Origin of the sequence: Streptomyces africanus, from assembly GCF_030816955.1 — a bacterium.
Classification (GTDB): domain Bacteria; phylum Actinomycetota; class Actinomycetes; order Streptomycetales; family Streptomycetaceae; genus Streptomyces; species Streptomyces africanus.
This window is the reverse complement of record NZ_JAUSYP010000001.1, coordinates 3,010,003-3,125,345: the sequence shown is the minus strand read 5'-3', so window position 1 is coordinate 3,125,345 and position 115,343 is coordinate 3,010,003. Positions and strand designations below refer to the sequence as shown.

The 115,343-nt window shown below is 71.2% G+C and carries 90 protein-coding genes, 1 tRNA gene and 5 pseudogenes (2 of these 96 only partly in view); 55 read left to right on the top strand and 41 right to left on the bottom strand.

All coding sequences use genetic code 11. The features are described 5' to 3' along the window. The 5 genes from ppk2 to QF034_RS14350 form a co-directional block, all read right to left on the bottom strand. Positions 1-828, bottom strand: the 5' portion of a protein-coding gene (gene ppk2 / locus QF034_RS14370; RefSeq protein ID WP_307175331.1) for a polyphosphate kinase 2. The gene continues 129 nt to the left of window position 1, outside the view; only the first 828 of its 957 coding nucleotides appear in the window; its start codon is at positions 826-828; its stop codon lies off the left edge, out of view. Between the two features lie 32 nt (positions 829-860). Beyond that, positions 861-1,103: a DUF6411 family protein gene (locus tag QF034_RS14365; protein ID WP_307175330.1), complete on the bottom strand. Its 243-nt coding sequence runs from the start codon at positions 1,101-1,103 to the stop codon at positions 861-863. A 98-nt stretch (positions 1,104-1,201) separates the two neighbouring features. Beyond that, positions 1,202-2,887: a thiamine pyrophosphate-binding protein gene (locus QF034_RS14360; protein ID WP_307175329.1), complete on the bottom strand. Its 1,686-nt coding sequence runs from the start codon at positions 2,885-2,887 to the stop codon at positions 1,202-1,204. Then, positions 2,884-3,867 (bottom strand): agmatinase, encoded by a 984-nt coding sequence (gene speB / locus QF034_RS14355; protein ID WP_307175328.1) that lies wholly within the window; start codon positions 3,865-3,867, stop codon positions 2,884-2,886. The genes QF034_RS14360 and speB overlap by 4 nt, the downstream gene beginning before the upstream one ends. A gap of 76 nt (positions 3,868-3,943) precedes the next feature. Continuing rightward, positions 3,944-5,416, bottom strand: a complete 1,473-nt coding sequence (locus QF034_RS14350; protein ID WP_307175327.1) for a sodium:solute symporter family protein — start codon at positions 5,414-5,416, stop codon at positions 3,944-3,946. Positions 5,417-5,546: 130 nt separating this feature from the next. Between QF034_RS14350 and QF034_RS14345 the strand changes: the two genes are divergently transcribed. Together QF034_RS14345 and QF034_RS14340 are read left to right on the top strand one after the other, a co-directional pair. Next, complete coding sequence (locus tag QF034_RS14345) at positions 5,547-7,286, top strand: PucR family transcriptional regulator ligand-binding domain-containing protein (protein ID WP_307175326.1); 1,740 nt, start codon at positions 5,547-5,549, stop codon at positions 7,284-7,286. Between the two features lie 93 nt (positions 7,287-7,379). After that, positions 7,380-8,168: a phosphatase gene (locus QF034_RS14340; RefSeq protein WP_307175325.1), complete on the top strand. Its 789-nt coding sequence runs from the start codon at positions 7,380-7,382 to the stop codon at positions 8,166-8,168. Here the strand turns inward: QF034_RS14340 and QF034_RS14335 are convergent. Beyond that, positions 8,161-9,042, bottom strand: a complete 882-nt coding sequence (locus QF034_RS14335) for an acyl-CoA thioesterase (protein ID WP_307175324.1) — start codon at positions 9,040-9,042, stop codon at positions 8,161-8,163. The genes QF034_RS14340 and QF034_RS14335 overlap by 8 nt on opposite strands. Before the next feature lie 34 nt (positions 9,043-9,076). After that, positions 9,077-10,234, bottom strand: coding sequence for an acyl-CoA dehydrogenase family protein (locus QF034_RS14330; RefSeq protein WP_086565197.1), 1,158 nt, complete (start codon positions 10,232-10,234; stop codon positions 9,077-9,079). A gap of 176 nt (positions 10,235-10,410) precedes the next feature. On the opposite strand from QF034_RS14330, the gene QF034_RS14325 reads away from it, so the two are divergent. The 3 genes from QF034_RS14325 to QF034_RS14315 all read left to right on the top strand — a co-directional run bounded on the left by QF034_RS14325 (position 10,411) and on the right by QF034_RS14315 (position 16,159). Further along, positions 10,411-14,130 (top strand): ABC transporter ATP-binding protein, encoded by a 3,720-nt coding sequence (locus QF034_RS14325; protein ID WP_307175323.1) that lies wholly within the window; start codon positions 10,411-10,413, stop codon positions 14,128-14,130. Positions 14,131-14,239: 109 nt separating this feature from the next. Beyond that, positions 14,240-14,629 (top strand): hypothetical protein, encoded by a 390-nt coding sequence (locus QF034_RS14320; protein WP_307175321.1) that lies wholly within the window; start codon positions 14,240-14,242, stop codon positions 14,627-14,629. A gap of 96 nt (positions 14,630-14,725) precedes the next feature. After that, a complete protein-coding gene (locus tag QF034_RS14315; RefSeq protein ID WP_307175320.1) occupies positions 14,726-16,159 on the top strand; it encodes a S28 family serine protease in 1,434 nt (477 codons plus the stop codon). A 36-nt stretch (positions 16,160-16,195) separates the two neighbouring features. Here QF034_RS14315 and QF034_RS14310 read toward each other — a convergent pair whose 3' ends face one another. After that, positions 16,196-16,852 carry a hypothetical protein gene (locus QF034_RS14310; protein ID WP_307175319.1) on the bottom strand — a complete coding sequence of 219 codons (657 nt, stop codon included), beginning with the start codon at positions 16,850-16,852 and terminating at the stop codon, positions 16,196-16,198. Between the two features lie 114 nt (positions 16,853-16,966). Further along, on the bottom strand, positions 16,967-18,811 hold the full coding sequence (locus QF034_RS14305) for a glycoside hydrolase family 3 protein (protein WP_307175318.1): 1,845 nt from the start codon (positions 18,809-18,811) through the stop codon (positions 16,967-16,969). 429 nt (positions 18,812-19,240) lie between these two features. Between QF034_RS14305 and QF034_RS14300 the strand changes: the two genes are divergently transcribed. Beyond that, a complete protein-coding gene (locus tag QF034_RS14300) occupies positions 19,241-19,870 on the top strand; it encodes a GNAT family N-acetyltransferase (RefSeq protein ID WP_307175316.1) in 630 nt (209 codons plus the stop codon). Positions 19,871-19,920: 50 nt separating this feature from the next. Here the strand turns inward: QF034_RS14300 and QF034_RS14295 are convergent, their stop codons facing one another. Genes QF034_RS14295 through QF034_RS14285 form a run of 3 tightly spaced genes read right to left on the bottom strand, consistent with a single transcriptional unit; the run spans position 19,921 to position 23,071 of the window. After that, complete coding sequence (locus tag QF034_RS14295; RefSeq protein WP_307175315.1) at positions 19,921-20,757, bottom strand: sugar phosphate isomerase/epimerase family protein; 837 nt, start codon at positions 20,755-20,757, stop codon at positions 19,921-19,923. Continuing rightward, positions 20,754-21,923, bottom strand: coding sequence for a dihydrodipicolinate synthase family protein (locus QF034_RS14290; RefSeq protein WP_307175314.1), 1,170 nt, complete (start codon positions 21,921-21,923; stop codon positions 20,754-20,756). The genes QF034_RS14295 and QF034_RS14290 overlap by 4 nt, the downstream gene beginning before the upstream one ends. Further along, a complete protein-coding gene (locus QF034_RS14285) occupies positions 21,920-23,071 on the bottom strand; it encodes a Gfo/Idh/MocA family protein (RefSeq protein ID WP_020276741.1) in 1,152 nt (383 codons plus the stop codon). The genes QF034_RS14290 and QF034_RS14285 overlap by 4 nt, the downstream gene beginning before the upstream one ends. Positions 23,072-23,361: 290 nt before the next feature. Between QF034_RS14285 and QF034_RS14280 the strand changes: the two genes are divergently transcribed. The 5 genes from QF034_RS14280 to QF034_RS14260 all read left to right on the top strand — a co-directional run bounded on the left by QF034_RS14280 (position 23,362) and on the right by QF034_RS14260 (position 27,962). Then, a complete protein-coding gene (locus tag QF034_RS14280) occupies positions 23,362-24,411 on the top strand; it encodes a LacI family DNA-binding transcriptional regulator (protein WP_307175313.1) in 1,050 nt (349 codons plus the stop codon). A gap of 557 nt (positions 24,412-24,968) precedes the next feature. After that, on the top strand, positions 24,969-25,565 hold the full coding sequence (locus QF034_RS14275) for a dihydrofolate reductase family protein (protein ID WP_307175312.1): 597 nt from the start codon (positions 24,969-24,971) through the stop codon (positions 25,563-25,565). A gap of 74 nt (positions 25,566-25,639) precedes the next feature. Beyond that, on the top strand, positions 25,640-26,572 hold the full coding sequence (locus QF034_RS14270) for a bifunctional helix-turn-helix transcriptional regulator/GNAT family N-acetyltransferase (protein WP_307179878.1): 933 nt from the start codon (positions 25,640-25,642) through the stop codon (positions 26,570-26,572). A 44-nt stretch (positions 26,573-26,616) separates the two neighbouring features. Continuing rightward, on the top strand, positions 26,617-27,420 hold the full coding sequence (locus QF034_RS14265) for a sugar phosphate isomerase/epimerase family protein (protein WP_086562071.1): 804 nt from the start codon (positions 26,617-26,619) through the stop codon (positions 27,418-27,420). After that, entirely contained in the window at positions 27,417-27,962 is a 546-nt protein-coding gene (locus QF034_RS14260) for a GNAT family N-acetyltransferase (protein WP_370880798.1), read from the top strand. Before QF034_RS14265 ends, QF034_RS14260 begins: the two co-directional genes overlap by 4 nt. A 207-nt stretch (positions 27,963-28,169) precedes the next feature. Here the strand turns inward: QF034_RS14260 and rbsD are convergent, their stop codons facing one another. From rbsD to QF034_RS14235, 5 genes are all read right to left on the bottom strand, one after another. Beyond that, positions 28,170-28,559, bottom strand: coding sequence for a D-ribose pyranase (gene rbsD, locus QF034_RS14255; RefSeq protein WP_307175311.1), 390 nt, complete (start codon positions 28,557-28,559; stop codon positions 28,170-28,172). Next, the gene (locus QF034_RS14250) at positions 28,556-29,458 is read right to left on the bottom strand and encodes a ribokinase (protein WP_307175310.1); all 903 of its coding nucleotides are present in this window, start codon (positions 29,456-29,458) and stop codon (positions 28,556-28,558) included. The genes rbsD and QF034_RS14250 overlap by 4 nt, the downstream gene beginning before the upstream one ends. A 74-nt stretch (positions 29,459-29,532) precedes the next feature. Beyond that, complete coding sequence (locus QF034_RS14245) at positions 29,533-31,482, bottom strand: ABC transporter permease/substrate-binding protein (RefSeq protein WP_307175309.1); 1,950 nt, start codon at positions 31,480-31,482, stop codon at positions 29,533-29,535. Continuing rightward, positions 31,472-33,016 (bottom strand): sugar ABC transporter ATP-binding protein, encoded by a 1,545-nt coding sequence (locus tag QF034_RS14240; protein WP_307175308.1) that lies wholly within the window; start codon positions 33,014-33,016, stop codon positions 31,472-31,474. Before QF034_RS14240 ends, QF034_RS14245 begins: the two co-directional genes overlap by 11 nt. Continuing rightward, positions 33,013-34,032 (bottom strand): LacI family DNA-binding transcriptional regulator, encoded by a 1,020-nt coding sequence (locus tag QF034_RS14235; protein ID WP_307175307.1) that lies wholly within the window; start codon positions 34,030-34,032, stop codon positions 33,013-33,015. The genes QF034_RS14240 and QF034_RS14235 overlap by 4 nt, the downstream gene beginning before the upstream one ends. A 188-nt stretch (positions 34,033-34,220) precedes the next feature. Here QF034_RS14235 and QF034_RS14230 point away from each other — a divergent pair, with 188 nt between their 5' ends. Together QF034_RS14230 and QF034_RS14225 are read left to right on the top strand one after the other, a co-directional pair. Beyond that, a complete protein-coding gene (locus QF034_RS14230; protein WP_307175306.1) occupies positions 34,221-34,586 on the top strand; it encodes a cupin domain-containing protein in 366 nt (121 codons plus the stop codon). A 116-nt stretch (positions 34,587-34,702) separates the two neighbouring features. Next, positions 34,703-35,353, top strand: a complete 651-nt coding sequence (locus tag QF034_RS14225) for a dihydrofolate reductase family protein (RefSeq protein WP_307175305.1) — start codon at positions 34,703-34,705, stop codon at positions 35,351-35,353. Positions 35,354-35,395: 42 nt separating this feature from the next. Here the strand turns inward: QF034_RS14225 and QF034_RS14220 are convergent, their stop codons facing one another. After that, a complete protein-coding gene (locus QF034_RS14220) occupies positions 35,396-36,184 on the bottom strand; it encodes an MBL fold metallo-hydrolase (protein WP_307175304.1) in 789 nt (262 codons plus the stop codon). 86 nt (positions 36,185-36,270) lie between these two features. Here QF034_RS14220 and QF034_RS14215 point away from each other — a divergent pair, with 86 nt between their 5' ends. Then, positions 36,271-36,864, top strand: coding sequence for a CGNR zinc finger domain-containing protein (locus QF034_RS14215; protein WP_307175303.1), 594 nt, complete (start codon positions 36,271-36,273; stop codon positions 36,862-36,864). Between the two features lie 20 nt (positions 36,865-36,884). After that, a complete protein-coding gene (locus QF034_RS14210; protein ID WP_086558687.1) occupies positions 36,885-37,145 on the top strand; it encodes a hypothetical protein in 261 nt (86 codons plus the stop codon). A 19-nt stretch (positions 37,146-37,164) separates the two neighbouring features. Here QF034_RS14210 and QF034_RS14205 read toward each other — a convergent pair whose 3' ends face one another. Next, entirely contained in the window at positions 37,165-37,440 is a 276-nt protein-coding gene (locus tag QF034_RS14205; RefSeq protein WP_307175302.1) for a hypothetical protein, read from the bottom strand. Between the two features lie 504 nt (positions 37,441-37,944). Between QF034_RS14205 and QF034_RS14200 the strand changes: the two are divergent. The 5 genes and pseudogenes from QF034_RS14200 to QF034_RS14180 form a co-directional block, all read left to right on the top strand. Further along, a pseudogene (locus QF034_RS14200) lies at positions 37,945-38,200 on the top strand (zinc ribbon domain-containing protein); the annotation flags it as partial. A gap of 114 nt (positions 38,201-38,314) precedes the next feature. Next, positions 38,315-39,129 (top strand): annotated as a pseudogene (locus QF034_RS14195) (helix-turn-helix domain-containing protein). Next, positions 39,116-39,322 (top strand): DUF397 domain-containing protein, encoded by a 207-nt coding sequence (locus QF034_RS14190; protein ID WP_307175301.1) that lies wholly within the window; start codon positions 39,116-39,118, stop codon positions 39,320-39,322. Before QF034_RS14195 ends, QF034_RS14190 begins: the two are co-directional and overlap by 14 nt. Positions 39,323-39,351: 29 nt before the next feature. Then, the gene (gene recD2 / locus QF034_RS14185; RefSeq protein WP_307175300.1) at positions 39,352-41,628 is read left to right on the top strand and encodes an SF1B family DNA helicase RecD2; all 2,277 of its coding nucleotides are present in this window, start codon (positions 39,352-39,354) and stop codon (positions 41,626-41,628) included. A gap of 178 nt (positions 41,629-41,806) precedes the next feature. Next, complete coding sequence (locus QF034_RS14180; RefSeq protein ID WP_307175299.1) at positions 41,807-43,096, top strand: citrate synthase; 1,290 nt, start codon at positions 41,807-41,809, stop codon at positions 43,094-43,096. Between the two features lie 633 nt (positions 43,097-43,729). Here the strand turns inward: QF034_RS14180 and QF034_RS14175 are convergent. The 3 genes from QF034_RS14175 to QF034_RS14165 all read right to left on the bottom strand — a co-directional run bounded on the left by QF034_RS14175 (position 43,730) and on the right by QF034_RS14165 (position 47,124). After that, positions 43,730-45,985, bottom strand: a complete 2,256-nt coding sequence (locus tag QF034_RS14175; RefSeq protein ID WP_307175298.1) for a heavy metal translocating P-type ATPase — start codon at positions 45,983-45,985, stop codon at positions 43,730-43,732. A 141-nt stretch (positions 45,986-46,126) separates the two neighbouring features. Continuing rightward, positions 46,127-46,366 carry a heavy-metal-associated domain-containing protein gene (locus tag QF034_RS14170; RefSeq protein ID WP_307175297.1) on the bottom strand — a complete coding sequence of 80 codons (240 nt, stop codon included), beginning with the start codon at positions 46,364-46,366 and terminating at the stop codon, positions 46,127-46,129. Positions 46,367-46,449: 83 nt separating this feature from the next. Continuing rightward, positions 46,450-47,124, bottom strand: coding sequence for a TetR/AcrR family transcriptional regulator (locus QF034_RS14165; RefSeq protein ID WP_370880797.1), 675 nt, complete (start codon positions 47,122-47,124; stop codon positions 46,450-46,452). A gap of 161 nt (positions 47,125-47,285) precedes the next feature. Between QF034_RS14165 and QF034_RS14160 the strand changes: the two are divergent. After that, positions 47,286-49,533 (top strand): annotated as a pseudogene (locus QF034_RS14160) (MMPL family transporter). Positions 49,534-49,685: 152 nt separating this feature from the next. Continuing rightward, a complete protein-coding gene (locus tag QF034_RS14155) occupies positions 49,686-50,729 on the top strand; it encodes a zinc-dependent alcohol dehydrogenase family protein (protein ID WP_307175296.1) in 1,044 nt (347 codons plus the stop codon). A 61-nt stretch (positions 50,730-50,790) separates the two neighbouring features. Here QF034_RS14155 and QF034_RS14150 read toward each other — a convergent pair whose 3' ends face one another. Further along, positions 50,791-50,991 carry a helix-turn-helix transcriptional regulator gene (locus tag QF034_RS14150; RefSeq protein ID WP_307175295.1) on the bottom strand — a complete coding sequence of 67 codons (201 nt, stop codon included), beginning with the start codon at positions 50,989-50,991 and terminating at the stop codon, positions 50,791-50,793. A 406-nt stretch (positions 50,992-51,397) separates the two neighbouring features. Here QF034_RS14150 and iolC point away from each other — a divergent pair, with 406 nt between their 5' ends. The 9 genes and pseudogenes from iolC to QF034_RS14105 all read left to right on the top strand — a co-directional run bounded on the left by iolC (position 51,398) and on the right by QF034_RS14105 (position 63,329). Next, entirely contained in the window at positions 51,398-52,348 is a 951-nt protein-coding gene (gene iolC, locus QF034_RS14145) for a 5-dehydro-2-deoxygluconokinase (RefSeq protein ID WP_307175294.1), read from the top strand. Then, positions 52,345-53,226, top strand: a complete 882-nt coding sequence (locus QF034_RS14140) for a Cgl0159 family (beta/alpha)8-fold protein (protein WP_307175293.1) — start codon at positions 52,345-52,347, stop codon at positions 53,224-53,226. The genes iolC and QF034_RS14140 overlap by 4 nt, the downstream gene beginning before the upstream one ends. Positions 53,227-53,308: 82 nt before the next feature. After that, a pseudogene (locus QF034_RS14135) lies at positions 53,309-53,419 on the top strand (5-deoxy-glucuronate isomerase); the annotation flags it as partial. A 154-nt stretch (positions 53,420-53,573) separates the two neighbouring features. After that, on the top strand, positions 53,574-55,457 hold the full coding sequence (gene iolD / locus QF034_RS14130; protein WP_307175292.1) for a 3D-(3,5/4)-trihydroxycyclohexane-1,2-dione acylhydrolase (decyclizing): 1,884 nt from the start codon (positions 53,574-53,576) through the stop codon (positions 55,455-55,457). Positions 55,458-55,471: 14 nt separating this feature from the next. After that, the gene (gene mmsA, locus QF034_RS14125; RefSeq protein ID WP_307175291.1) at positions 55,472-56,974 is read left to right on the top strand and encodes a CoA-acylating methylmalonate-semialdehyde dehydrogenase; all 1,503 of its coding nucleotides are present in this window, start codon (positions 55,472-55,474) and stop codon (positions 56,972-56,974) included. A gap of 142 nt (positions 56,975-57,116) precedes the next feature. Beyond that, positions 57,117-59,771, top strand: coding sequence for a CocE/NonD family hydrolase (locus tag QF034_RS14120; RefSeq protein ID WP_307175290.1), 2,655 nt, complete (start codon positions 57,117-57,119; stop codon positions 59,769-59,771). After that, positions 59,768-60,640, top strand: a complete 873-nt coding sequence (locus tag QF034_RS14115; protein ID WP_307175289.1) for an ABC transporter permease — start codon at positions 59,768-59,770, stop codon at positions 60,638-60,640. Before QF034_RS14120 ends, QF034_RS14115 begins: the two co-directional genes overlap by 4 nt. Before the next feature lie 148 nt (positions 60,641-60,788). Next, on the top strand, positions 60,789-62,303 hold the full coding sequence (locus QF034_RS14110; protein WP_307175288.1) for a vWA domain-containing protein: 1,515 nt from the start codon (positions 60,789-60,791) through the stop codon (positions 62,301-62,303). Between the two features lie 306 nt (positions 62,304-62,609). Beyond that, complete coding sequence (locus tag QF034_RS14105) at positions 62,610-63,329, top strand: chaplin (RefSeq protein WP_307175287.1); 720 nt, start codon at positions 62,610-62,612, stop codon at positions 63,327-63,329. Positions 63,330-63,701: 372 nt separating this feature from the next. Here QF034_RS14105 and QF034_RS14100 read toward each other — a convergent pair whose 3' ends face one another. Both QF034_RS14100 and QF034_RS14095 read right to left on the bottom strand, forming a co-directional pair. Next, positions 63,702-64,970, bottom strand: a complete 1,269-nt coding sequence (locus QF034_RS14100; protein WP_307175286.1) for an NAD(P)-binding domain-containing protein — start codon at positions 64,968-64,970, stop codon at positions 63,702-63,704. Then, positions 64,970-66,232: a carboxylate--amine ligase gene (locus tag QF034_RS14095; protein WP_307175285.1), complete on the bottom strand. Its 1,263-nt coding sequence runs from the start codon at positions 66,230-66,232 to the stop codon at positions 64,970-64,972. Before QF034_RS14095 ends, QF034_RS14100 begins: the two co-directional genes overlap by 1 nt. A gap of 169 nt (positions 66,233-66,401) precedes the next feature. Here QF034_RS14095 and QF034_RS14090 point away from each other — a divergent pair, with 169 nt between their 5' ends. Further along, on the top strand, positions 66,402-67,649 hold the full coding sequence (locus QF034_RS14090; protein WP_307175284.1) for a glycoside hydrolase family 26 protein: 1,248 nt from the start codon (positions 66,402-66,404) through the stop codon (positions 67,647-67,649). A gap of 61 nt (positions 67,650-67,710) precedes the next feature. Here QF034_RS14090 and QF034_RS14085 read toward each other — a convergent pair whose 3' ends face one another. The 8 genes from QF034_RS14085 to QF034_RS14050 are packed head-to-tail and all read right to left on the bottom strand — an operon-like array spanning position 67,711 to position 77,123. Continuing rightward, positions 67,711-68,367, bottom strand: coding sequence for a YveK family protein (locus QF034_RS14085; protein WP_307175283.1), 657 nt, complete (start codon positions 68,365-68,367; stop codon positions 67,711-67,713). After that, on the bottom strand, positions 68,364-69,512 hold the full coding sequence (locus QF034_RS14080; RefSeq protein WP_307175282.1) for a glycosyltransferase: 1,149 nt from the start codon (positions 69,510-69,512) through the stop codon (positions 68,364-68,366). The genes QF034_RS14085 and QF034_RS14080 overlap by 4 nt, the downstream gene beginning before the upstream one ends. A 1-nt stretch (position 69,513) precedes the next feature. Further along, complete coding sequence (locus QF034_RS14075; RefSeq protein ID WP_307175281.1) at positions 69,514-70,278, bottom strand: polysaccharide deacetylase family protein; 765 nt, start codon at positions 70,276-70,278, stop codon at positions 69,514-69,516. Beyond that, the gene (locus tag QF034_RS14070; RefSeq protein WP_307175280.1) at positions 70,262-71,956 is read right to left on the bottom strand and encodes a lipid II flippase MurJ; all 1,695 of its coding nucleotides are present in this window, start codon (positions 71,954-71,956) and stop codon (positions 70,262-70,264) included. Before QF034_RS14070 ends, QF034_RS14075 begins: the two co-directional genes overlap by 17 nt. Next, on the bottom strand, positions 71,953-73,299 hold the full coding sequence (locus QF034_RS14065; RefSeq protein ID WP_307175279.1) for an O-antigen ligase family protein: 1,347 nt from the start codon (positions 73,297-73,299) through the stop codon (positions 71,953-71,955). Before QF034_RS14065 ends, QF034_RS14070 begins: the two co-directional genes overlap by 4 nt. Before the next feature lie 5 nt (positions 73,300-73,304). Further along, positions 73,305-74,732, bottom strand: a complete 1,428-nt coding sequence (locus QF034_RS14060) for an exopolysaccharide biosynthesis polyprenyl glycosylphosphotransferase (RefSeq protein WP_307175278.1) — start codon at positions 74,730-74,732, stop codon at positions 73,305-73,307. Continuing rightward, positions 74,729-75,979, bottom strand: coding sequence for a glycosyltransferase (locus tag QF034_RS14055; protein ID WP_307175277.1), 1,251 nt, complete (start codon positions 75,977-75,979; stop codon positions 74,729-74,731). Before QF034_RS14055 ends, QF034_RS14060 begins: the two co-directional genes overlap by 4 nt. Before the next feature lie 49 nt (positions 75,980-76,028). Beyond that, positions 76,029-77,123, bottom strand: coding sequence for a DUF3344 domain-containing protein (locus QF034_RS14050; protein WP_307175276.1), 1,095 nt, complete (start codon positions 77,121-77,123; stop codon positions 76,029-76,031). A gap of 403 nt (positions 77,124-77,526) precedes the next feature. On the opposite strand from QF034_RS14050, the gene QF034_RS14045 reads away from it, so the two are divergent. Then, complete coding sequence (locus QF034_RS14045) at positions 77,527-78,243, top strand: hypothetical protein (protein ID WP_307175275.1); 717 nt, start codon at positions 77,527-77,529, stop codon at positions 78,241-78,243. Positions 78,244-78,492: 249 nt separating this feature from the next. Beyond that, positions 78,493-79,056 (top strand): hypothetical protein, encoded by a 564-nt coding sequence (locus tag QF034_RS14040; RefSeq protein ID WP_307175274.1) that lies wholly within the window; start codon positions 78,493-78,495, stop codon positions 79,054-79,056. A gap of 424 nt (positions 79,057-79,480) precedes the next feature. Here QF034_RS14040 and QF034_RS41490 read toward each other — a convergent pair whose 3' ends face one another. After that, complete coding sequence (locus QF034_RS41490) at positions 79,481-79,546, bottom strand: hypothetical protein (RefSeq protein ID WP_370880943.1); 66 nt, start codon at positions 79,544-79,546, stop codon at positions 79,481-79,483. Positions 79,547-79,627: 81 nt separating this feature from the next. On the opposite strand from QF034_RS41490, the pseudogene QF034_RS14030 reads away from it, so the two are divergent. The 3 genes and pseudogenes from QF034_RS14030 to QF034_RS14020 all read left to right on the top strand — a co-directional run. After that, positions 79,628-80,870 (top strand): annotated as a pseudogene (locus QF034_RS14030) (RNA-guided endonuclease InsQ/TnpB family protein); the annotation flags it as partial. Positions 80,871-80,926: 56 nt separating this feature from the next. Then, positions 80,927-81,424 (top strand): tyrosinase cofactor, encoded by a 498-nt coding sequence (locus QF034_RS14025; protein ID WP_307175273.1) that lies wholly within the window; start codon positions 80,927-80,929, stop codon positions 81,422-81,424. Next, positions 81,408-82,274, top strand: a complete 867-nt coding sequence (locus QF034_RS14020) for a tyrosinase family protein (protein ID WP_307175272.1) — start codon at positions 81,408-81,410, stop codon at positions 82,272-82,274. The genes QF034_RS14025 and QF034_RS14020 overlap by 17 nt, the downstream gene beginning before the upstream one ends. Before the next feature lie 70 nt (positions 82,275-82,344). On the opposite strand, the gene QF034_RS14015 is transcribed toward QF034_RS14020, so the two are convergent. After that, positions 82,345-82,848: a chaplin gene (locus QF034_RS14015; RefSeq protein ID WP_307175271.1), complete on the bottom strand. Its 504-nt coding sequence runs from the start codon at positions 82,846-82,848 to the stop codon at positions 82,345-82,347. Between the two features lie 331 nt (positions 82,849-83,179). Here QF034_RS14015 and QF034_RS14010 point away from each other — a divergent pair, with 331 nt between their 5' ends. The 7 genes from QF034_RS14010 (at position 83,180) to QF034_RS13980 (ending at position 94,284) form a co-directional block, all read left to right on the top strand. Continuing rightward, entirely contained in the window at positions 83,180-83,449 is a 270-nt protein-coding gene (locus QF034_RS14010; protein ID WP_307175270.1) for a hypothetical protein, read from the top strand. A gap of 238 nt (positions 83,450-83,687) precedes the next feature. Next, entirely contained in the window at positions 83,688-83,960 is a 273-nt protein-coding gene (locus tag QF034_RS14005) for a hypothetical protein (RefSeq protein WP_307175269.1), read from the top strand. Positions 83,961-84,306: 346 nt separating this feature from the next. Further along, complete coding sequence (locus QF034_RS14000) at positions 84,307-84,573, top strand: hypothetical protein (RefSeq protein WP_307175268.1); 267 nt, start codon at positions 84,307-84,309, stop codon at positions 84,571-84,573. 265 nt (positions 84,574-84,838) lie between these two features. Next, positions 84,839-85,111, top strand: coding sequence for a hypothetical protein (locus QF034_RS13995; protein WP_307175267.1), 273 nt, complete (start codon positions 84,839-84,841; stop codon positions 85,109-85,111). A gap of 140 nt (positions 85,112-85,251) precedes the next feature. Continuing rightward, on the top strand, positions 85,252-85,530 hold the full coding sequence (locus tag QF034_RS13990; RefSeq protein WP_307175266.1) for a hypothetical protein: 279 nt from the start codon (positions 85,252-85,254) through the stop codon (positions 85,528-85,530). 304 nt (positions 85,531-85,834) lie between these two features. Beyond that, positions 85,835-87,604: a fatty acyl-AMP ligase gene (locus QF034_RS13985; protein WP_307175265.1), complete on the top strand. Its 1,770-nt coding sequence runs from the start codon at positions 85,835-85,837 to the stop codon at positions 87,602-87,604. Then, on the top strand, positions 87,601-94,284 hold the full coding sequence (locus QF034_RS13980; protein ID WP_307175264.1) for a type I polyketide synthase: 6,684 nt from the start codon (positions 87,601-87,603) through the stop codon (positions 94,282-94,284). Before QF034_RS13985 ends, QF034_RS13980 begins: the two co-directional genes overlap by 4 nt. A gap of 21 nt (positions 94,285-94,305) precedes the next feature. Here the strand turns inward: QF034_RS13980 and ccrA are convergent, their stop codons facing one another. Further along, positions 94,306-95,628 carry a crotonyl-CoA carboxylase/reductase gene (gene ccrA / locus QF034_RS13975; protein ID WP_307175263.1) on the bottom strand — a complete coding sequence of 441 codons (1,323 nt, stop codon included), beginning with the start codon at positions 95,626-95,628 and terminating at the stop codon, positions 94,306-94,308. Positions 95,629-95,768: 140 nt separating this feature from the next. On the opposite strand from ccrA, the gene QF034_RS13970 reads away from it, so the two are divergent. After that, positions 95,769-96,833 (top strand): alpha/beta hydrolase, encoded by a 1,065-nt coding sequence (locus QF034_RS13970; RefSeq protein ID WP_307175262.1) that lies wholly within the window; start codon positions 95,769-95,771, stop codon positions 96,831-96,833. On the opposite strand, the gene QF034_RS13965 is transcribed toward QF034_RS13970, so the two are convergent. Continuing rightward, entirely contained in the window at positions 96,803-98,626 is a 1,824-nt protein-coding gene (locus QF034_RS13965) for a class I SAM-dependent methyltransferase (RefSeq protein ID WP_307175261.1), read from the bottom strand. The genes QF034_RS13970 and QF034_RS13965 overlap by 31 nt on opposite strands. Before the next feature lie 150 nt (positions 98,627-98,776). Here QF034_RS13965 and QF034_RS13960 point away from each other — a divergent pair, with 150 nt between their 5' ends. Continuing rightward, positions 98,777-100,045: a glycosyltransferase gene (locus QF034_RS13960; RefSeq protein WP_307175260.1), complete on the top strand. Its 1,269-nt coding sequence runs from the start codon at positions 98,777-98,779 to the stop codon at positions 100,043-100,045. Positions 100,046-100,133: 88 nt separating this feature from the next. Here QF034_RS13960 and QF034_RS13955 read toward each other — a convergent pair whose 3' ends face one another. The 3 genes from QF034_RS13955 to QF034_RS13945 all read right to left on the bottom strand — a co-directional run bounded on the left by QF034_RS13955 (position 100,134) and on the right by QF034_RS13945 (position 102,353). Then, a complete protein-coding gene (locus QF034_RS13955; RefSeq protein WP_307175258.1) occupies positions 100,134-101,090 on the bottom strand; it encodes a D-2-hydroxyacid dehydrogenase family protein in 957 nt (318 codons plus the stop codon). 340 nt (positions 101,091-101,430) lie between these two features. Further along, positions 101,431-101,703 (bottom strand): hypothetical protein, encoded by a 273-nt coding sequence (locus tag QF034_RS13950; protein WP_307175257.1) that lies wholly within the window; start codon positions 101,701-101,703, stop codon positions 101,431-101,433. A 577-nt stretch (positions 101,704-102,280) separates the two neighbouring features. Continuing rightward, a tRNA-Arg gene (locus QF034_RS13945) sits at positions 102,281-102,353 on the bottom strand. Positions 102,354-102,673: 320 nt separating this feature from the next. On the opposite strand from QF034_RS13945, the gene QF034_RS13940 reads away from it, so the two are divergent. The 4 genes from QF034_RS13940 (at position 102,674) to QF034_RS13925 (ending at position 108,602) form a co-directional block, all read left to right on the top strand. Next, positions 102,674-104,281: a dynamin family protein gene (locus tag QF034_RS13940; protein ID WP_307175255.1), complete on the top strand. Its 1,608-nt coding sequence runs from the start codon at positions 102,674-102,676 to the stop codon at positions 104,279-104,281. A 3-nt stretch (positions 104,282-104,284) separates the two neighbouring features. Further along, positions 104,285-106,195: a YfjP family GTPase gene (locus QF034_RS13935; RefSeq protein ID WP_307175254.1), complete on the top strand. Its 1,911-nt coding sequence runs from the start codon at positions 104,285-104,287 to the stop codon at positions 106,193-106,195. A 241-nt stretch (positions 106,196-106,436) separates the two neighbouring features. Further along, positions 106,437-106,913: a single-stranded DNA-binding protein gene (locus tag QF034_RS13930; RefSeq protein ID WP_307175253.1), complete on the top strand. Its 477-nt coding sequence runs from the start codon at positions 106,437-106,439 to the stop codon at positions 106,911-106,913. A gap of 279 nt (positions 106,914-107,192) precedes the next feature. Then, positions 107,193-108,602 carry a Cys-Gln thioester bond-forming surface protein gene (locus tag QF034_RS13925; RefSeq protein ID WP_307175252.1) on the top strand — a complete coding sequence of 470 codons (1,410 nt, stop codon included), beginning with the start codon at positions 107,193-107,195 and terminating at the stop codon, positions 108,600-108,602. A 27-nt stretch (positions 108,603-108,629) separates the two neighbouring features. On the opposite strand, the gene QF034_RS13920 is transcribed toward QF034_RS13925, so the two are convergent. Next, the gene (locus tag QF034_RS13920; RefSeq protein WP_307175251.1) at positions 108,630-108,950 is read right to left on the bottom strand and encodes a hypothetical protein; all 321 of its coding nucleotides are present in this window, start codon (positions 108,948-108,950) and stop codon (positions 108,630-108,632) included. A 78-nt stretch (positions 108,951-109,028) separates the two neighbouring features. On the opposite strand from QF034_RS13920, the gene QF034_RS13915 reads away from it, so the two are divergent. The 5 genes from QF034_RS13915 to QF034_RS13895 form a co-directional block, all read left to right on the top strand. After that, the gene (locus QF034_RS13915; RefSeq protein WP_307175250.1) at positions 109,029-109,469 is read left to right on the top strand and encodes a GNAT family N-acetyltransferase; all 441 of its coding nucleotides are present in this window, start codon (positions 109,029-109,031) and stop codon (positions 109,467-109,469) included. 163 nt (positions 109,470-109,632) lie between these two features. Continuing rightward, positions 109,633-111,087 (top strand): GlnX family signal transduction membrane protein, encoded by a 1,455-nt coding sequence (locus tag QF034_RS13910; RefSeq protein ID WP_307175249.1) that lies wholly within the window; start codon positions 109,633-109,635, stop codon positions 111,085-111,087. A gap of 29 nt (positions 111,088-111,116) precedes the next feature. Continuing rightward, positions 111,117-112,154, top strand: a complete 1,038-nt coding sequence (locus QF034_RS13905; RefSeq protein ID WP_307175248.1) for a glutamate ABC transporter substrate-binding protein — start codon at positions 111,117-111,119, stop codon at positions 112,152-112,154. A 48-nt stretch (positions 112,155-112,202) separates the two neighbouring features. Further along, positions 112,203-113,537 (top strand): hypothetical protein, encoded by a 1,335-nt coding sequence (locus QF034_RS13900; protein WP_307175247.1) that lies wholly within the window; start codon positions 112,203-112,205, stop codon positions 113,535-113,537. A gap of 17 nt (positions 113,538-113,554) precedes the next feature. Continuing rightward, positions 113,555-115,343, top strand: partial view of a serine/threonine-protein kinase gene (locus tag QF034_RS13895; RefSeq protein ID WP_370880796.1) — the 5' portion only. 869 nt of this gene lie beyond the right edge of the window; 1,789 of the gene's 2,658 nt are visible here — the first part of the coding sequence; the start codon lies at positions 113,555-113,557; its stop codon lies beyond the right edge, outside the window.

Here is a 115,343-nt window from a genome sequence, read left to right as displayed (position 1 = left end):
GCCGACGGCCTCGCGGTCCTTGCTGGCGTAGTCGATGCGCGACAGCAGACTGCGCATGGTCTCCAGCCGGGCGCGCCGCTTGTCGTTGCTCTTGACGACGGTCCAGGGGGCGTACGCGGTGTCCGTGGCGCGGAACATGTCGACCTTCGCCTCGGCGTAGTCGTCCCAGAGGTCCAGCGAGGCCAAGTCGGCGGGGGAGAGCTTCCACTGGCGCACCGGGTCGACCTGCCGGATCGCGAAGCGCGTGCGCTGCTCGGAGCGGGAGACGGAAAACCAGAACTTCACCAGCAGGACGCCGTCGTCGACCAGCATCCGCTCGAAAACCGGGCATTGGTCGAGGAACAGCTCGTACTCGTCCTTGGAGCAGTACCCCATCACGCGCTCGACGCCGGCCCGGTTGTACCAGGAGCGGTCGAAGAAGACGATCTCCCCGGCCGTCGGCAGATGCGCGACGTACCGCTGGAAGTACCACTGGCCCACCTCGCGTTCGGTGGGCTTGTCCAGGGCGACCACGCGTGCGCCGCGCGGGTTGAGCCGCTCGGTGAGCCGCTGGATCGTGCCGCCCTTGCCCGCCGCGTCACGCCCCTTGCACACGACGACCAGACGGGCGCCGGTGTCCTTGACCCACCGCTGGAGCTTGAGCAGCTCGATCTGCGAGATGCGCTTGGTCCGCTCGTACTCCTTGCGGCCCACCTTGCGGTCGTACGGATGGTTCTCCCGCCAGGTCCGGATGGGACGCCCGTCTTCGTCCAGCACGATCGGCTGCTCTCGCCGACTGGCATCCACGGTCAGCCCGTCCAGCAGCCTGTCCGCGTCTTCGGCGTTCATGACCATGCTCCCCGCTCGGCCCGCGCCGTCGGTCAGAAGGGCATGCGGCCGCGGGAGCGGCGACCTGCCGAACTGCTGCGGCTCACCGCGCGCGAACTGCTGTGGAAGGGCTTGCTGAAGAGCCGGCCCAGAATGCCGGGCGCCTTGCCACCGGCCCGGGCCCCGGCACCGAGCGTACGTTGCGCGCCGCGTTCGGGATGGCGGGAGAGACGGGGGACGAGGAAGGCCAGGACGGCCAGGACCACACACCCGGCGATGACGGCGGCGACTACCATGATCAGCTCCCCTTGGCTTGTGGACGGATACACGGGTGCCCCGCTCTGTCCCGCCCATGTGAGGAGCGAGGAAACGGCCTGGCCGGACCGGCCGGCGCTCACCCCAGGTGCGTCGGCGCGAACATCCGCAGCACGGCCGGGAGCAGGACCACCGAGGGCCCCGGCGACGCGAGTTGCTTCGCGAGGTCCTGCTCCAGAGTCTCCGGGGTCGTACGGACCCCGGGGACGCCGAAGGACTCCGCCAGCGCCACGTAGTCCGGCCGGGTCAGCTCCGTCGCGGTCGCCTCGCCGAACGCGTCGGTCATGTACTCGCGCAGGATGCCGTAGCCGCCGTCGTCGACGATCAGCCAGGTGACGTTCAGTCCGTACTGGCGGGCCGTCGCCAGCTCGGCGATCGAGTACAGGGCGCCGCCGTCGCCGGAGACGGCGAGGACCGGCCGGGTCGGATCGGCCACCGCCGCGCCGAGTGCCGCCGGGAAGGCGTAGCCGAGGCCGCCCGCGCCCTGGGCGGAGTGCATGTGGTTGGGGCCCTTGGCGTCGAAGGCCGACCAGGCCCAGTAGGCGAGGATCGTCATGTCCCAGAAGGACGGGGAGTCGGTGGGAAGGGCCTTCCGCACCGACGCCAAGACCTCCTGTTCCAGGGTGAGTTCCTGGGCGGCGATGCGTTCGGCGACCTTCGCGAGCAGTGCGCGCACGCGCTGCGGGGCCGTCGGGTCCTCCCGCTCGGAGACCGTCTCCAGCAGGGCCTGCACCGCGAGGCGGGCGTCCGCGTGGATGCCCAGGGCCGGGTGGTTGGACTCCAGCTTGCCGAGATCGGCCTCGATCTGGATGACGCGGCCGCGCGGCTGGAACGTGTGGTAGTTCGAGGAGAGTTCGCCGAGTCCCGAGCCGACGACGAGGAGGACGTCCGCGTCCTCCAGGAAGTCCGTGGTGTGGCGGTCCTCGATCCAGGACTGGAGCGACAGCGGATGCGTCCAGGGGAACGCGCCCTTGCCGCCCGGCGTCGTGACGACCGGCGCCTGCAGTGTCTCGGCCAGCCGGCGCAGCTTCTTCGACGCGTCCGCCCGGACCACCCCGCCGCCCGCGATGATCGCCGGACGGGCCGCCTTCGACAGCAGGTCGGCGGCCACGGCGGTCAGTTCGGGGCGCGGCGGCAGCTCCTCGGGAAAGGCGTCGCCGCCGGTCACCACGGGGATCGCCGTCCGCGCGAGCAGCACGTCCTGCGGGATCTCCACCCACACCGGCCCGTGCGGGGCGCTCAGCGCCGACTTCCAGGCCGCCTCGATCGCGGACGGGATCTGGGACTGAGCGCGGACGGTGTGGACCGACTTCACCACGCCCCGGAACGAGGCCGCCTGGTCGGGCAGTTCGTGCAGATAGCCGTGCCGGCCGCCGCCGAGCCCCGCCGTCGGGACCTGGCTGCTGATCGCCAGGACGGGGGCGCTGGCCGCGGCCGCCTCCTGGAGCGCCGCCAGCGAGGTCAGCGCTCCCGGCCCCGTCGACAGCAGCAGCGGCGCCGCCTCACCCGTGATGCGGCCGTACGCGTCCGCCGCGAACCCGGCGTTGTTCTCCACCCGCAGGCCGATGTACCTGAGGTCGGAGCGGCGCAGCGCGTCGAACATGCCGAGCGCGTGCTGGCCGGGCAGTCCGAAGACGGTCGTCGCGCCCAGCCCGGCCAGCGTCTCCACGACCAGGTCTCCGCCGGTGCGGCCGGGAGGAGGGTTCAGGGCGGCCTCCGTCTGGGCGGGCGTCGGGCGGAGCACCAGGTCGTGGTCGTGAGTCACTGCGCTTCCGAGTCCTTCCGGGCCGCGGCGATCTGGCGCGACATGATCGTGGTCAGTTCGTACGCCGTGTGGGACGCGGCCACCGACGTGATCTCCGCGTGATCGTACGCGGGGGCCACCTCGACGACGTCCGCGGAGACCAGGTTGCAGGACGCGAGCCCGCGCAGGATCTCCAGCAGCTCCCGCGAGGTCATGCCGCCGGCCTCGGGCGTGCCCGTGCCGGGCGCGTGGGCCGGGTCGAGGCAGTCGATGTCGATGGAGATGTACAGCGGCCGGTCGCCGATGCGCTGGCGGAGCTGGTCGGCGACCTCGTCGGCGCCGCGCCGGTAGACGTCCGCCGACGTGACGATGCCGAAGCCCATCTTCTCGTCGTCGGTCAGGTCCTGCTTGCCGTACAGCGGGCCGCGCGTGCCGACGTGGGACAGGGCCGAGGTGTCGAGGATGCCCTCCTCGACCGCGCGGCGGAACGGGGTGCCGTGCGTGTACTCGGCGCCGAAGTAGGTGTCCCAGGTGTCGAGGTGGGCGTCGAAGTGCAGCAGGGCCACCGGGCCGTGCTTCTTCGCCACCGAGCGCAGCAGGGGCAGCGCGATGGTGTGGTCGCCGCCGAGGGTCATCAGGCGGGCGCCCGAGCCGAGCAGGTCGTCCGCGGCGGCCTCGACGGTCCCGACGGCCTCGTTGATGTTGAACGGGTTCACGGCGATGTCGCCGCCGTCCGCGACCTGGGCGAGGGCGAACGGGGAGGCGTCCTGCGCCGGGTTGTACGGGCGCAGCAGCCGGGACGCCTCACGGATCGCGTTGCCGCCGAAGCGGGCACCCGGCCGGTACGAGACACCCGAGTCGAACGGCACGCCCACCACGGCGACATCGGCCCGTCCGCCGACCTCGTCCAGCCGGGGCAGCCGGGCGAAGGTCGCGGGGCCCGCGTACCGCGGAACGCGGGAGGAGTCGACGGGTCCGCGGGGAGTCTCGTTGCTGCTCATGAGGAAATGCCTTCTCTCCTACGCTTCATCGCGTATGCACTGCTTGGTGCTGCTATGTACTGACTGTTCTATGACTTTACTGGGGAGCCGTGACCGGTTCGGACGCGAGTTCGGGGGACCGTCCGGCGAGCCGCTCGCGCCAGGCTGCGAGGACGGCGGCGTCGGTGGCGGGAGTGGCCAGGGAGACGATCACGTACGCGGCGAGCGAGGCGAGCAGGCCGTAGTAGACGGGCTCGTTGGCGAGGATGCCGTGCGTCGCCATCAGCACGATGACCGCGAGTCCGCCGACCACGACGGAGGCGAGGGCGCCGTACACCGTGCCCCGCTTCCACACCAGCCCGCCGAGGATCGGCACGAGCAGTCCGCCGACGAGGAGGTTGTAGGCGACGGTCAGTGCCTCCACGACGTTGTCGATCGCGATGGCCGTGCCGATCACGGCGACACCCATGAGCAGGATGAAGGCCCGATTGCCCCGCACCTCGTCGTGGTCGTCGTGGTCGTCCGACGGTGCCTTGGCGATCCCCCGCAGCCGGGACCAGATGTCGTTGTTGGCGACGGTGGCGCAGGCGATCAGCGCGCCGGACGAGGTCGACATCACGGCGGCCAGCGCGGCGGCCAGCACCAGCCCCCGGACTCCGACGGGCAGTTCGTCCTTCACGATGGTCGCGAAGGCGTCGTCCGCGCTGCCGAGCTTCGGGTACAGCACCTTGGCCGCCGTCCCGATGACGGCACCGGCGAGGGCGTACGCGAGGCAGTAGGTGCCGGCGACGGTCCCGCCCCACTTGGCGGTCCGGTCGCTGCGGGCGGTGAACACGCGCTGCCAGATGTCCTGCCCGATGAGCATGCCGAAGGTGTAGATCAGCACGTAGGTGAAGATCGTCTCGCCGCCGATGCCGAGCGGGTCGAAGTAGCCGGCGGGGAGCTGCGCCTTCATCTCGCCGAACCCGCCCGCCTTCACGACGGCGATCGGCAGCAGCAGGAGCAGCACGCCGATGGTCTTCACGACGAACTGCACCATGTCCGTCAGGGTGATCGACCACATCCCGCCGAGGGTGGAGTACGCCACGACGATCGAGCCGCCGAGGACGATCGCGAGCGTGCGGTTGATGTCGAACAGGACGTCGAAGATCGTGGCGTAGGCGATGGTCGAGGTCACCGCGAGCATGAGGGTGTAGGCCCACATGACGACACCGGAGATGATCCCGGCCCGGCCGCCTCCGTAGCGCAGGTCGAGCATCTCGGAGACGGTGTAGACCTTCAGCCGGGCGATGCGGGCGGAGAAGAAGACGGAGAGGGCGAGCAGGCCGAGGCCGATGGTGAAGACCATCCAGGCGCCGGACAGGCCGTACTGGTAGCCGAGCCCCACACCGCCGATGGTGGAGGCGCCGCCGAGGACGATCGCCGCCATGGTGCCGGAGTACATGGCCGGGCCGAGGCGGCGGCCGGCCACCAGGAACTCGCTCTTGGAGCGGGCGCGGCGCATGCCCCACCAGCCCATGGCGAGCATGCCGGCCAGGTAGACGACGATCACGAGGTAGTCGACGGCCATGGGGCCTCCTTCGCACACGCTCGCTCGTTGGGGGACGAGGCTGACGAGACCTGACCCTAGGTGGCCGGAAAGCGACTGCGAAGTGTACGTTTCATCCACTGGAGCGGCGCCGGCTGAAGGGAACGCACACATGCCGGACTCGACGGTTCCCCCTACGCCTCCCATCCCGCTGTCCGCTCTCCTGGCCCGCGAGGACCTGGCGCTGCGCCGGATCGCCGGCCCGGACGACCCCGGCACCGCCGTCCACTGGGTCCACACCTCGGAGATGGCGGACCCGTATCCGTATCTGCTGGGCGGGGAACTGCTGCTCACGGCGGGCGTGCACATCCCCGAGGCGGCGGGGTCGGGCACCTACTTCGACGACTACGTGGCCCGGATCGTGGCGGCCGGCGGCGCGGCCCTCGGCTTCGGGGTGGCGCCGGTGCACGACACGGTGCCGAGGGCGCTGGTCGCGGCGTGCGAGAGATACGGCCTGCCGCTGCTGGAGGTGCCGCCGCAGACCACCTTCTCGGGCGTGGCCCGCGCGGTCTGGCAGCTGATGGCCCAGGCCCGCCTGGCCGAACTCCGCCGCGTCACGGAGGCCCAGCAGAGCCTCGCCTCGGCCGCCTCCCGCCCCGACCCGGTCCCGTCGGTCCTCCGGCAGCTCGCCCGGCGGCTTGGGGGCTGGGCGGTGCTGTACGGCCCGGAGGGGGCGGAGATCGCGGAGGCGGGCCGGGAGCCCGGGGCGGAGGTGGGCGCGGCGCTGGCGGAGCTTGTGGGGGTAGTGCGGCCGGCGGAGGCGGGGGCTGGGCTGCCTGCGGGCACACCGAGTGTGGGGGCTGGACGGCCGGCGCCCACACCGGGCGCGCGGCCTCCGGACGAGACCTCGCGGGCGGGCGGGGCGACGCGGCCGGGCGGGCCTGCCGAGGCCGGACGCCTGGGCGGGTCCGCAGACAACCGGCGCTCTCGGCCTCGTGGCGAGGCCGCCAACGCAGGCCGCCCCCAGCCTCAACCAGCCAGCCGACCCTCGCCCTCAGCCCAGCCCCCGACGCCCGCTCCCCCCAACCGCCCCCACCCCACCTCCGCCACCGACACCGTCTCCGGCATCCATCTCGCCGCCTACGCCCTCGGTGGCGGGCGGCGCGGGTTCGTGCTCGGGGTGGCCGCGCCCGGGCGGGTGCCGGGGGATCACACCATCGTGTCCGTCGCCGCCGTGCTGCTGGCCCTCCTCACCGGCGAGCAGCAGAGCGGCACCGGTGCCGCCCGCTCCTCCGCGCTGGTGCGGCTGCTGCTGGGGGCCGCGCCCGAGGACGTCGCGCCGCTGCTCGGCGACGGGCGGCGGTGGGTCGTCGTGCACGCCCGTCCGGACGGGGAGGGCGTACCCGACGCCGTCGCGGCCTCCGCGCTGGGTGCCGCGCTCGGGTCCGCCCTGGTCGACCCGGCGGGCGACGTCGTCCGGGTCCTGGTACCGGCCGACCGGGCGCCGGAGCCGCTGCCCGGCTGGACCCTGGGCGTCAGCGCCGACGCCGCCCCGGAGGACTGGCCTGCCGCCGACACCCAGGCGGCCCGCGCCCTGGCCCGGGCCCGCGCCACCCGCGCCCCGCTGCTCCGGCACGGCCCGCGCCCCGCCCTCGCCGACCTGGTCCCGCCCGGCGAGGCGGCGGCCCACGCCCGCGCCCTGCTCGCGCCCGTCACGGCCCACCCCGCGCTCCCCGAGACCCTGCGCACCTGGCTCTCCCTGCACGGCAGTTGGGACCGCACCGCCGTCGCCCTGTCCGTGCACCGCAACACCGTGCGGCAGCGCATCGCCCGGTGCGCCACCCTGCTGGAGGCGGACCTGGACGACCCGGACGTCCGCATGGAACTCTGGTTCGCGCTGCGGCAGATCTGAGTATGTGAGCGGGCTCCCGCTGAGTACGTGACGCACATCCCAGCGTGCGATACGCCAGGGCCGCCCACAGTCCGCTGCTCCACAATGGTTGTCATGCCGATACCCGGGACACCCAGCCGCGCCGAACTCGTCGACCACCTCGTCAGGACGCGCATCGCGGGCGACGTCGCCACCCCCCGCGAGAACAACCTCTCCCACTACCGCAAGCTGGCGAACGCCGACCGCCACTACTGGCTCGGCCTGGAACTCGGCGACCGCTGGAGCGACGAGCAGGACGTCCTCGCGGTGATGGCGGAACGCGTCGGCGTGAACGACGACCCCGGGCACCGGTACGGCCAGGACACCATCGACCCCGAGCTGACCGTCGACGGTCTGGAGCGGATGGCCGGGCGGCTGCGCAAGGCGGCGGACGGGCAGCAGCGGGTGTTGTTCGCCACCGGCCACCCCGGCGGCCTGCTCGACGTGCACCGCGCGACCGCTTCGGCCCTGCGCGCGGCCGGCTGCGAGATCGTCGTCATCCCGGACGGGCTGACGACGGAGGAGGGCTACGTCATGCAGTTCGCGGACGTGGCGGTGCTGGAGCACGGCGCCACCCTGTGGCACACCCACTCGGGCGAACCGATGAAGGCCATCCTGACCGCCATGGAGCGCGAGGGCCGCCCGCTGCCCGACCTGGTCGTCGCCGACCACGGCTGGGCGGGCTACGCGGGACAGCACGGCGTGGACTCCGTCGGCTACGCCGACTGCAACGACCCGGCCCTCTTCATCGGCGAGGCGGAGGGCACCGTACAGGTGACGGTGCCCCTCGACGACCACGTGGTCAGCCCCCGCCACTACGACCCGATGACGGCGTACCTGCTGGCGGAGGCCGGCCTCAGCTAGGGCCCTGCTCGCGCGGGACGCGGACCACGCCCTCCTGGATCACCGTGATGGCCAGCCGCCCGTCCTGCGTGTAGATGCGGGCCTGTCCCAGTCCCCGGCCGCCGTACGCGGACGGGGACTCCTGGTCGTAGAGCAGCCACTCGTCGGCGCGGAACGGCCGGTGGAACCACATCGCGTGGTCGAGGGAGGCCCCGACGACGTCCCCGACGGCCCAGCCGCCCCGCCCGTGCGCGAGCAGCACGGAGTCGAGGAGCGTCATGTCGGAGACGTAGGTGGCGAGGACGACGTGCAGCAGCGGATCGTCGGCGAGCTTGCCGTTCGTGCGGAACCAGACCTGCGAGTGCGGTTCGCGCGGTTCGCCGAACTTCCCGTACGGCGGCTCGTCGACGTAGCGCAGATCGACGGCGGCCCGGGCCTCCAGGAACCTCTCCACGACCTCCGGGTCGAGATGGCCGTAGCCGCGCAGCCGTTCCTCACCGGTGGGCAGCGTGGCGGGATCGGGCGCGTCCGGCATGCGTTCCTGGTGGTCCAGCCCGTCCTCGTACAGCTGGAACGACGCCGAGAGGTGGAAGATCGGCTTGCCGTGCTGGACGGCGACCACCCGGCGGGTGGTGAAGGAGCGGCCGTCGCGGATCCGGTCCACGGTGTAGACGATCGGCGCGCCGGGATCACCGGGGCGCAGGAAGTACGCGTGGAGGGAGTGCGCGGGCCGGTCCTCGGGGACCGTGCGCCCGGCGGCGACGAGCGCCTGGGCCGCGACCTGCCCGCCGAAGACCCTCGGGACGACGGCGGACCGGGACCGGCCGCGGAAGATGTCCTCCTCGATCTGCTCCAGGTCGAGCAGATCGAGGAGGTCTTGTAGTGCCTGACTCATGTGACTGTTGTACCGGCCACCGATTGCGGTCGGCTTACAGGCCCATGTCCTTCGCGATGATCGACTTCATGATCTCGCTGGTGCCGCCGTAGATGCGGTTGACACGGTTGTCCGCGTACAGGCGGGCGATCGGGTACTCGTTCATGTAGCCGTAGCCGCCGTGCAGCTGGAGGCAGCGGTCGATGACGCGGTGGGCGACCTCGGTGCAGAACAGCTTCGCGGAGGCGGCCTCGGCGGGCGTGAGCTCACCGGCGTCGAGGGCCTCGGTCGCGCGGTCGGCGACGGCCTCGGCGGCGTCCACCTCGGCCTGGCAGGCGGCCAGCTCGAACTTGGTGTTCTGGAAGTGGGCGACGGGCTTGCCGAAGACCGTGCGCTCCTGCACGTACTGCTTGGCGAACCGCACGGCGGCCTTGGCCTGGGCGTAGGCGCCGAAGGCGATGCCCCAGCGCTCGGAGGCCAGGTTGTGGCCGAGGTAGTAGAAGCCCTTGTTCTCCTCGCCGAGGAGGTCCTCGACGGGCACCTTGACGTCGACGAACGCCAGCTCGGCGGTGTCGGAGGTCTTCAGGCCGAGCTTGTCGAGCTTGCGGCCGACCGAGTAGCCCTCGGACTTGGTGTCGACGGCGAAGAGGGAGATGCCGTGGCGGCGGTCCTCGGCGGTCGGGGCGGCGGTCCGGGCGCAGACGATCACACGGTCGGCGTGCACACCGCCGGTGATGAAGGTCTTGGCGCCGTTGAGGACGTAGTGCGTGCCGTCCTCGCTCAGCTTGGCGGTGGACTTCATGCCCGCGAGGTCGGAACCGGTGCCCGGCTCCGTCATCGCGATGGCCCACATCTCCTCGCCGGTGACGAACTTCGGCAGGTAGCGCTTCTTCTGCTCGTCGGTGGCGAGCATCTTGATGTAGGGCAGGGCGAGCAGCACGTGCACGCCGGAGCCGCCGAACTGGACGCCCGCGCGGGCGGTCTCCTCGTAGAGCACGGCCTCGAACTTGTGGCTCTCCAGGCCCGCGCCGCCGAACTCCTCGGGGACGTTGATCCCGAAGATGCCCAGCTCACCGAGCTTGTAGTAGAAGTCGCGGGGCGCCTGGCCCGCCGCGAACCACTCGTCGTACACCGGTACGACCTCGGCCTCGATGAAGGCGCGGATGGTCTCCCGGAACGCCTCGTGATCCTCGTTGAACACCGTACGGCGCACGCCGCCACCTCCAGGGCCCTCGGTATGTCTAAGCGCTTGCTCAGACAAAGATACCGGCGAGTATCAACGACCGTCCAGGGTGGGGGCGGGGTAACGCTCGTCACGCCGCGGGATGAAAACAGACTCCCACGGTGTTGGTGCCTTCCGGCAGAGAAGGACGATCGGAGGGCACCCGAGTGACACCGCAACGGGGATGGGCACGACGACTGTGGGCCTACGCATGGCGCCACCCGAAGGATGTCGTACTCGCCCTCGGCTCCTCCCTGGCCGGCATGGCGGTCATGGCCCTCGTCCCGCTGATCACCAAGGTGATCATCGACGACGTCATCAGCGACCACACCCGCTCCATGACGACCTGGGCCGGCCTGCTCATCGCCGCCGCACTGGTCGTCTACGTCCTCACCTACATCCGCCGCTACTACGGCGGCCGCCTCGCCCTCGACGTCCAGCACGACCTGCGGACGGCGATGTACGGCACGATCACCCGGCTCGACGGCCGCCGCCAGGACGAACTGTCCACCGGCCAGGTCGTCGGCCGGGCCACCAGCGACCTCCAGCTGATCCAGGGCCTGCTGTTCATGCTCCCGATGACCATCGGGAACGTCCTGCTGTTCCTGATCTCCCTGGGGATCATGGCGTCGCTGTCGCTGCCGCTCACCCTCGTCGCCCTGGCCATCGCCCCCGCCCTGTGGTGGATCGCCAAACGCAGCCGCACCCGGCTGCACCCCTCCACCTGGTACGCCCAGGCGCAGGCCGCCGCCGTCGCCGGCGTGGTCGACGGTGCCGTCAGCGGGGTCCGCGTGGTGAAGGGCTTCGGGCAGGAGGAGCAGGAGACCGGGAAGCTCAGGGACGTCAGCCGCAGGCTCTTCGCCGGACGGCTGCGCACCATCCGCCTGAACTCCGTCTACACCCCGGCCCTCCAGGCCGTCCCCGCCCTCGGCCAGGTCGCGATGCTGGCGCTCGGCGGCTGGCTCGCGGTGCGCGGCCACATCACGCTCGGCACGTTCGTCGCCTTCTCCACGTACCTCGCCCAGCTCGTCGGCCCGGTCCGCATGCTCGCCGTGGTGCTCACCGTCGGCCAGCAGGCCCGCGCGGGCACCGAACGTGTCCTGGAGCTGATCGACACCGAGCCGTCCCTGGAGGACGGCCGCAAGGACCTGCCCGCCGACGCCCCCGCGACCGTCGAGTTCGACGACGTCTCCTTCGGCTACGACACCGACCGCCCCGTCCTCGACGGGCTCTCCTTCGAGATCCGCCCCGGCGAGACCCTCGCCGTCGTCGGCTCCTCCGGCTCCGGCAAGTCCACGGTCTCCCTGCTGCTGCCGCGCTTCTACGACGTCACCCGCGGTGCCGTCCTGGTCGGCGGCCACGACGTGCGCGAACTGACCCTTGAGTCGCTGCGGGCCGCGATCGGGCTGGTCCCGGAGGACTCCTTCCTCTTCTCCGACACGGTCCGGAACAACATCGCCTACGGCCGCCCGGACGCCACCCAGGAGGAGATCGAGCAGGCCGCCCGCGCCGCCCAGGCCGACCGGTTCATCAGCGAGCTGCCCGACGGCTACGACACGACCGTCGGCGAGCACGGCCTGACCCTGTCCGGCGGCCAGCGCCAGCGCGTCGCCCTCGCCCGCGCCATCCTCAGCGACCCGCGCCTGCTGGTCCTGGACGACGCCACCTCCGCCGTGGACGCCCGGGTCGAGCACGAGATCCACGAGGCCCTGAAGGAGGTCATGCGGGGCCGCACCACCCTGCTGATCGCCCACCGCCGCTCCACCCTGAACCTCGCCGACCGCATCGCCGTCCTGGACGGCGGCCGGCTCGCCGACATCGGCACCCACGAGGAACTCCAGGAGCGCTCCGCCCTCTACCGGCGCCTGCTCACCGACCCCGACGAGCTGGGCGCGGTCTCCCCGGGCCACACCCAGCCGGCCTGCCCCCAGGAGGACACCTCCGTCCGGGACGAGCTGGACGCCGAGTTCGACGCCGAGCACGGGGTCACCCCACGGCTGTGGAGCGGCGACCGCGAACGCAAGGACACCGCCCTCGCCGAGAGCCCGGCCACGCCCGAGCTGCTCGCCCAGGTCGAGGCGCTGCCCCCGGCCACCGACGTGCCCGACGTCGACGAGTCGCGGGCCGTCCAGCCGGAGCAGTCGTACGGCCTGCGCCGCCTGCTGCGCGGCTTCGGACTGCCGCTGCTGGTCAGCCTCGGTCTGGTCGCCGTCGACGCGGGCATGGGCCTGCTGCTGCCGATCATGGTCCGGCACGGCATCGACTCGGGCGTCACCCAGGCCGCGCTCGGGGCCGTGTGGGCGGCGTCGCTGCTCGCGCTGCTGACGGTGGCCGTGCAGTGGGCGGCCCAGGTCGGCGAGACCCGCATGACCGGACGCACCGGCGAACGCGTCCTGTACTCGCTGCGGCTGAAGATCTTCGCCCAGCTCCAGCGCCTCGGGCTCGACTACTACGAGCGGGAGCTGACCGGCCGGATCATGACCCGGATGACGACCGACGTCGACGCGCTGTCGACGTTCCTCCAGACGGGCCTGGTCACCGCCTTCGTCTCGGTCGTCACCTTCTTCGGCATCATGGTCGCCCTGCTGGTGCTCGACGTGGAGCTGGCGCTGGTCGTCTTCGCGACACTGCCGCCGCTGATCATCGCCACGTTCTTCTTCCGCCGGGCGAGCGTGAAGGCGTACGAACTGGCCCGTGAGCGCGTGTCGGTGGTCAACGCCGACCTCCAGGAGTCGGTGTCCGGGCTGCGGATCGTGCAGGCCTTCCGGCGCGAGCGGGACGGCGGGCGGCGGTTCGCCGGGCACAGCGACAGCTACCGCCAGGCGCGCATCCGGGGCCAGTGGCTGATCTCCGTGTACTTCCCCTTCGTGCAGTTCCTGTCCTCGGTGGCGGCGGCGGCCGTGCTGATCGTCGGCGGGGCGCGGGTCGACGACGGGACCCTGGCGATCGGCTCGCTGGTGGCGTACCTGCTCTACATCGACCTGTTCTTCGCGCCCGTGCAGCAGCTCTCCCAGGTCTTCGACGGCTACCAGCAGGCGTCCGTCTCGCTGGGCCGTATCCAGGAGCTGCTCCAGGAGCCGACGTCGACGAAGTCCGCCGACGAACCCCGCGAAGTGCTGTCCCTGCGCGGCGAGATCGCCTTCGAGGACGTGCACTTCGCCTACGGCGACGACGAAGAGGCTCTCGGCGGCGTCGACCTGCGCATCCCCGCCGGGCAGACCGTCGCGTTCGTCGGCGAGACCGGCGCGGGCAAGTCGACCCTGGTCAAGCTCGTGGCCCGCTTCTACGACCCCACCGGCGGCCGGGTCACCGTCGACGGCACCGACCTGCGCGCCCTGGACCTCACCTCGTACCGGCACCGTCTGGGGGTCGTCCCGCAGGAGGCGTACCTCTTCCAGGGCACCGTCCGCGACGCCATCGCCTACGGCCGCCCCGACGCCACGGACGCCGAGGTCGAGGCGGCGGCCCGCGCGGTCGGCGCGCACGAGATGATCGCCACGCTGGAGGGCGGCTACCTCCACGAGGTCGCCGAGCGCGGCCGCAACCTCTCCGCCGGACAGCGCCAGCTGATCGCCCTGGCCCGCGCCGAGCTGGTCGACCCGGACGTCCTGCTGCTCGACGAGGCGACGGCCGCCCTGGACCTGGCCACGGAGGCGCAGGTCAACCAGGCCACCGACCGCCTGGCCGGCCGCCGCACCACCCTCGTCGTGGCCCACCGCCTCACCACCGCCGCCCGCGCCGACCGGGTCGTCGTCATGGACCACGGCCGGGTCGCCGAGGACGGCACGCACGAGGAGCTGCTCGCGCGCGGCGGGCGGTACGCCGAGCTGTGGCGGACGTTCATCGGCGCGGCGGAGCCGGAGGAGCCGGTCGGCGCGTCCCGGTGACGCCCGCGACCGGCGTTTTCGTCACGCTCGCGCAACCGTGCGACATACGTCATGCGTCCGTACACCTGTACGCCGATGGTCGCGCACGACGCGGTACGGGAGGACGACAGTGGACAGTGGAGCGATACGCCGGCGGCTCGCGCTCGGCTTGGCCGTGCTGACCGCCTCCGGCCTGCTGGCCGTCGCGGCGCCGGGCGAGGCGCAGGCCGCCTCCGCCTCCTGTCCCGGCCGCAAGGTCCGCACGCTGCCCTTCTCCACCGGAACCGTGCTCGTCTACAAGCGCGGCGGCTACGTCTGCGCCGTGACCGTCACCAAGAAGCCCGGCGTGAAGCAGCGGATGTCGGTGAGCGTGCAGGCGCGCGGCAGCCGCCCGGTCGTCGACGAGGGCCGGTTCGCCTACCACGCCGGTCCGGTGATGGTGCACGCCGGGCGCCGCTGCGTATGGCTGAAGGGCAGAGTGGGGCAGGGCTCGGTCAGCTCCGGCTGGATCCTGTGCTGACGCCCGGCGCATAGAGGGTTATCCCCATGTCCCCTGGTGCTGAGGGGAGTTGGTCCGCTAGCTTCCGGCGCACATCCGTCTCACAGGGGAGTGCGCATGCGCAAGGCGCTCAGATGGCTGCTGGCGCTCACGGTGCTCATAGGCACGTTGAGCACGGCCTCAGCGGCCACCGCCGCCGAGCCGGAGGCCACCGGCAGCACTGACATCAAGGAGAGGCTGCTCTCCATACCGGGCATGAGCCTGGTCGAGGAGAAGCCGTACACCGGCTACCGCTTCTTCGTCCTGAACTACACCCAGCCGGTCGACCACCGCAGGCCGTCGCAGGGCACGTTCCAGCAGCGCATCACCGTGCTGCACAAGGACGTCTCCCGCCCGACGGTCTTCTTCACCAGCGGCTACAACGTCTCCACGACGCCCCGCCGCAGCGAACCGGCCCAGATCGTCGACGGCAACCAGGTCTCCCTGGAGTACCGCTTCTTCACCCCGTCCCGCCCCGACCCGGCCAACTGGTCCAAGCTGGACATCTGGCAGGCGGCCGGCGACCAGCACCGCGTCTTCAGGGCGCTGAAGGGCATCTACGGCAAGAAGTGGATCTCCACGGGCGGCTCGAAGGGCGGCATGACCGCCACCTACTACGAGCGCTTCTACCCGCGTGACATGGACGGCGTGGTCGCCTACGTCGCCCCCAACGACGTGGTGAACAAGGAGGACTCCGCCTACGACCGCTTCTTCGCGCGCGTCGGCAGCAAGGAGTGCCGCGACCGGCTGAACGCCGTGCAGCGCGAGGCGCTGGTGCGCCGCGAGCCGCTGGAGAAGAAGTACGCGGCCTACGCGAAGGAGAACGACCTCACCTTCGAGACCATCGGCAGCCTGGACAAGGCCTACGAGGCGACCGTCCTCGACTACGTGTGGGGCTTCTGGCAGTACAGCCTGCTGAAGGACTGCGACCAGATCCCGGCCGACGCGAAGAACGCCACCGACGACGAGATCTGGACCTCCGTCGACACGATCTCCGGCTTCTCCGCCTACGCCGACCAGGGCCTCACGACCTACACGCCGTACTACTACCAGGCCGGCACACAGCTCGGCGCGCCGACGATCCACTTCCCGCACATCGAGAAGAAGTACATCCGCTACGGCTACCAGCCGCCGCGGAACTTCGTCCCGCGTGACATCCCCATGAAGTTCCAGCCGCAGGCGATGCGGGACGTCGACACCTGGGTCCGGCACAACGCCCGCCGGATGCTCTTCGTCTACGGCCAGAACGACCCCTGGGGCGCCGAGCCGTTCCACCTCGGCAAGGGGGCGAAGGACTCCTACGTCATGACCGCCCCCGGCATGAACCACGGCGCCAACGTCGCGGGCCTCGTGCCCGAGCAGAAGACCCTCGCCACCGCCCGCATCCTCGACTGGGCCGGCGTCGCCTCCAGCGCGGTGCAGGCGGACCCGCAGGCGGCGAAGCCGCTGGCGAAGTTCGACGCCAAGCTGGACAAGCGGGAGACGCAGCGGGAGATGACGCTGCGGCCGTAAGGCCGGTGGTTCTTCCGTGTTGCCGCGCCCGGCCGCTCACAGCGGCCGGGCGCACCCCACGGGCCGGTCGCCGCCCAGCCGGACGTACAGGCCGGTCGAGACGGGGCAGTCGGCGCGCCGGGCGACCGCCTCGGTCACCTCGTACTCCGGCTCCTGCCCGCCCTTCCCGTCGCACGAGGTCTCGCGGACCTGCCCGTCGCCCGAGCCGTAGACACAGTCGCCGACGATGGTGCGCGGCCCGCCCCCGCCGCCCGGGTCGCCCGGGTGCGGCGGCTGGAGGTTGCGCATACAGGCGTAGCCCTGCGGCACCGCCCCGTCGCCGTCCTCGTCGGAGGCGGGCCGCTGCTCGCTGATGTGCAGCACGAAGTCCGTGGTCGCCGGGCAGCGCGGCCCGTCGCGGACCGTGCCGTCGTGCCGGGCCACGACCCGGGCCGCCGCCCGCTCACCGGCGCACGGCACCTCGGTGAAGCTCGTCGTGCCGAACGAACTGCACTCGTCGACCGCGAGGAACACCGCGCCGTACCCGGACGGCCGGGTCACCGGCGGCGACCCGGCGGCGGCCGGCCCCGACGCCGGCCCGCCCAGCCGGCCGTCCTCCGCGACGCCCGCCGAGGGACTCTGACACCCGGTCAGCACCACACCGACCAGCACCAGCAGCCCCCGCACCACCCCCGCCGAACTTCTCACGTGCATCGCCGTCCCCCAGAAGAGCCCTGACCCAGCGTGGCTGCCGCGGTGGGGCGCACGCCAGGCACCTGGGAGGGTTTGCGCACGTTGGGGGTGGTGCGCCCGGTCCGTGGCGTACGTCTAGTACGTCAGCCCGTACCCGATCGGGTACAGCACCTGCTCCGGATCATCCGCCCGCTGCACCGGCACGGGGAGTTTCCCGCGGGGGGCCACCCGTCCCGCGATCACCCGTGCGGCGGCCCGCAGTTCGACGTCGGTCCAGGAGTACGCCGCGAGGCACGCCGGGACGGAGGGCAGCTGGGCCACGTCGTACGGATTGCGGATCGCGACCGCCACGACCGGCTTCCCCGTCGCCACGAGTTGCTCGACCAGCGTCTTCTGACCGCTGCTCGCCGTGACGTTGTACGTCGCCGCCACCACCGCGTCCGCGTCCCGCGCCGCCGCGACCGCCCGGGCGACGGTCGCCGCGGACGGGGCCGTCCCGGTCGACAGGGCGGTGGCGGTGAAGCCGAGCCCGGTCAGCGCGGCGGCGAGCACGCCGGTCGGCGGCCCGGTCGTCCCGGACGGCGAGGCCGGATCGGCCCCGACCACCAGCACCTTGGGGTACCTGCGCCGGGACAGCGGCAGCAGCCGTCCCTCGTTGACGAGCAGGGTGGTCGTCCGCTCGGCGATCCGGTCGGCCGCCGCCAGGTGCGCCCGGGTGCCGACGGCGCGGTCGACACCGTCCTGGCCGACGTACGGCGCGCGGAACAGCCCCAGCTTCGTCTTCAGCCGCAGGATCCGCAGGACCGATTCGTCGAGCCGCGCTTCGGTCAGCTCGCCGCTGCGTACGGCCGCGAGGACCGCGTGCCAGGCGAGGTCCAGGTCCGGCGGGTTGAGGAGCTGGTCCACGCCCGCCTTCAGCGCGAGCACCGGTACCCGGTCGTCGCCGTACTTGGTCCGCACGCCCTCCATGCCGAGGGAGTCCGTGACCACGACCCCGTCGTAGCCGAGCCGTTCGCGGAGGATGCCGGTGAGGATCGGGCGGGAGAGGGTGGCCGGGTCGCCGGAGTCGTCGAGGGCCGGGACCATCAGATGCGCGGTCATGATCGAGTCGATGCCCGCGGCGATCGCCGCCCGGAACGGCGGTGCGTCCAGCTTCTCCCACAGCTCCCGGCTGTGCGTGATGGTCGGGAAGCCGGTGTGGCTGTCGACGTTGGTGTCCCCGTGCCCGGGGAAGTGCTTGGCGGTCGCCGCCACCCCGGACCCCTGGTATCCGGCGACCTCGGCGGCCACCAGCGCGGCCACCGCCTTCGGGTCGGCGCCGAAGGACCGTACGCCGATGACCGGGTTGGCCGGGTTGACGTTCACGTCGGCCACGGGGGAGTAGTCCTGCCGGATGCCCATCGCCCGCAGCTCACGCCCGGCGATCCGCCCGAGGCTGCGGGCGTCGGACCGCGATCCGCCCGCGCCGACGGCCATGGCGCCCGGGAACAGCGTCGCGGGCCTGCCCACCCGGGCGACGATCCCGTGCTCCTGGTCGGTGGAAATGAGCACGGGCAGCCCGCGCGGCAGTTCCAGGGAGGCCCGCTGGATGCCGTCGGACAGAGCCGCGATCTGGTGCGGCTCACGGGTGTTGTGCGCCCAGGCGAAGTAGATGATGCCGCCGACCCGGTACTTCACGACGAGTTCGGCGGCCGTACGGACCCCGATCTCCTCGAGGTTGGCGTCGATGTCGGCCTGGTCGGGCGCGGCGGCGGAGTGGCCGTACACCCGCATCACGAAGAGCTGGCCGACCTTCTCCTCCAGCGTCATGCGCGAGACGAGGGCGCGCAGTCGCCTGTCGTCGGGGGCGCCGGCGGCGTGCGAAGGGCCGGCGGCCGCGAGGGCGGTGGCGGCGCCGGCCGTGGCGGCGAGGACGGTGCGTCTGGAGGGCTGTGCGGTGTTTCCCGTGCTTCCCGTGCTTCCCGTGCCGGTGTCGTGCACGTGCGCTCCTTCCGGAGGTGATCCGCTGGGATCCGCTGAAGGAAACTTCCAACGGGTCACCACTAACCGGGAAGTTTCTGCCAGTCAAGGGAGCGCGCAGTAACCGTGCGGGGGCCGCCACCGGCGCGGTTGGAGGGGGACGCGCCGATGGCGGCGGTGCCGCCGGCCGCGGTACGGCGGAGAGGGTGGTCAGCGATCGCAGCCAGCAGCGAGGGCCGACACCGCACCGTGGTGACTCTCCGGCGGCCTGCGATTGGACGACGCGAGTCCGGGCGGGGTTCCCGGCCCGGGCCGGATTTCCTGAAGTCGGTACGCGGGGTGAACCAGGAGCTCAACGGGGCGGATGAGCCACCGATTCCGGCCATCCGCTGCCCGCCGTACCGGGTATTTCGTTCGACGGCCCGGGCTGTCTGAGGAACACTTCCCTGCGTGAGCTTCGCACTGGAAGGACCCGTCCTGGAGGGTGCCCTGGTCCGTCTGGAGCCCTTGGGCCATCGGCACGCCGCCGACTTGGCGAGGGCGGCGACGGAGGACCGGGAGACCTACGCGTTCACCTGGGTACCGGGTGCCGACGAGGTGGGCGCCTACATCGACGCGCAGCTCGCCCGCGCGGCGACCGGGCGGCTCGCACCCTACGCGCAGATCTCGACGGCCACGGGACGGGCCGTCGGCGCCACGGCGTACTGGGAACCACGCTCCTGGCTCTCGGACGACCGACTCGACGCCGTCGAGGTGGGCTTCACCTGGCTCGCCCGTTCGGCCCAGGGCACGGGCGTGAACGCCGAGGCGAAGCTCCTCCTCTTCCGGTACGCCTTCGAGGAGTGGGGCGTCTCGCGCGTGGACCTGAAGACCGATGCCCGCAACAGCCGTTCCCGCGCGGCCATCGAGAGCGTGGGAGCCCGCTTCGAGGGCGTGCTGCGGAACTGGTCCCGGTCATGGGCTCCCGGTGAGGAGGGCCGGCTGCGCGACTCCGCGATCTTCTCGGTGACGGCACCGGAATGGCCGCGGTGCCGTAAGCGGCTGGAGGAACGGGTCAACGGGTTCCTCGCACGGTCGTAGGCCGACGGGGGCGTGGCCTACGACCGTGACGGATCACAGGTGTGCTCGACTCACAGGGTGTGCTCGACGAACCGCGCCGCCGTCTCGGCCAGCACCTCCCGGCCGTCCCTCGCCCACAGCCCGTCGTTGAACAGCTCCACCTCGATGGCACCGGTGTAGCCCGCGGCCTCCACGTACCGCTGCCACTCCCGCATGTCGATCGAGCCGTCGCCGATCTGGCCGCGGCCGGTCAGCACGCCCTCCGGCAGCGGAGTCGTCCAGTCGGCGAGCTGGAAGGTGTGGATCCGGCCGCCCGCACCCGCCCGGGCGATCTGCGCGGGAGCGGTGTCGTCCCACCAGATGTGGTACGTGTCGACCGTGACCCCGACCTGGTGCGCCGGGAAGCGTTCGGCCAGGTCCAGGGCCTGGGCCAGCGTCGACACCACGCAGCGGTCGGAGGCGTACATCGGGTGCAGCGGCTCGATGGCCAGGCGGACGCCGTGCCGCTCCGCGTAGGGGCCCAGTTCCGACAGGGCGTCCGCGATGCGTTCGCGGGCCCCGTGCAGGTCCTTCGAGCCCGCCGGGAGTCCGCCCGAGACCAGGACCAGCGTGTCGGTGCCCAGCGTCGCCGCCTCGTCGATCGCCCGGCGGTTGTCGGCCAGGGCCTGAGCGCGCTCCTGCGGGTCGATCGCCGTGAAGAAGCCGCCCCGGCACAACGTTGTCACCGTCAGGCCCGCGTCCCGGACCAGCTTCGCCGTGGCCTCCAGCCCGTACGTCTGGACCGGCTCGCGCCACAATCCCACGTTGGTGATGCCCAACTCGCCGCAGGATGCGACCAGTTCCGGGATCGACAGCTGCTTGACCGTCATCTGGTTGATGGAGAAGCGCTCCAGCTCCGCGGCGCTCACTGGTCCACCCCGTACACGCTCAGCAGGTTCTTCATCCGTTCCTCCGCCAGCTTCGGGTCGGGGAACAGGCCCAGACCGTCGGCGAGTTCGTACGCCTTCGCGAGGTGCGGCAGCGAACGGGCCGACTGGAGGCCGCCGACCATCGTGAAGTGGGACTGGTGGCCGGCGAGCCAGGCCAGGAACACCACGCCCGTCTTGTAGAAGCGGGTCGGGGTCTGGAAGAGGTGCCGGGAGAGTCCGACCGTGGGGTCCAGCAGGTCGCGGAAGCCCTGCGTGTTCCCCGTGTCGAGCACCCGGACCGCCTCCGCGGCCAGCGGGCCCAGCGGGTCGAAGATGCCCAGCAGGGCGTGGCTGAAGCCCTGTTCGTCGCCGGCGATCAGTTCGGGGTAGTTGAAGTCGTCGCCCGTGTAGCAGCGCACGCCCTGTGGCAGGCGGCGGCGGATGTCGATCTCGCGCTGCGCGTCCAGCAGCGAGACCTTGATGCCGTCGACCTTGTCCGGGTGGGCGGCGATGACGTCCAGGAAGGTGCGGGTGGCGGCGTCCAGGTCCGTCGCGCCCCAGTAGCCCTCCAACGCCGGGTCGAACATCGGGCCGAGCCAGTGCAGGACCACCGGCTCGGACGCCTGGCGCAGCAGGTGGCCGTAGACCTCCAGATAGTCCTCCGGCCCCTTGGCGACCGCCGCCAGGGCCCGGGAGGCCATCAGGATCGCCCGCGCGCCCGACTCCTCGACGACCGCGAGCTGCTCCTCGTAGGCGGCGCGGATCTCCGCCAGGCTGTACGGGTAGCCGATCTCGGTGGCCGAGAGCTGGTCCGTGCCCACGCCGCAGGCGATCAGGCCGCCGACCGACTTCGCCTCCGCGGCCGACCGGCGGATCAGCTCCGCAGCGCCCGCCCAGTCCAGGCCCATGCCGCGCTGGGCGGTGTCCATCGCCTCGGCGACGCCCAGCCCGTGCGACCACAGGTGCCGGCGGAAGGCCAGGGTGGCGTCCCAGTCGACGGCGGCGGGCGAGTCGGGCGACACGTCCGCGTACGGGTCGGCGACGACGTGCGCCGCGGAGTAGACCGTGCGGGAGGTGAAGGGCGTGCCGGGCGTCACCAGGAGCGGTTCGGTGCGCGGCTCGTACGTCCGCGACGCCCCGTTGCTGTCCGGGAGTCGGATGGTCACGGCTGGATCTCCGGAACGTCGATACGGCGGCCCTCGGCCGAGGACTTCAGGCCCAGCTCGGCGAGCTGGACGCCACGGGCGCCGGCCAGCAGGTCCCAGTGGTACGGGGCGTCGGCGTAGACGTGCTTGAGGAACAGCTCCCACTGTGCCTTGAAGCCGTTGTCGAACTCGGCGTTGTCCGGGATCTCCTGCCACTGGTCGCGGAAGACCTCGGTGGCGGGGATGTCCGGGTTCCACACCGGCTTGGGCGTGGCCGAGCGGTGCTGGACGCGGCAGTTGCGCAGGCCGGCCACCGCCGAACCCTCGGTGCCGTCCACCTGGAACTCGACGAGCTCGTCGCGGTTGACGCGCACGGCCCAGGAGGAGTTGATCTGGGCGATCGCGCCGCCCTCCAGCTCGAAGATGCCGTACGCGGCGTCGTCGGCCGTGGCGTCGTAGGGCTTGCCGTTCTCGTCCCAGCGCTGCGGGATGTGGGTGGTGGCGATGGCCTGGACGGACTTCACCCGGCCGAACAGTTCGTGCAGGACGTACTCCCAGTGCGGGAACATGTCGACGACGATGCCGCCGCCGTCCTCGGCCCGGTAGTTCCAGGACGGGCGCTGCGCGGCCTGCCAGTCGCCCTCGAAGACCCAGTAGCCGAACTCGCCGCGCACGGACAGGATCCGGCCGAAGAAGCCGCCGTCGATGAGGCGCTTCAGCTTCAGCAGGCCGGGGAGGAAGAGCTTGTCCTGGACGACGCCGTGCTTGATGCCGGCCTCGTTCGCCAGGCGGGCCAGGGCCAGGGCGCCGTCGAGGCCGGTGGCCGTGGGCTTCTCCGTGTAGATGTGCTTGCCGGCCGCGATGGCCTTCTTGAGTGCCTCCTCGCGGGCGGAGGTGACCTGGGAGTCGAAGTAGATGTCCACCGTCTCGTCGGCGAGGACCGCGTCCAGGTCGGTCGAGACGTGCTCCAGCCCGTGCTGCTCGGCCAGCGCCTTGAGCGCGTGCTCACGGCGGCCGACCAGGATCGGCTCGGGCCACAGCACGGTGCCGTCGCCGAGGTCGAGGCCGCCCTGCTCGCGGAGGGCGAGGATGGAGCGGACCAGGTGCTGGCGGTAGCCCATGCGCCCGGTCACGCCGTTCATGGCGATCCGCACCGTCTTGCGTGTCACGTCGTTCCCTTCGTACGCGGTCGTCGCGCCGCGTACGCCCGACTGGTGAGCGTTACAGCAAGCGCTTTCTATACATGAAGAAGCTAGCCTCTGAACCGCGGTCCGGACAAGACCGTGACCAGGACGAGTTGTTCGAGGGGGCGAACAACCCTGGGCTGGGGGCTTAAGGTCTGCTCGGAACCATGGCCATGGGTTGGTCGGAACCAAGGCCACAGGTCTGTATGTGTACGAGGGCGACTCTGCATGTGTATGAGGGCGGACGACGAGATGCGCGACCGGAGGACGACGAGATGACGGTGACCCTGGCGGACGTGGCGGCCCGCGCGCAGGTCTCGCCCGCGACGGTGTCGCGAGTGCTGAACGGGAACTACCCCGTGGCCGCATCCACCCGCGAGCGGGTGCTGAAGGCCGTGGACGAGCTGGACTACGTGCTCAACGGGCCCGCGAGCGCCCTGGCCGCCGCCACCTCCGACCTGGTCGGGATCCTGGTGAACGACATCGCCGACCCGTTCTTCGGGATCATGGCGAGCGCGATCCAGGCCGAGATCGGCGGGCCGGGCGGCCGCGCGGGCGGGGAGAGGCTCGCGGTGGTCTGCAACACGGGGGGCTCGCCCGAGCGGGAGCTGACGTATCTCACGCTGTTGCAACGGCAGCGGGCGGCGGCCGTGGTGCTGACCGGCGGGGCGATCGAGGACGCGGCGCACCAGGCGGCGATGGACGCGAAGGTGCGCAAGCTCGCGGACGCCGGGACGCGGGTGGTGCTGTGCGGGCGGCCGCCGGCGCCGGAGACCGGGGCGATCGCGCTGACCTTCGACAACCGCGGGGGCGGTCAGGAACTCACCGAGCACCTGATCGGGCTCGGGCACCGGCGGCTCGGTTACATCGCGGGCCCGGAGGAACGGACGACCACCCGGCACCGGCTGGAGGGGCACCGGGCCGCGCTCGCCGCGCACGGCATCGAGGAGGACCCCCGGTGGACGGTGCACGGGCGCTACGACCGGCGGTCCGGCTACGAGGCGACACTGGAACTGCTGCGGCGCGACCCGTCGCTGACGGCGGTCGTCGCCGCGAACGACTCCGTCGCGCTGGGGGCGTGCGCCGCGCTGCGGGACTCCGGGCTGCGGATTCCGGAGGACGTGTCGGTGGCCGGGTTCGACGATCTGCCGTTCAGCATCGACGCGGTGCCCGCGCTGACGACGGTGCGGTTGCCGTTGGCGGAGGCCGGGGCGCGGGCCGGGCGGATCGCGATGGGTCGCGAGGAGGCGCCGCCCGGGGGGATCGCGTCGGTGCGGGGGGAGTTGATGGTGCGGGGTTCCTCCGGGGTGCCGCGGGTTTCCTGACCTCGGCGTCCAGGCCCGGGCCTTCCGGGGGCTGCCGCCCCCAGGCCCCCGCTTCGGCCTGAACGGCCTCGTCCTCAAGCGCCGGACGGGCTGGGTTGTGGCTGATCGGCGTGGTTCGTGTGGGCGCCGGGCGAGCTGACGGGGGTCGGCAGGCGGGTTGTATCGCGAAGTACGGCCGGGTGGTGGGGCACGTCCGTGCTGCGCGCCGGCGACGGCCACGGCAAGCACTGGGAGGCGTGGCGCGGCTGGCGCGGGGGAGGTGCACGCCGGCGGGCGTCCGGCCGCCGGCGGCGGTGGGCGCGTGGGCGCCGGTTCCGCAGCGGACGGCGAGGCAGGTGCTGCTGCCGTCGCCGGAGCGTGGACACGGTGGACGCGATCGCCGCCGGTCGGGGACATCAACTCGGCGTACCGATCGGCGCGTTCGTCGTGCGCGGCCGTCACCTCCAGGACACCATGTCCCGGACGTCGGTCCCCCGGCCCCACCGGCGATGAGTTTCGCGTCGTCCGCAGGTCTGTAGTGCCGTCATCGCCCGAGCGAGAACACAGGAGAGAGTCCCATGCGCATCGTGATCACCGAGTTCATCAGCCTGGACGGCGTCGTGCAGGCGCCGGGCGGGCCGCAGGAGGACACCGACGGCGGGTTCGCGCACGGGGGGTGGTCGCACCCGTACTTCGACGAGGAGGTGCTGGGCGGTGCCTTCGACGCGGGGCTCGGGCGGGCCGAGGCGCTGCTGTTCGGGCGGCGGACGTGGCAGACGATGGCGGGCGCCTGGCCCGAGCGGGCCGGGGACCCGTTCGCCGACCGGATGAACTCGCTGAAGAAGTACGTCGTCTCCAGCACCCTCGGCGAGGCCGACCTCACCTGGAACAACACCGCGCTGATCCCCGGCGACCAGGCCGTCGCCCGCATCCGGGAGCTGCGCGAGGCCGAGGGCGGCGATCTGGCGATGATGGGCAGCCCGACGCTCGTGCGCACGCTCCTGTCCGAGGGCCTGGTCGACGAGCTCCAGCTCATCGTGATGCCCGTGCTGCTGGGCGGCGGCAAGACGATCTTTCCCGACGACGGTGGCAAGCGCCCGATGGAGCTGGTCTCGACGACCACCGCCAAGACCGGCGCCCAGGTGTGCGTCTACCGGCCGGCCACGGAGGGCTAGTCCCGGGCGTCCTGGCCGTCTAGGCTCGACCCGACGGGAATCTCTGACTGAGTCAACCATCGGGGGTCGTGGCCATGACCGTCCAGGACATCCGCTCCTTCAACCGCTTCTACACGAACGTCATCGGCGCGCTCGACTACGGCCGTCACCTCTACGCGCCCTACACCCTCACCGAGTCCCGCGTGCTCTACGAACTCGCGCACGCGCCGCGCACGGACGCCGCCGACCTGCGGACCCAGCTGCACCTGGACGCCGGGTACCTGAGCCGCATCCTGAACAAGTTCGAGGAGGACGGCCTGGTCGAGCGCGGACCGTCGAAGACGGATCCGCGCCGCCGCCGTATCACCCTCACCGAGCGCGGCCGGGAGGCCGCCGCGCTGCTCGACGAGCGGGCGCGGGAGACGGTCGGGGCGATGCTGGACACCGTGCGCTCCGAGGACCGGCCGCGGCTCGCGGAGGCGCTGCGGACCGTCCGGACGCTCTTGGGCGAGGGCCGGGCGCCGCGCCCCGAGGACGTCGTCCTGCGCGACCCCGTCCCCGGCGACCTGGGCTGGATCGTGCAGCGCAACGCCGCCCTGTACGCCGCCGAGTACGGCTTCAACCTCGAGTACGAGGGCCTGGTCGCCCGGATCGTCGCCGAGTACGCCGAGGACCACGACCCGCATCTGGAGCGGACCTGGATCGCCGAGCTGGACGGCCGGCCGGTGGGGTGCGTGATGGTCGTACGGGACGAGGTGCCGGGGGCCGCCCGGCTCCGGCTGCTGCTCGTCGAGCCGGACGCGCGCGGCCTGGGCATCGGGGACCGGCTGGTGGGGGCCGTCGTCGCCTTCGCGCGCGAGGCCGGCTACCGCGAGGTCGTCCTGTGGACCAACGACATCCTCGCCGCGGCCCGCCGCATCTACCAGCGCCACGGCTTCGTGCTGGTCGCGGAGAAACCGCACCGCTCCTTCGGCCAGGACCTGGTCGGCCAGGACTGGCGACTGGATCTTCTCGCAACACCCGAGTGACGAAGGGGAGTCGTCGGCAGGGGTGCCGGGTAGGGTCCGTCCACATGAAGCTGGCGTTCTCCACCCTCGGTGTCCCCGGCCTGCCCCTGCCCGACGTCCTGCGGCTCGCGACCGCGCACGGCTACCACGGCGTGGAGCTGCGCGCCCATCCCGAGGAACCGGTCCATCCCGGCCTCGGCTCCGCCGAACGGACCGATGTCGCGGCCGAGTTCAAGGGGTCGGGCGTAGAGCTCCTGGGCCTGGCGGGCTACGCGCGGGTCGCCGCGCCGGGCGACGACGAGCCCGTCCTGGCCGAGATCCGCTCCCTCCTCGACCTGGCCCGCGACCTCGGCGCCCCGTACATCCGGGTCTTCCCCGGCGGCGACCTGGACGTCCAGACCCCCGAGGAGGCCGACGCGACGGCCGCCCGGCGGCTGGGCACGGCCGCCGAGTACGCGAACGACCTGGGCGTGCGCATCCTCCTGGAGACCCACGACTCGCACCGCACCGCCGCCGACGCGATGCGCGTCCTCGGGCTGGTCGGCCACCGCCAGGTGGGCGCGCTGTGGGACGTGATGCACACCTGGCTGGGCGGCGAACAGCCCTCGGAGACGTATGCGGCCCTCTCCCCGCACCTCGGCTACGTCCAGGTCAAGGACATCGCCTCCGCCGAGGACACGACCCCGCTGCCGCTCGGCGCGGGCGTCCTGCCGCTGGCCGAGTGCGTGGAGGTCCTCTCCCGGCACGGCTGGGACGGCTGGCTGTGCTGGGAGTACGAGAAGCGCTGGTACGAGTCGGCCGCCGACCTGCCCGACCTGCTGGGCCCGGGCCGCGAACACCTGAACCGACTGCTGAACGACTCGGCGTGACCGGCCCGGGGCGCCGGCTCCGTAGGGCACCGGACACATGCCCCCCGCCCCTGCGCACCGCCCGTCTCCTCCTCGACGCCTACACCCCCAAGGACGAGGAGGACTTCGTCGCCCTGTTCCAGGACACCAGGGTCTCCCGGTGGATGGGGGACGGCCCTGCCGCCGAGGCGGACCACCGGGCCCTGTTCGGGCGGATCTTCACCAAGGTCTACGCCCGGGATCTCTTCGACGTGTGGGCCGTCCGGCGCGGTGGGCGACTGGTCGGGCACGCGGAGATCAAGCGGACGGACGCGGTCGACGGTCACGAGATCGTCTACGCCCTGGCCCCGGAGGTCTGGGGCAGCGGGCTCGGGACGGAGCTGGCGGAGGCGCTCGTCGGGTACGGCTTCGACAGGCTCGGGCTGACCGAGGTGCACGCCACCGTCGCAGCGGAGAACGAGGCCTCGCTGCGCCTGCTCGGCCGGATCGGATTCGCGCACGTCAGGGACGTCGAGGAGGACGACGGCGGCCTCACCCGCGTGCTGACCCGGCCGGCGCGGTGATCTTCCCAAGTATCCGGCAGGAATCCGGCAAGAAAATCTTGTCCGGCCGCGCAACCCTTTCTGTCCTCCGCGGGTCGTACTTGGTGTCAGGACTTCTGGAGGGGGATCCGGGGGGATCGCGGGGGTCCCTGACGGGAGGGGAAAGCCGAGGGGGCCTGGTCCACGGACCGGGCCCCCTTGAAGAAGAAGCTCCTTGAAGAAGAAGCCTCAGAAGAAGACACCGCACCTCAGCAGCACGTTCGCGTACGGCCGTGCCTCGCCCGTGCGGACGATCAGCCGGGCCCGGGCCGACAGCTCCTTGAGCCGCTCGTGCGGGACGAGCTCCAGCGCGGGGAAGTGCCCGTCCAGCAGCGTCCACGCCGCCGGATTCGTCCGCCGTACCTCCTCCGCCGCCGTCGCCCCCTCGACCACCAGCTCGGCCAGCAGCCCGTCCAGCACCTCGGCGAACGCCGGCACCCCGGCCCGGAAGGCGAGGTCCACCACCCGAGGGCCGTCGGGAACGGGCATGCCCACGTCGCACACCAGCACCCCGTCCCCATGACCCAGTTCGGCCAGCGCACCGGCGAGATGACGGTTCAGTATGCCGTTCCGCTTCACAGTGCAGCGACCTCCGCCGCCGTCGGGAAGGACGCCTGCGCGCCCACCTTCGTCACGGTCACCGCCCCGACCCGCGCCGCGTACGCGGCCGCCTCCGCGAGGGACTCACCCGCACCCAGCCGGAAGGCCAGCGCGGCGGTGAACGCGTCACCCGCGCCGGTCGTGTCCACGGCGTCCACCTTCACGGACGGCACCCGCGAGACGCCCTGTGCCGAGGCGACCAGCGCGCCCTCCCCGCCCAGCGTCACCACCACCGACCGCGGGCCCTTCGCGAGCAGGATCCGCGCCCAGTCCTCCGGGCTGTCCCCGACGGCGGCCGAGCCCAGGATCACCTTTGCCTCGTGCTCGTTGACGATCAGCGGGTCGCACGCCGCCAGCACCTCCTGCGGAAGGGGCCGCGGCGGCGAGGGGTTCAGCACGAAACGGCTCTCCGGCGCCAGGTTCCGTACGACCTCCACCACCGTCTCCAGCGGGATCTCCAGCTGCGCCGAGACCACCCGGGAGGCGTGGAAGAGGCTCCCTGCGGCGCTGACGTCCTCCGGGGCCAGCCGGCCGTTCGCGCCCGGCGAGACCACGATGCTGTTGTCCCCGGACGGGTCGACCGTGATCAGCGCGACCCCGGTCGGCGCACCGCCCACCAGGACACCCACCGTGTCCACGCCGGCCGAGCGCTGCGAGTCGAGCAGCAGCCGGCCGTACGCGTCGTCGCCGACCCGGGCCAGCAGAGCCGTACGGGCCCCGAGCCGGGCGGCCGCGACCGCCTGGTTCGCGCCCTTGCCGCCCGGGTGGACGGCCAGGTCGGAGCCGAGCACGGTCTCGCCGGCACCGGGCCGGCGCTGGACACCGATCACCAGGTCGGCATTGGCCGACCCCACGACCAGGAGGTCGTAGTCGTACATGAGTTTCTCCCCACGTGAGTGACATGGGCGGGCGGCCCCACCAGGAGTGGATGACCGCCCGCCGTTCCCCGATGTCAGCCGCTGAACCCGGCCACGTTCTCCTTCGTGACCACCTTCACCGGCACCTTCACCGTCTCCTCGACCTCCTTGCCCTGGAGGGCCTTCAGGGCGTTGTCCACGGCGATCTTCCCGAGCTGGGACGGCTGCTGCGCCACGGACGCGTACAGCGTGCCGCCCTCGACCGCCTTCAGTCCGTCAGGCGTGCCGTCGAAGCCGACCACGGAGACCGACGTGCCGGCCTTGGAGCCCAGGGCCTTGATCGCGCCGAGCGCCATCTCGTCGTTGGCGGCGATGACGCCCTGGACGTCCGGGTGGGCCTGGAGCAGGTTCGACATCACGTCGAGGCCCTTGGTGCGGTCGAAGTCGGCGGGTTGCTGGGCGACGACCCGGATGCCCGGGTAGGCCTTGAGGCCGTTCGCGAAGCCCTGGGCGCGCTCGCGCGCGGCGGAGGTGCCGGCCTGCCCCTGGAGGATCACGATCTTGCCCTTGCCGCCCAGCTTGTCGGCGATGGTCTTGGCCGCGAGTTCACCACCGGCGATGTTGTCGGAGGCGACGAGAGTGTCCACCGCCGCCCTGTTGACGGTCCGGTCCACGGCGATGACCGGGATCTTCGCCTGGTCGGCGGCCTTCACCGAGTTGCTCGCCGCGTCCGAGTCGACCGGGTTGACGATGATCGCGCCGAGCCCGGAACTGGTGAAGTTCTGCAGCTGGTTGGCCTGCTGCGAGGCGTCGTTCTGCGCGTCCGTGACGGTCAGGTCCACGCCCAGCTTCTTGGCCTCGGCCTGGGCGCCCGCCCGGATCTGCACGAAGAACGGGTTGTTGAGAGTGGACAGCGACAGGCCCATCTTCGGGGTGCTCGCCGAGGAGGAGCCGTTGTGCAGGAAGGACGTGGCGCCGACGATCGCCACGGTGACGACGGCCGCGAGCGCGTACGTCACGGCCTGCCGGCCCTTGTCGCCGCCGGTGCCGGCCGCGACCGGGGTCGCCCCGGCCTTGCGGCGCGCGGTGTCGAGCAGCACGGCCAGTGCGATGACGACGCCGATGACGACCTGCTGCCAGAACGCCGACACGTTCAGCAGGTTCAGCCCGTTGCGCAGCACGGCCAGGATCAGCGCGCCGACGAGCGTGCCGGACGCCTTGCCGGTGCCGCCCGCGAGGGAGGCGCCGCCGATGACGACCGCGGCGATGGCGTCCAGCTCGTAGCCGTCGGCGGCCTGCGGCTGCGCGGAGGACAGCCGGGCGGCGAGGACGACACCGGCGACGGCGGCGAAGACGCCGGAGAAGGCGTAGATCGCGAGCTTCTGCTTCTTCACGCGCAGCCCGGACAGCCGAGCGGCCTCCTCGTTGCCGCCGATCGCGTACATCGAGCGGCCGATGTACGTCCGGCCGAGCACGAACGCGGCGATCAGGCCCATGACGACCATCACCAGAACCGGCACCGGCAGCCAGCCGCCGAGCGTGTCCCCGAGGTGGGAGACCGAGTCCGGGAGGGCGATCGGGGAGCCCTCGGAGATGACGAGGGACAGGCCGCGGGCCACGGACAGCATGGCCAGCGTCGCGATGAACGGCGGCAGCTTGCCGTAGGAGATCAGGATGCCGTTGACCAGGCCGCAGACGATGCCCGTCGCTATGGCCAGCAGGACGGCGAGGAAGACCGGGACGCCCGCCGAGGTGGCGCTCCACGCGAGGACCGTGGCCGACAGCGCGGCGACCGAGCCGACCGACAGGTCGATGCCCGCCGAGACGATCACAAAGGTCACGCCGAAGGCGAGGATGGCGGTGACGGCCGCCTGCACGCCGACGTTCAGGAGGTTGTCCGTCGTCAGGAAGTCGCCGGACAGCGCCGACATCGCGACGACGAGGACGATGAGCGCGGTGAGCGCGCCGTTGTCGAGCAGGAGGCGGCGCAGGCCGCCCGTGGCGCCACTCGCGCCCGTTGTGCTCTTGAGCGTGTCAGTGGCCACGGGAGGCCTCCGTTCCGGTCGTAGTCGTGGTCGTAGTCGTGGTCGTCGGAGTGCTGACGGCGAGTGCCATCACGGCGTCCTGGCTCGCCTCGTCGGCGGAGAGTTCGCCGGCGATCCGGCCCTGCGCCATCACCAGCACCCGGTCGCTCATGCCGAGCACCTCGGGCAGATCGCTGGAGATCATCAGGACGGCCGCGCCGGCGGCGGTGAGTTCGTTGACGAGCTGGTAGATCTCGACCTTGGCGCCGACGTCGATGCCGCGCGTCGGCTCGTCGAGGATCAGCACCTTGGTGTCGGCGAGCAGCCACTTGCCGATGACGACCTTCTGCTGGTTGCCGCCGGAGAGGGTGCGCACGTGCTGGCCGAGTCCGGCCATGCGCACCCCGAGCTGCCCCGCGATCCGCTCGGCGGCCTCGCGCCGGCCCTTGAGGTCGACGAGCCCCGCGCGCGTGGTGGACCGCAGCGTCACCAGACCGAGGTTCTCCTCGACCGACGCGTCCAGCACCAGGCCCTGGCCCTTGCGGTCCTCGGGGATGAGCCCGATGCCCGCGGTCATCGCCGCGTTGACGTCGTCCTTGCGGACGGCGCAACCGGCGACCTTCACGGCCCCCTTGTCGTACGGGTCCGCCCCGAACACGGCCCGTACGACCTCCGTACGGCCGGCGCCGACCAGCCCCGCGATGCCGACCACCTCACCGGCGTGCACCTCGAAGCTGACGTCGTGGAAGACACCGTCGCGGGTCAGTCCCTCGACGGACAGCAAGGCGGCACCGCGGTCGGCCCGCTCGCGCGGATACTGCTGCTCGATCGACCGCCCCACCATGAGCCGTACGAGCTCGTCCTCGGGCGTGGAGGCCGGGACCTGCCCGACGCTCCTGCCGTCCCGGAGGACCGTCACCCGGTCACCCAGGGCGGCGATCTCCTCCAGGTGATGCGTGATGAAGACGATCCCGACGCCGTCCTCGCGCAGCGTGCGCACGATCGCGAAGAGCTTCTCGACCTCCTCGGAGGTGAGCACGGCGGTCGGCTCGTCCATGATGAGCACCCGCGCGTCGAGGCTGAGCGCCTTGGCGATCTCGACCATCTGCAGGCGCGCGATACCGAGTTCGCGCACCCGCGCGCGGGGCGACACGTTCACGCCCACGCGCGCGAGGAGGGCCTCGGCGTCGGCCTCCATCCGCTTGCGGTCGATCACCCCGAACCGGCGCGGCTGCCGCCCCAGGAAGAGGTTCTCGGCGACCGTCAGATCGGGAACGAGGTTGAACTCCTGGTAGATGGTGGCGATCCCGAGCCGCTCGGAGTCCTGCGCGCCCTGGATGCGCACCTCCTCGCCGCCGGCCAGAATCCGCCCGGCGTCGGGCGTGTAGGCGCCGGAGAGCATCTTGATGAGGGTGCTCTTGCCCGCGCCGTTCTCACCGAGCAGCACATGCACCTCGCCCCGGCGCAGGTCGAAGTCCACGCCGTCCAGCGCGACCACACCCGGGAAGGTCTTGCGTATGCCCTCGATGCGCAGCAACTCGTCCGGGTTGCTCACGTCGTGCTCCTTTGCACTGGGGAGGGGGACTCGCCGCACGAGCGGCGTACGACGAGGCGGGCGGGGAGGGTGACGGACTCGCCGGGCCGTCCCTCGATGCGGTCGACCAGGGCCCGTACGGCGGCCCGGCCCAGCTCGCCCGTGGGCTGGGCGATCGCGGTGACCGGCGGGTCGGTGTGCACGAACCAGCGGATGTCGTCGAACGCGGCCAGCGCGATGTCGTCGGGAACCCGCAGTCCACGCGCGCGTACGGCGTCCAGCGCGCCGAGCGCCATCAGGTTGTCCGCCGCGAACACGACCTCGGGCGGTTCGGCCAGGTCGAGGAACCCCTCGGTGACCCGGCGCCCGCTCTCGACCTGGAAGTCGCCCTGGCCGGTGTAGGCCTCGGGGAGGTCGAGCCCGTGCTCCTGGAGAGCCTCCCTGAAGACCTCCACGCGTTCGCGTCCGGTCGTGGTCGCCGCCGGACCCGCGATGATCGCGACCCGCCGGTGCCCGAGCGCGTACAGATGCGCCACGAGATCCCGCACGGCGGCCCGGCCGTCCGCCCGGACCACCGGCACGTCCACGCCCGGGATCCACCGGTCCACGAACACCATGGGGGTCCCGGCCCGGGCCGCGTCCAGCATCAGCGGCGAGCCGCCGTCCGTGGGGGAGACGAGCAGCCCGTCGATCCGCCGGTCCAGCAGGTTGCGTACGTGGTGGTCCTGGAGGTCGGGCCGCTCGTCGGCGTTGCCGATGATGACGCTGTAGCCGAGCGCGCGGGCCTCCTCCTCGACGGAGCGGGCCAGTTCGGTGAAGTACGGGTTCAGTACGTCGCTGATGACCAGGCCGAGGGTGTGGGTCTGGTCGGTGCGCAGGGAGCGGGCGACGGCGTTCGGGCGGTAGCCCAGGGACTCGACGGCGGCCTGCACGCGGGTGCGTGCGTCGGCGCTGACCGACGGGTGGTCGTTCAGGACGCGCGAGACCGTGGCGACGGATACGCCCGCCTCGGCAGCGACGTCCTTGATGCTGGCCACCGCCGCTCCACCTCCTCGTGGAATCGATTACATCGACGGGTGGATGGAATCGATTACACGCCGGTAAATCAAGACCCTGAGGGCACCTCTTGACCGGATCGTGATGTCGCGGGCCGCTCCGCGGCGGTTCAGGGTGGAAGGAGAAGATCCGTTGTCGCGAGGCCCGGGCGGGCCGGAGCGGAGGAGTCATGACGGCGGCGACCCGGAACGACGTACCCGTGGCCCTCGAGGGCAACGGCGTGGAACTGCGCCTCATGCCGATCGGCGGCGGCATGTCTGTGGGCTACCTCAGCCTGCCCCAGGGCACGGACATGGGCCCGGCCCTCAAGGGCCTGCCCGGCGACGCGTGCCAGGTCCCCCACTGGGGCTACCTGCTGAAGGGCCGGATCAGAATGCGCACGCCCTCCGGCGAGGAGGAGTACGAGGCGGGACAGGCGTACTACTGGGGCCCCGGCCATGTCCCGGTCGCCCTGGAGGACAGCGAGTTCGTGGAGTTCTCCCCGAGCGAGGACTTCCAGCAGGTGATCGAGCACGTGGTCGCGCAGGCCGGGTGAGCCGGAGGAAATCACCTGGCCACCGATGAGTTTCGCCGGCCCGGGCGGTCCATCCCTCGTCGACCACCGCAGGCATCGACGACCACAGGCATCGACCAGCCCTCAGGAGGAGCGCCGTGTCCCAGCAGCAGCTACTGCGCGTGCAGAACTTCAACGTCTCGAGTGACGGATTCGGTGCCGGTGAGCACCAGAGCCTGGAGCGGCCCTTCGGCCACGCCGACCCGGGACAGATGTTCGCCTGGGCCGGTGCCACGGCGAGCTGGCCCAACCGCACCGACCCCGGGGGCAGCCGCGGTCTCGACGACTACCTCACGCGCGACTTCGCGCACAACATCGGCGCCGAGATCATGGGCCGGAACAAGTTCGGCCCCCAGCGCGGCCCCTGGCAGGACTACGAGTGGCAGGGCTGGTGGGGTGACGAACCCCCGTTCCACACGCCGGTATTCGTCATGACCCACCACGAGCGCCCCTCGTTCACCCTCTCCGACACGACGTTCCACTTCGTCGGCGGCGACCCGGCCGCGGTCCTCGCCCAGGCCCGGGAGGCGGCACAGGGCAAGGACGTCCGGCTCGGCGGCGGGGCCACGACCATCCGGGAGTTCCTCGAAGCCGACCTGGTCGACACCCTGCACGTGGCGGTCTCGCCGGTGAAGCTCGGATCCGGTTCACGGCTCTGGGAGTCGCCGGAGGAGCTGTTCGACCGGTTCCACTGCGATGTCGTGCCGAGTCCGAGCGGGGTGACGCATCACCTGTTCTGGCGGAAGTGACGGCAGGGGACGGTCACTTGTTCCGGTGGAAGTGACGGCAGGTCAGTCGCGTCCGCCCCAGTCCAGGCGGTCGGCCAGCCCGGCGGCAGTGAAAGCCGCCGCCAGCTCCTCACGGCCTTCGGTGAAGTGGGCCCAGCTGTCGTAGTGCACGGGGACCACGCGGCGGGCGCCGAGGATCCGCGCGGCCTCGGCGGCCATGGCGCTGTCCAGGACGATGACCTCGTTGTCGAAGACTTCCGCGAAGCGCGGCGCGCCGGCGAACAGGATGGCGGTGTCCACCGGGGCGAAGCGCTCGGCGATCTCCTTCACCGCGTCGAGTGAGGCGTTGTCGCCGCTGACGTAGACGGTGGGCAGACCCTCGCCGGTCAGGACGAAGCCGACGACCTGGCCGGTTATCGGCTCGACCTCCTCGCGGGGGCCGGGGCCGTGGATCGCGGGGACACCCGTGACGGTGACAGTGCCGCCGTCGGGGCGGTCGAGCTCGACGGACTGCCAGTCGGCCAGGCCCGTGGCCTTCTCGCCGAGACGCTGTCCGCCGCCGGGAGTGGTGAGGGTGAGCGGGACGTCGGCGAGCAGGGCCCGGCCGGAGGTGTCGAGGTTGTCGGCGTGCTCGTCGTGCGAGAGGAGCACCACGTCCACAGGGCCGAGTTCGTCGGGCGCGCCGGCGGACGGGGCGGTCTTCGTCAGGACCACGGCGGGCGCCGGGAAGTCACCGGGGCCGTCGAAGGTCGGGTCGGTCAGGAACCGCAGGCCGCCGTACTCGAAGAGGGCGGTCGGGCCGCCGAAGACGCGGACGGGGAAGGGCGCGGTCGGCGCAGAAAGGGCAGACATCAAAAACCTCACGGATAGGTGCGTTCGAACCGTGAGGTGACCGTACCCACTCCTCACGGATACGCGCAAGCCGTACCATGAGAAGCATGGAAGAGCCCGTGACCGGACAGCCCGCCCCGCCGCCCGCACAGGGCGAGGAGGAACACTCCTCCCTCGCCCTCGTCAACAGCGCGGTCACCCTGCCCGGCGGGCACACGGTCGACCTCCTGGGCACCCCCGACCAGGCGAACCACTGGCTCACCCAGCGCGGCCTCGCCCCGGTCGACGCCGGCATGCGGGAGATGTGCGCCACCCAACTGCGCTCCCTGCGCGAACAGATCAGGTCGCTGTTCGCCGCCCGCGCCGAAGGCCTGCCCGCCCTCCCCGCGGCCCTGGCGGCCGTCAACGACGCGATGACCCGGGTCCCCACGGCCCCACTGCTGCGGTGGGACGACAAAACCGGCCCCTACCGCACGGCCCCCCACCCCACCACCGCGATCGTCGACCTGGCCCTGGCCACCCTCGCCGCCGACGCCGCCGACCTGCTCACGTCCCCCGACGCCGAACGCCTCACCGCCTGCGGCTCCCCGCCCTGCAACCGTTACCTGCTCCGCCACGGCCGCCGTCAGTGGTGCTCCACCCGCTGCGGCGACCGCGCCCGCGCGGCCCGCGCGTATGCCCGCCGCAGCAGCTCGCGCTGACGGTGTGGGACGGTTCGACCATGACCAGCGACTACGACCGTCTCCGTAACGGCATCGAGTTCATGACCGCCTACGTCTCCGGCAACGACCTGCTGACGGCCTACGTGACAGAGCGACGGCGCGAGGACCCCATGGCCACCGAGGCCCTCATGGACGGGGCGGCGGCCCTCTGCGCCCTGTTGCTGCGCAAGATGGCCCGGGACACCGGGAAGACCGAGCACGAGCTCCTCCAGGAACTGGCCCGCGGCACCCACCGGCATGAGCAGCGGTCCGAAGAGTGACTCTGATCCTTGGTCGGAGTCAGGGTGCCGATGTGAGCCGTGCCCCTCTGCTCTCCGCCACCCGCTTGACGTCCCGCAGGGACTCGGTGAGCCGCAGGGCCAGATAGTGCAGCTCCGCGCTCGTCACACGGCGTTCCGCGAGGAGCGCGGCGGCGTGGCCGAGGAGACCGTCCGCCATGTCCAGCTGTACGGCTTCGATGTCGTCGGCCAAGCGTGAGACGTAACCCGTCCCGTCGCCCACGAGATGGCACGGCCTGCCCTCGACAGTCGTCCAGGGCAGCAGCCGCCCGGCCATCGCTCGCTCACCTCCGCCGCCAGGTAGGGGTGGACCAGTCGGTTGTCCTCTCCGCGCAGCGGACGTTCCTCCGCGCGGCGGGCCACCGCGCCGCTGGCGCCGTCACGGCAGTACGGGCACGGGGGCGGTGCGGGGGATCGCCGTCGCCGTCCGCGTGGAGGGAACAGGGCGCGGAGGAGCGGTTCGAGGGCTCGGGCGATGAGGTCTGTCCTGTCTGCTTGCCTCCCGACCTGCGGTGACTGCGTTCTGTGGTGAATCACCTGCTTCTTGCGAGGAGGCCCCGGCGTTCACGCCGGGGAGGAATCGCATCCGGGCGTCGCGAGGCGGAGCGTCGCCGCATCCGTTAGGGGCGCGGAGCGCCCGTACCGCTGTCGGTATAACCGAAGTGATGCGAACGCGTGTGCCCGTGATCGCTGGTCGGAGTGGCGGCCGTGGGATCGGGGTGCGTTTGTGCTGCTGTCGTACATATGGTCCTTCGAAGGGTTCGGGACAGTGCAACGTCCCGTCCAGATGGGCCGCAAGTACGGGCGGGACATCCGCCTGGTCCACCCTGCGCACACCACGATGGACTGCGCGCACTGCATGACGAGAGCAAAGCGCACTGCCGCTGGGAGAGCGCACCTACACCTGCACCGCGTGCGGGGCCGTGTCCCCGCGGGACAAGAACTCCGCACGCGTGATGCTCGTCCGGGCTGGTCTCAACCCGGCTGGTACTGATGGCGGAAGACCTCCCGGAGCGCTGCTCCAGGAGGCGGCCTGAGCCAGGAATCCCCTCCCTTCAGGGAGGGGAGGATTCAAAGAGTGGGGTCGGTGCCGGCTCGCTTCCAGGGGGTGGGACTTGACATCGCGCTTGTCAAGAAAGGGTGTTGGCCGCATGGACGATTGTCGTGCGCCTCGAACACTGCGGAGAAGTACGGGGAGAGCTGAGGCTGTGGCGGATCGCGGCCGGCCTCACCCAGGAGGAACTGAGCGACCAGGTCGTGTGCTCGCCCACGCTGATCAGCCACTTCGAGGCCGGCAGGCGCCTTCCGAAGCCGGACGACGCGCAGCGGATCGACCGGGCGCTCGGGACGGACGGGTTCTTCGCGCGGTGGCTGGAGGACCTGGAGTCGAAGTACACCGACCACTTCGCAGCCGTGGCCGAGCTTGAGCAACTGGCATCCAGCAGTTCGCGCTTTCACTGGTCCCCGGAGTGCTTCAGACCGACGACTATGCACGCGCCCTCTTCCGTGCATACCGGCCGAACCACACGCCCGGGGAACTTGACGAGCTCGTTGTCATCCGAACAGAGCGCCGACGAATCCTCGACGGACCGGCGCAGACTGTGGTCTGGACCCTGCTCGACGAGGCGGTCCTCCGGCGTCGCGTCGGCGGGCCGCAGGTCATGGCAGAGCAGTTCCACAAATCGCGGACATGGCCGAGTCGGGACGACTGCGCTTGCATGTCCTTCCGTACGGCGTGGGGGCACACGCGCTCATGCAGAGTCTGCTCACGCTCATGACGTTCGAGGACTCGGCCCCGGTGGCCTACGTCGAGGGCTTTCAGACAGGGAACCTGATGGATGATCCGGCCCTGGTGAGCGCCTGCCAGACCGCCTACTCTCTGGCCCTGAGCGACGCGTTGTCGCACCAGGAGTCACTGGCCCTCGTCAGGGCGGCAGCGGAGGAACACGCGCATGGTCACCACTGAAAGCAGCATCACCGGCTGGTACAAGTCCAGCTACAGCGGCGGCGATCAAGGAGAGTGCCTCGAAGTCGCCCGCGACCACCCCGACGTCCCCGTCCGCGACAGCAAGACCGCCCCCGGCCCCACCCTGGTCTTCTCCACCCACGGCTGGACGGCGTTCGTGACGGCCGTCAAGGAAGGTCACATAAGGGCCTGACTGTCGTACCCCGGCGGTACGGTCGGATCATGCCCAACCAGACGGGAACCCCCGCCGGCGAACGGCGACTCGCCGTGCTCGAAGGCGTTCTCGAGCGGATCACGTACGCGAACGAGGAGAACGGCTACACGGTCGCCCGGGTCGACACCGGCAGAGGCGGCGGTGATCTGCTCACGGTCGTGGGCGCGCTGCTCGGTGCCCAGGTCGGGGAGTCCCTGCGCATGGAGGGCCGCTGGGGCTCGCATCCCCAGTTCGGCAAGCAGTTCCACGTGGAGAACTACACGACCGTCCTGCCGGCCACCGTCCAGGGCATCCGCCGCTACCTCGGCTCCGGCCTGGTCAAGGGCATCGGCCCGGTCTTCGCCGACCGCATCACGCAGCACTTCGGGCTGGACACCCTCCAGATCATCGAGGAGGAGCCCAAGCGGCTCATCGAGGTCCCTGGCCTCGGGCCCAAGCGGACGAAGAAGATCGCCGACGCCTGGGAGGAGCAGAAGGCGATCAAGGAGGTCATGCTCTTCCTCCAGACGGTGGAGGTGTCCACGTCCATCGCGGTGCGGATCTACAAGAAGTACGGCGACGCGTCCATCTCCGTCGTGAAGAACCAGCCCTACCGGCTCGCCGCCGACGTCTGGGGCATCGGCTTCCTCACCGCCGACAAGATCGCCCAGTCCGTCGGCATCCCCCATGACAGCCCGGAGCGCGTCAAGGCGGGCCTGCAGTACGCGCTGTCGCAGTCCACCGACCAGGGCCACTGCTTCCTCCCGGAGGAGCAGCTGATCAAGGACGCGGTCAAGCTCCTCCAGGTCGACACGGGCCTGGTCATCGAGTGCCTCGCCGAGCTGGCCGAACCCCCGGAGGACGGCGAGGAACCCGGAGTCGTACGGGAGAAGGTCCCGGGCCCGGACGGCGGCGAGCCCGTCACCGCGATCTACCTCGTGCCCTTCCACCGCGCCGAACTCTCCCTCTCCGCCCAGCTGCTGCGCCTCCTGCGCACGGAGGAGGACCGGATGCCGGGCTTCCGTGCGGTGGCCTGGGACAAGGCCCTCGGCTGGCTGAGAACACGCACCGGCGCCGACCTCGCCCCCGAGCAGGAGGCCGCCGTCAAGCTCGCGTTGACCGAGAAGGTCGCCGTCCTCACCGGCGGCCCCGGCTGCGGCAAGTCCTTCACGGTCCGCTCCATCGTGGAACTGGCCCGCGCCAAGAAGGCGAAGGTCGTGCTCGCCGCCCCGACCGGCCGGGCCGCCAAGCGCCTGTCCGAGCTCACCGGCGCCGAGGCCTCCACGGTCCACCGCCTGCTGGAGCTGAAGCCCGGCGGCGACGCGGCCTACGACCGGGACCGCCCGCTGGACGCCGACCTGGTGGTGGTCGACGAGGCGTCCATGCTGGACCTGCTGCTCGCCAACAAGCTGGTGAAGGCCGTGCCGCCGGGAGCCCATCTCCTCTTCGTCGGGGACGTGGACCAGCTGCCCAGCGTCGGCGCGGGCGAGGTGCTGCGCGATCTCCTGGCCGACGGGAGCCCGATCCCCGCCGTCCGCCTCACCCGGGTCTTCCGGCAGGCCCAGCAGTCGGGCGTGGTGACGAACGCGCACCGGATCAACGCCGGCCAACACCCGCTCACCGACGGCATGAAGGACTTCTTCCTCTTCGTCGAGGACGACACGGAGGAGGCGGGGCGGCTGACGGTGGACGTGGCGGCGCGGCGGATCCCGGCCAAGTTCGGGCTGGACCCCCGCCGGGACGTGCAGGTCCTGGCACCCATGCACCGCGGCCCGGCGGGCGCCGGCACCCTCAACGGCCTGCTCCAGCAGGCCGTCACCCCCGGCCGCCCCGACCTGCCCGAGAAGAGATTCGGCGGACGGGTGTTCCGTGTCGGCGACAAGGTCACCCAGATTCGCAACAATTACGACAAGGGCAAGAACGGCGTCTTCAACGGCACCGTCGGTGTGGTCACCTCGCTCGACCCGGTCGACCAGCGCCTGACGGTGCTGACGGACGAGGACGAGGAGGTTCCCTACGAGTTCGACGAGCTCGACGAGCTGGCTCACGCCTACGCCGTGACCATCCACCGCTCCCAGGGCAGCGAGTACCCGGCGGTCGTCATCCCGGTCACCACGGGCGCCTGGATGATGCTCCAGCGCAACCTGCTCTACACGGCGGTCACCCGGGCCAAGCAGCTGGTCGTCCTCGTCGGTTCGCGCAGGGCGATCGGCCAGGCGGTGCGCTCCGTTTCCGCGGGCCGCCGGTGCACGGCACTCGACTTCCGGCTCGGTTCGCAGAAAAATGATCGATCAAATGAGTCGTGAAGGTCACAGAGCACTTCCAGAAGGGGAACACAGGGGGCAGGATGAGGAAGTTGGCGGCACTCAGTGCCGTCAATAGGCCCGATGGTCGACCCCGAGTGCACTCTCCTGAGCCGAGTGGGGGATGGTAGAGACAGTCAGGGCACCTCGAAGAAGAGGCACAACGTCGGTGAGGGATGACGTGAGCGACAACTCTGTAGTACTGCGGTACGGCGACGGCGAGTACACCTACCCGGTGATCGACAGCACCGTCGGTGACAAGGGCTTCGACATCGGCAAGCTCCGCGCCCAGACCGGTCTGGTGACGCTGGACAGCGGGTACGGCAACACCGCCGCCTACAAATCCGCCATTACCTACCTGGACGGCGAAGCGGGCATCCTGCGGTACCGCGGCTACCCGATCGAGCAGCTGGCCGAGCGCTCCACCTTCCTGGAGGTCGCCTACCTGCTGATCAACGGCGAGCTGCCGACCGTCGACGAGCTCTCGTCGTTCAAGAACGACATCACGCAGCACACCCTGCTGCACGAGGACGTCAAGAACTTCTACAGGGGCTTCCCGCGCGACGCCCACCCGATGGCCATGCTGTCCTCGGTCGTCTCGGCGCTGTCCACGTTCTACCAGGACAGCCACAACCCGTTCGACGAGCGCCAGCGCAACCTCTCCACGATCCGTCTGCTCGCCAAGCTCCCGACGATCGCGGCGTACGCGTACAAGAAGTCGATCGGCCACCCGTTCGTCTACCCGCGCAACGACCTGGGCTACGTGGAGAACTTCCTCCGCATGACCTTCTCGGTCCCCGCGCAGGAGTACGACCTCGACCCGATCGTGGTCTCCGCGCTCGACAAGCTGCTGATCCTGCACGCGGACCACGAGCAGAACTGTTCTACCTCCACGGTCCGCCTGGTCGGCTCCTCGCAGGCGAACATGTTCGCGTCGATCTCCGCCGGCATCAACGCCCTGTGGGGCCCGCTGCACGGCGGTGCCAACCAGTCCGTGCTGGAGATGCTGGAGGGCATCCGCGACTCCGGCGGCGACGTCGACAACTTCATCCGCAAGGTGAAGAACAAGGAGGACGGCGTCCGCCTGATGGGCTTCGGCCACCGGGTCTACAAGAACTTCGACCCGCGCGCCAAGATCATCAAGGCCGCCGCGCACGACGTGCTGTCCGCCCTCGGCAAGTCCGACGAGCTGCTGGACATCGCGCTGAAGCTGGAGGAGCACGCGCTCTCCGACGACTACTTCGTCTCGCGCAGCCTCTACCCGAACGTCGACTTCTACACCGGCCTGATCTACCGGGCCATGGGCTTCCCGACCGAGATGTTCACGGTCCTGTTCGCCCTCGGCCGGCTGCCGGGCTGGATCGCCCAGTGGCACGAGATGATCAAGGAGCCGGGCTCCCGCATCGGCCGCCCGCGCCAGATCTACACGGGCGTCGTCGAGCGCGACTTCGTGCCCGTCGAGGAGCGCTGAGGCGTCGTAGTGCCGCTCGGCCCCCGTATCCGCGCTCGTGCGGGTGCGGGGGCTCTTGCGTAGGTGCGGGGCGAGCAGGCCGCGAGCAGGCCCGAGGGGCCGAGAAGCAGAAAAGAAGGCGCCCTGTCGCCGGTCCCCCCACGGGCCGACGACCAGGGCGCCTTCCCAGTCCCGGTACGGATTCCCCCCACGGGATCCGGCCGGGCGTCTGTGAGGACAGCGCCTGAATCGCTGTGAGCACAACGAGCAAAACTCGCCGTACTGTGGTGTGCGGTCTGCCGGGACAGCGCACGACCGGGAGGGCCGCTCAAAGCTTCCCGGTGTACGTGCCCCGGCAACGCATCTCTGGAGAGGTCCCCCAAGACATCTCCAGATGCCAGGTGGCGCCCCCCAAGACGCTGCCCGACATCGTCAACTTAGACCTTCGAACCCCTTCGATGGTTACGTTCACATCACTGTGATCTGCGTCTCTTGCGCATGTCCGGTAGATACGCAAGAGCCCGGATATGCCGTCCGGGGCTCAAGCGTAAGGATGATGCGCGAGCCTTGTGAAGAGCTTATGTGAGCCGGGCCCGGGACTCCAGAGGGGCTCATATCACGTTCGCCGCGAACTTAGGGCGAATTCGGGGGACTTCACCGGAATGTCCGGAGCCGGAGACTGTTCGTGACGACGAAGACCGACGAGAAGGCCATCGCGGCCCCGGCGATCATCGGGTTCAGCAGTCCCGCGGCGGCCAGCGGCAGCGCGGCCACGTTGTAGCCGAAGGCCCACACGAGGTTGCCCTTGATCGTGGCCAGCGTCCGGCGGGAGAGCCGGATCGCGTCCGCGGCCACCCGCAGATCGCCGCGCACCAGCGTCAGATCGCCCGCCTCGATCGCCGCGTCCGTGCCGGTGCCCATGGCCAGGCCCAGGTCGGCGGTGGCGAGCGCCGCCGCGTCGTTGACGCCGTCGCCCACCATGGCGACGACCCGCCCCTCGGCCTGCAGCCGCCGTACGGCGTCGACCTTGTCCTCGGGCAGGACCTCCGAGATCACCCGGTCGATCCCGACGGCCTCGGCCACCGCATCGGCCACCGCCCGGTTGTCCCCGGTCAGCAGCACCGGCGTGAGCCCCAGCGCGCGCAGCTCGCGCACCGCCTCCGCGCTGGTCTCCTTGACCGCGTCCGCCACGGCCAGGACGGCCTTCGCTGTTCCGTCCCAGCCCGCCACGACGGCCGTACGGCCGGCCCGCTCGGCCTCGTCCCGCGCGCGGGCCAGCAGCGGCGGTACGTCGTCGAAGAGCCGCCCCACGGCGACCTCACGGCCCTCCACGAGCCCCCGCACGCCCCGCCCGGGGACGTTCTCGAAGTGCTCGACGTCCGGGAGCTGTCCGGCCCTCTCCGCGGCGCCCAGCGCGATCGCCCGGGCCACGGGGTGCTCGGAGGCGTGCTCGACGGCGCCCGCCAGCCGCAGCACCTCCTTCTCGTCGGCGCCCTCGGCGACATGGACCTCCTGGAGGGTCATCCGGCCCGTGGTGACCGTGCCGGTCTTGTCCAGGACGACCGTGTCGATCCGGCGCGTGGACTCCAGGACCTCCGGTCCCTTGATGAGGATGCCGAGCTGGGCGCCGCGGCCCGTGCCGACCATCAGCGCGGTCGGCGTGGCCAGGCCCAGCGCGCACGGGCAGGCGATGATCAGGACCGCGACGGCGGCGGTGAACGCGGCGACGCCGTCGCCGGTCAGCCCGAGCCACGCCCCGGCCGTGGCGGCGGCGATCAGCAGGACCACCGGCACGAAGACCCCGGCGATCCGGTCGGCGAGCCGCTGCACCTCGGCCTTGCCGTTCTGCGCGTCCTCCACCAGCTTCGCCATCCGCGCGAGCTGGGTGTCGGCGCCGATCCGGGTGGCCTCGACGACGAGCCGGCCGCCCGCGTTGACCGTCGCCCCGGTGACCGCGTCCCCGGCCGTCACGTCCACCGGCACCGACTCGCCGGTCAGCATCGAGGCGTCCACCGCCGAGGCGCCCTCGACGACCGTGCCGTCGGTGGCGATCTTCTCGCCGGGCCGTACGACGAACCGGTCGCCGACGGTCAGCCGCTGCGCCGGGATCCGCACCTCGCGCCCGTCCCGCAGGACCGCCACCTCCTTGGCGCCCAGCTCCATCAGCGCCTTGAGGGCCGCTCCCGCACGGCGCTTGGAACGGGCCTCCAGATAGCGGCCCAGCAGGATGAAGGCCGTGACGCCGGAGGCGACCTCCAGGTAGATCGAGGAGGCGCCGTCGCCGCGCGAGACCGTGAGCTCGAAGGGGTGCCGCATGCCGGGCATGCCCGCGTCGCCGAGGAACAGGGCCCACAGGGACCAGCCGAACGCGGCCAGCGTGCCGAGGGAGACCAGCGTGTCCATGGTGGCGGCGCCGTGCCGGGCGTTCGTCCAGGCCGCCCGGTGGAAGGGCAGTCCGCCCCAGACGACGACCGGTGCGGCGAGGGTGAGCGAGAGCCACTGCCAGTTGTCGAACTGGAGGGCCGGGACCATGGCCAGCAGGATCACGGGCACCGCGAGGGCGGCGGAGACGGCGAGGCGGCGGCGCAGGGCCGACAGCTCGGGGTCCTCCCCGGCGGTGTGCGCGCCCTCGGTGGCGGGCTCCTCCTCGCGCGTGGGCGCGGGCTCCTCGGCGGTGTACCCGGTCTTCACCACGGTCGCGATGAGGTCGGCGACCTCGGTGCCCGCGGGGTAGGTGACCCGGGCCTTCTCCGTCGCGTAGTTCACCGTGGCGGTGACGCCGTCCATGCGGTTGAGCTTCTTCTCGACGCGGGCCGCGCAGGAGGCGCAGGTCATCCCGCCGATGAGCAGCTCGACCTCGGCGAGCGCCGGCTCGCGGCCGGCCGGCGCCTTGGCGGTGGTGCTGGTCATGTCCGTACTCCAGGTGATGCGGGGGCCCGGGAAGCGGGACGGGCCGTACGGGCCGGGGGCCGGCGGCGTACGGCCCGTACGTCGGTACGAGTGCCAGGGCCGGGGTGTCTCAGACCTGTGCGTCTCGGCTCTCGGGACCGGTCAGGCCTTCCCGGCCAGCTCAAAACCGGCTTCGTCGACGGCCGCGCGCACGGCCGCGTCGTCGAGAGGGGCGGCGGAGACGACGGTGACCTCGCCGGTCGAGGCGACGGCCGTCACCGAACTGACGCCGGAGATCTGGGAGATCTCGCCGGAGACGGCGCCCTCGCAGTGTCCGCAGCTCATGCCGCTCACCTTGTAGACGGTGGTGACGGGGCCCGTGGTGTCGGTCTGGGCGGTCATCTCGTTACTCCTCGTCGAGGCGTGTGGGGCGATGGGGACCCTTGGGGTCCGCATATCCAACTGTACCCCTAGGGGGTATCAGCTCACGACGCCCCGGTCAGCGGCCCCAGGTAGCGCAGGAGGGCGGTCTTCAGCTCCTGGACGTACGCCTCGCGTTCGGCGCCCTCGTGGGCCAGGACCAGCTCCAGGCCCGCCTTGTAGATGCCGACGCACATCTGGGCCGTGCGGGTGATCTCGGAAGCGGGGACGCCGGGCACGAACGGGGCGAGAATCGTCTCCACCCGGGTGGCCAGCGTGCGGTGCAGTGCGTCGTGCTCCTCGGCGATGCGTCCCGGGATGTCGGGTCCGTGCATCAGTGCGAAGAAGGCCGGGTGGCGGCAGTTGAACTCGATGAAGCGGTCGACGGTCCCGGCGACCACCTCCTCGATCGGGGTCGCCGCGGGGTCGATCGGGGCGAGGACCTCGTCGTAGGACTGCCGCATCTCGTGCATGAGCCGGCTGCCCAGCTCGATCGCGATCGCTTCCTTGTTCGGGAAGAACTGGTACAGCGTCCCCGGTGAGACGCCCGCCTCGCGGGCGATGGCGTTGGTGCTGGCGGCCGTGTAGCCCGTCGTGGAGAAGACGGTGGCGGCGGCGTCGAGGAGCTGGGCGATCCGGCGCTCGCCGCGCGCCTGACGGCGGCGCGGCCGGTCCTCGGCCGCCGCCGTCGTCTCCGTTCCGGGCTTCTCGGTTCCGGGTTTCTCGGTCTTCTCGGGCACGCGTTATCCCCAGGTCTCAGCACGCGATTGACAAACACGAGTGCCCACTCGCATTCTGGGGGCAGAAATGCGAGCGATCTCTCGTGTTTGCCAGTCTATGGCAGCCCCGTGCTGTCAGGCTGCGCCTGGACACGGGTCACCGGTGAAGGGGACACCGCACGATGACCGAAGTCAACACACCACCACGCGCCGGAACATCAACGCGCGCCGGAACCCCACCACGCATCGGCCGCTGGACCCGCTTGGTGACCTCCCGGCCCAGGCTGTCGCTGCTGGTGGCGCTGGTGCTCACCACGCTCGCGGTGCTGGCCGGCAGCGGTGTCGCCGACCGGCTCGGTGCCGGCGGCTGGGAGGACCCGGCCGCCGAGTCCACGTACGCGACCAAGGCCCTGGAGCGCGAGTTCCCCGGCTCCCAGCCCAACCTGCTGCTCCTGGTCGACGCGGGCGACGCCTCGGTCGACGCCCCGGCCGTCGCAGCCCGAGCGAAGGCTCTCGCCGAGCGACTGGCCGGCGAGCGGGGCGTCACCGGCGTCGGCTCCTACTGGCAGTCCGGCACCCCGGCCCTGCGTGCCGAGGACGGTCATGAGGCGCTGATCGCCGCCCGCATCACGGGCGACGAGAAGACCGCCGGGGAGACCTTGGAGCGCATCGCGCCCCACTACCGCGGCGCGCACGGCGCGGTGGAGGTCACCGTCGGCGGCCCGGTCGCCGTGCGGCACGAGATGCAGACGATCATCCAGGAGGACCTGACCCGGGCCGAGCTCATCGCCCTGCCGGTGACGCTCGTGCTGCTGGTGATGGTCTTCGGCAGTGCCGTCGCGGCCCTGCTGCCGCTCGGCATCGGCATCGTCGCCATCCTCGGGACGAACGCGATCCTGCGCGGCCTCACCGAGCTCACCGACGTGTCCGTGTTCGCGATCAACCTCACCACGGCCCTCGGTCTCGGCCTCGCCGTCGACTACGCGCTGTTCATCGTCCGCCGCTTCCGTGAGGAACTGTCCACCGGCGCCGAGCCCCTGACCGCGATCGGCACGACGCTGCGCACCGCCGGCCGCACGGTGCTGTTCTCCGCCCTCACGGTCGCGGTGTCCCTGGCGGCCATGCTGGTCTTCCCGCAGTACTTCCTGCGGTCCTTCGCCTACGCCGGGATCGCCGTGGTGCTGCTGGCCGCGGCCGCCGCGCTGATCCTGCTCCCGGCGGCGCTGACGCTGCTGGGGCACCGGGTCAACTCCCTCGACCTGCGCCGCGTGTTCCGGCGCGGACGCCGGCCGAAGCCCGCCGAGGAGGAGGGCAGGGCCTGGGCGCGCTCGGCGTCGCTCGTCATGCGCCGCGCCCCGTTCTTCGCCCTGGGCACGACAGCCGTCCTCGTCCTGCTCGGACTGCCCTTCCTCGGCGTCAGGTTCGGCACCGCCGACGACCGCCAGCTGCCCTCGACGTCCGAGTCCCATGTCGTGCAGCAGCACATCCGGGACGGCTTCCCGGGCAGCCCCGGCGGCGGTCTGGAAGTGCTCGCCGAGGGCCGCGCGACCGAGGCGCAGTACGGCGCCTACAAGGAGCGGATCGCCGGACTGCCCGAGGTGCTGCGGGTCGACGGACCGCTGGTGAAGGGCGACTCGGCGTACTTCACGGTGCTGCCGAAGGGCGAGGCGGTCGACGGCCCGGCCCAGCGCCTCGTCGGCGACCTGCGCGAAGTCCGGGCCCCCTTCGACACCAAGGTGACCGGCACGGCGGCCGTCCTGGTCGACTCCAAGGACGCCATAGGGGAAAGCCTGCCGCTCGCGGCCGTCTTCATCACGATCGTCACGCTGCTCCTGGTCTTCCTCCTCACGGGCAGCGTGCTCATACCGATCCAGGCGGTCGTCCTCAACGCGCTCAGTCTGACGGCCATGTTCGGCGCGGTCGTCTGGATCTTCCAGGACGGCCATCTCTCCGGCCTGCTCGGCTTCACCAGTCCCGGCTCCATCGAGACGACCCTCCCGGTCCTGATGTTCTGCGTGGGCGTTCGGCCTGTCCATGGACTACGGCGTGTTCCTGCTCTCGCGCATCAAGGAGGAGTACGACCGCACCGGCGACCACGACCGGGCCGTCCGCCACGGCCTGAAGCGCACCGGCGGGCTGATCACGGCGGCGGCGGTCATCCTGGCCGTGGTCATGGTCGCGATCGGTACGTCCCGGGTCACCAACACCAAGATGCTCGGCCTGGGCATCGCCCTGGCGGTCCTGATGGACGCGATGATCGTCCGCAGCCTCCTGGTCCCCGCGGTCATGCGCCTCACCGGCCGCGCCACCTGGTGGGCCCCGGGCCCCCTGCGCCGCTTCCACGAGCGTTTCGGCCTGAGCGAGTCCGGCCCGGAACCGGCCGGAGCACCGGAGGAACCGGCCCGGGACAAGGTCGGAGCCCCGGGCTGAAGCGCAGGTCCGTACCGCACAGGTCCGTACCGCATGGGCCCGGACGGCACGGCCCGCACGGCACGGGCTAGCGTTCCCCGAGACGCTGACTGCTCGGGGGGCGCGAGGACAACCGGCGCCGCCCCCGGGCACGAACGGAAGGCGGGTAGATCATGCGGGCCGTTGTGTTCGAGCGGTACGGGGAGCCGGCCGAGGTGCGGGACGTCGCCGATCCGGAGCCCGCGGAGCACGGGGTCGTCGTGCGGGTCGAGGCCACGGGGCTGTGCCGCAGCGACTGGCACGGCTGGCAGGGCCACGACCCGGACATCACGCTGCCGCATGTGCCGGGGCATGAACTCGCCGGGGTCGTCGAGACGGTGGGCGACCGGGTGACCCGCTGGCGGCCCGGCGACCGGGTCACCGTGCCGTTCATCTGCGCCTGCGGCACTTGCCCGTCCTGCGCGGCGGGCGACCACCAGGTGTGCGAGCGGCAGACGCAGCCCGGCTTCTCGCACTGGGGCTCCTTCGCCCAGTACGTGGCCCTGGACCACGCCGACGTCAACCTCGTGGCGCTCCCCGGGGAACTGTCCTTCGCGACGGCGGCCTCCCTCGGCTGCCGGTTCGCCACGGCGTACCGGGCGGTGGTGCGGCAGGGCCGGGCCGCGGCGGGGGAGTGGGTCGCGGTGCACGGCTGCGGCGGGGTCGGTCTCTCCGCGGTGATGATCGCGGCGGCGTCGGGCGCGCAGGTCGTGGCCGTCGACGTGTCGGCCCGGGCGCTGGACCTGGCGCGGAAGTTCGGGGCGGTGCAGTGCCTGGACGCGTCGGCCGTGCCGGACCCCGCGGCGGCGGTCCGTGACCTCACCGGCGGCGGCGCCCATCTCTCGCTGGACGCCCTCGGTTCCCCCGCCACCTGCGCCGCCTCCGTGAACGGCCTGCGCCGCCGCGGCCGGCACGTCCAGGTCGGCCTGCTGCCCTCGCCGACCGGCGCGACACCCGTGCCCATGACCCGCGTGATAGCCCTGGAGCTGGAACTCCTCGGCAGCCACGGCATGGCAGCGCACGGCTACGCGCCGATGCTGGAGCTGGTCCGCGGCGGCGTCCTGCGCCCCGACCTGCTGGTGACGTCCACGATCCCGCTCGACGAGGCCCCGCCCGCCCTGGCGGCGATGGGGACGGCGTCCCCGGCGGGTGCGACGGTCATCGAGCCGTGGCGCTGATCCTCCCCCGGGCACAGCCGTGCCCCGTGCGGCGGTGGGGCACGGGGTCGGGCCGAGAGGCTCAGTCGGTTCTTCGGGCGCGGTTGCCGGGCCGGGACGCCACCCAGGCCCGGACGGTGTCGGCGTACCAGTAGGGCTTGCCGTTCTCGAGGTGGTCGGGCGGGGGCAGCAGGCCGTGCTTGCGGTAGGAGCGCACGGTGTCCGGCTGCACCCGGATGTGTGCCGCGATCTCCTTGTACGACCAGAGCCTTCGGTCGGTCATGAGGTGCACCTCCCCGCGCGCACCACGGCGGCGGCCGGGACGACCGTCGGGAGCCGGGCGCTGCGCTGGCGATCAACAAGCCTGTGTCCGGTCAACGACGCTCCCGTGACACAGGGCAGGGCCTGTGCGCCGGGTGTGACGGAAGGGCCGCGGACACGGGACACCTGTGACAGGAAGAGGGCGTTTGTGACACAACCGGGGCACACGGATTCGCCCGAGCTCCGGCGGGGTGCCTTGACGCGGCATCAGGCGAAGACTGGAGAACCGAGGGGCGCGCACAGCGGACACACGCGCACGACATCGGAAAGCGCTGTCATGATCTGGTCCGAATGTCCGGACAAAACATTGACAGGGCTTCGGGAAGGGGACTACAAAGCCGGGGAGAGCCGACACCGAGGGGAAGCCGATGGCGTACGACCTGATCACCATGGGGCGCATCGGAGTGGATCTGTATCCGCTCCAGACGGGTGTCCCGCTGCCGCAGGTCACCTCCTTCGGCAAGTTCCTCGGTGGCTCGGCCACGAACGTCGCGGTCGCCGCGGCCCGCCTGGGGCGGCGCACGGCGGTGATCACCCGCACCGGCGACGACCCCTTCGGCACGTACCTGCACGAGGCCCTGAAGGGCTTCGGCGTGGACGACCGCTGGGTCACCCCGGTCCCCGGCCTGCCCACCCCGGTCACGTTCTGCGAGGTCTTCCCGCCGGACGACTTCCCGCTGTACTTCTACCGGCAGCCCAAGGCCCCCGACCTGGAGATCGACGCCCACGAGCTCGACCTGGACGCCATCCGTGACGCTCGCGTCTTCTGGGTCACGGGCACGGGCCTGAGCGAGGAACCGAGCCGTACGGCGACGCTCGCGGCCCTCGCCCACCGCGCCAAGTCCGGCACGACGGTCTTCGACCTCGACTGGCGCCCGATGTTCTGGACGAACCCCGACGCGGCCCGCCCCTTCTACGAGGAGGCCCTGCGCCACACCACCGTCGCCGTCGGCAACCTCGACGAGGTGGAGGTCGCCACGGGCGTACGCGAGCCGCACGCCGCCGCCCGGGCCCTCCTGGACGCCGGTGTCGAGCTCGCCGTCGTCAAGCAGGGCCCGAAGGGCGTCCTCGCCGTCCACCGCGACGGCGTCACCGCCGAGGTCCCGCCGCTGCCCGTGAACGTCCTCAACGGCCTCGGCGCCGGAGACGCCTTCGGCGGCTGTCTCGTCCACGGCCTCCTGGCCGGCTGGGACCTGGAGAAGACCATGCGGCACGCCAACGCCGCCGGCGCCATCGTCGCCTCCCGCCTGGAGTGCTCCTCCGCGATGCCCACTCCGGACGAGATCGAGGCGGCCGTCACCGCGGGGGCCGTCCAGTGACCGTCGACGTCTGCGAACTCGTCCGCCTGCGCAGCCACCGCCCGGAGGCGATCGCCGAGGCCGCCGCCCGCCGCACCCGCCGGCCCCTGCTGAACGACAACGGCCGGCTGATGATCGTCGCCGCCGACCACCCGGCCCGCGGCGCCCTCGGCGTCGGCGGCCGCAGCCTGGCCATGGCCAACCGCGCCGACCTCCTCGAACGCCTCTGCCTGGCGCTGTCCCGCCCGGGCGTGGACGGCGTCCTCGCCACCGCCGACATCCTCGACGACCTGCTCCTGCTCGGCGCCCTCGACGGCAAGGTCGTCCTGGGCTCGATGAACCGCGGCGGCCTCCAGGGCGCGCGCTTCGAACTCGACGACCGCTTCACCGGCCACCGCCCCGAGGACATCGAGCGCCTCGGCTTCGACGCGGGCAAGCTGCTCCTGCGCATCGACTATGACGACCCGGGCTCCCTCACCACGCTGGAGTCCACCGCCCGCGCCATCGACGACATGGCGGCCCGCCGGCTCCCTGTCTTCGTCGAGCCGTTCATCTCCCGCCGCGACGAGACGGGCCGGCTGCGCAACGACCTGTCCGCCGAGGCCGTCACCCGGTCGATCGCCATCGCCTCGGGCCTGGGCGGCAGCTCGGCCTACACCTGGCTGAAGGTGCCGGTCACCGACAACCCCGACGACATGGCCGAGGTCATGGCCGCCTCCACGCTGCCGGCCGTACTGCTGGGCGGCGAGGTGGGCGACGATCAGGACGGGGCGTACGAGAAGTGGCGCGGCGCTCTCCAACTGCCCACCGTGCGCGGGCTGGTGGTCGGGCGTTCGCTGCTCTACCCGGCGGACGGCGATGTGGCCGCCGCCGTGGACACCGCCGTAGGACTGCTGTGAGGGCCGCTTCATGAGCAGTGAGCCGTACATCCCCCAGGGCACCACGACCGGCGTGCGGATCGTGCCGCCCCTCCCGGGTGTCCGTGACGCCCGGGCCCAGATCGCCTCCGGCGCGGGAGGCCGCTTTGCTTTGGCAGGAGCGAAGTGCGAGCGACAACTCCCCGCCCGCTACGGCCCCGCGCCGGAGGTCCCCCACGCCAGGGCGTGTCCGCCAAGTCCCGCCTGCCCTGCGACGCCCGGCACGCACTCTCGCCGTGACGTGCCGGAGGCCTGCGTGCTCGCTCCCGGTGGTGAACACCCGCGGCGGCCACTGCGTACCCGTGACCATCCATAGGGAGGGGAAACCGATGACCTCGACGACGAGGCTGACGGTCGCTCAGGCGCTCGTACGCTTCCTGTCCGCCCAGTACACCGAACGCGACGGCGTACGGCAGCGGCTCATCGGCGCCACCTGGGGCATCTTCGGCCACGGCAACGTCGCCGGCATCGGCCAGGCGCTCCTGGAACACACCGACGCGATGCCGTACCACCAGGGCCGCAACGAACAGGCCATGGTGCACGCCGCGGTCGGTTACGCGCGCCAGTCGGGCCGCCTGTCCACGCACGCGGTCACGACCTCCATCGGCCCGGGCGCCACCAACCTCGTCACGGGCGCCGCCCTGGCGACCATCAACCACCTGCCGGTGCTGCTCCTGCCCGGCGACATCTTCGCCACCCGCCCCGCCGACCCGGTCCTCCAGCAACTGGAGGTCCCGTACGCGGGCGACGTGTCGGTCAACGACTGCCTGCGCCCGGTGTCGAAGTACTTCGACCGGATCACGCGCCCGGAGGCCCTGATCCCGTCGGCGCTGAACGCGATGCGCGTGCTCACCGACCCCGTCGAGACCGGCGCCGTCACCCTCGCACTGCCCCAGGACGTGCAGGCGGAGGCGTACGACTGGCCCGAGGAGTTCTTCGCCGAGCGCGTCTGGACCGTACGGCGTCCCGGCGCCGACCCGGCGGAGCTCGCCGAGGCGGTAAGGATCATCCGTGCGGCGAAGCGGCCCCTGGTCGTCGCCGGCGGCGGTGTCCACCACAGCCGCGCCGAGGAGGCGCTCGCCGAGTTCGCCGATACCACCGGCATCCCGGTCGCCTCCACCCAGGCCGGCAAGGGCTCCCTGCGCCACGACCACCCCCAGGACGTCGGCGGCATCGGCCACACCGGCACGGCCACGGCGGACGAACTCGCCCGCACCGCCGACCTGGTGATCGGCGTGGGCACCCGCTACACCGACTTCACCACCGCCTCCGGCACCCTCTTCACCGGCGAGAACGTCCGGTTCCTCAACCTCAACATCGCCTCCTTCGACGGCCACAAGCTCGCCGGGCACCCCCTGATCGCGGACGCCCGCACCGGCCTGGAGGAGCTGACCGAGCGGCTGGAGATGCACGGCCACCGGGTCGCGCCGCTGTACGCCACCGAGTACACCGAGGACAAGGAGCGCTGGGAGCAGCGCGTCGACGCCTGCTACGAGGTGGACGAGCCGGACACCCGCCCGACCCAGCCGCAGGTCCTCGGCGTCCTGGACGCCCTGGTCGACGAGTCGGACATCCTCATCAACGCCGCCGGTTCCCTCCCCGGCGACCTGCACAAACTGTGGCGGACCCGGTCCCGCGACCAGTACCACCTGGAGTACGGCTACTCCTGCATGGGCTACGAGATCCCGGCCGCCATCGGCGTGAAGATGGCCGCCCCCGACCGGCCCGTGTGGGCGCTGGTCGGCGACGGCACGTACCTGATGATGCCGACGGAGATCGTGACGGCCGTGCAGGAGGGCATCGCGATCAAGGTCCTGATCATCCAGAACCACGGCTACGCGTCCATCGGCGGGCTGTCCGAGTCGGTGGGCGGCGAGCGGTTCGGCACCGCCTACCGCTTCCCGTCCGAGGACGGCACGTACACGGGGCCGCCGCTGCCGGTCGACCTCGCCGCCAACGCGGCCAGCCTCGGCATGCGCGTGCTGCGCGCGAAGACCGTGCGGGACCTCGGAGCGGCGCTCGCCGAGGCCCGGGCCGCCGACACTCCCACATGTGTCTACGTGGAGACCCAAACGGCAGACACAGTGTCGGGCGCGCCTCCCGCGCAGGCCTGGTGGGATGTACCCGTGGCCGAGACCGCGACACGGCCGTCCGCGGTCAAGGCACGCGAGCTGTACGAACGGCACGTCTCCACCCGACGCCGCCATCTGTGAAGGAGTTCCCGGCCATGACGAAGATCGTCAACCACTGGATCGGCGGCAAGACCGTCGAAGGCGCCTCGGGCACACACGGGCCGGTGACCGACCCGGCGACCGGCGAGGTGACGACGAAGGTCGCGTTCGCCTCGGTCGACGAGGTGGACGCGGCGGTGGCCGCCGCCAAGGAGGCCTTCGCGACCTGGGGCCAGTCCTCCCTGGCCCAGCGCACGTCCATCCTCTTCAAGTTCCGCGCGCTGCTCGACGCCAACCGCGACGCGATCGCCGAGCTGATCACCGCCGAGCACGGCAAGGTGCACAGCGACGCCCTCGGCGAGGTCGCCCGCGGCCTGGAGATCGTAGACCTGGCCTGCGGCATCACCGTCCAGCTCAAGGGCGAGCTGTCGACGCAGGTGGCGAGCCGCGTCGACGTCTCCTCCATCCGCCAGCCGCTCGGCGTCGTCGCCGGCATCACGCCGTTCAACTTCCCGGCGATGGTGCCGATGTGGATGTTCCCGCTCGCCATCGCGTGCGGCAACACGTTCGTGCTGAAGCCGTCCGAGAAGGACCCGTCGGCGTCGGTCAAGCTCGCCGAGCTGCTCGCCGAGGCCGGCCTGCCGGACGGCGTCTTCAACGTCGTCCACGGTGACAAGGTGGCCGTCGACCGGCTGCTCGAACACCCGGACGTGAAGGCGGTGTCGTTCGTCGGCTCGACCCCGATCGCCCGCTACATCCATACCACTGCCTCCGCCAACGGCAAGCGCGTCCAGGCGCTCGGCGGCGCCAAGAACCACATGCTGGTCCTCCCCGACGCCGACCTCGACGCGGCGGCCGACGCCGCCGTGTCCGCCGCCTACGGCTCGGCGGGCGAGCGCTGCATGGCCATCTCGGCGGTCGTCGCGGTCGGCGCGGTCGGCGACGAACTGGTGGAGAAGATCCGGGAGCGCGCCGAGAAGATCAAGATCGGCCCCGGCAACGACCCCACCTCCGAGATGGGCCCGCTGATCACCAAGGTCCACCGCGACAAGGTGGCCTCCTACGTCGAGGGCGCGGCGGCGGAGGGTGCCGAGGTGGTTCTCGACGGCACCGGCTACTCCGTCGACGGCTTCGAGAACGGCCACTGGATCGGCATCTCGCTCCTCGACAAGGTGCCGACGAGTGCGAAGGCCTACCGGGACGAGATCTTCGGCCCGGTCCTGTGCGTGCTGCGCACGGAGACCTACGAGGAGGCCCTGGACCTGATCAACGCCTCGCCGTTCGGCAACGGCACCGCGATCTTCACCCGGGACGGCGGCGCGGCCCGCCGCTTCCAGCTGGAGGTCGAGGCCGGCATGGTCGGCGTCAACGTCCCGATCCCGGTCCCCGTGGGCTACCACTCCTTCGGCGGCTGGAAGGACTCGCTCTTCGGCGACCACCACATCTACGGCAACGACGGCACGCACTTCTACACCCGGGGCAAGGTCGTCACCACCCGCTGGCCGGACCCGGCCGACGCCCCGGCGGGCGTGGACCTGGGCTTCCCACGCAACCACTGAGGGTTTCGCTCACAACACACCCGAGCTCGACGCCGTACACCACCCGCAGTACGCCGAAAACTCCGTGTACACCCCTGGAAGGCCTTGCACTTCGGTCTCTGGTCGACAACTCATCGACAGGTTGACGCCGTACCGTTGACGCATGGATCTTCGACTGCCCGGGCTGAACGGGCTGCTGCGGAGGCCCCGGCGGCTCCTCGCCGCCGGGGCCGCCGTCGTCGTGCTCGCCGGCGCAGGCACGTGGACGGCCGTCGCCGACGACGAGACCGCCCCGGTCCACCGCACCGACCGGCTCCTCGACACAGCGGACGGCGTGCGGATAGACACCTCGTTCTTCACCTCCGGAGGAGACCGCCGCCGCCCCGCCGTCCTGCTCGGCCACGGTTTCGGCGGCAGCAAGAACGACGTACGGCAGCAGGCCGAGGATCTCGCCAGAGACGGCTACGCGGTCCTGACCTGGTCGGCGCGTGGTTTCGGTAAGTCCAAAGGGAAGATCGGGCTGAACGACCCCAAGGGCGAGGTCGCCGACGTCTCGAAACTCATCGACTGGCTCGCGAAGCAGCCCCAGGTCGAACTCGACAAGCCCGGCGACCCCCGCGTGGGCATGGCCGGTGGCTCCTACGGCGGCGCGATCGCCCTGCTCACGGCGGGGCACGACGACCGGGTGGACGCCATCGCCCCGGCCATCACGTACTGGAACCTCGCCGACGCGCTGTTCCCGAACGGCGTGTTCAAGAAGCTGTGGGCCGGCATCTTCGTCAACTCCGGCGGCGGCTGCGAGCGGTTCGAGCCCGCGCTGTGCCGGATGTACGAGCGGGTCGCCGAGTCGGGCAAACCGGACGCCGAGGCCCGCAAGATGCTCGACGAGCGTTCGCCCTCCGCGGTCGGCAACCGCGTCAAGGTGCCGACCCTGCTCATGCAGGGCCAGTCCGACTCCCTCTTCCCGCTCGGACAGGCCGACCAGGCAGCGAAGACGATCCGCGGCACTGGCGCCCCCGTCGACGTCGACTGGATCGCCGGCGGCCACGACGGCGGCGACATGGAGACGAGCCGCGTCCAGGGCCGCGTGCGGAGCTGGTTCGACCGCTACCTCAAGGACGACAAGGGCGTCGACACCGGCCCCGCCTTCCGCGTCACCCGCACCCTCGGCCTCGGCTCCGGCGACGGTGAACCCCGGCTGACCGGCGTGACCTCGGACCGCTACCCCGGCCTGGAGAGCAAGCAGCGCTCCATCGCCCTGGCCGGCCGCGAGCAGAGCTTCGACAACCCGCCCGGCGCCAGCCCGCCCGGCGTCTCCGCCCTGCCCGGCCTCGGCGGCGCGGGCGGCCTCAGCCGGCTGTCCTCGCTCGGCGTCGGGGTCTCCCTGGACTTCCCCGGCCAGTTCGCCGCGTTCGAGTCGGCCCCGTTCCGGGACGACGTCCAGATCACCGGCTCCCCGACGGCCACCGTCCACGTGAAGTCCACCAGCGACGACGCCGTGCTCTTCGCCAAGGTCTACGACGTCGGCCCCGGCCGCACCCAGCCGGTGCTGCCCTCCCAGCTGGTCACGCCCATCAGGGTCGAGGGCGCCAAGGCGGGCAAGGACGTCACCGTCACCCTCCCGGCGATCGACCACGAGGTCGAGGACGGCCACCGGCTGCGCCTGGTCCTCGCCTCCACGGACCTCGGCTACGCCTCCCCGGCGACCCCGGCCACGTACACCGTCTCCCTCAAGGGCGACTTGAAGGTCCCGTCGGCGCTCGGCGAGAGCAACGCGCAGGGCCCGCTGCCCGCCTGGGTGTGGTGGATGCCGGGCGCCGGCGCCGCGATCGCCCTGGCGCTGATCATCACGGGACGCCGCCGCACGGCCGCACCCGCCCCGCCGGACCCCGAGCTGGCCGACGTGCCGCTCCAGATCACGGACCTGACCAAGCGGTACGCCAAGTCCTCCGACCGGTACGCCGTCAAGGACCTGTCGTTCCGTGTGGAGAAGGGCCAGGTCCTCGGCCTGCTCGGCCCGAACGGCGCCGGCAAGACCACGACCCTGCGCATGCTGATGGGCCTGATCAAGCCGGACGGCGGCGAGATCCGCGTCTTCGGACACGCCATCAGCCCGGGCGCCCCGGTCCTGTCCCGGGTCGGCGCCTTCGTCGAGGGCGCGGGCTTCCTGCCGCACCTGTCCGGCCGCGAGAACCTGGAGCTGTACTGGCGCGCCACAGGCCGCCCCGCCGAGGACGCGCACATGGAGGAGGCCCTGGAGATCGCGGGCCTCGGCGACGCGCTCGCCCGCGCGGTGCGCACCTACTCGCAGGGCATGCGCCAGCGCCTGGCCATCGCGCAGGCCATGCTCGGCATGCCGGACCTGCTCATCCTCGACGAACCGACCAACGGCCTCGACCCGCCCCAGATCCGCGAGATGCGCGAGGTGATGATCCGCTACGCCGCCGCGGGGTGCACGGTCATCGTCTCCAGCCACCTCCTCGCGGAGGTCGAGCAGACCTGCACCCACCTGGTCGTGATGGACCACGGACAGCTCGTCCAGGCGGGCCCGGTCGAGGACATCGTCGGCTCGGGCGACACCCTCCTGGTGGGCACGGCAACGCCCGTCGACGGGCCCGTCGTCGAGAAGGTCGCCGCCCTGCCGGGCGTCGCCTCGGCCGTGCCCTTCGACGAGGGCCTCCTGGTCCAGCTCGACGCCGACGGCACCCCGCAGCGCCTGGTCGCCGAACTCGTACGGCTGGACGTGCCCGTGCGGTCGGTCGGCCCGCACCGCCGCCTGGAGGACGCCTTCCTCACCCTGATCGGAGCCGAAGCATGAGCAAGCTCGCCGACCGGGCCGAGCCCGTCGAGGTCGCCGACGGCTACCGCGCGGGCCGCACCCTGCCCTTCCGCGTCGAGCTGGTCCGGCAGCTGAAGCGACGCCGCACGATGGTCATGGGCGGTGTCCTGTTCGCCCTGCCGCTCATCCTGCTCATCGCCTTCCAGGTCGGCGGCGACCCGGGCGGCAACAACAACCGCGTGAACCTCATGGACACGGCGACGGCGTCCGGGGCCAACTTCGCCGCCGTCAACCTCTTCTCCGGCGCCGGCTTCCTCCTCGTCATCCCCGTCGCCCTGTTCTGCGGCGACACGGTCGCCTCGGAGGCGAGCTGGTCTTCCTTGCGCTACCTGCTCGCGGCCCCCGTGCCCCGGGCCCGGCTGCTGTGGTCCAAGCTCGCCGTCGGACTCAGCCTGAGCCTGGCCGCGCTGGTGCTGCTCCCGATCGTCGCCCTGGTCGTCGGCACGGCCGCCTACGGCTGGGGCCCGCTCCAGCTGCCCACCGGCGGCACCCTGCCCACCGGCACCGCGGCCCAGCGCCTGCTGATCGTCGTCGTGTACATCATGGTGTCCCAACTGGTCACCGCGGCCCTCGCGTTCTGGCTGTCGACCCGGACGGACGCACCGCTCGGCGCGGTCGGCGGCGCGGTGTTCCTGACCATCATCGGCAGCGTCCTGGACGAGGTGACGGCCCTCGGCGACTGGCGGCACTTCCTGCCCGCGCACTGGCAGTACGCCTGGCTCGACGCCGTCCAACCCCGGTTGCAGTGGACGGACATGATCCAGGGCACGTCGATTTCCGTAACGTACGCGCTCGTGCTGTTCGCCCTGGCCTTCCGCGGTTTCGCCCGCAAGGACGTCGTCTCCTAGGTCAACGGAGGATCACCCACCGGTCTCGACGGGCCGTCTCCGTGGCCGCTTCGAGACGCTTCCGCAACGCTCCGTACCGCACGTTCCGGCCCCCTGCGCCGTCACAGTCGCAAGAAGGCGACGCCAACCGATGCAGGGGGTACGGACGATGGAGCGGTTCCGGACACGAAAAGCGCTGCTCGCCCTCACGGCGGCCGGCGGACTGCTGCTCACCGCGTGCGGCGGAAGCACCGACGACGGCAGCCGGGCCTCCGACCGTGACCTGTCAGGCCTGCCCGCGCCCGCCCACGGACACCAGGACGGCGACGGCACACGCGAGCGGGACGACCGCCGCGAGGATCCCGACCACCTCTCCACCTTCGCCCTCGACGTCGACACCGCCTCCTACGACTACGCCCGCCGCGCCCTCGCCGACGGCCGGCTCCCCGACCCGTCGACGGTCCGCCCCGAGGAGTTCGTCAACAGCTTCCGTCAGGACTACGAACGCCCCGACGGCGACGGCTTCTCGGTCACCGTCGACGGCGCCCGCACCGACGACGAGGACTGGTCCCTGGTCCGCGTGGGCCTGGCCACCCGCACCACGGCACGCACCGGCGAACGCCCGCCCGCCGCCCTCACCTTCGTCATCGACATCTCCGGCTCCATGGCCGAAGCGGGCCGCCTAGACCTCGCCCAGGAGTCCCTCGCGGTGATGACGGACCGGCTGCGCGACGACGACTCCGTCGCGATCGTCACCTTCAGCGACGAGGCCGAGACCGCCCTGCCCATGACCCGCCTCGACGGCAACCGCGACGAGATCCACGACGTCATCTCCGAGCTGGACACCCGGGACTCCACCAACCTCGGCGCGGGCGTCGAGACCGGCTACGAGACGGCGGTCGAGGGCCTGCGCGAGGGCGCGACCAACCGGGTCGTCCTCGTCTCCGACGCCCTCGCCAACACCGGAGACACCGACGCCGACACGATCCTGGAGCGGATCTCCGGCGAACGCCGAGAGCACGGCATCACCCTCTTCGGCGTCGGCGTCGGCAGCGACTACGGCGACGCCCTGATGGAACGCCTCGCCGACAAGGGCGACGGCCACACCGTGTACGTGTCCGGCACCGACGAGGCGCGCAAGGTCTTCTGTGAGGAACTCCCGCGCAACATCGACCTCACCGCCCGCGACGCCAAGGCCCAGGTCGCCTTCGACCCCGAGACCGTCGAGGAGTTCCGCCTGGTCGGCTACGACAACCGCCGGGTCGCCGACGAGGACTTCCGCGACGACCGCGTCGACGGCGGCGAGGTCGGCCCCGGCCACACCGTCACCGCCCTGTACGCCGTCCGCACCGAGCCGGGCGCCGAGGGCCACCTGGCCACCGCCACCGTCCGCTGGCTCGACCCGGAGACCCGCGACCCTCACGAGGAGTCCGGCGACCTCGAGACCGATACCCTCCACGACTCCCTGCGTGCCGCCCCCAGCCGCTTCCAGGTCACCGCGGTGGCGGCCTACTTCGCCGACGCCCTCCGCTCGGGCGACGGCCGCCACCACCGCCTCCCCGGAGCCCCGGTTCCCCTGGCGGAACTCGCCGACCGTGCTCGCGCGTTGGCCCGGACCACGCAGGACGGGGCGGTGCGCGACCTCGCCAAGGCCATCGAACAGGCAGACCGGCACCGGGGCTGAATACGGCAGCGACCCTTCGCCATGCCACGCGGGCCAACCGGGTGAACCTGCGGAACCAATTCTTCTGCACCGGGTTGATGAGGCAGTAGAGCATGCGGCGCTACGAGAAAGGAACGCGTAGTGCTCAAGGCGGCAATGATCGTCGCGGCGGCCGCCGCTTCTGCTCCTTTGGCACGGGCCCGCATTGAAACGTCCTGTTCCTGTGCAGCGCTGTGACCGTTCATGCCGCCTCACCGCCGGGCTCGGACGCGGGTCTCCGCTCCGAGTACCGGCTGCCCCGATTTTTCAAGCAGGAGGACAACTGCAATGCGACAGACCCTGAGTAAGGGAGCGTTCGCGGCGGCCGCCGCCACGGGGATTCTGTCCCTGTACGGCAGCCCCGCCCTCGCTGACTCCGAGGCGTCGGGAGTGACGAAGGATTCCTATGGCGCGCTGTCCGGGAACACCGTGCAGGTGCCGGTTGACGTGCCGATCAACCTGTGCGGCAACACCGTCGGGGCGCTCGCGGCGCTCAACGAATCGTTCGGCAACGCCTGCAGCAACACCTCGCACAAGTCGAAGGGCTACGGCGCGGAGACGTCAGCGGTCGCGAAGGGTTCCTACGGCCTGGGGTCCGGGAACATCGTGCAGGTGCCGATCGATGCGCCGTTGAACGTGTGCGGCAACACCGTCGGCGGGGTGTTCAACGAGGCGACCGAGAACTCCTGCTCCAACCATGCGTACGGCGGCGGCTACGGCAACGAGGACGACGACACCTCGAAGCCGGGCGAGGAGCAGGACCGGACGCCCCCGGCCAAGGACCGTACCGTCCCGCACGACGAGAAGACGCCGGATTCCCCGGATTCCCCGCCCTCGCCCAAGAAGGAGAGCGAGACGCCCTCCACCCCGGAAGAGAAGACCGGCTCGCTGCCCCAGCTGGCCGAAACCGGCAGTGAGGCACTGGTGGCCGCTTCGGCCGCCAGCGCTGTCCTGATGGCCGGCGGGGTGCTGCTGTACCGCCGCGGCCGCACCACCTGGTCCCGGTAGCTGGTTCCGGGCGCCGGACGCGACCCGTCCGGCATCCGCGCCCCGGACCGGCGCCTGCCGCCACCTGCGGCAGCCCTAGCCGGTCCGGGGAGCACACGCCGCACGGGCCGGAACGGCAGCGCGCCTCGATCGGCGCCGCCCGCCACGCCCGGGGCGTACTGATACCGGCGCCGCCCCGCCACTTCTTCATCGTCCCGGCGCAAGACCACTGGCCTCCCAGGACAGAATCTCCCGCACCCCCCGGTCGACCATGCTCCGGGGGGTGTCAGCCGTCCCATCTCCCCACATCCCTCGAGCGCCCTCCCGGCACAAGGGCGGGCCGCCGACGGCTCTGTCGCCATCAGCGGCCCCTGGTCCACCGCGCGTCTCCCGTCAGGGGCGTACCGGCGACGGCGACTCGCTCCGGCTGCTGTTCACCGGCGCGGGGACGGTTCCGCTCGCCGGCATCGCCCTGAGCCTGCGGCGCACTCCTCGGACGAGTGTCGACGACGTGAAGGACGCGCCCTGGACGAAACGCATGGCCGGGCCGAAGCCAGACGCCGTCAGCAGGCCCGCGATGAACAGGCCGGGGCGGGAGGACTCGAAGCTGTGCCCGACCGCCGGGGAGCCGTCGGGCAGTGCCGCCAGTGCGCCGCGCAACTCGGGGGCGAGCAGTCCGAGCCGGTCGCAGCGGGCCCGGAACCCCGTCGCGGCGATGACGTGTTCGGTCTCCAGGCTGCGCAGGGCACCCGTGCGGCTCACGGTGTCCAGCCGTACCCCGCCCGGTACCGCACTGGCGGCCCTGACCTCATGGCCCGGCAGCAGCTCCACGACACCCTCCACCCGGTCCCGCACCCACCAGGCGCCCGCCGGTCCCAGCGCCGTGGTCGCGATGCGTGCCCGGGTCGGCTCCGGCAGACGACGGAAGAGGTTGGGGCGCTCCGCGTAGAACCAGTTCCGCCAGCCGGGGCCGAGGCCACTGTGGGGGGAGCGGGCGGACTGCCACCAGGGGCGCTCCCAGGGCGGCGGCACATCGTTCCACCGCAGTTGTTCCGCCCGCGCCAGCACCCGTACGCGCGTGCCCTGCTCGGCGAGCAGCGCCGCGGTCTCCAGGGCGGCCTGGCCGCCACCGATCACCGTGACGTCCTTGTCGCGGAAGCGGTCGAGGTCGCTGTGGTGGCTGCTGTGCGACACCAGCGCGGGGTGCAGTCCGCGCAGCGTCTGCGGTACCTCGACGAACGGCATCACACCGACCGCCAGTGCCACCGTCCGCGCATGCACCTCCTCTCCGTCCTCGGTGACCGCTGTGAAACCGCCCGGCCCGGCCGCCACACGGGTCACCATGCGTTCGTCGACCTCCGGCACGGCATGGCGCGCGAACCACAGGCCGTACTGCGCGAAGGCCTCGACGGCGATCGGCTTCGCGTGACGCGCCGTAAGTCCCTGTTCGGCACAGTAGACGTCAAGACGCCACCGCCCGTCCGGGTCCGAGAGGTTGGACGCCCACGGTTCCGACTTCAGGAACATGCCGCGGGGCATGTTGTCCCGCCAGGACGCCATGGGTCGGCCGAACACGCGCAGGTTCAGCCCGGCTGCCGCGGCGTGGGAAGCGATCGACAGGCCGTAGGGGCCTGCGCCCACTACCACAAGGTCGTACACCATCAACTGCTCGCTTTCTCGTTGTCGGTCAGGGAGGGCGAGGCCGCCCGGGGGATCGTCCGTGGCGTCTGCGCCGCCACCGGCGCTGCCGGCGTGCCCAGCCGCTCACGCAGCCGGCGGGACACATGCCGGCACCACAGGGCCCACATGGCCCGTCCGGGGGAGCGGTCGTCCGCGGCGTACCACGCCAGTTCGCGCCCGCCCGGCGCCGCACGCAGCGCGGCCAGCGGCGCATAGTTCTCCACCACGAACGTCCGTCCGGTCTTCGGGACCCCGTCCGGCAGTGGACGGCCCGTCAGGTCCAGGTGGAGGGCCCGCACGACGTCCAGCCCCGCGCTGTCCTCGAAGAGCCGGAACTGGGCGCCGGCGCGCGGGTTGAAATCGAGCAGGTGGTAGCGGCCCGTCGTGCCGCAGCGGCGGAAGTCGAGGTCGAAGATGCCCCGGTAGCCCAGTTCGTCGGTGAGCCGCTCGGCCAGCGCCTGGACCTCTGCGTTGGGCGTCCAGCAGCCGACCGCGGTCAGGCCCGCCCCTCGCGGCCAGGCCAGCTGCTTGCGGCCCGGCCCGCCCGCGCGCACGGTGCCCGAGGGGTCGGAGTAGCCGTGGAAGAACCAGTCCCGGTCCGGGCCCGGTGGCAGGTACGCCTGGAGCAGCAGTCGGCTGCCCGCTTCCTCGCTGCGCAGGAACAGCTCTCGGGCCTGCTGCACGGACCGCACCAGCGATGTGCTGCGCAGCCCGCTGCCGACGGGCAGCAGCCAGGGCCGGCTCCACTTCGCCACCACCGGCAGCCCGAGCCGCCGCATGACGTCGGCGATCTCCGCCGGACTGTCCGGGACCAGCGTCGTCGGGTGCGGGACCCCGGTGGACGCGCACACGGCGGCCAGTTCCGCCTTGTCGGCGACGCGTTCGGCCAGCCCGCCCGGCATCGCCGGCAGCAGGTAGGAGGGCGCCAGCCCGTCCCGCATCCGGCCCACAGCGATCGCGCTCGCGTCGTCCATCGGCACCAGGACGGCGGGGCGGGCGATCCGGTCGGCCACGTGGCGCAGCACGGCCAGGATGTCGTCGGGGGACGCTCCGGGGAGTGGCGGGGGGTGCATCTGGCGTACATAACGTGACGCCCCGACGGGACTTCCCGCGGAATCAGCGACGACGTGTACCTCCACTCCCGCCCTGCCGAGCGAACGCGCGGCCCCCAGTGTTCCGTGGTGAAAGGGGTTCCGGTCGATCCGCAGCACAACAGCGGGGACACGGGTGTCGAGCAGCGACACGAATTCTCTCTTTCTCTTCGATCGGCTCACCCGCACGGGCGAGATCAGCACTCGGAAGCCGCAACGGCAGTGGCGCCGCGGGTTTTTTTGTGACTGGCTTTCATATGATTGCCCGTCAATACCGAAAATCCCGGCAGCACTCCGGACGAGAGCGAAGAAAGGAGCAGGCATGGCCCCACAGCACAAGCGGGCCGGAAGCCGTCGGCTGGCCTTGGGCGTGGCAGCGGTCGCCACCTCGGCCGCCCTGGTGGCCGGCCTCGCGACGGGGGTGGGGGTGGCACGAGCCGCCGATCCCCGGGCTCCGGCGCCGACCCCGCCGGCGCCCGTGGCCACACACCCGGCCCTCAGACCTGAGGCCGTCCCCCTGCCCTCGACGGGGGCCACCACGCCGGTGCCGGGCGAGGAAACCCCGGCCTTCGGCGTCTTCCTCAACTCCGATGCCCGTGGTGTGGCACGGATGCCACTGTTCAGCCGCTGGCTGGGCGGTGCGGAGCTCCGCGCCGGCCACACCTATCTGCCGGGCCATCGCTGGCACGACATCGAGGGTTCCGCCGACTTCCTGAACGTGTGGGCGCACTGGCGCAACAAGGAACCCAACCGGATGCTCGTCCTCAACGTGCCCATGCAGGAGCGCAACGAGGAGGGCGTCTCGGACAGCGAGGTCCGGCGGCTGCTGCGGCAGGGCGCGGCCGGGGAGTTCGATCACCACTTCCGTGTCCTCGCCGAGCGCCTGGTGGAGCTGAAGGTTCCTGACGCCATTCTCGTGCTCGGCTGGGAAATGAACGGCACCACGTACACCCATCGCTGCGGTCCGGACCCGGAGGCCTGGAAGAAGTACTGGAACAGGATCGTCACCACCATGCGTTCCGTGCCGGGCCAGAAGTTTCGGTTCGATTTCACGCCGAGCCGTGGCCAGGATGCCGTTCCCTGGACGAAATGCTATCCGGGCGACGACGCGGTCGACATCATTGGCATGGATTCCTATGACCAGCCAACCGGGATGTCGTTCGATCAGCAGGTGCGAGAGCCCTACGGGTTGCAGGCCCACGTGGACTTCGCGAAGGCTCACGGCAAACCCATTTCCTATCCGGAATGGGGGCTCTTCCGTAACGGTGACAATCCCGAGTACATGCGGAGGATGCTCGCCTGGATCGAGAAACACAGGCCGCTCTACAACACGCTGACCGACTACTGCCCGCACGGTGTGTGGCAGTGCAGGGCCAACCCGGCGTCGGCCCATGTCTACCGCGCCGCCCTCTTCGGCCGCACCGACGAGGCGACCCCGCCCCTCACGCCCACGCAACCGACCGCGCCCACCCCACCGCCGCCTCCGGTGGACTGCACGCCGCTGGATTTGGGCAGTTGGGTGGAGGAGTGGCTCGGTGGAAGGCTCTGTCTCCGCTTCGACTGGTGGTAGAGCACCCGCCCACCAGCGGGACCGCCCTCCCCGGTGCCATGTCCGGCCAGGCCCGCCGTCGTCACCGTTGTCCGCGCACATCGGCGGCGGCGGCCGGGCCGGGCACCGAGGGGGCCGGGGCGGCATCGTCGTCCTGGCCGGACCTCCTCGGCCGTGCCAGCAGGGCCAGGCCGCTCAGCAGGCCGCCCGCGCTCGCGCCCACCAGACCGGTCACCGCCGGTGACGCGGACGTCGGCTCGCTCGGCTTCACCGCCCGCGAGAACGGCACGAGCCGCACATTGGTGTTGCCCCTGCTGTCCTCGGCGTGCCGGGCCAGCGCGCGGGTGACCGCGTTGGCCATGTCGACGGCGAGCTCAGGGCGCGAGGAGGTGGCCGAGACGGCGACCATCGGTGCGTCCGGCGACGTCGCCGTGCGCACGCTGCGCTGGAGAGTGCGCACCGGCACGCCCGCATACACCTGCGCGTCGCCGAGCACCGCGAGCTGCGTGGCGACCCGGCCGTACGCCTGGGCGAAACCGAGGGCGGCGTCCGGCGTGGACTTCTCGGTCGGTACGGCGATGACGTAGCTCGTGGCCGTGTACGTGGAGGGTGTGAGCCAGCCGTACGCACCGCCGAGCAGACCCCCGGCGAGGGTGCCGGCCGCGAGCACGGACCACAGGGGAAGTCCCTTGAGACGAGCCAGGGACAGGCGGCGCCGGCGGGTCGGAGTGTCGGTCATGAGGAGGTGGCTCCCAGGGGTGAGAGGGACGGTGAACTGGAGACCGCTGCCGCGTACACGTCCGTCAGACGGGCCGCGCAGTGGGTGATGCTGTAGTGGTGGGCGACCTCCGAGGCCGTGCGCGGCCGGGCGCCGGTCTCGCGGACCTCGGCGATCGCGCGGGCGTATGCCTCGGGGCCGCCGCGCACACGCCAGGCGTCGGCGGCGGACGGCCGCACATCCTCGATGGCCGGACAGGAGGCGTAGAGCACGGGCAGGCCGGCCGCCAGCGCCTCCACGGCCGCCAGGCCGAAGGCCTCGTCCGTGGACGGGGACGCGAGCAGGTCCATCGCCGACGTGAGCGAGGGCAGGTCCGGGCCGGGCGAGCCGTCGGGCACGTAGGGACGTTCGCCGGTGAACACGACGCGGTCGGCCACGCCGGCCTCGTGGGCCGTGCGCCGCAGGGCGTGCTCCTCGGGGCCGCCGCCCACCAGCAGCAGCCGGTGGTCGTCCGGGAGCAGGGCGAGCGCGCGGACGAGGACGTCGAACCGTTTCCCCGCGGTGAGCCGGCCCACACCGCCCACGACCCAGGCGTCCGCCGGCAGGCCGAGGCGCCGGCGGGTGTGCTCCCGCCGCTCCCGGTCGAAGCGGAAGCGGTCCAGGTCGATGCCGTTCGGGACGACCTCGATGCGGGGCGCGGGCACGCCCCAGCGCTTCAGGCGCTCGGCCACCGTCGGGGACACGGCGACCGTCGCCGAACCGAGCCGCTCGCTGGCGAGGTACAGCCCGCGCACCCCTGCCGTCAGCCTGCGGCCCTCCATCTGCGAGTCGCCCAGGGAGTGTTCTGTGGCGACGATCGCCCGGACCCCGGCCACGCGTGCGGCGAACCGGCCGTAGACGCAGGCGCGGTACAGGTGGGTGTGCACCAGGTCGTAGCCGCCGGCGCGGATCAGCCGGACCAGGCGCGGCAGTGCGGCCAGGTCACGGTTGCCGCCCATGCCGAGATGCGTGACACGGACGCCGTCGGCCGTGAGGCCCTCGGCGACCGCACCGGGGTTGGTGAGCGTCACGACGTCGCAGTCGACGGGCAGGTGACGCAGCAGCAGGCGCAACTGCTGTTCCGCCCCGCCGACGCCGAGGCCGGTGATGATGTGCAGAGCCCTCATCTCATAGGCCCTTCACCGGGCGGCGACGCAGCCGGTGCAGCCCGTGCTTGAGGTGCAGCCGCCAGGCCGTGTCGTTCTGGCCGACGTACACGCGCGGCAGGGCGTGCGGGCCGGTCAGCGGGCCGGGGTCGATGGCGCAGGCGTAGGTGTACCCCGCTTCCCGTACGGCCTCCACGGCGCGGGCGTCGATCGCGCCGTACGGGTAGCAGTAGCCGTCGACCCGGGCGCCGGTCAGCTCCTCCAGCCGGGCGCGGCTGTCGGCGACCTCGGCCTTGAGGGTGACGTCGTCGGCCTTGGTGAGATCGAGGTGCGTCAGCCCGTGCGAGCCGATCTCCACGCCTTCGGCGGCCGCGTGCCGGATACCGTCCGCGGTCAGCAGCGGCTTGCGCGGGCCGAGCGGGTCCCAGGCGTTGTCGCCGCCGAGCTGCCCGGGCAACACGAAGAGGGTGGCGCCGCAGTCCCAGCGGCGCAGCAGCGGCAGGGCCTCGGTGACGAAGTCGGCGTACCCGTCGTCGAAGGTCAGCCCGACCATGTTCCGCCCCTCGCCCCGGGCGCGGGCGGCGAGCAGCTCGGTCACGGACACGCCCCGCAGCGCGCGCCGGCGCAGCCAGGCCAGCTGCCGGTCGAGTCGCTCGGGCGTGACCGTGATGCGGTACGGGTCGTCCGAGCAGTCGCCCACCGAGTGGTACATCGCCACCCAGGGGACCGGCCACTTGGACGGGGCCGGGGGTCTGACTGCGTCGAGGGAATCAACGGAAGCGGCCATGTGGGAGCCTTCGTGTGACGGCGCGTAGGGAGCGCAGAGCGGACGCGGAGCCCTGGGCACCGAGGGCCCAGGTGAGTGGGACGAAGACGAAGGTCACGGTCAGCAGGCCGGCCGCGAGGCCCGCCGCCGGTGACGGCAGGCGGCTCGCGGCGCATGCCCCCGCGGCAGTGGCGACGGCCGCGGCGCACACCAGTCTGCTCAGCTCGGCCAGGACCTGCCGGACACGGACCGAGACGCTGTGAGGGCTGCTCTGCCGCCCCGTTCGCAGCCCGGCGAGCAGCCCGGCGGCTGTGACGGTGATACCGATGGCGTTGGCGGCGGCGATCCCCGCCACGCCCCAGGAGTGCACGGTCGCGGCGCCGATCCAGGACGTCACGGCGATGCCCGCCGTCATCGCGCCGAGGGGGTACCAGCTGGCCCGGCCGGCCGAGAAGTAGGAGCGCACGAGAGCGCCCACCAGGGCCTGGCTCAGCAGCCCGAGGGCGTACACGCGCATGACGTCCGCCGTAGCGGCGCTGTCGCTCGCGGTGAACTCGCCCCGCTGGAAGAGCAGTTCGATCATCTGAGGGGCACAGGCGATCACCGCGCTCATGCCCAGCAGCACCAGCCAGGAGGCGAGCGCCAGATCTCGCTCCACGCGGCTGCGGGCCCGTGCGGTGTCACCGTCCGCGAGCGCCCGCGCCACCACCGGGAAGGTGACGGTGCACACCATCAGCGACAGTGTCATCGGGATCTGGGCGACCTTCTGCGCGTAGTTGAGGTGCGAGATGGCGCCGGCGGGCAGGCCGGAGGCGAGGAAGCGTTCGACGAGGACCTGCGACTGGCGGCACAGGGCGAAGAGCAGCACGGTGGCGACCAGGGCGAGTTGCATCGGCCGCTCCTCGGCATCGGCCCCGGAGTCGGCGAGGAGCGACCTGGGTGACGTCAGTCGCCGCCACAGCGACGGCAGTTGCACCGCCACCATCAGACCGCCGCCCGCCGCGACCCCGACCGCGGCGGAGCGCACGCCCCAGCCTTCGCCGAGCAGGAACATCGCGGCGATGATGCCGGTGTTGTAGGTGACGTAGATCGCCGCGGGCGCGAGGAAACAGCGGTGTGCCCGCAGGGCGGCACTGCAGTAACCGGCGAGCCCGAAGGCCAGCACGCAGGTCGCGGTGATCCGGGTGCAGTCGGCGGCGAGCCGGGGGTCCGGAAGGCCGGGTGCGAGGGCCTGGACCAGGTAGGGAGCGGTGCCGGCGACCAGCGCGGCCACCGCGGTGAGGGCGAGGAACAACCGGGGCAGGGTGGCGCCGACAAGGGCGCGGACCGGGTCACCCGGGGCGCCCCGGGCGCGGCGGGCCAGCGCCATGCTGAACGCCGGGATCAGCGCGATCGCCAGCCCGTCCTCGATGAGCAGCGTGGCGGCGAACTCCGGGACGGTCCACGCGACCAGAAAGGCGTCCGTGTCGCTCCCCGCGCCGAACAGCCGCGCCAGCGACTGGTCGCGCACCAGGCCGAGCAGCGAACCGGCGATGGACAGCGACGCCGTGACGAGCGCGGCCCGGGCCAGGAAGCTACCGGAGGCCGATGCCGAGGCCGGGTCGCCACCGTCCCCGGCCTTGGTCGCGGCACGCGCCGGGGGCACGGTCGCTGCGCCGTCCGTTTCGGACCGGGGGGACTTCGAAGGCACCACCGTCATCGCGCCAGCGCCTCCTCGGCGGGCTCCCGCACCCCATCCCGGGGCGCCTGAGCGGACGCGTCGCCGTCGCCGGCCACCGCCCACCACGCCACGAGCCCCATGCCCACGGCGATCAGCACGGTCGAGGGACCGCCGATGTCTCCGTACATGAAGTCGGTCAGCAGCCAGACCAGTAGCCCGCAGGCGACGAGCCCGCAGTCGAGTACCGGCCCGCGGTCGCGGACGCGCAGCAGTCGCCGCATCCCGCACACCAGCAGTGCCAGCCAGCTCCCGGCGAGCGCGAGCAGCCCGATCAGGCCCTGCTCGCTCAGCACCAGCAGGTACATGTTGTGCGGGGACAGCAGCGGCTGCCTCTGGTAGGCCATACCCGCGCCGTCCGTCTCGCTGCCCGACGACAGCGCGAGCGTGGCGTGCCCGTCCCGGTACTCGGGGAAGCCCTTCAGCCCGACTCCTGTCAGCGGGTGCTGCCGCCAGATCTCCGTGGCGGACGTCCACAGGGTGTACCGGTCGACGACGGACTGGTCGGGCGCGTCGGTGACCTGGGCGATGCTGTCGATCCGCTCCTGCAGAAGCGCCGAGCCCACACCGAACCCGCCCACCAGGATCACGCCCGCGGCGAACGCGGCCGCCGCCACCAGGAGCGCGCGCCGCAACCCGGCCAGCACCAGCTGCAGGGTGCACGTCAGGACGGTCGCGATCCAGGCTCCGCGGCTGAAGGAGAGCGCGAGCGGCAGCAGCAGCACCAGAGCGCACGCGGCGGCGGCCACCCGCTGACGTACGGACACCCGGCCCAGCGCGATCCCGACCCCGCACACCAGGCCGAGGGAGACCGCCGTCGCCATGCCCATCACGTCGTGCGGCCCGAAGGTGCCGACCGCCCGGATGTTCTCGCCCTGGTAGGAGGCGCCGGTCCGGGTGACGAACTGGTGGACGCCGACGGCCCCCTGACACAGACCGAGCCCCACGAAGGACCAGGCCACCACCCGGAAGCCGGTCCGGTCGCGGAGCAGCAGCAGCACGGCCGCCGGAACCAGCACGAAGGTCTGCAGGTAGCGGCCCAGGCCGGTGAGCCCGGCCTGGGCCGAGAACGCCCCCATGGTGGCGAGCGCGAGCCCCACCACCGGCAGGCCCAGAACCACGGCCGCGGCGGGCGACAGCGGGCGCCGCCGTTCGCGCAGGAGGCGGATCACGCAGTACACCACCACGAGCCCGGAGACCACGTCGGCGGGCCCCGCGCCGTCCGGCGTCCGCGGCAGGGCCAGCAGGGCAGGCACGGCCACCACGGGCAGGACCGGTGTCAGCGCGGTGACACGGCGGGGGAGCGGTGTCAGAGCGTGGATCACCTCGCTCAGCTCCCCGTCGGACGTACCACCGTGGCCGCGGTACGCAGCAGGATGCAGACGTCCTGCCACAGGGACCAGTCGTCGATGTAGGCGTTGTCGAACCGGCAGCGGTCCTCGATCGAGGTGTCGCCGCGCAGCCCGTGGATCTGGGCGAGGCCGGTGATGCCGGTCCGCATGCGGTGGCGGACCGTGTAACCGGGGTAGGTCTGGCCGAACTGCGCGACGAAGTAGGGGCGTTCGGGCCGCGGCCCGACCAGGCTCATGTCGCCCCGGAGCACGTTCCACAGCTGGAGCAGTTCGTCGAGCGAGGTGCGCCGCAGCATCCGGCAGAACCAGCGCATCTCGTTCTCGTTCGCCACGCTCCACCGGGTTGCCGACTCGTGCTCGTCGACCGGGCGGTGCGTACGGAACTTCAGCAGCGTGAACGGCTTCCCGTTCTTTCCGATGCGTTCCTGCCGGAACACCACGCCGGGCCCGTCGCTGAGCCGCAGCGCCGTGGCGAAGACCAGCAGCAGTGGACTGACCAGCAGCAACAGCGTCCCCGACACAAGGATGTCGAGCGCCCGCTTGCCCACGCTGTCGCGCCGGTCCGGGGACATGTCCAGACGCCGGCAGGAGAACCCGGCCAGCCGCTCCCGCGTCGCGTACGACGGGGAGTCGGCGTCGAGCTCCCAGACCACGCAGCCCGACTCGGCCAGCGCCCGCAGCAGTGGCTCCTGTTCGGCGCGTACCGAGGGGTGCACGGCCAGCACCGCCCGCACCCCGTTCTGGATGACCGCACGCTCGACCTCCTCGGGAGTCGTCAGCACCGGCAGGCTCTCGCCGCCGTCCGGCTGCTCGGCGACGATCCCCACCGGCCGCACGCCGCACCGCGGGTGACGCAGCACGGCGGCCGCCACGCGCTGGGCCGTGGCAACCGGGCCGAGGACGAGTGCGGTGTGCGGGTGGCGCAGCAGTGCGGCGCGCCGCCGCGCGTGCACGGCCCCGCGCAGCACGCAGCCGGCCGCCGCCTGCAGGACGAGGCCCGTCAGCACGGTACCGAGGGACAGCGCGTGCTCTGGTCGGTACGCAGCCAGGAGCGCCGCGAGTACCAGCCAGGCCACTGCGACACGCCCGCACACGGCGGGCAGTTCCTCCAGCAGCGCCGGTACCGGCGGCCGCCTGTCGCGTTGACGCAGCAGCAGCGAGACCACGATCAGCAGGGCGACCAGCAGTGGCTGGCGCTGGGCCGCGGTGAGCGCCGGGACGCCCGCCAGGGCGGCGACGCCGTCCGCGACGAGCAGCGGGATGGGTGAGGGCGGCCGGGCCGGGCGCCGCGGGACGGACAACCGTGAACCGGTGGCGGTGCCGCGCGGCGGCATGACCGAGACTGGTGAGGATCCGTGCTCCCGTGGCGGTACGCCAGGGGAGGGCACGGTGCGTTCGGCGGTCACGAGTGGATGGACTCCCTGTACTCGGTGGGCTCGACGCGCTGCGTTGTCCGGTTCGCCTCGGCGCCACGTCCGGTGCCGAGCGGCCGACCGTGCTCAGCGCCGGGGGCGGTGGCGGTCCACGGGCCGAGCAGGTCGCGATAGACGTCCGAGACGGCCTCGGCGGTGTGCCGCACGTCGTGGGTGGACAGCACATGCAGGCGGCCCTGGTTGCCGAGCGTCTCGCGCAGCAGTGGGTCGACCAGCAGCTCGGTGACGGCCCCGGCCAGCGCCGCCGGGTTCTCCGGCGGAACCAGGCACCGGGCGGCGACGGAGGGCGGCAGGCTCTCGCGGGCGCCGTCGACGTCCGTGACCACCACGGGCCGCCCGCAGGCCATGGCCTCCAGCGGCGCCAGGGCCATGCCCTCCCAGCGGGACGGCAGGACGACGAGATCGGCGGCCTGGTACCAGGAGGAGGCGTCGGGGACGGCTCCCGCGAACACCACGGATTCCGGGGCGTCTTCGCGAAGCCGGTCACGGTCCGGTCCATCGCCGACCAGGACGAGGCGGGCGTCGGGCGCCCTCCGGACGACGGTTTCCCAGGCCCGCAGCAGGACGTCCTGCCCCTTCTGCCGGCACAGCCGCCCCACGCACACGGCGAGCGGTGCCGCCGGGGGGATGCCGGCGAGCGGTGCGAGCCGGGCCCGCACGGCGCCGGCGGCGGCCGGGTGGAAGTGCTCCGGGTCGATGCCGTTGGGAACGACGGTCCACCGGCCTGTGATCCTGGCGTCCACGCCGGTCGCGCGCTCGGCCTCACTCACACACAGCACGCGTGAGGCCCAACGCGCCCCCCAGCGTTCCCACATGAGCGCCAGGGCGGCGGTGCCCCCGCCGACCGCCTCGAACGACCAGGCGTGCGGCTGGAAGACGGTTGGGATCCGCCCGCGTACCGCGAGCCGTCCGGCGAGACCGGCCTTCGCACTGTGCGCGTGCACCAGATCGGGACGCACCTCGTCGATCACCTGTGCCAGGTGCCGTACCTCCCGGACCAGCGACGTACCCGGCGACCGTGTCGCGTGCCAGTGCCGTACGCGCGCGCCGAGCGTCCGCAGTTTCGTGGTCAGCGCGCTGTCGGGGCAGGCCACGGTGACGTCCAGGCCGTCCGACAGCTGTGCCCGGACCAGGTCCGTCACGACGCGGGCGACGCCGCCGTCCACAGGTTGGGTGAGGTGCAGGACTCTGGGGAGAGGGGCGGTGGATGACAGGTGCATGTGCGCGGCTTTCTCGCTCGCAGAGGTGTTCGGGGAGGGGGCAACAAACTCACCGCCGTGCGTCGACGGTGGCGAAGAGCACGCCGGCCCACGCAGCGTCCCGCTGCGAACGGAGCCGGAAGATCACCTGGTCACCGGCGTGCTGCAGGCTTCTTCCGAGGTCGAACACGTCGGAGTCGTAGCCGAGGGTGTTGGCATATGCGGGCACACGTTCCGCATCGTCCCCGGGCTCGCTGATGGTGGAGTTCAGGACGTCGTCCTGGGGGTTGGCGGCGTTGTCGAGGGCGATGGACGCGGACTCGGACTCCCCGGGCGTCACGGTGAGCGAGTCGCCGGTCGTGCCACGATCGCCGTCGTACGCCACCAGGCCCGCACGGCCCGAGGCGTCGGCGGCGAAGCCGAGGTCGCGCAGGCGGACCTCCGGCGCCAGGCCGGACAGCGGTACGAAGCCGTCCCAGAGCGCGAGGTGCCGCAGCGGCTCCGACGGGTTCTCGTACACCACCACCAGCGTCCAGCCGCCCCACGCCCCGGCCGGCGATGTGCCCATGGCCACGTTGACCTGCGCCACGGTGTACAGGCCCGGCCCGCTCTCCCGCACCAGCCGCGTCACGTCCGCCGAGGCCTGGTAGGCGTCCGCGTCGTCCGTCACGCGGTGTCCGACCACCGTGTCCGCGAGGAGCTCCTTGTAGTCTCCGCCGGGTTCGGCGATCAGTACCCGGCCGTTGTCCTCCGGTGGCTTCTGTTCGCCCACGCGCAGGTTGCCGCCCCAGTACAGACGCGCGTACGTCACCCGGGAGCCGGTGGGCAGGCGGACCTCCCCGCGGGAGGCGTTGTAGGTGTTCGGGTCGCGGTCAACATCGATGTAGACCATGTCGAAGTCGCCGTTCACTCCTTGTCTGCCCGCCCGCACGTCCGCGCATGAAGTCCTCTCAGCGGTGCGGCAGGTGATGGACGAGTTGGCCGCGCGTGCGATGCCGCCGTGCTGAAGCACGCGGTACCGCTCGGCGAAGGCGATGCTGTCCGACTCCGGTGCGGGCGGCGCGGCCGACGCGGCGGTCGGGGAGCTACTGGCTGTCCACACGGCGGCAAGGCTGAGGGCGCCCACGGTCGCGCGGCGAAACAGCGGGCCCAGGCTATGGCGCATGACCGGTCATTGCCCTTTCGGAACAGGTGGCTGTGGCAGCAGCGCCACGAGTGCGAGGCGTCCGCGCTGAGGAGTGCGTCGGGCGGTTCGCAACTCTAGTCATCAATCAGACATAGTTGATGAAATTCGAAGATATCTGGCATGTGTGTCGGAATCGTGAAACATGCAACGTTTTTTGACGGGCGGCGGCGTGCCGGAGGCGGCGTTGGGCAGGCCGCGGACGGCGGCCGAGGCGTCAACCCGACGGGGGAACGGGCACAGCCGGTCTGACGTGCCGTCTGATCAAGCCTTACTCGGCGAAAGGGGGAAGTTCGCAATTGCGGAAAGCGTGTGAGCGGTTGCGGGAAGTCATGGTTGCTTTCACGGTGGGCTCAAGATCCAACGCCGTCGAAAGGATTCCCCCATGTGCGCTCCGCCCGCATGGCGCATCGCCTCCAGCGCACTGTGCGCCACCCTCCTGGTCGGGATCGCCGGCCCTGCCGCCATGGCGGCCGACTCGGCCCGCGAGCACAGCCATGCAGCGTCGCCCGGGGCGCGACTCTCTTACACCGATGCGCGACTCGCACAGCTCAGGAAGCTCGACGGGGGCGATCCCGCCCCGATCGTCGACCTCCTGCAGGCCGTGCTCAAGGCGAACAACGGCCAACTGACCGCTGCCGAGGCCAGGAAACTGGCAACTGCCGCGAAGCAGACTCTGGCCGAGATGGCCGCCAAAATTCGAACGGATACGGGCACACCGACACCGACACCGACAGCGTCGGCCCCGGCGACGGGCGTACTGCTGCCTGCTCCCGTCGCAGGTGCCGCCGACTCCACGGACGACGCGCAGGACACCCTGGAGAGCGCGCTGGACGAGGTGGAGCAGGCCGTCGACGAACTTCTGAAGGCGTTCGACTCCGCTGACGAGGCATCCGATGACGAGAGTGTGGTGCTGCCCTCGGTCGACGACCTGCTGACCGAGCTGGACGATCTCATCGACGCGCTGACCGACAGCGATCCGTCGTCGGAGCCGACCCTGGCCGAGCCTGCGACGCTGCCCAGCCTGTGGCCACTGACGTCGGCGCCGTCGCTCTCGCCCGTAACGCTCCCCGCGATCACGTCGGCGCTGCTGGATTCGTGACCGCCGTACGACACGGCTCTTGCCCGTTCAGTCGTGGTGCCGGCCACCAGGGTGGTACCACGGTTGTTCTTGTTCCTGCGCTTTCCTGACAATCTTCCGGCTTTATCGCGTCCCGAGGCCGGCTGTTCAGGGATCTCATATGAGGACTCGCGATCTTCGACGCCTCCGGTTTCCGCCTCGACCGAGGCTCGTTAGGCACGGGGAAAGACTCCCCCTCCGGTGACACGCGTTGCCGAAGAAAGGAACACGATGAAGTCCCTGAAGGCTGCCGCCGTCCTTGCCGGGTCCCTGATCGCCGCCAGTGCCGCCACGCCGGCGTTCGCCCACAACACCGCTCCCACCCTGGCCGTCCCGGGACAGAGCGCCCCCGACATGGCGCCCGCCGCGCAGGGTGCTCCGGCATCGGCTCCGGCCCCGCAGAGTGCTCCGGTTTCGGCTCCGGCTCCGGCGTCTGCCCCGCAGAGTGCTCCGGCTCCGGCTCCGGCCCCGCAGGCCGCTCCAGCCCCGGTTTCGGCGCCTGCCCCGCAGAGTGCTCCGGCTCCGGCTCCCGCCCCGCAGAGTGCTCCGGCTCCGGCTCCCGCCCCGCAGAGCGCCCCGGCCCCGCAGAGCGCCCCGGCCCCGCAGAGCGCCCCGGCTCCCGCCCCCGCCCCGCAGAGCGCTGACCTGGCGGCCACCGACCTCAACGGCGGCGTGAAGACCAAGCTCCCCCTCGAGGCGAGCGCCACGGGCAGCAAGTCGCTGCTCCCCACGGTGAAGGAGACCGCAGAAGCGCTGAACGAGGCCAAGCCGCTGCGCGGCAATCTGTGGATGTAGGGCCACGCGCCCCGTAATGGAGTCGGCCCTCGGTGAGTCCGAGGGCCAACTCTTTTGTGCACGGCAGTTCTGTCTCCATTGTCTCCGTGTCACCGGAATGGCCGTCGGTGATCACTGTCCTGGCCGCGCGGCGGTGACCGCGCGGGGCGTTCGGCGGTTACCGGGGCTCTTGCAGAAGGCCCCGGCGTTCACGCCGGGGATGAATGCATCTCAAGACTGCCCTGACGTGCACCTAAAAGCGGACGTTGTTGCTGCTCGATGTACTGGCGGACGATCGCCAGCGGTGCTCCGCCGCACGACGCGGAGAAGCACGACCACAGATGCCGGTGCATGAGGGCGCGGTTGATCCGGCCCCGGTGAGCTACCTGCCGTACCCGGCGGGTGAAGACGCCCTTGAGGCTGTTGTCCTGGGCGGGTAGTTGATCTAGAGGTGTACGTGGTCGCGTTCGCCGTTGAACTCCTTCAGCTCCGCCTCGAAGCCCTCGAACATACTTGCCCAGATCGTATGCAATTCCGGTTGGATGTGATCTTTCGCCGCGAGCGGTCACGAAGCATCCATACGGTGATCGGTATGCAGCTCCGCTACAACTACCGGGCCTACCCGGATGCCACCCAGCGCCTCGCGCTGGCCAGGGCGTTCGGGTGTGCCCGCGTGGTGTGGAACGACTGCCTGCGCGACCGCAAGGAAGCGCACGCGGCCGGGCTGCCGTATGTGAAGTCGGCGGAGTTGTCCCGGCTGCGCATCACCCAGGCCAAGCGCACCGAGGAACGCGCCTGGCTCGCCGACGTGTCCGCCGTGATCCTGCAGCAGTCCCTGCGGGACCTGGACACCGCCTACAAGAACTTCTTCGACAGCTGCAAGGGCAAGCGGCAGGGCCGGAAGGTGGGGCCGCCCCGGTACAAGTCGAAGAAGGACACCCGGCAGTCGATCCGCCTCAACACCAACGCCTTCTCCCTCCAGGACAACGGCACGGTGTACGTGGCCAAGGTCGGCAACCTCAAGGTCAAGTGGTCCCGCCGCCTTCCGGCCGCGCCCACGTCCCTGACCGTCACCAAGGACAGCTGCGGCCGGTACTTCCTCAGCTTCGTCGTGGACACCGAGCCGGACATCCTCCCCGGCCTTCAGACCGACGCCGGTATCGACCTGGGCCTGTCCGCCTTCGCGGTCCTGTCCGACGGGACGAAGATCGACAGCCCGCGCCTCCTGCGCCGGGCGGAGAAGAAGCTCAAGCGCCTCGGGCGGGAGCTGTCCCGCAAGGCCAAGGGATCGAAGAACCGGGCCAAGGCCCGCATCAAGGTTGCACGCCAGCACGCCAGGGTGGCGGACCGGCGCCGGGACTTCCACCACAAGGCTTCCACACAGATCATTCGCGACAACCAAGCGGTGTACGTGGAAGACCTCGCGGTGTTCGGCCTCGGCCGCACCCGTCTCGCCAAGTCCGTGCACGACGCGGGATGGTCGGCGTTCGTCGGCATGCTGGAGTACAAGGCGGCTCTGCACGGCCGCACCTTCGCCAAGGTGGACCGGGCCTTCCCGTCCTCTCAGGTCTGCTCGGCCTGCGGGTTTCCGGGACGGCCCCAAGCCCCTGCACGTCCGGGAGTGGACGTGCAGGGCGTGCGGCACCGTGCACGACCGCGACCACGACGCAGCCCGCAACGTCCTCTTCGAAGGACGCCGTATCGTCGCCGCCGGACGGGCGGAGACGCTGAACGCCTGTGGAGTGCCGGTAAGACGGGCACATGTGCCCGCACAGCGTGGTGAAGCAGGAAGCCACCGGAAGGGTCACACGACTCAGGCCGGAATCCCTGGACTTCAGGCCAGGGAGCACGTCAACGCTACGGATCAACCGAATCGGACGAGGAGTGAGCCATGGTCGTCAGCGTCGGCGGAGTGCCGGTGGGTGCCAGGGACGGAGCACCTGACCCGGCGCGGCCCGAAGCACTAGGCAGAACACGGCGGGAGCTGGCGCGCGGACTGTACACCTGCGCACTCATCGCCGCCCTTACCTCAGGGTCCGCCGCCTCCCGGCCTGGGCACCATCGACCCGGCATCGCCCCGGGCGACACGGCCTTCGATGTCGCGTACCGCGGCCGCCGTATCCGCGGTCGGTGGTTCCCCGGGTGCGGCACACCCGAGGACGGCCGGTGGCATGTCACCGTGGACGGCCGCCCCCTGCATCTGATGCGCCGCGCCGACGGCACCTGGCTGAGCATGGTGGACCACTACTGTTCGTACCCGACACCGCTCGAGGCGGCCCGCGCCGCCGTCGACGAACTCGGTTCCGGTCAGCGGCTGCGCGCCCTGGTGCCACAACCGGTGGACGGTGGACACCTGCACAGGGATCACCCGCATGGCGTACGTGCGTAAAGACGCCGGCACGCTCACCAGGGCCGCGAAGCGACGGTTCGTCAAGGCGCTGCTGGAGCTCAAACGGCGCGGCGAGTACGACGAGTTCGTGCGCATGCACATCGCGCACTTCTCCGCCGACGGCGAGCACGGACTGCGCACCGCGCACATGGCCCCTTCCTTCCTGCCGTGGCACCGCCAGTTTCTGCTCGAACTGGAGCGCGCCCTACGCCGAGTGGACCCGTCGGTGACCCTGCCGTACTGGGACTGGACGCGCGACCGCACGACCACCTCCGTGCCGTGGACGGCGGACCTTCTCGGCGGCACCGGACGCCGGTCAGACCACCAGGTGATGACAGGTCCGTTCGCCTACCGGGAGGGCAATTGGACCATCAAGGTGGGCGTGACCGACGAGAAGTTCCTCACCCGGGACCTCGGCAGCCCGCGGGCCCCGGTCGACCTGCCCACGAAGAGGGAACTGGAGTGGGCGCTGAAGGAGCCCGCCTACGATGTGGCGCCCTGGGACTCGACGGTCACGCGAGGTTTCCGCAACAGACTGGAGGGCTGGGGCACCGGCCGGGGCAGAACCTCCTGGCGCAATCACAACCGAGTGCACCGGTGGGTCGGCGGGGCCATGCTCGGCGCCGCCTCCGTCAACGACCCCGTCTTCTGGCTGCACCACGCCTTCGTCGACCTGCAGTGGTACCGCTGGCAGCGCCGTCATCGCGGAGCCCGCTACCTCCCCGCCACACCGCCGGGCCCTAACGACGAGCAGCACGGACGGATCGTGGCCCGGCACCAGAAGCTGCCGCCGTGGGACGTGTCGCCGGACGAGCTCGAGGACGTCGGCCGGATCTACCGGTACGCGTGAGTGAGGGATGCCCAAGAGGAGAGCCCCGGCGTTCCAGGACGCCGGGGCTCTTCGGTGAGGACGACGGACGTCAGTGGCCGTAAACCTCGTGAACCTTCTCGGCGAGCTTCTTGAGGCCGTTCTTGTCGTGCGCCTTGTGCTGCTTCTCGGCGTGCTTCTTGAGGTCCTTCTTGTCGGGCGTGTTGTGCCCCTTGTGCTGCTTCTCGGCGTGCTTCTTGAGGTCCTTCTTGTCGGGCGCGTCGTGCCCCTTGAGCTGCTTCTTGTCGTGCGTGTCGTGCGCCTTGTGGTGCTTCTTGTCGTGCGCCTCGTGCTTCTTGTGGTGCTTCTTCTCGCCGTCGTTGTTCCCGCAGACGCTGCCGGCGGCCCGGTTGAGACCGCCGAACACGGTGACGGTGTTTCCGCACACCTTGATCGGCGCGTGGATCGGGACCTGGATCACATTGCCGGACAGGGGGCCGGGCGAGTCGAACGCAGCGGCCTTGGCGTCGGCGTCCGCCGCGGCGACACCGGGCACGCTGAGCACCACGGCGCCCGCGCCGAGAGCGAGAGTGCCAACCTTCGCGATGCGAGACATAGAGACGTTCTCCTTATTGGCTCGGTGAGTGCGGTAGCGGAATGGGCGATCGCACTTCCCCTTCAACGCGTCGCCTTCGCACCGGTCACGGCGAGTACCTCCGGATCACCCTCTTTGCCCGGATGCGTGTGCGGCCGAACGTGACCACCTGGTTAGCCCACTTGAGGGACGCGCAGCGGCCCCCCGGCCTGCGGCCCCCCCGGCCTGCGGCCTTTCGGAAAGATCAAGCACTCGGCGTTTCGTCATCAAATATCACAAACATCACGGTATCTTCATGACTGTTGGTGCACAGTCGACCACGTACTGTGCCTACTCAAGAAACGGAGAGGAAATGCGCAAGTACCAGAAGGCCGCGGTCGTCGCGGCCATGCTCGGCAGCGTCAGCTTCCTGGGCGCCGGCGTCAGCCACGCCGGCGACGAGGGTCACAAGCTCAAGCTCGACAGCGACCAGACCCAGGTGTGCTCCGCGGACGAGGTGAACATCATCGGCACCGACGCGGCGGACACCTTCGCTCCGACCAATGGGACCGGTGTCCAGATCATCGACGCGAGTGACCGCAACTCGGTGCACTGTGGTCAGCTCTTCGGGTTCGGCGGCTGATCGCTGATCACTGATCAGGTGACTCAGGCAGGCCCCGGGCCTCGAACCAGGAGTCCGAGTCCCGGGGTCTGCCGCGGCTTGCCGGGCGGGGTGACGTTGGTCTGTCCGAGTTCATTCTCGATTGTCTTGTTTTCCCTTTGAGTGTCTCGCCCGCTGAAAGTCGCAAACGTCACCTACGGTGAGTTCTGTAAGTGACCAGACCGTAACGGGCTGTGTCGGTACGAGAAACGGAGACGTAATGCGCAAGTACCAGAAGGCCGCAGTCGTCGTGGCCATGCTCGGCAGTGTCAGCTTCCTGGGTGCCGGCGTCGGTCACGCTGACGGGGACCCGAAGGTCAAGCTCGACAACAAGCAGAGCCAGAAGTGCTCGGCGGACGAGGTCAACATCACGGGCACCGAGGCGGCGGACGCCTTCGCGCCGACCAATGCGGCGGGCCTCCAGTTCATCGACCGGAGTGAGCGTACGTCGGTGGAGTGCGCTCAGCTCTTCACCATCGGTGGTAAGCACTGATCAGGTGATCTAGGCAGGCCCCGGGGCTCGATGAGTGTTCGAGCCCCGGGGTCTGCTGTTTTGCTCTCCTGTCGGTCCGTGCGTCGAGCTATGCGTGGACCCGGGGTGCGGGTTGGTGATCGGTCGGCGGCGTCCGGCCTCACGGATCCGGGGGGGGGGCTTGTCGGCCCGCGCCGTCCCCTTCCCCGTGTCCCCGCTTTCAGCAAGTGCCCCGTAATGGAAAACTTCTCGAGATAAGAGAGCAATGGGCGTTTCGCGTAGCAAAAGCCCGAAAGCTCGCCCTAAGGTGAGGGCTGTCGGTGACCAGGCCGTAACGGTCTGTGTCGACACGAGAAACGGAGAAGTAATGCGCAAGTACCAGAAGGCCGCAGTCGTCGTGGCCATGCTCGGCAGTGTCAGCTTCCTGGGTGCCGGCGTCGGTCACGCTGACGGGGACCCGAAGGTCAAGCTCGACAACAAGCAGAGCCAGGAGTGCTCGGCGGACGAGGTCAACGTCAAGGGCACCGACTTGGCGGACGTCTTCGCGCCGACCAATGCGGCGGGCCTCCAGTTCATCGACCAGAGCAAGCGTACGTCGGTGGAGTGCACTCAGCTCTTCGCCATCGGCCGGTAAGTGCTGGCCGGGTGATCTCAGGCGGGCCCCGGGTTCGAACCAGGCGTTCGAACCCCGGGGCCCGCTGTTTGGGTTCTCTGTACAGGTCGCCTGAGTCGGCCAGGTGGTCACTCGTATGCGAATACAAAAGCTAGATTATGGGTCTTTTTGGGGAAATCTCCATCTTGGGTGTTTCGCTCACTAATGCCCCCAACATCCCTTACAGTTGACAACTGTGCGCGGCCAGTCTGTTACTGACCGTGACAAAACGGAGAACGGAGAAGTAATGCGCAAGTACCAGAAGGCGGCAGTCGCCGTTGCCATGCTCGGCAGCGTCAGCTTCCTGGGCGCCGGCGTCGGCCACGCTGCGAACGGGGACTCGAAGGCCAAGGCCGACAACCCCCAGCAGAACCAGAAGTGCTCCGCGGATGAGGCCAATTGGGGACTGGTCAAAGTCGGCGACGTAAATCTCGTGATCAACCTCCTCGGCGTCCAGTTCGTCGACCAGAGCGAGCACAAGTCGGTGAAGTGCACTCAGGTCGTCCCCGCCGACAAGTAGTCGCTCATTGGGTGTAGGCAGCCATCGGGGGCCGACCAGGTGTCCGAGCCTCGGAGTTGCCACTGACTTCGTTCCCGGGCCACGCGTCCGGAACGCACCGCAGTCCAGTCACGGGGGCCGACGGTAAAAGGAAAAGGCAGATGTTCAATTCGAAGAAGATCGCAGCGGCAGTGGGCGTCCTGGGGAGCTTTGCTCTGATCGGCGCCGGTGCCGTCCAGGCCTTCGCCGATGACCGCTCCAGCGGGTGCGTCGACAACGGCAACGGCTACCAGAGCTGTTCGCAGGTGAGGGAGTACCAGGTCACCACCGACAAGCGCGGAAACATCACCGTCGTCAACCACTCGACACAGGACTGTCCGGCCTCAGGCGGGCAGATCGACTGCGTCAGCAGCTTCGCCGTCCCTGGCAAGCAGTCCTGACGTCAGACCGAGACGGCCGAGGCGCCTTCGTCGTCGGCGCCAGTCGCGCAAGTCCACCCGTATGCATGGGGGTGGCCGGGACCTGTATGGCGTCCCGGCCACCCCCATGTGTCCATGTGACGTTCAGGGGGATTTTCCCTTGCCGCCCCCGGCCGGGTAATTCCGCCCAGTCTTGTCGCGCCGGGCGGTGTAGCCGCATCGGCGTGTCACTGGAAGCCCGGCATGTCTCCGTGGTGAGCTGATCGCTCACCGCTGCTCACTATCCCGTGGAAATTGTTGCCCGGAACGAAGGTTCGGTGACTCAGTGCTGGAAATCGTGAGTGACACCATCAGCCACCATCTCGCTCAGGCCGCAGCACAAACGCCCGAAGAGACAGCGTTCACTTTCGTGGACTTCAGCACTGACCGCGACGGAGTCCCCTCCACCCTGACATGGTGCCAACTGGAGAAACGGGTACGCACCCTCGCGACGGCCCTGCGCCACGCCGGGGCAGCCGGCGAGCGCGTGGCCATCGTGGCACCGCAGAACCTGGACTACGTCGTCGGCTTTCTCGCGGCCACGTGCGCCGGCGCGATCGCCGTTCCCCTCTTCCCCCCGACCCTGCCGGGTCATGCGGAGAAGCTTGCCGCCGCACTCGCCGACGCCGACCCGGTGCTCGCCCTCAGCAGCCCCGACTCGCTTCAGGCCGCGGAGAAGTTCTTGGCCGACCAGGACGGCCTGCGCTTGCGCGCGGTCACCGAGCAGGAACTGCTCTCAGGACGGGCACCAGGGGACGTACCGGCGGGTGGGGAGACCTTTCATCCGCGCCCCGAGGACTGTGCCTATCTGCAGTACACCTCGGGTTCCACCCGTGTGCCGTCGGGCGTGGAGATCACCCACGCCAACGTCTGTGCCAACGCCCGCCAGGCCCTGGAGGCGTACGACATCCGCACCGGGCGCAACTGCACCGTCGGCTGGCTTCCGCTGTATCACGACATGGGGCTGGTTCTGGCGATCGTGCTGCCCATCGTCGGCCGCGTCCCCTCCGTACTCATGGAGCCGTTGGCCTTCGTGCAACAGCCCGTCAGGTGGCTGCGCCTGCTCACCCAGTACCCGGGAGCCCTCACCGCCGCTCCCAACTTCGCCTTCGACTACTGTGCGCGCCGCGTCACCGACGAGGAGCGCGGCGCGCTGTCACTGGGATCGGTGGCCGCCATGGTGAACGGCAGTGAACCCGTCGCCGAGCAGACGCTGCAACGGTTCCAGCAGGCCTTCGCACACGTCGGCATGGTCCGCACAGCCATGCGTCCGTCCTACGGACTGGCCGAGGCGACCGTGTTCGTCTCCGCCTCACCGGCCGGGAAGGAACCGACCGTCACCTGCTTCGACCGTGATGCGCTGGCGGACGGCACCGCCCGTGTGGTCGAGGCCACCGGAACGCGGGCAGTGACCCGCCTGGTCGGATGCGGGCAGCCCACCGGGCAGGAAATCGCCATCGTCGACCCGGCCACCCACGTCCGCCTGGAGGACGGGCACGTCGGCGAGATCTGGCTGCGCGGACCCAACGTCGGACGTGGCTACTTCAGACGCCCGGAACAGAGCGAAGCCACCTTCCGTGCCACACTCCACGGCGACCACGCGCATCACTGGCTGCGGACCGGCGATCTCGCACTGCGGCACGACGAGCAGCTCTACATCACCGGTCGCATCAAGGACCTCGTGATCATCGATGGCACCAATCACTATCCGCAGGACATCGAGCAGACCGTCGAGAGCGCCCACCCGGCCGTCCGCCGTCACCACACCGCGGCGTTCTCCGTTCTCACCGATGACGGAGAACGTCTGGTCGTCGTCGCCGAGCACGTCCGTGACCTCGCGGACCCCCAGAGGGTCCTGGACGAGGCGACTCGCGCCGTCCGCGCGGCGGTGTCCGCCGGCCACGCCATCGCCGTCCACGACTTCGTCCTTGCCCAGCCCGGCACCGTACCCCACACCACCAGCGGAAAGGTCGCCCGCGGAGCATGCCGTGAGCGCTACCTCCAGGGGGTCTGGAGCTCGGCCACGCGAGGACAGACAGCGGGAGCCAGCGCATGAAGCAACCAGGCGGACACCAGGAGCCGGTCGGGGACGCCCGGAACACCGACTTCACCACCGTCAGTCGCTCCGGACCGGGCGTCACCGCACTGCGGATGGCGCTGGTGCAGATGGTCTCGGACATCAGCGGCATCCCGCCGCAACAGCTCGACGACGCCCGCCCCTTGGCGGAGTACGGCCTCACCTCACGCGACGCCGTCGGACTGACCGGCGAGCTGGAGAAGTTACTGGACCGGTCACTGCCCGCCACGTTGCTGTGGGAACACCCCACCATCGGACAACTGGTCAGCGCTCTGGCGGCCGCCGACAACACCGACACCGCGGAAACCGACGAGCAGTCCGACCGGTCCGGCGAAGCGGCAGCCGCCACGGCCGGCCTCGACGACCACGCCATCGCGATCATCGGCATCGGCTGCCGCCTGCCCTCGAACGTGCAGGGACCGGACGCGCTCTGGGAGCAACTCCTGGCAGGAACGGACGCGGTCGGCCAGGTGCCCGCGGGACGCTGGCGGAACTTCAGCGGCACGGCGCCCGACGTCACCGCCCTGATGGAATCCACCACACAGTGGGGCGCCTACCTCGACGACATCGAGGGGTTCGACGCGGACTTCTTCGGCATCACGCCCCGCGAGGCCGAAGTCATGGACCCCCAGCAACGGCTGGTGCTGGAAGTCAGCTGCGAGGCGCTGGACCATGCGGGAGTTCCCGCCCACGCCCTCCGGGGGACCCGCACCGGCGTCTTCGTCGGCCTGAGTGCCCTCGAGTACGGGCAGTTGACCACCTCCGACCCCGCGCGCCTGACACCGTGGACCAGCACCGGAGCCGCCGGCAGCATCGTCGCCAACCGCGTGTCCTACCTGCTCGACCTCCGCGGGCCCAGCATCGCCACGGACTCGGCCTGCTCGTCGTCCCTCGTGGCCGTGCACCTGGCCTGCCGCAGCCTGCGCGGTGGGGAGTGCGACACGGCACTGGCCGCGGGAGTCAACGTGCTCCTGTCCCCGGCGGTCACGGCCTCGTTCGAACAAGCCGGTGCGCTGGCCGCCGACGGCAGGTGCAAACCCTTCGACGCCGCGGCCGACGGAATCACCCGTGGTGAGGGCTGCGGCGTCGTCGTGCTCAAGCGTCTCGTCGACGCCCGGCGCGACGGCGACCGGGTGCTCGCCGTCGTCAGGGGTACCGCCGTGAACCAGGACGGCCGGTCGGCGGGCCTCATGGCACCCAACCCGACGGCGCAGGAGGCGCTGCTGCGCGACGCCCTGCGTGACGCACGGCTCGACGCCGCCGACATCGACTATGTCGAAGCGCATGGGACGGGCACCCTGCTGGGAGACCCCATCGAAGCAGCCGCCCTCGGAGCAGTCGTCGGCCGCGGCAGACGGCCCGACCAGCCCTTGCTCATCGGATCGGTCAAGAGCAATCTGGGCCACCTCGAAGGCGCGGCCGGCATCATCGGCCTGATCAAGACCGCGCTGGCCCTGCATCACGGCCGTATCCCGGCCACCCTCCACTTCCACGACCCCAACCCCCACATCGACTTCACCGAGCTGGGCCTGCGCGTGGTCACCGAACCGACCGTATGGCCCGCCCCGGGGAACCGTACGGGGCGCGCCGGCGTGTCCGCCTTCGGGTTCGGCGGTACGAACGCCCACGCCGTCCTCGAGCAGGCACCGTCTGCCGTTCCGGGTCCCGCGCAGCCTTCGGCGACCGACGACGAAGAGGGTGACCACCCGCACGTTCTGGTGGTGTCCGCCCGTTCCACGGACCGGCTCGCCGACGTGGCCGCAAGTCTGTCGCGGTGGGTGGCCGCCGGTGACGTGCCCGCGCTCACCGATGTCGCCCATACCCTCGCATCGCACCGCCGTGGCCCGTCCTGCGCGGCCGTCGTCGCGCGGACCCGCTCCGAGGCGGCCGCCAAGCTCGCCGCGCTGGCCCGGGACGAGACGGTTCCCGGCGTGGTCGCCGCATGCACCGACGCGACAGCGGCTCAGTCGTTCACAGCGCGCCGACCGGTCTTCGTCTTCTCCGGTTACGGCTCACAGCGCAAGGGCATGGGGCGGCAGCTGCTGACCGGCGACTCCCGCTTCGCCGCCCAGGTGTCCGCGCTCGATCCGGTCTTCCTCGCGGAGACCGGCTCCTCACTGACCGACATGCTCACGGCCGATTCCGACCACACAGTGGACCGGACCCAGCCGCTGCTCTTCGGCATTCAGCTGGCGCTGGCGCAGACCATGCGGGCCTACGGCGTGGAACCCGCTGCCGTCATCGGCCATTCGATGGGCGACGTCACAGCCGCCGTGGTGGCGGGCGCTCTCGACGCCGCCGACGGACTCCGCGTCATCGCCCGCCGATCGGCGCGCCTCGCCGGCATCGACGCCGAACAGGCCGGCGCGATGGCCGCGATCGAGCTGCCCGCACCGTCCCGGACGGACGTCCTCAGCCGCTTTCCCGGTGTGGAGGTCGCCGTCCACTCCTCGCCGCAACGCTGCACCGTGGCCGGGCCGGCTGGAGTGGTGCGTGACCTGGTGGACGAGTTGTCCGAGCAGGGGCACCTCGCCCGCCTGCTGGACGTCGGCGGAGCCGGACACTCGGAGGCAGTCGATCCCATCCTGCCGCCCTTGCACGAAGACCTTGCCGCTCTGCGCCCGAGCGCACCCACGACGCCCTGGTACAGCACAGTCCTGGAGGATCCCCGCGCACTCCCGGCGGCGGATGCGCGTTACTGGTGCGCCAACGTCCGCCAACCGGTGCGTCTGCAACAGGCGGTGACCGCGGCCGCCGAAGACGGCCACACCCTGTTCCTGGAAATCTCGCCCCACCCCATCGCCGTCGTCCCGCTCACCGAGACGCTCGACGCCACACCGGTGGCTGACCAGGCCTTTGTCGTCCCGACCCTGCACAAGAACGCGGACGACACCGTCGCCGTACGCGCCGCGCTGGCCAGACTGCACTTCGCAGGCGTCGCGATGAGCACCGGTCTGTGGCCCACCGGTGCGCGCACCGCGCTGCCCACCCCGCCCTGGCGTCACAGACGATTCTGGTTCTCCCGCCCCGCCACCTCGACCGCGGTCGGCGGTCACCCCCTGCTGGGCGTGCGCACCGACGATCCCAGGACCGGCGTTGTGCTGTGGCAAGGAGACATCGGCCCCCGTCGGCACCGTCCCAGGAGCACGGTCCACGACCAAGCGGTGCTGACCCTCGCCGAGGCCGCGGAGCTGGTGATCGAAGTCGGCCTGGAGCTCTGGGGGCGAGAGAGCCTCGCCCACCTCGGCATCGAGGACCTGCGGATCCACCAGTGGCTCGCCATCTCCAGCAGCACCCCGCTGACCGCGGTGTGGGAACCGGCCTCCGGCACACACGGGACCGTCACCCTGCACGCCCGCGGCACCGGCACCGCCTGGCGCTGTTACGCCTCGGCCCGCATCACCCGCGATCCCGAACCCCCGCGCGAGCAGCACCACCCCGCGGAACAGGCCCCGGACTTCGTTCAGCCCTTCACCCCCGAGGACCTGCCGCACCCACACGGGCCGTTCTACGCGTATCTGCTGACTGCCATGCTGGAAGCGCTGAGGGCCGCCGGAGTCGGGGGCACGTCGCCGGGCGGTGACGGCACCGTCCAGGCCACCGCGCACGCCGTCCCGGTGGCGGTACGGACCTTGCACATCAAGGGGCCGGGTCTCCTCGACACCGGATACGACATCCGCCGCACGCCTGCCGTCGGCGCCGACTCCTCGGACACCGGCGTCGACCAGTGGCACGTCACCGCCCAGGGCGCGAAGAGCGAGCTGGTCGCCCGGTTCGTCCAGCTGCGTCCCATCGAGCATCACGAGGTGCCCCGGCCTCTCGAGACGTGTGCCTACGACATCCAGTGGCAGAAGTCGACCGTCCCCCTGCCGCTGGACCTGCACCGTGCCCTCCTCCTGAGCGACGAGCCGGATGCCGCAGGCGGCATCACGGCCTCGCTCGCGTCGGCCCTGGAAGCCGGGGGCGTCGACGTCACGCAAGCCCGGGACGACGCCTGCGACGCCGTACTCGACGCGTGGCTGCGGACCCCGCAGGACGGCCCGAGCGCCGTCGTCCTGCTCTTCCCCCCGTACGAACGCGACGACGACATGCGGCCACTGCGCACGGCAGCACGGGTGGCCCGCCGCCTGGCCGGCGGAACGCACCGGCAACCGCCGCGCCTGTGGATGGCCACCGTGCTGGCACAGGCGACAGGGCCGGGGGAGCCCGGGGCGCCGCACCTTGCCTGTCTGCGTGGGCTCGTCCGGGTCATGGCACTCGAACACCCCCATCTGCGAACGTCGTTGGTGGACATCGACAGGCAGCCCGGCGCAGTCGGTGACCTCGTCCAGGAACTCCTCGCCGACGGCGACGACGATGAAATCGCCTGGAGAGCCGGCACCCGCCTCACCGCCCGTCTCGCCCGTGCCGACCTCACCCCCCAGGGCAACGACGACGTGGCGTTCACACGTCCTGACGGCGCCTACATCATCACCGGTGGGCTGACCGGCCTGGGTCTGGCGACAGCGGGACGACTCGCCGAGCAGGGCGCCGGCCGCATCGTCCTGAACGGTCGTCGTGCCCCCGGGCCCGAAGCCCAGTCCGTCTTGGCCGAGCTGCGGGACCAAGGGGTCTCCGTCGCCGTGGTCCGCGGCGACATCGCGGAACCGGATGTCGCCCGCGGTCTGGTGCGTGCCGCCCTCGCGGAAGGCCACACCCTGCGAGGCGTCGCGCACTGTGCCGGTGTTCTGCACGATCGCCTGATCACGGACCTCGAGCCGGCGGACCTCGACCACGTGCTGCGGCCGAAGGCCCTCGGAGCCCGGAACCTGGAGGCGGCCGTCGACGGCCATGATCTGGACTGGTGGGTGATCTACAGCTCCGCCGCGGCACTGATCGGCTCGCCCGGACAGTCCGCGTACGCGGCCGCCAACGCGTGGCTCGACGCCATGGCTCACCACCGCAGAGCCTCCGGCCGGCCGGCAACCGCCATCGCCTGGGGCCCCTGGGAGAACGTCGGCGCGGCGGCAGCGAACCCGGCGCTGGCCCTGGAGCCCATCCACCTGACCGAGGGAATGGACGCTCTGCAGACGCTCCTCACCCTCAACCGCACGCATGTCGGCGTCGTGCACCTCGATGCGGACCGGGTCCTGGCGGCATTCCCCGGCCTGTCAGCCATCCCCTTCTTCAACGACGTTCTCGAGGACAGCGCGCTCAGCGCCGACGACTGGGTGGGCCCCACCGGCATCACCGCGCTCGGAAGCTCCGCCCCGGACATGGTGTACGCGCGCCTGGTCAAGAGAACGGCGGCCATCATGGGGTTCAGCGCCCACGAACTCGACGAGACGACCGCGCTGACCGAACTCGGACTGGACTCCCTGATGGCGGTGCGGATCCGCAATGCCCTGCGCCAGGACTTCGGCATCGACCTGCCCGCCCCGCACCTGCTGCGTGGCGCCTGCCTGCGTGAACTCGGCGGCGCGGTGCTGGAGCAACTCGGCCTCGGTTCCGCGGTGCCGACGGCCGGCTCCCTTACGGCAGGGCCCGACAGCGTCCGGCAGGCAGAGCCGTCCGCACCGTCGCTGCCCAGTTCGCTCAGTGCCCGGGACCCGGCAGAGCGGCTGGTCGCGAGCGCCTGGTCCGAGGTCCTGCGTCGCAGGCCCAGAGATGTGCACGAGGACTTCACCGCCGCCGGAGGAGACCGACGCGCCGCCGAGGCCATGGTGGAGGTCATCCGCCGGCGCCTGGGGAACGACGCTCAGCTGAGCCTCACCGGCGAGACCGTTCTCACCTACCGGACCGTCGCAGCCGTCGCCGAACTGATCCGGCCGGTGGTCAACCGGACCGGCCCGTCGGCACTCACTACCCTGCGCCCCGCTGTCCCCGGGGCGCAGCGGCCCCCGCTGTTCACCTTCCACCCAGCCGGCGGACCGACCTCGGTCTATCTGCCCCTGACGGGGCTGCTGCCGGCCGACCAGCCTGTGTACGGGCTGGAACGCGTCGAAGAGCTGAACACCGTGGAGGACAAGGCAGCCCACTACCTCACGATCATTCATGACATCCAGCCGAAAGGGCCCTACCACTTGCTCGGCTGGTCCTTCGGAGGATGCCTCGCGTACGAAGTGGCCCGTCAACTGAGCGAACGGGGGGAGGCCATCGGATTCCTCGGGCTGATCGACACCATCCTGCCCGCCGCTCTGCCGCAACAGGATTCACCGGAGCTCCTGCTCGAGCGTTTCGGCCGCTTCGCCGAATACATCGAGAAGACGTACGGCCACCGCCTGGACCTGCCCTACGAAGAGCTGGCGGCCACGCCGGACGAGCAGCAGATCGACGTGATCATGCGCCTCGTCGCCGATGCAGGCTTCGACATGAGCCCCGGGGTCCTGGAGCACCAACGGACCTCGTACGTCGATGCCCGCGTCGGCGAACGGTACGTTCCCCGTTCCCACGACGGCCATGTGGTGCTTTACCGCGCCCAGCAGCCGCAGCAGCTCACCACCGCTCTCGACCCCCGCTACCTCCGGCAGGAGGCGGACCTGGGATGGGCGCCCCTGTGCCCGTCCCTCGAGATCGTCCCCGTCGAGGGCGACCACCTGTCCCTCATCGACCCACCCCATGTCGAGACCATCGCGCGGCATGTCGCCCGGGCCATCGGACGGCTCCCGGGTGATCACTGAGCGACGCCTGTTCCGTGGGGTTCACCGGCGGAACAGGCGCAACCGCTCCTCACCCATCCGGGCACGGGCCTCCGGGTCGGTGACGCCGAGGTCAGGGCGGGGAGCCAGACACAGCACACCGACCTTGCCGATGTGCTGATTGGTCTGGACAGCCCGTGTGGCCGCACCCACCTCCGCCAGCGGATACGTCGTCGACAGGGCGGGAACCACGCTGCCCATGGTGATGAGCCGGTTGACCTCACACTGCTCGTGAAGGTTCGCGCCGTGGCTGCCGATGATCCGCTTCAGCCGCATCCACAGATAACGGTTGTCATAGGTGTGCTCGTAGCCGGTGCTGGATCCGCAGGTGACGACCGTGCCGCCGCGCCTGGCCAGGAACACGGACGCCGCGAAGGTTTCCCTGCCGACGTGCTCGAACACGATGTGCGGGTCCTCACCGACCGCCTCGCGGATCGCCCTCCCCATCTTCTTCCAGCCCTCGGGACGCCGCAGGAGTGTGTCGTCCCCGCCCAGGATCTCCTGGCGGTTGATGACCGCGTCGCATCCCAGTGACCGGAGCAGACTGGCCTTCTCGTCGGAGTTCACCACGCCGACCGGGATACCGCCTCCACCCCGCACCAGTTGGACGGCGTAGGACCCGAGCCCACCGGTCGCACCCCAGATCAGCACGATGTCGCCCTGCTTCATCCGCGCACCGCGGTCGCTGACCAGCATGCGGTAGGCCGTACTGGCACACAGCGGGTTGACAGCCGCTTCCTCCCAGGTCAGAGCAGGGGGCTTCGGCATCAACTGGCTAGCCCGGACGACGGCGTAGTGGGCCAGACCGCCGAAGTTCGTCTCGAACCCCCACGCCTTCTGCCCCTGCCCCAGCATTCCGTCGCGATGCGTGTCGGGATCCTGCTCGTCGACATAGGCCGGCGAGATGGAAACGTGATCACCGATCTTCCACCTGCGCACGGACGATCCCGTACGGACGATGACGCCCGAAGCGTCGGAGCCCACGATGTGGTACGGAAGATCATGCCGCGCCTCCCATCCTCCGGCCTTCCCCATCTCCTTGAGGAACTGGAAGGTGGGCAACGGCTCGAACATGGCCGTCCAGACCGTGTTGTAGTTGATCGCACTCGCCATCACGGCGATCAGAGCCTCGTCCGGAGCGAGTTCCGGCATGGGAACGTCCCCCACGCTGAGGGACTTGCGTACGTCCTTGTCCTCGACGCCCTCGAACATGTTGACGTCGGGGGCGCGCACACAGGCCGCCGGGAAGTGGTCCGGGAGAGGGAGGGACTCGAGGGCCGCCGCGTCCGCACCAGCGATGACCGCCTCGGACAGGGACGATGTCATGTCGGCTCCAATCTGCTCAGGTCTCACGACTGTTCCCAAGAGAACCGCTGATCCGATGCCCCGCAATCGCTGCTCTGCCGTACGGGCGACTGCCCCGCTTCGAGCGGAGTGTCTGCCGGTGGCGGACGGTGTGTTTCGTCATGCTCCGAGCCGTGTGGGCATATTTTCAGAAGTATCTGAGACTGAATGTGGTGTGTCTGGGGCTCGTCGCCGCTCTCGTCTCGACCGAGGCGCATGCGGCTGAACAGAGCCCGGAAGACGTACCCGGGCCTCACGGTGCGGAGGCTCGTGTCATTGCCGTGAAAACGATCGACGACCGAACGCGCGATCTCACGGTGAGTTCCCCGGCCATGGGAAGGTCCATCCCGGTCCGTGTCATTCTTCCGGCGAGCTGGAGCAAGCGGCCGGAAGCCACCTTTCCCGTTCTCTACATGCTCCACGGCGGCGCCGACGACTACACGGGCTGGACGCGTGAGACAGACGTGGAAGAGCTGTCGCAGCACTCCGATGTGCTCATCGTCATGCCCGACGCGGGCTTGGACGGTTACTACAGCGACTGGTTCGCCGGCCCGGCCCGCTGGGAAACCTTTCACACGGCCGAACTCGTGCGGCTCATGGAGAAGGAGTACCGAGCCGGCCCGTCGCGCGCCGTCGTGGGACTGTCCATGGGCGGTTTCGGAGCGCTCAACTACGCGGCACACCATCCGGGACTGTTTCGGTACGCGGCGGCGATGAGTTCCTACGTGGACCTCAACGACCCGATTGTGCGCATGGTCATCGGACTCAGCTCGCAGGCGGTCGGCGTCGACATCAAGCAGGTGTGGGGCGACCCGGTGGAGAACGCCGACGTCTGGCAGTTCCACAACCCCGCCGCCATGCCGCGGTCCTTCCGCGGAACGCACGTCCATCTGTCCGTCGGCAACAGCATGCCCGGACCGATGGACATGGGGCGCGACCCCTACGTCATTCTGGTGAGCATGCTGGGCGAGGCGGCGCTTCCGGAGCAGATCAGGAAGTTCGCCTCCGCACTGCGCGCGGAAGGAGTCCGTGTCACGACGCATCAGTATGAGCCAGGGACGCATTCCTGGCCGTACTGGCGGCAAGAACTCCACCGCATCTGGCCCACGGTGATGCGCTCACTCGGGCTGCCGGCTTCCGGTTCCCGGGACGGGCGTCAAGCTTCCTTGCGGGCGAGGATCCGGTAGGCCTGTCCGCCCCGCAGCGCCCCCAGGAACGGGGCGATCGCGAGGTCGGCCGCGGCCGCCGCGACGATCAGCGGGACGGAGGACGTCCAGATGACCGCGTGGGCCAGGGCGCGGGTGCGGGTCGGGGGCGTTCGGGACCACGGATGACGGGGGCTCGGCGTCCAGGAGCGGAAGCGCTCCACGACGGCGCCGCAGAAGTCCCCGCCCGGCCGCCCGGTGACGCGTTGCTCCACCACCGTGGTGAAGCCGCGCTCCAGCAACGCCTGTCTGAGATTGGCGAAGGGCATCAGGTGCACGTGCTGCGGCTGCATCCAGGGAATCCAGTGGCGGCCCAGCAGCTGGCTGAGCGAGCTCTGCGGGTCGGGGACCTCGATCACCAGGTGACCGCCCGGCTTGAGGACGCCCCGTGCCGCCTCCAGCTCGGCTCGTGGATCCAGGGTGTGCTCCAGGTAGTGGAACATGCTCACCACGTCGTAGGCGGCTCCCAGGGACTCGGCCAGTCCGGGGAAGTCGCCCCGGTGACCGCGGTGTACCCAGCCGTACTTCTCGGCCTGCTCCACGGCGTCGCTGCGGTCCAGGCCGTGAAAGACGGTCTGCGGCCAGACGTCCTGTGCGACGAGGCAGAAGTGACCGTGACCGGCCCCCACGTCCAGCCAGGTCCGGGGCACGGTGTGCGGGTGCAGGAGGCGGGCGCGATCGCGGTAGGCAGATCCCTGGAGGACGAACACCTTTTCCATCTGCCGTTCGCCGATGCCGTCGTAGCAGTCGCGGTAGTAGAAGTCGAGGCCGGCCAGGCTCAGCCGCGGATTCTGGAAGATGTGGCCGCAGTCTCCGCACTCCTCCAGAGTGAACCGGCCCGGTTTTCCCTGGTACATGTCCCGTGCCGTCACGCGGTGTCTCAGGTCGGACGACCCGCACCACGGGCAGGAGCCGCGGCGTGGCTCGAAGAACTGCTCGACGCCCCGGGCGAGCTCGGCCTGGTATTCCGCGCGGAGGCCGGCGTGCGGGTCGGCCGGACCACGCAGAGCGTGCGCTGCGCGCGCGGTACTCAGCCAGTCGCCCGGGCCCAGTACGGGTCTGAGCCAGGTGGCGCGGTGCCGGTCGGGGGGAGCGAACCGGCGACCGCGCACCAGCGTCGGCTGCAGTGCGTAGCCGGCCAGGGCAGCCGCTCCCCAGGCCGGGGCCATCGCGAGGCAGGCGACGGTGAGGGCACCGGCGGCCAGGCGTGCCGCCAGGGCGGCCGACGGAGGAACGAAGGTGTTGCCCGGCCGGGCGGCGACGCGTTCCCGGGCGGTGCGGCGGACACTGCGAAGCCCGGGCGCGAGCGCGAATCCGGTCGTGGTCGGCGCAGACTTCTTCAGCTGCCCGAGCAGATCGGTGAGCTCCGCGGCCGAGAGCCCCGCGAGGTCCGTGCCGGCGGGCAGTGGCGTGCCGAGGCGCTCCAGGACGGCCGCCTCCACGACGACGGCATGCTGGGCGCTTCGTCCGAAGGCCAGCCTGTCGCGCCGGAAGGAGCGGGTGTTCACCAAGCGGGCGAAGTCGAGCAGCTCGACCGTCGGCAGATCACCCGGCAGCAGGTCGAGTACCTTCAGCCCCTCCCGAGAGGCGAAGGCGCTGGCGGCGCGGCGGGTCGCGTCGTCCAGCCGCACCCCGGAGGCCAGCACGAACCGGAAGTCCGGCGAGGGCGGATCCGCGGAGGGTTCAAGGACGCCCAGCCCGGACAGTCGGCGATTGAGCCGTACCGCGTTGAGGGCGAATCCCGCGCCGAGCGCTGCCGCGGTGAGATGGGCCATGTTCCTTGGCATCAGTTTCCCGTCCCGCCAGAAGGGGTCTTTTCCTCATCTTCGCCCGATGAGTCCAGGAATGCTCCGCCTGATATGTCTATGGTCTGCCACTCGGGTAACGGCCCGGCGGGCACCGGCACACCTGGAGAGAGGAACGGCGTGGGAAGAACAGTGGTGATCTTCGCCGCGGGATCCCGAGGCGACGTCCAGCCCTGCCTGGCACTGGGCCGAGCACTGGCCCGGCGGGGCGACACGGTGAGAGTCCTGGCCAGCCGGCGCTACGAGCATCTGATCGCCGAGGAGGGGCTGGATTTCCACCCCCTTCCGGCCGACCCCGTGCAGATCATCGAGTCCGTCGAGGGACAGGAACTCCTCGAAGGCCCACGCAATCCGGCGGCGTTCGTCCGCCGGATGGACCGAGTCCTGCGACCCCACATCATGCCGATGCTGGAGGAGACCCGGGCCGGAGCGAAGGGCGCCGACCTGGTTCTGGCGCCCACCCTCGGTTTTCTCGGTGTCCATCTGAGCCAGTACCTCCGCGTTCCGCACGCCGTCATCCACTTCCAGCCGAGCCAGCCCACCAAAGCCTTTCCGCACCCCCTCGCGCCGACCGCCGGGATGCTGGGAGCCCTGGGAAACCGGCTCAGCTTCGGCGCGGTCGACCTCGGGTCCTGGATGCTGTGCCGGAGCTTCGTCAACACGTGGCGCCGGGAGAGCCTGGGCCTGTCGGAGCTGTCGCTGTCGGCCCCTTTCCGGCATGTCCGCCGCGCGCCCGTGCTGTGCGCGTTCAGCCCCACCGTGGTACCGCGGCCGTCCGACTGGAAACCGAACGTCCACGTGACCGGCTTCTGGCACCACGACCAGCCGACGTGGGAACCCCCGCGGCGCCTGCTCGACTTCCTGGCTGACGGGCCGCCACCCGTCTACGTCGGATTCGGCAGCATGAAGACCCGCGATCCGGAAGCGACCGACACCTTCGTACGGACGGCGCTGCGACGGGAGAAACTACGCGGAGTGCTGAGCGGCGATCCCGCTACCAGCGAAGACGACATCCTCGTGGTCGGCGACACCCCCCACGACTGGCTGTTCCCCAGGATGGCCGCCGTCGTCCACCACGGAGGAGCGGGCACGACTGCCTCCGCACTGCGGGCCGGAAGACCCTCACTGGTCTGTCCGTTCTTCGGCGACCAGCCCTACTGGGCCGCGCGGGTACGTGAACTCGGCGCGGGACCCGCACCGTTGCCGGCTCGTGAGCTCACCGTTTCCGCCCTCGCCCACAGCCTGCACGAGCTCACCCGGCACCCTCCCTTTGCCGAGGCCGCGCGTCGGCTGGGCCGGGCTCTGGAAGCCGAGAACGGCACCGCCCGCGCCTGCGAGGTCCTCGACGAGTATCTGGTTGGTTCCCCGTCATGGCTGAAACGGGTGTGAGGTTGACGTAATCGAGGGGCCCCGCACAGCGGAGAACGGCCGGGACCCGACATGGGTCACGGCCTCTTGGTGTCTCAGCCCGGGGGCGTCAAGGCAGCTGTCGCACGGGTGCGCCCGCGAGGAAGGCGCGGATGTTCTCGACCGCCTGGCCGTAGTACGTCGTGTAGTTGGCGTGCGAGACGTAGCCCAGGTGAGGGGTGGCGAGGAGGCGGGGGGCGGTGCGCATCGGGTGGTCGGCGGGCAGGGGCTCGATGTCGAAGACGTCGACTCCCGCGCCGGCGATCCGGCCCTCGTGCAGGGCGGCGAGGAGGGCTTCCTGGTCGACGATGGCCGCGCGCGAGGTATTGACCAGGTACGCGGTCGGCTTCAGGAGGGCGAGTTCGGCGGGGCCGAGCAGTCCGCGGGTGCGGTCGCTCAGCGCGAGATGGATCGAGACGAAGTCGCTGCTCGCGAGGAGCTCCTCCCGGGGGGCGAGTTCGACGCCGATCTCGTCGGCGCGCTCCTCGGTGAGGTTCTGACTCCATGCGCTGACGTGCATGCCGAAGGCGAGGCCGACCCGGGCCACGCGGCTGCCGGTCTTCCCCAGGCCCAGGAGCCCGAGGCGCCGGCCGTGCAGGTCGGCACCGACGGTGCTCTGCCAGGGGCCGCCGCCGCGCAGCGCGTTGCTCTCCTCGACGATGCCGCGGGCGAGGCCGAGCAGCAGCGCCCAGGTCAGCTCCACGGGCGGGGTGGAGGAGCTGGCCGTGCCGCACACCGTGACGCCGTGCGCCTCGGCGGCCGCGTAGTCGATGACCGAGTTGCGCATACCGGAGGCTACGAGCAGTTTCAGCCGGGGCAGACGGGCGAGCAGCGACCCGGGGAAGGGCACGCGCTCGCGCAACGTCACCACGATGTCGAAGTCGGCCAGGGCCGCGGCCAGGGCCTCCTCGCTGTCCAGGTGGATGTCGAAGGAGACGACCTCCACGTCGTCCGCGATCGGCGACCAGTCGGCGACCTCGGTCGCCACCCTCTGAAAGTCGTCCAGCACAGCACAGCGCAGCCGCACGTCACACCCCTTCCTCGGCCCACGATGGGTTCCCGGACCATGATCGGGCCTGAGCGGGGCAGCGGGAAGCCGGGGGGAGCGAGACCGCGGGACGCGTCGGGGTCGTCAGGAGACGGCCCCGCGCCAGGCCCCGGGCTGACCGCGACGCTGCGTATGGCCAAACGGCGGACGAGTGTGACCGTCGCGACGGCCACCAGGGGCGCCCCGGCGGCCGGCACGGCCAGCGGCCCGACGGCCAAGGCCGGCACGGCGGCACCGGTGACCACGATGCTGAGCGGCTCCCGCACCGGCGCGCGGACCAGAGCGGCCGGCAGCAACGCGACCGCGCAGGTGAGCCCGGCTACCCAGGCCAGCATCCGGCGGCACCCGGGCCGACTGCGCGCCAGGCCAGCCGCAGCAGGGCGAACTCCAGTCGGCGGCCTGCCGTCGCCATGCTCAGGGTATTGACGACGGTGATGGCCGTGAACATGCCCGCGATGCGCAACTCGCGGCGTGTGGCGGCAAACGCTGCGAGCTGCGCCACGACCGTGGCCAGTACGACAGTCGCCCAGGGCGCGACCGGCCCCACGGACAGGACGAACGACGGCGGCAGCACCTTAGCGCTCACCAGCATCTGGTGCAGGAGCATCACCGCGCCCGATCCCGCCCGGTACGCCGGAGCACAGCAGCCACCGTCACCGTTGGGACTCCATCGCGATCATCCGGCGGATCTGCCCCTTCGAGGCCGCGACGACCCGCAGCGGGCCGATCTCCGTCCAGCCATCAAGCGACCGCGAGCGCCGGCTTGCCGGAGACGGCAGAACTCGCCAGAAACAGCGACAGTCCCCGAACGTCCCGACGAGGGAGGAGAGCACCGACGCCGGGGACGGCATGTCCCGGAACTCCGCGTCCGCCCGCCCGGCCCCGGAGCGACCACGAGGGACCTTGCGTCGTCGCCGTACAGGTCCGTGACGGCCTCCTCCGCCTGCCACCGGAGCGCCGCGGTGTCCGTCGTCCCCTTCGCTGACACCCCGAGGCCCGCACGGGACGGGCCGAGTCCTCGAGCCGCCTCGCGGGAGGTGTGGAACACCGCGTACTGGGGTGCCGGTGTCTGCCCTTGAACATCAAGAGGACGTCCGGGGCTTCGCCACGTCGCCCCACACCAACCCTGACCAGCAAAAAGCCCTCCCCAAAGGGAGGGCGGAGACTTGCGCCCCCGGCAGGACTCGAACCTGCGGCCAAGCGCTTAGAAGGCGCCTGCTCTATCCACTGAGCTACGGGGGCCGGTGTGGTGGCCTCTGTCGTGGTGCCCTGGTGTGGGCCGATCCGTGACGTTGCCGGGGACAAGGATAGGGCTCCCGCGTCCTTGTCCCTGTTGCTTCGCCTCCGTGGCTCGATGTGGAGGTTCGGTGAAGCGGTCCTGATAATCGCAGCCAGGTACGAATCGTGCACCGCTTTTGGCGCCAGAGGCATCGGGTGTTGTGCACTCGTTATGCCTGGAGTGGGCCCGTGTCCCAGTAGTCCCTTCCATCCCTTGTGTCCTATCGGCGCGCAGACATGCTCATATGCTTCAGAATTCCCCTAAAATTGGGCATTCTTCACATGTGGTGACCTTGGACGTACGGCCTCAGCTGCTCGACGCACTCTCCGCCCTGCGCGACCGTGTCGCCGCCGCACGCTTCCCGCTGCCCCTGGCGGGGGCCCCACGCGCGCGTGCCAGCCGCGACGAACTGCTCGCCCAGCTCGACGACTACTTGGTGCCCCGGCTGAGAGACCCCGAAGCACCACTTCTGGCCGTCGTGGGAGGCTCCACCGGAGCCGGGAAGTCCACGCTGGTGAACTCCCTCGTGGGGCGGCGGGTCAGCGAGGCCGGGGTGCTGCGGCCGACGACACGGACGCCCGTGCTGGTCTGCCATCCAGAGGATCATCACTGGTTCAGCGGCATGCGGGTGCTGCCCGATCTCACACGCGTGTGGGTGCCCCAGCAGGACGCCACGGAGGATCTGCTGCTCCCGGGCGAGGACCCCGCGCGCGTGCTGCGGGTCGAGACCGCTGAAACGCTGGCGCCCGGCCTCGCCCTCCTCGACGCCCCCGACATCGACTCCCTGGTCTCCGACAACCGCGTCCTGGCCGCCGAGCTCATCTGCGCGGCCGACGTCTGGATCATGGTCACGACGGCCGCCCGCTACGCCGACGCCGTGCCCTGGCACATGCTGCGCACCGCCAAGGAGTACGACGTCACCCTCGTCACCGTCCTGGACAGGGTGCCCCACCAGGTGGTCGCCGAGGTGTCGCGGCAGTACGCGGCCCTGCTCACCAAGGCCGGACTCGGGCAGGTGCCGCGGTTCACCGTGCCCGAACTGCCCGAGTCGGCCTGGGGCGGCGGTCTCCTGCCGGCCAGCGCCGTGGCTCAGCTGCGCGCCTGGCTGGTCCACCAGGCCCAGGACCCGGCGGCCCGGCAGCAGGTCATGGCCCGCACCGCGCGCGGGGTCCTCGACTCACTCAAAAAAAGGATGCCCGAGCTGGCCGGGGCCGCCGCCGCGCAGTACGCCGCCGCACTGCGGCTCACCGCCGCCGTCGACGGGGCGTACGACAGCGAGCACACGCGCGTGCGGGGCCGGTTGCAGGCCGGGGCGGTGCTCGCGGGAGACGCCCTCAAGCGGTGGCGCGCCTTCCCCCTGGACTGCACCGCCGGGGAACTCCTCGACGCGCTCGTGGAGAGCCTGAGCGCGCTGCTGCTGTGCGCCGTCACCGCCGCCGACGAGCGCATCGACGACGCCTGGCGGCGCGAACCCGCGGCGGCCGCACCCGGGCTCGCCGACCGCGAACCCGCCGCGGAGAGCGCCGAGCACCGGATCGGTCTCGCCGTACGGCGGTGGCGGCGGGAGCTCGAGGAGTACGCCGAGGACGAGGTGCGCGAGCTCGACCGGAACATCTCGCCCGACCCCGAGCTGGTCGCCGCCCTGGTCGCCACCTCCCTGCTGGGCGGCCGCAGGGGCCGGATGGCCGGGGAAGGGCTCGCCGAGAGGATCGGCGCCCACGGGGCGTTGCGCCTGCGCGACCGGGCCGGACGGTTGCTCGCCGAGCACGTCGACCGGGTCCTGCACGTCGAACGCGAGCGCCGGCTCGCCCCGCTCGACGCCCTCGACGTCCACCCGGAGCCCCAGGCCGAACTCATCGCTGCTCTGTCCGTACTGCAGAAGGAGAGGTGACCGGTGACCGCCGTCACTGACCAGGACCACACCGAGCGTGCCGACCAGCCGGGCGACGCGGACAAGGCGGCAGCTGCCGAGAACACGTCGGCGAAGGTCCCCGAGAACGCCTCCGGGGGCGAGAGCACGGACGGCACCCACGCGCGCGTGCCGGACGGAGACTCCTCCGCCCGTACGGGCTCCACGGGCTCCGCAAGCTCCCCGGGCTCCGCAACTCCCCAGGGCACCTGGGACGACGGGCTCATCGCACGGCGGGTCGACGAGACCACCGGCGTGAACCATTACGCCGTGCTGGACAGCCGCCCCGCCGCCCCGCCGACGGCGGCCCCGCTGGTGTACGACGGGCCGCTGCGCTCCCGGCTGGAGGCCCTGCGCGAACTGGTGGGACTCTCCCGCACCCGGCTCGACAGCCGGACGCTGGCGGAGGCGGGCCGGGTGCTCGACGAGGCGTCCGCGCGGCGCAGGCTCTCCGGGCAGCACACCGTCGTCGCCATCGCGGGCGCCACGGGCAGCGGCAAGTCGCAGCTGTTCAACGCGCTCGCCGGAGTGGCCATCTCGGAGACGGGTGTACGCCGCCCCACCACCGCCGCGCCCATCGCGTGCAGCTGGAGCGACGGGGCCGCGAGCCTCATCGAACGGCTCGGCATCCCGCCCCGGCTGCGCCGGCGTCCGCTGCCGACCGGGGACGGGGAGTCCCAGCTGCACGGACTCGTCCTCGTCGACCTGCCCGACCACGACTCCGCGGCCGTACAGCACCGCGAGCACGTGGACCGCATCCTGGCGCTCGTCGACGCGGTCATCTGGGTCGTCGACCCGGAGAAGTACGCCGACGCCGTCCTCCACGAGCGCTATCTGCGGCCGATGGCGACCCACGCGGAGGTCATGTTCGTCGTCCTCAACCAGGTCGACCGGCTGCCCGGGGAGGCCGCCGAGCAGGTCCTCGACGATCTGCGGCGGCTCCTCGACGAGGACGGCATCGCCCTCGGGGAGCACGGCGAACCGGGTACGACCGTGCTCGCGCTGTCCGCGCTCACCGGGGACGGCGTCGGTGAACTGCGCGAGGCGCTCGGCCAGTTCGTCGCGGAGCGCACGGCGCCGGCCCGCCGTATCTCGGCCGACGTGGACATCGCGGCGGCGCGGCTGTGGCCCGTCTACGCCACGCAGCGGCGGACCGGGCTGAGCGAACAGGCCCGGGAGGAGTTCGCGGACCGGCTCGCGGACGCCGTGGGCGCCACGGCGGCGGGCGAGGCCGCCGAACGCGCGTGGCTGCGCAACGCCAACCGTGCCTGCGGCACGCCCTGGCTGCGGTTGTGGCGCTGGTACCAGGACCGCGGCGAACCCACCACGGGGCGGCTCCCCTCGCGCACGCAGGCCGACGAGGAGGCCACCGCCCGGCAGCGGGTCGAGCAGGCTGTACGGACGGTGGCCGACCGTGCCTCGGCGGGCCTGCCCGCGCCCTGGGCGCAGGCGGTGCGTGAGGCGGCCGTCCGCGGCTCCAAGGGGCTGCCCGAGGCGCTGGACGAGCTGAGCGTGCGCGCGGGCGTGCCGACGGGGCGGCCGCCGCGGCCGGGGTGGTGGCCGGTGGCCGTGCTGTCCCAGGCGTCCATGACGATCCTTCAGTTCCTGGGCGGCCTGTGGCTGCTGGGCCAGATCGTCGGCGTCATGTCGCCGAACCTGGGCGTGCCGGTGCTGCTGATGGTGATCGGCATCGTCGGCGGCCCGCTCATCGAGTGGAGCTGCCGGATGGCGGCGAGAGGGCCGGCCCGCCGCTACGGGCTGGAGGCGGAACGCCGGTTGCGAGAGGCGGCGGCCGGGTGCGGGAGGGCCCGTGTGCTGGATCCGGTGGCGGCGGAGCTGCTGCGGTACCGGGAGGTTCGGGAGCAGTACGGGAGGGTGGTGGGGGCGCGGAGATGACGCATGGCCCGGGACGGTGACTCCGGGGCGGGGCGGTTGTGACGGGCCGCGGACGTCCCTCGGCGTCACTCACAGCTCGCCGTCACCCGTCCGGGTGACGGCGATGTCCACAGGCGGGCGGTGATCCACAGCGCTCAGCGGGCTCGGCCCGGCGGCGGCAGTCTGGCAGACGCAGCCGTACGGGACGGGCCCGTACGCATGTCGGCCCGGTGTCGCAATCCGGGCGAGGGAGGGGTTCGCGATGAACGAGACGATGGTCTGCGCGGTCGGCAGGGTGGCGACGCAGCCGGTGTACCGGGAGATGGCGTCCGGCCCGTCGGCGAGGTTCCGGCTGGCGGTGACCGCGCGCTACTGGGACCGCGAGAAGAACATGTGGACGGACGGGCACACCAACTTCTTCACGGTGTGGGCCAACCGCCAGCTCGCCACGAACACGGCGGCGTCACTGACGGTCGGCGAGCCCGTGATCGTCCAGGGCAGGCTGAAGGTACGGACCGACGTGCGCGAGGGGCAGAGCTGGACGTCGGCGGACATCGACGCGGTGGCGATCGGACACGACCTGGCGTGGGGCACCTCGGCGTTCCGCCGCGGAGGCAAGCCGGAAACGGCCCCGGCACCCACGCAGTCGGAGCCCAACTGGGAGACACCGCAGGAGGATTCATCGGCACCGACCGGCGCTCCCGCTCAACAGCCCCCCGAACCCGCTGTATTGACGTGACGTCAATCACCCGCCGCCCTGTCCGAACTGTGGCTTATCGGCGAGTGCGCACCGGAAAATCGGGGGTGGACTTGTCGATAAGCCCTGCTCACAAGGGGTCTTGGCGATAACGATTCCGAGTCGGATCACTCGTCCGACCGTCTCACCGGCGAGCGGTGTCCGTCGCTTACCTAGGATGCCGGGCATGGCTCTCGGGGCTCTTGCGGCCCATGGGGCCTGTGATTCTGCTGGTGGGACCGTACCCCCCACATCGACGGGTCCTGCTCGAAGGGGAATTTGGTGTTTGCTTCGTTCTCTGCGGTGTTCGTACGCAGGCGAGGGGCTGCCCGCCTCGGTGCCGCGACGCTCGTGTCCGGGGTCGTGGCCGCGGGTGTGCTGGCCGGAGCCGGTCAGGCGACCGCCGAGGAGACGACGCGGAGTCAGGGCGGAGCGACCGCGACGATAGGCGGGCTGAGGACGTACGGCACCGCGGTGATACACGGCGCCACCGGGGACCAGCAGGTGTCGGCGGGCCTGTTCGAGATGTCCGTCGAGGGCGGCGGCATGCTCCAGACGTACTGCGTCGACCTGCACAACCCGACGCAGCGGGACGCCGAGTACCACGAGACGCCCTGGAGCGGCACGTCCCTGGGGGCCAACAAGGACGCCGGCCGGATCCGCTGGATCCTGCAGAACTCCTACCCGCAGGTGAACGACCTCGCGGCGCTGGCACGGAAGGCGGGCGTCCGCGGTGCGCTGACCGAGCAGGACGCGGCGGCCGGCACGCAGGTGGCGATCTGGCGGTACTCGGACGACGTGGCGGTCGACGCCCTCGACCCGCAGGCCGAGCAGCTCGCGGACTACCTGGAGAAGCACGCCAGGAACCAGCCCGAGCCCCGGGCCTCGCTCACCCTCGACCCGCCGGCGGTGTCCGGCCGGCCGGGGGAGCGGCTGGGCCCGGTGACGGTGCACACCAACGCCGGCAGTGTGACGGTGAGCCCGCCGGCGGACGCCGCCACGAGCGGGGTCCGGATCGTCGACAAGCAGGGCAAGGCCGTCACGTCCACGTCCGACGGCGGGCAGGTCTTCTTCGAGGTGCCCGAGGACGCGGCGGCCGGCACGGCGGAACTGACCGTGCAGGCCTCGACGACCGTACCGGTCGGCCGTGCCTTCGCCTCGGAGAGCCGGAGCCAGACGCAGATCCTGGCCGGTTCCAGCGAGTCGACGGTGTCGGCGACGGCGGGGGCGACCTGGGCGAAGAAGGGCGCGGTCCCGGCCCTGTCGGCGGCGAAGAACTGCGCCGAGGGCGGCGTGGACATCATCGCGTCCAACAAGGGCGACGAGCCGTTCACCTTCGAACTGGCAGGCCTTGAGCACACCATCGCCGCGGGCGAGTCCCGAACGGTGACGGTCCCGCTCCAGGAGGACCAGGCGTACGACTTCACGATCCACGGCCCGGGCGGCTTCACCCAGCGCTTCACCGGCATGCTGGACTGCCAGGTCCAGGGCAGCGGGACGGGCACGGCCACGCAGACTCTCAGCGAACCGAGCCCGGCCTCGGTGGGCGGCACGGCGACGGACACCAACCTCGCCGAAACCGGCAGCTCGGGCGTCACGCCCCTCATCGCCGGCATCGCCATCACCCTGGTCCTGATCGGCGGAACGACCCTGATCGTGCTCCGCCGCAAGGAGACTCCGACGGGGGGCTGAGCCGGACCGGCCCGCCGACGCCGGTTCTCACACTGACTCGTGCCCCAGGTGCACGAGGCCTTCGATGGACTCCAACCGAGTCCGCAAGGTGGGGTCGGGGAGCGGCGTGGTCGTCAGCACGAGGACGTGGCATTCCGGGTGCGCGAAGTCGTACGGTTCGACTTCGCCGTCTCCCGGGATCTCATTCGGCTGGACCTCGACCCTTACGCCGTCGAGGTCGGCGACGTGGTACACGCCCCGGTAGTCGCTCTCGCGCTCCGTGAAGGTCACGCCCAGGCAGGCACGAACAAGCCGCACCAGGTCTTCGGCGGCGTGTGTGCGGGTGCCGTATCTGTCGTAGTCAGCCATGGCGCATCGGAGCTCAGTCCCCGTCTTGGTCGGTGTCCACTCTGACGTGCGCCGATGCCCTCGCTCTACGCTCGACCCATGAAGATCACGGTACGGGCTGCAGTGGAGGAGGATCTGGCAGCGCTGCTGGGCCTCTACGGCGAACTGAACCCGGACGATACGCCGTTGACCCAGGCGGCCGCGGATGCCGTCTGGGCGGCGATATCCGGGCAGCAGGGGCGGACCGTTCTGGTCGCCGAGGCCGATGGTGTCGTGGCCGGGACGGCGGACTGCATCGTGATGCCGAATCTCACCCGTGGTGGCCGGGCCATCCTGTTCGTGGAGAACGTGGTGGTGGCCGGCCGCTTCCAGCGGCGGGGCCTTGGGCGTCGGCTGATGGAGTCGGCCGTGCGGCTGGGGAAGGCGGCTGGCTGTTACAAGGTGCAGTTGCTGGCGGCGGACGACGCGTATGTCCACCACTTCTACGCAGCGTGCGGCTTCAAAGCAGTCGCGCAAGGGTTTCGTCGCTACATGGAGTAGCCGCGTGCATGTCCGGCGGGAACCGAACCGATCCCCCCGACGTGTTTCCGGGCAAGGGGTGGTGCCTCGCGCTGCGATCAGATCAAGATCGTGGCAAGGGCGGTGCGGATGTCAGTGCCGGAAGGGATACTTGCGGCGACGGATGACCATGGGGGAGGTCACAGTGACACACCTGCCGACGAGCGGCACACCACCGACAACAGACCCGGGCCTGCCCACCCTCCCGGCCGTACCGGCCCAACCGGCCCAGGCTCAACCGACGCAACCGGCCCAAGCTCCGCACGCCCGTACGGAACCCCAGCCCCGCCGTACCGCCTTCGCCGAGGGACTGGACCGGCTCCGCGCCGCCGCCACCACGGAGCCCGGCCGCCTCCGGATCATCGGCGCCCTCCTCGCCCTCCTCGTCGTCGCCTTCGGCGCCGTCACCGCCTGGCAGATGACCGACCGCGCGGCAGCGGCCGACGACGTCCTCACCAGCAGTCAGCCCCTCAGCTCGGACGCGGCCGACATCTACCGCTCCCTCGCGGACGCCAACACCGCCGCCTCCAGCGGCTTCCTCGCCGGCGGTCAGGAGACGGCCGCCTCCCGCGACCGCTACGAGAAGGACATCCGCACGGCCGCGGAGAAGCTCGTCAACGCCGCCGCCAACTCGGACCCGGACTCCCCGTCCGCGGCGACCATCGCCAAGCTCAACAGACTCCTCCCGGAGTACAAGGGCCTGGTCGAACGCGCCCGCACCTACAACCGCCAGGGCTTCCCGGTCGGCGGCGCCTACCTCCGCTACGCCAACGAGAAGATGCAGGAGCAGATGCTCCCGGCAGCGGAGGAGCTGTACAAGAAGGAGAACCAGCGCCTGCGCGCGGACTACGCGGACGCCACGCCCTACCCCTGGGCCGCCATCGCCCTGGGCGTCCTCGCCCTGGCCGCCCTCGCCTGGGCCCAGCACCGCAACTACCAGCGCACGAACCGCGTCCTGAACCACGGCCTGGTCGCCGCCACGGCCACCGCGACCGTGGTCCTCCTCTGGCTGGTCGTCGGCCACAGCGTCGCCCGCGCCGGCCTGAACGACTCCTACGACCACGGCGTCCGCTCCCTGAACGTGCTGCACGACGCCCGTATCGCCTCCCTCAAGGCACGGGGCAACGAGAACCTGACCCTGGTGGCCCGCGGCGCCGAGACGAAGAAGGTCGGCGAGGACACCTACGACGCCTACGACTACGACTTCCGTACGGACATCGCCGCCCTCGGCAAGTACCTGGCGGACGCCGAGGAGCTCGCCGACGACACATCGGGCGAACAGCCCGTCACCGCTGCCGTGGGCAACATGACGGAGTGGAAGAAGCGCCACACCGCGGCCCGCGGGCAGGACGAGAACGGCAACTACCAGCAGGCGCTGGACAAGGTCATCGGCACGGGGAAGACGACCGGCGAGTGCTTCGACAGCGTCGACGAGAACCTGCGCACGGCACTGGCGCACGAGGAAACCGAGTTCAAGCGCGCGGCCGATGACGGCCGGGACGCCCTGACGGGCCTGTCGGCGGGCGCGGCCGTCCTCGCGGTGCTGGGCGCCGCGGGCGCGGTGCTCGGCATCGGCCGCAGGCTGTCGGAGTACCGATGAACGGGACACGGGTGAAAGGGGGCGCGACCATGCGAGCACGACGTCTGCGGGCCAGTCTGAAGGGCTGGGGCGGGGTGGCCGCGATGGCGGTCGTCTGCGCCCTGGTGGCCGTCTTCGCCCTGTGCGTCCCGCTGTCCGGACCAAGGACCGTGGACGACCAGGCCGTTGCCCAGTCGGCCCGGATCAAGGCGGAGAAGACGGACGAGGACTGCGAGGCCCCCGAGAAGCAGACCCTGTCGCCCTCCTCCGCCGACGGCGACACCATCCAGGACATCAAGAACCGCAAGGGCGGGAAGCGCAAGCTGATCGTCGGCGTCGACCAGAACAGCTACCGCTGGGGCTACCGCAACCCCAACAGCGGCAAGTCCGCGGAGCTGGAGGGCTTCGACATCGACCTGGTCCACCGCATCGCCGAGGACATACTCGGTGACCGGAACGCGGTCCAGTTCAAGGCGATCCCCACCGACCAGCGCATCCCGGCGATCCGGGACGGTGACGTGGACATGGTCGTCCGCACGATGACGATCAACTGCGAGCGCATCGAGGACGTCGCCTTCTCCGCGCCGTACTTCAAGACGGGGCAGCAGGTCCTGGCCCCCAAGTCCTCGCCCATCAAGGGCTACGACGACACGCTCGCCGGCAAGAGGATCTGCACGGCCACGGGCTCCACGGCGTACTCCACGCTGTCAGCGGACAAGAAGAGCGGCAAACTCCCCGCCACCACCGACATCTCCGAGACCGTCCCGAACCAACTCGACTGCCTGGTCAGGCTCCAGCTCGGCGAGGCCGACGCGGTGGTCACCGACGGCGCGCTCGCCGCGAGCCAGGCGGCACAGGATCCGACGGTCGAGCTCAAGGGCGACGCCTTCACTGCCGAGTACTACGGCGTGGCGATGAAGAAGGACGCCGACGATCTGGTACGCCGGGTCAACCAGATCCTGGTGGACTACCGCAAGGACACCGCGACCGGCTGGCAGGCGTCGTACGACAAATGGCTGTCGGCGACACTGGGCAAGGTTTCGGAGAAGTCGGAACCACCGGCACCGCAGTACCTGCGCACGACCTGACCACCGCACCGACCCCCGGGCCGGCACAACCGCAGCGAGAGGTGATCGATGGGCGTCACGGGATCCACCGGGCCGGTGATGGACCGGGACGAGGTGGACCGTGCGCTGGCGCGGCTCGGCGCGGAGCACGAGGCGATCGAGACCTCGCTCCTCGCCCTCCAGGACCATGCGGGCCGCAGACTGCTGGAGGGCGCCGAACTCACCGGCGTCACCCGGGAGCGCTGGACGTCCACGGAGGCGTCGATCACGCTGCTGTGGACGTACTTCGACGCGTACACGGACGCCTTGCGCACCGCCCGGGAGATCCGCTCCCGCCGCCGCTGGTCCAGCCGCGAGGACCTGGTGGAGCTGACGGAGCTGCTGAACGGCGAGTCGGTCACGGTCGCGGGCAGCGCCACGGCGACGGCCAACGCCCCGACGCTGCACGGCACGGGGAACAAACTCAGCGAACGCTACTCGCTCGCCACCCTCGTCGACCGGATGAACGAGCTGTACGCGATGAGCCTGGACATGGTCGTTGCGGCCGATGCGGTCTGGTCGGCGCTGCCGGCCCGGATCGACCTGCTGGCGGCCGAGCTCCAGCGCACCCGCCGGCTCGCGCACTCGGTCGGCGTGCGCCCCGGCGAGCACCCGGCGGGCGACGACCTGGAGCGCATCACCCGCACGCTCACGAAACTGCGCGAGCAGGTCGTGTCGGACCCGCTGGCGTTCTGGCAGGCCGCGGAGGGCAGTTCGGCTCCGGGCGGCGGCAGGCCGGACACGACGGTGTACGACCGGGAGGCGCGCGCCCTGGAGGACGTACGCCGGGAGATCGACGCGGTGCTGACGGTGCGGCAGGACGCCGAGAAGCGGATCGTCAGACTGCGGGACGTCCTCAGCCGCGCGGACCGTACGCTCGCCGAGGCGCGCACCGCCCGCGGCGAGGTCCTCGCGAAGATCGCGGCGACGGAGGTGCCGGTCGTCAGCGGACCGCCGACCGCGTTGCAGGAACAGCTGGCGGCGGCCGCGGAGTACCGCAGACAGGCCCAGTGGCACCGCCTGTCCCCGCTCCTGGAGTCGCTGGAGCAGAAGGCGGAGGACGAACTGCTGCGCGCCCGCGAGTCGTTGACCGCGGTCACCGCACCCCTGGCGGTCCGCGCCGAACTGCGCGGCCGGCTCGACGCGTACAAGGCGAAGGTCGCCCGGCACGGCTTCGCCGAGGACACGCTGCTGGTGGAGCGGTACGAGAAGGCCCGCCGCATGCTGTGGAGCGCCCCCTGCGACCTGCGCGCCGCCGGACAGGCCGTGCTGCGCTACCAGCAGGCCGCGGCGGAACTGCTCGGCGGCCCGCGGGTGCCGGACCAGGGCGTGCCGGAGGACGACCGGAGGGGGCCGGGCGCATGAGCGACAAGGGGGAGTCCGTGAGTCAGGCACCGAACGAGCCGCCGAGCCAGTCACCGGGCCAAGCACCGGGTGGAGCACAGGGTGTGGCGCAGCGCACCTGCCAGCGCCCTGCCTGCGGCGGCAGCTACGAGGACGTGGGCGGCGGCGAACTGTACTGCGACACCTGCGGCCTCGCCCCGGTCGTCGCAGCTGGGGGTCCCCCCTCTGGGGGAGGCATGGTCGGGTCGCCCCCCACCGGCATCACCGCCGGCGGCAAGGGCGGCTCACGCGGCTCGGGGCGCAGCGGCAGCTCCCGCACGAGCAGCCGCAGTTCCCGTACGTCGTCCCAGTCGTCGAAGTCCCGCCGCTCGGTGTCGGGACGCCTCTCGCGCTCCCTGTCGGGCAAGGCGACGGGCCGTTCGGTGTCGGTGCGCAGCTCCGGTTCCGCCGCCGGTTCCTCCTCCCGGGGCCGGCTGGGCGCGGGACTGGTCCAGGTCCCGCCGATCCCTCGGCCCGACCCGCGCGAAATGGTCCTGGACAACCCCGAGGTGCCCGAGCGGAAGCGATTCTGCTCGCGCTCGGACTGCGGCGCCCAGGTGGGCCGTGCGCGCGGCGACCGTCCGGGACGTACGGAGGGCTTCTGCACCAAGTGCGGGCATCCGTACTCGTTCGTGCCGAAGCTGAAGGCCGGGGACGTCGTGCACGGCCAGTACGAGGTGGTCGGCTGCCTCGCGCACGGCGGCCTGGGCTGGATCTACCTGGCCGTCGACCGGGCGGTCTCCGACCGCTGGGTGGTCCTCAAGGGCCTGCTGGACACCGGCGACCAGGACGCGATGGCCGCGGCGATCTCCGAGCGGCGCTTCCTCGCGGAGATCGAGCACGCCAACATCGTGCGGATCTACAACTTCGTCGAGCACCTGGACCAGCGCACGGGCTCGCTCGACGGCTACATCGTCATGGAGTACGTCGGCGGCAAGTCGCTGAAGGAGATCGCCAACGCCCGCCGCACCCCGCACGGCAGGCGCGACCCACTGCCGGTCGAGCAGGCCTGCGCGTACGGCCTGGAGGCCCTGGAGGCGCTCGGTCATCTGCACAGCCGCAACCTGCTGTACTGCGACTTCAAGGTCGACAACGCGATCCAGACCGAGGACCAGCTCAAGCTGATCGACATGGGCGCGGTGCGCAGGATGGACGACGAGGAGTCGGCCATCTACGGCACGGTCGGGTACCAGGCGCCGGAGGTCGCCGAAGCCGGCCCGTCGGTGGCGAGCGACCTCTACACCGTCGCCCGTACCCTCGCCGTCCTGACCTTCGACTTCCAGGGCTACACGAACGTCTACGTCGACTCCCTGCCCGACCCGGACAACATCGAGGTGTTCCGGCAGTACGAGTCGTTCTACCGCCTCCTGGTCCGCGCCACGGACCCCGACCCGGCCCGCCGGTTCGCCTCCGCGCAGGAGATGACCGAGCAGTTGACGGGCGTCCTGCGGGAGGTCGTCTCCGTCCAGACGGGCCGTGCGCGGCCCGCCCTCTCCACGCTGTTCGGGCCGGAGCTGCGGGTCACGGACACGGAGTTGTTCCCGAAGCTGGGCGGTGAGGTGTCCCGGCTGGGGGCGCGGGTGGTGCGGAAACGGCGCAACTTTGCGACCTCGGCGGCGTTGCCCGCTGTCCCATCCCAACCTCACGCCGCCCAGCTCGCCGCCGGGCCCCAAGGAGCCGCGCCAGGGCCGGCACTGCCCGGTCCCCACAGCCTCGTCAAGCCGGTCGACACCCGCGCCGCCGCCCTCGCCCTGCCCGTCCCGCGCGTCGACCCGTCCGACCCCAACG

Bases quoted from the DNA above. Each gene is read 5' to 3' on its own strand.
- QF034_RS14365 (WP_307175330.1), bottom strand. From the start codon at position 1,103: ATGGTAGTCGCCGCCGTCATCGCCGGGTGTGTGGTCCTGGCCGTCCTG.
- speB (WP_307175328.1), bottom strand. From the start codon at position 3,867: ATGAGCAGCAACGAGACTCCCCGCGGACCCGTCGACTCCTCCCGCGTT.
- QF034_RS14350 (WP_307175327.1), bottom strand. From the start codon at position 5,416: ATGGCCGTCGACTACCTCGTGATCGTCGTCTACCTGGCCGGCATGCTC.
- QF034_RS14345 (WP_307175326.1), top strand. From the start codon at position 5,547: ATGCCGGACTCGACGGTTCCCCCTACGCCTCCCATCCCGCTGTCCGCT.
- QF034_RS14340 (WP_307175325.1), top strand. From the start codon at position 7,380: ATGCCGATACCCGGGACACCCAGCCGCGCCGAACTCGTCGACCACCTC.
- QF034_RS14335 (WP_307175324.1), bottom strand. From the start codon at position 9,042: ATGAGTCAGGCACTACAAGACCTCCTCGATCTGCTCGACCTGGAGCAG.
- QF034_RS14315 (WP_307175320.1), top strand. From the start codon at position 14,726: ATGCGCAAGGCGCTCAGATGGCTGCTGGCGCTCACGGTGCTCATAGGC.
- QF034_RS14310 (WP_307175319.1), bottom strand. From the start codon at position 16,852: ATGCACGTGAGAAGTTCGGCGGGGGTGGTGCGGGGGCTGCTGGTGCTG.
- QF034_RS14280 (WP_307175313.1), top strand. From the start codon at position 23,362: ATGACGGTGACCCTGGCGGACGTGGCGGCCCGCGCGCAGGTCTCGCCC.
- QF034_RS14275 (WP_307175312.1), top strand. From the start codon at position 24,969: ATGCGCATCGTGATCACCGAGTTCATCAGCCTGGACGGCGTCGTGCAG.
- QF034_RS14270 (WP_307179878.1), top strand. From the start codon at position 25,640: ATGACCGTCCAGGACATCCGCTCCTTCAACCGCTTCTACACGAACGTC.
- QF034_RS14265 (WP_086562071.1), top strand. From the start codon at position 26,617: ATGAAGCTGGCGTTCTCCACCCTCGGTGTCCCCGGCCTGCCCCTGCCC.
- QF034_RS14250 (WP_307175310.1), bottom strand. From the start codon at position 29,458: ATGTACGACTACGACCTCCTGGTCGTGGGGTCGGCCAATGCCGACCTG.
- QF034_RS14230 (WP_307175306.1), top strand. From the start codon at position 34,221: ATGACGGCGGCGACCCGGAACGACGTACCCGTGGCCCTCGAGGGCAAC.
- QF034_RS14220 (WP_307175304.1), bottom strand. From the start codon at position 36,184: ATGTCTGCCCTTTCTGCGCCGACCGCGCCCTTCCCCGTCCGCGTCTTC.
- QF034_RS14215 (WP_307175303.1), top strand. From the start codon at position 36,271: ATGGAAGAGCCCGTGACCGGACAGCCCGCCCCGCCGCCCGCACAGGGC.
- QF034_RS14210 (WP_086558687.1), top strand. From the start codon at position 36,885: ATGACCAGCGACTACGACCGTCTCCGTAACGGCATCGAGTTCATGACC.
- QF034_RS14205 (WP_307175302.1), bottom strand. From the start codon at position 37,440: ATGGCCGGGCGGCTGCTGCCCTGGACGACTGTCGAGGGCAGGCCGTGC.
- QF034_RS14190 (WP_307175301.1), top strand. From the start codon at position 39,116: ATGGTCACCACTGAAAGCAGCATCACCGGCTGGTACAAGTCCAGCTAC.
- recD2 (WP_307175300.1), top strand. From the start codon at position 39,352: ATGCCCAACCAGACGGGAACCCCCGCCGGCGAACGGCGACTCGCCGTG.
- QF034_RS14175 (WP_307175298.1), bottom strand. From the start codon at position 45,985: ATGACCAGCACCACCGCCAAGGCGCCGGCCGGCCGCGAGCCGGCGCTC.
- QF034_RS14170 (WP_307175297.1), bottom strand. From the start codon at position 46,366: ATGACCGCCCAGACCGACACCACGGGCCCCGTCACCACCGTCTACAAG.
- QF034_RS14155 (WP_307175296.1), top strand. From the start codon at position 49,686: ATGCGGGCCGTTGTGTTCGAGCGGTACGGGGAGCCGGCCGAGGTGCGG.
- QF034_RS14150 (WP_307175295.1), bottom strand. From the start codon at position 50,991: ATGACCGACCGAAGGCTCTGGTCGTACAAGGAGATCGCGGCACACATC.
- iolC (WP_307175294.1), top strand. From the start codon at position 51,398: ATGGCGTACGACCTGATCACCATGGGGCGCATCGGAGTGGATCTGTAT.
- iolD (WP_307175292.1), top strand. From the start codon at position 53,574: ATGACCTCGACGACGAGGCTGACGGTCGCTCAGGCGCTCGTACGCTTC.
- mmsA (WP_307175291.1), top strand. From the start codon at position 55,472: ATGACGAAGATCGTCAACCACTGGATCGGCGGCAAGACCGTCGAAGGC.
- QF034_RS14120 (WP_307175290.1), top strand. From the start codon at position 57,117: ATGGATCTTCGACTGCCCGGGCTGAACGGGCTGCTGCGGAGGCCCCGG.
- QF034_RS14115 (WP_307175289.1), top strand. From the start codon at position 59,768: ATGAGCAAGCTCGCCGACCGGGCCGAGCCCGTCGAGGTCGCCGACGGC.
- QF034_RS14110 (WP_307175288.1), top strand. From the start codon at position 60,789: ATGGAGCGGTTCCGGACACGAAAAGCGCTGCTCGCCCTCACGGCGGCC.
- QF034_RS14105 (WP_307175287.1), top strand. From the start codon at position 62,610: ATGCGACAGACCCTGAGTAAGGGAGCGTTCGCGGCGGCCGCCGCCACG.
- QF034_RS14100 (WP_307175286.1), bottom strand. From the start codon at position 64,970: ATGGTGTACGACCTTGTGGTAGTGGGCGCAGGCCCCTACGGCCTGTCG.
- QF034_RS14090 (WP_307175284.1), top strand. From the start codon at position 66,402: ATGGCCCCACAGCACAAGCGGGCCGGAAGCCGTCGGCTGGCCTTGGGC.
- QF034_RS14085 (WP_307175283.1), bottom strand. From the start codon at position 68,367: ATGACCGACACTCCGACCCGCCGGCGCCGCCTGTCCCTGGCTCGTCTC.
- QF034_RS14080 (WP_307175282.1), bottom strand. From the start codon at position 69,512: ATGAGGGCTCTGCACATCATCACCGGCCTCGGCGTCGGCGGGGCGGAA.
- QF034_RS14075 (WP_307175281.1), bottom strand. From the start codon at position 70,278: ATGGCCGCTTCCGTTGATTCCCTCGACGCAGTCAGACCCCCGGCCCCG.
- QF034_RS14070 (WP_307175280.1), bottom strand. From the start codon at position 71,956: ATGACGGTGGTGCCTTCGAAGTCCCCCCGGTCCGAAACGGACGGCGCA.
- QF034_RS14055 (WP_307175277.1), bottom strand. From the start codon at position 75,979: ATGCACCTGTCATCCACCGCCCCTCTCCCCAGAGTCCTGCACCTCACC.
- QF034_RS14050 (WP_307175276.1), bottom strand. From the start codon at position 77,123: ATGCGCCATAGCCTGGGCCCGCTGTTTCGCCGCGCGACCGTGGGCGCC.
- QF034_RS14045 (WP_307175275.1), top strand. From the start codon at position 77,527: ATGTGCGCTCCGCCCGCATGGCGCATCGCCTCCAGCGCACTGTGCGCC.
- QF034_RS14040 (WP_307175274.1), top strand. From the start codon at position 78,493: ATGAAGTCCCTGAAGGCTGCCGCCGTCCTTGCCGGGTCCCTGATCGCC.
- QF034_RS14025 (WP_307175273.1), top strand. From the start codon at position 80,927: ATGGTCGTCAGCGTCGGCGGAGTGCCGGTGGGTGCCAGGGACGGAGCA.
- QF034_RS14020 (WP_307175272.1), top strand. From the start codon at position 81,408: ATGGCGTACGTGCGTAAAGACGCCGGCACGCTCACCAGGGCCGCGAAG.
- QF034_RS14015 (WP_307175271.1), bottom strand. From the start codon at position 82,848: ATGTCTCGCATCGCGAAGGTTGGCACTCTCGCTCTCGGCGCGGGCGCC.
- QF034_RS14010 (WP_307175270.1), top strand. From the start codon at position 83,180: ATGCGCAAGTACCAGAAGGCCGCGGTCGTCGCGGCCATGCTCGGCAGC.
- QF034_RS14005 (WP_307175269.1), top strand. From the start codon at position 83,688: ATGCGCAAGTACCAGAAGGCCGCAGTCGTCGTGGCCATGCTCGGCAGT.
- QF034_RS14000 (WP_307175268.1), top strand. From the start codon at position 84,307: ATGCGCAAGTACCAGAAGGCCGCAGTCGTCGTGGCCATGCTCGGCAGT.
- QF034_RS13995 (WP_307175267.1), top strand. From the start codon at position 84,839: ATGCGCAAGTACCAGAAGGCGGCAGTCGCCGTTGCCATGCTCGGCAGC.
- QF034_RS13990 (WP_307175266.1), top strand. From the start codon at position 85,252: ATGTTCAATTCGAAGAAGATCGCAGCGGCAGTGGGCGTCCTGGGGAGC.
- QF034_RS13980 (WP_307175264.1), top strand. From the start codon at position 87,601: ATGAAGCAACCAGGCGGACACCAGGAGCCGGTCGGGGACGCCCGGAAC.
- ccrA (WP_307175263.1), bottom strand. From the start codon at position 95,628: ATGACATCGTCCCTGTCCGAGGCGGTCATCGCTGGTGCGGACGCGGCG.
- QF034_RS13970 (WP_307175262.1), top strand. From the start codon at position 95,769: ATGCTCCGAGCCGTGTGGGCATATTTTCAGAAGTATCTGAGACTGAAT.
- QF034_RS13965 (WP_307175261.1), bottom strand. From the start codon at position 98,626: ATGGCCCATCTCACCGCGGCAGCGCTCGGCGCGGGATTCGCCCTCAAC.
- QF034_RS13950 (WP_307175257.1), bottom strand. From the start codon at position 101,703: ATGCTGGTGAGCGCTAAGGTGCTGCCGCCGTCGTTCGTCCTGTCCGTG.
- QF034_RS13930 (WP_307175253.1), top strand. From the start codon at position 106,437: ATGAACGAGACGATGGTCTGCGCGGTCGGCAGGGTGGCGACGCAGCCG.
- QF034_RS13920 (WP_307175251.1), bottom strand. From the start codon at position 108,950: ATGGCTGACTACGACAGATACGGCACCCGCACACACGCCGCCGAAGAC.
- QF034_RS13915 (WP_307175250.1), top strand. From the start codon at position 109,029: ATGAAGATCACGGTACGGGCTGCAGTGGAGGAGGATCTGGCAGCGCTG.
- QF034_RS13905 (WP_307175248.1), top strand. From the start codon at position 111,117: ATGCGAGCACGACGTCTGCGGGCCAGTCTGAAGGGCTGGGGCGGGGTG.
- QF034_RS13900 (WP_307175247.1), top strand. From the start codon at position 112,203: ATGGGCGTCACGGGATCCACCGGGCCGGTGATGGACCGGGACGAGGTG.